109 protein-coding genes, 1 tRNA gene, 2 pseudogenes and 1 riboswitch (2 of these 113 running past the window's edge) are annotated in these 110,453 nt (G+C 64.7%); of the genes and pseudogenes, 67 read left to right on the top strand and 45 right to left on the bottom strand.

Translation table 11 applies throughout. The features are described from left to right. The 5 genes from ABIB80_RS02525 to ABIB80_RS02505 all read left to right on the top strand — a co-directional run. Window positions 1–208: the 3' portion of a hypothetical protein gene (locus ABIB80_RS02525; RefSeq protein ID WP_027514447.1), read on the top strand. Its footprint begins 11 nt before the window's first position; only the last 208 of its 219 coding nucleotides appear in the window; its start codon lies beyond the left edge, outside the window; its stop codon occupies window positions 206–208. A 311-nt stretch (window positions 209–519) separates the two neighbouring features. Next, entirely contained in the window at window positions 520–1,437 is a 918-nt protein-coding gene (locus ABIB80_RS02520) for a branched-chain amino acid ABC transporter permease (protein WP_007615745.1), read from the top strand. After that, on the top strand, window positions 1,434–2,378 hold the full coding sequence (locus ABIB80_RS02515) for a branched-chain amino acid ABC transporter permease (protein WP_354127026.1): 945 nt from the start codon (window positions 1,434–1,436) through the stop codon (window positions 2,376–2,378). Before ABIB80_RS02520 ends, ABIB80_RS02515 begins: the two co-directional genes overlap by 4 nt. Then, window positions 2,371–3,138 carry an ABC transporter ATP-binding protein gene (locus tag ABIB80_RS02510; RefSeq protein WP_354127025.1) on the top strand — a complete coding sequence of 256 codons (768 nt, stop codon included), beginning with the start codon at window positions 2,371–2,373 and terminating at the stop codon, window positions 3,136–3,138. The genes ABIB80_RS02515 and ABIB80_RS02510 overlap by 8 nt, the downstream gene beginning before the upstream one ends. Beyond that, window positions 3,131–3,859, top strand: a complete 729-nt coding sequence (locus ABIB80_RS02505; protein ID WP_354127024.1) for an ABC transporter ATP-binding protein — start codon at window positions 3,131–3,133, stop codon at window positions 3,857–3,859. Before ABIB80_RS02510 ends, ABIB80_RS02505 begins: the two co-directional genes overlap by 8 nt. Before the next feature lie 181 nt (window positions 3,860–4,040). On the opposite strand, the gene ABIB80_RS02500 is transcribed toward ABIB80_RS02505, so the two are convergent. The 3 genes from ABIB80_RS02500 to ABIB80_RS02490 form a co-directional block, all read right to left on the bottom strand. After that, window positions 4,041–4,418, bottom strand: coding sequence for a hypothetical protein (locus ABIB80_RS02500; RefSeq protein ID WP_354127023.1), 378 nt, complete (start codon window positions 4,416–4,418; stop codon window positions 4,041–4,043). Window positions 4,419–4,757: 339 nt separating this feature from the next. Beyond that, window positions 4,758–6,206, bottom strand: coding sequence for a glutamine synthetase family protein (locus ABIB80_RS02495; RefSeq protein WP_354127022.1), 1,449 nt, complete (start codon window positions 6,204–6,206; stop codon window positions 4,758–4,760). Window positions 6,207–6,336: 130 nt separating this feature from the next. Next, window positions 6,337–7,695, bottom strand: coding sequence for an aromatic ring-hydroxylating dioxygenase subunit alpha (locus ABIB80_RS02490; protein ID WP_354127021.1), 1,359 nt, complete (start codon window positions 7,693–7,695; stop codon window positions 6,337–6,339). 110 nt (window positions 7,696–7,805) lie between these two features. On the opposite strand from ABIB80_RS02490, the gene ABIB80_RS02485 reads away from it, so the two are divergent. Then, window positions 7,806–8,591 carry an IclR family transcriptional regulator domain-containing protein gene (locus ABIB80_RS02485; RefSeq protein WP_354127020.1) on the top strand — a complete coding sequence of 262 codons (786 nt, stop codon included), beginning with the start codon at window positions 7,806–7,808 and terminating at the stop codon, window positions 8,589–8,591. An 87-nt stretch (window positions 8,592–8,678) separates the two neighbouring features. Here the strand turns inward: ABIB80_RS02485 and ABIB80_RS02480 are convergent, their stop codons facing one another. Then, window positions 8,679–9,074, bottom strand: coding sequence for a group II truncated hemoglobin (locus ABIB80_RS02480; protein ID WP_219679028.1), 396 nt, complete (start codon window positions 9,072–9,074; stop codon window positions 8,679–8,681). 12 nt (window positions 9,075–9,086) lie between these two features. Continuing rightward, window positions 9,087–9,995, bottom strand: a complete 909-nt coding sequence (locus ABIB80_RS02475) for a helix-turn-helix transcriptional regulator (protein WP_007597907.1) — start codon at window positions 9,993–9,995, stop codon at window positions 9,087–9,089. A 152-nt stretch (window positions 9,996–10,147) separates the two neighbouring features. Here ABIB80_RS02475 and ABIB80_RS02470 point away from each other — a divergent pair, with 152 nt between their 5' ends. From ABIB80_RS02470 to boxB, 4 genes are all read left to right on the top strand, one after another. Further along, window positions 10,148–11,689 (top strand): benzoate-CoA ligase family protein, encoded by a 1,542-nt coding sequence (locus tag ABIB80_RS02470; protein ID WP_219679030.1) that lies wholly within the window; start codon window positions 10,148–10,150, stop codon window positions 11,687–11,689. Window positions 11,690–11,934: 245 nt separating this feature from the next. Then, window positions 11,935–12,756 (top strand): alpha/beta fold hydrolase, encoded by an 822-nt coding sequence (locus tag ABIB80_RS02465; protein ID WP_007597904.1) that lies wholly within the window; start codon window positions 11,935–11,937, stop codon window positions 12,754–12,756. Between the two features lie 73 nt (window positions 12,757–12,829). Continuing rightward, complete coding sequence (boxC, locus tag ABIB80_RS02460) at window positions 12,830–14,518, top strand: 2,3-epoxybenzoyl-CoA dihydrolase (protein WP_354127019.1); 1,689 nt, start codon at window positions 12,830–12,832, stop codon at window positions 14,516–14,518. Window positions 14,519–14,697: 179 nt separating this feature from the next. Further along, the gene (gene boxB, locus ABIB80_RS02455) at window positions 14,698–16,149 is read left to right on the top strand and encodes a benzoyl-CoA 2,3-epoxidase subunit BoxB (RefSeq protein WP_354127018.1); all 1,452 of its coding nucleotides are present in this window, start codon (window positions 14,698–14,700) and stop codon (window positions 16,147–16,149) included. Between the two features lie 174 nt (window positions 16,150–16,323). Here the strand turns inward: boxB and ABIB80_RS02450 are convergent, their stop codons facing one another. Continuing rightward, window positions 16,324–17,124, bottom strand: a complete 801-nt coding sequence (locus ABIB80_RS02450; protein WP_354127017.1) for an SDR family oxidoreductase — start codon at window positions 17,122–17,124, stop codon at window positions 16,324–16,326. A 221-nt stretch (window positions 17,125–17,345) separates the two neighbouring features. Beyond that, window positions 17,346–18,404 (bottom strand): polysaccharide deacetylase family protein, encoded by a 1,059-nt coding sequence (locus ABIB80_RS02445; protein WP_007597893.1) that lies wholly within the window; start codon window positions 18,402–18,404, stop codon window positions 17,346–17,348. A gap of 164 nt (window positions 18,405–18,568) precedes the next feature. On the opposite strand from ABIB80_RS02445, the gene ABIB80_RS02440 reads away from it, so the two are divergent. The 4 genes from ABIB80_RS02440 to ABIB80_RS02425 all read left to right on the top strand — a co-directional run bounded on the left by ABIB80_RS02440 (window position 18,569) and on the right by ABIB80_RS02425 (window position 21,902). Continuing rightward, window positions 18,569–19,963: an OmpA family protein gene (locus ABIB80_RS02440; protein WP_354127016.1), complete on the top strand. Its 1,395-nt coding sequence runs from the start codon at window positions 18,569–18,571 to the stop codon at window positions 19,961–19,963. 2 nt (window positions 19,964–19,965) lie between these two features. Continuing rightward, entirely contained in the window at window positions 19,966–20,262 is a 297-nt protein-coding gene (locus ABIB80_RS02435; RefSeq protein ID WP_007597890.1) for a hypothetical protein, read from the top strand. Between the two features lie 120 nt (window positions 20,263–20,382). After that, window positions 20,383–20,973, top strand: a complete 591-nt coding sequence (locus ABIB80_RS02430) for a TetR/AcrR family transcriptional regulator (protein WP_007597889.1) — start codon at window positions 20,383–20,385, stop codon at window positions 20,971–20,973. Beyond that, entirely contained in the window at window positions 20,970–21,902 is a 933-nt protein-coding gene (locus ABIB80_RS02425) for a haloalkane dehalogenase (protein ID WP_007597888.1), read from the top strand. The genes ABIB80_RS02430 and ABIB80_RS02425 overlap by 4 nt, the downstream gene beginning before the upstream one ends. A 27-nt stretch (window positions 21,903–21,929) precedes the next feature. Here the strand turns inward: ABIB80_RS02425 and ABIB80_RS02420 are convergent, their stop codons facing one another. Next, on the bottom strand, window positions 21,930–22,061 hold the full coding sequence (locus ABIB80_RS02420; protein WP_283843401.1) for a hypothetical protein: 132 nt from the start codon (window positions 22,059–22,061) through the stop codon (window positions 21,930–21,932). A gap of 349 nt (window positions 22,062–22,410) precedes the next feature. On the opposite strand from ABIB80_RS02420, the gene ABIB80_RS02415 reads away from it, so the two are divergent. From ABIB80_RS02415 to phoB, 8 genes are all read left to right on the top strand, one after another. Further along, window positions 22,411–23,466 carry a putative bifunctional lysylphosphatidylglycerol flippase/synthetase gene (locus ABIB80_RS02415; RefSeq protein ID WP_007597887.1) on the top strand — a complete coding sequence of 352 codons (1,056 nt, stop codon included), beginning with the start codon at window positions 22,411–22,413 and terminating at the stop codon, window positions 23,464–23,466. Between the two features lie 33 nt (window positions 23,467–23,499). Then, entirely contained in the window at window positions 23,500–24,798 is a 1,299-nt protein-coding gene (locus tag ABIB80_RS02410) for an ATP-binding protein (protein ID WP_354127015.1), read from the top strand. A 143-nt stretch (window positions 24,799–24,941) separates the two neighbouring features. Then, complete coding sequence (pstS, locus tag ABIB80_RS02405) at window positions 24,942–25,955, top strand: phosphate ABC transporter substrate-binding protein PstS (protein WP_007597882.1); 1,014 nt, start codon at window positions 24,942–24,944, stop codon at window positions 25,953–25,955. A gap of 99 nt (window positions 25,956–26,054) precedes the next feature. After that, window positions 26,055–27,044 (top strand): phosphate ABC transporter permease subunit PstC, encoded by a 990-nt coding sequence (gene pstC / locus ABIB80_RS02400; RefSeq protein ID WP_007615692.1) that lies wholly within the window; start codon window positions 26,055–26,057, stop codon window positions 27,042–27,044. 4 nt (window positions 27,045–27,048) lie between these two features. Further along, window positions 27,049–27,894: a phosphate ABC transporter permease PstA gene (pstA, locus tag ABIB80_RS02395; protein ID WP_007597877.1), complete on the top strand. Its 846-nt coding sequence runs from the start codon at window positions 27,049–27,051 to the stop codon at window positions 27,892–27,894. Then, on the top strand, window positions 27,891–28,712 hold the full coding sequence (pstB, locus tag ABIB80_RS02390; RefSeq protein WP_007597875.1) for a phosphate ABC transporter ATP-binding protein PstB: 822 nt from the start codon (window positions 27,891–27,893) through the stop codon (window positions 28,710–28,712). Before pstA ends, pstB begins: the two co-directional genes overlap by 4 nt. An 11-nt stretch (window positions 28,713–28,723) precedes the next feature. Beyond that, window positions 28,724–29,440: a phosphate signaling complex protein PhoU gene (phoU, locus tag ABIB80_RS02385; RefSeq protein WP_007597873.1), complete on the top strand. Its 717-nt coding sequence runs from the start codon at window positions 28,724–28,726 to the stop codon at window positions 29,438–29,440. Between the two features lie 23 nt (window positions 29,441–29,463). Beyond that, complete coding sequence (phoB, locus tag ABIB80_RS02380) at window positions 29,464–30,171, top strand: phosphate regulon transcriptional regulator PhoB (protein WP_007597871.1); 708 nt, start codon at window positions 29,464–29,466, stop codon at window positions 30,169–30,171. A 219-nt stretch (window positions 30,172–30,390) separates the two neighbouring features. Here phoB and ABIB80_RS02375 read toward each other — a convergent pair whose 3' ends face one another. Beyond that, entirely contained in the window at window positions 30,391–30,903 is a 513-nt protein-coding gene (locus ABIB80_RS02375; protein ID WP_007597869.1) for a GcrA family cell cycle regulator, read from the bottom strand. A 455-nt stretch (window positions 30,904–31,358) separates the two neighbouring features. Here ABIB80_RS02375 and ABIB80_RS02370 point away from each other — a divergent pair, with 455 nt between their 5' ends. The 3 genes from ABIB80_RS02370 (at window position 31,359) to ABIB80_RS02360 (ending at window position 34,678) form a co-directional block, all read left to right on the top strand. Further along, window positions 31,359–32,561: an aspartate aminotransferase family protein gene (locus ABIB80_RS02370; RefSeq protein ID WP_035995336.1), complete on the top strand. Its 1,203-nt coding sequence runs from the start codon at window positions 31,359–31,361 to the stop codon at window positions 32,559–32,561. Beyond that, window positions 32,561–33,508: an ornithine carbamoyltransferase gene (gene argF, locus ABIB80_RS02365; RefSeq protein WP_354127014.1), complete on the top strand. Its 948-nt coding sequence runs from the start codon at window positions 32,561–32,563 to the stop codon at window positions 33,506–33,508. Before ABIB80_RS02370 ends, argF begins: the two co-directional genes overlap by 1 nt. Window positions 33,509–33,658: 150 nt before the next feature. Continuing rightward, a complete protein-coding gene (locus ABIB80_RS02360; protein ID WP_354127013.1) occupies window positions 33,659–34,678 on the top strand; it encodes an Hsp33 family molecular chaperone in 1,020 nt (339 codons plus the stop codon). A gap of 49 nt (window positions 34,679–34,727) precedes the next feature. Here ABIB80_RS02360 and apaG read toward each other — a convergent pair whose 3' ends face one another. After that, window positions 34,728–35,132 carry a Co2+/Mg2+ efflux facilitator ApaG/CorD gene (gene apaG, locus ABIB80_RS02355; protein WP_088941063.1) on the bottom strand — a complete coding sequence of 135 codons (405 nt, stop codon included), beginning with the start codon at window positions 35,130–35,132 and terminating at the stop codon, window positions 34,728–34,730. A gap of 193 nt (window positions 35,133–35,325) precedes the next feature. On the opposite strand from apaG, the gene ABIB80_RS02350 reads away from it, so the two are divergent. The 3 genes from ABIB80_RS02350 to ABIB80_RS02340 are packed head-to-tail and all read left to right on the top strand — an operon-like array spanning window position 35,326 to window position 38,375. Continuing rightward, window positions 35,326–36,591 (top strand): OpgC domain-containing protein, encoded by a 1,266-nt coding sequence (locus tag ABIB80_RS02350; RefSeq protein ID WP_007597863.1) that lies wholly within the window; start codon window positions 35,326–35,328, stop codon window positions 36,589–36,591. Continuing rightward, entirely contained in the window at window positions 36,591–37,370 is a 780-nt protein-coding gene (locus tag ABIB80_RS02345) for an SGNH/GDSL hydrolase family protein (RefSeq protein ID WP_007597862.1), read from the top strand. The genes ABIB80_RS02350 and ABIB80_RS02345 overlap by 1 nt, the downstream gene beginning before the upstream one ends. A gap of 12 nt (window positions 37,371–37,382) precedes the next feature. Then, the gene (locus ABIB80_RS02340; RefSeq protein ID WP_354127012.1) at window positions 37,383–38,375 is read left to right on the top strand and encodes an SGNH/GDSL hydrolase family protein; all 993 of its coding nucleotides are present in this window, start codon (window positions 37,383–37,385) and stop codon (window positions 38,373–38,375) included. A 122-nt stretch (window positions 38,376–38,497) separates the two neighbouring features. On the opposite strand, the gene ABIB80_RS02335 is transcribed toward ABIB80_RS02340, so the two are convergent. Continuing rightward, complete coding sequence (locus ABIB80_RS02335; RefSeq protein ID WP_354127011.1) at window positions 38,498–39,694, bottom strand: O-succinylhomoserine sulfhydrylase; 1,197 nt, start codon at window positions 39,692–39,694, stop codon at window positions 38,498–38,500. 70 nt (window positions 39,695–39,764) lie between these two features. Beyond that, window positions 39,765–39,844, bottom strand: a riboswitch (SAM riboswitch). A gap of 80 nt (window positions 39,845–39,924) precedes the next feature. Between ABIB80_RS02335 and ABIB80_RS02330 the strand changes: the two genes are divergently transcribed. The 4 genes from ABIB80_RS02330 to ABIB80_RS02315 all read left to right on the top strand — a co-directional run bounded on the left by ABIB80_RS02330 (window position 39,925) and on the right by ABIB80_RS02315 (window position 44,587). Next, window positions 39,925–41,061 carry a 2'-deoxycytidine 5'-triphosphate deaminase gene (locus ABIB80_RS02330; RefSeq protein WP_155809444.1) on the top strand — a complete coding sequence of 379 codons (1,137 nt, stop codon included), beginning with the start codon at window positions 39,925–39,927 and terminating at the stop codon, window positions 41,059–41,061. Between the two features lie 177 nt (window positions 41,062–41,238). Beyond that, entirely contained in the window at window positions 41,239–41,649 is a 411-nt protein-coding gene (locus tag ABIB80_RS02325; RefSeq protein WP_354127010.1) for a PAS domain-containing protein, read from the top strand. 118 nt (window positions 41,650–41,767) lie between these two features. Then, the gene (locus ABIB80_RS02320) at window positions 41,768–42,820 is read left to right on the top strand and encodes a hypothetical protein (protein WP_354127009.1); all 1,053 of its coding nucleotides are present in this window, start codon (window positions 41,768–41,770) and stop codon (window positions 42,818–42,820) included. Between the two features lie 321 nt (window positions 42,821–43,141). Then, complete coding sequence (locus ABIB80_RS02315) at window positions 43,142–44,587, top strand: MATE family efflux transporter (protein WP_354127008.1); 1,446 nt, start codon at window positions 43,142–43,144, stop codon at window positions 44,585–44,587. Here ABIB80_RS02315 and ABIB80_RS02310 read toward each other — a convergent pair. From ABIB80_RS02310 to ABIB80_RS02290, 5 genes are all read right to left on the bottom strand, one after another. After that, entirely contained in the window at window positions 44,584–45,066 is a 483-nt protein-coding gene (locus ABIB80_RS02310; protein WP_007597850.1) for a hypothetical protein, read from the bottom strand. The two genes, ABIB80_RS02315 and ABIB80_RS02310, sit on opposite strands and share 4 nt — an antisense overlap. 100 nt (window positions 45,067–45,166) lie before the next feature. After that, window positions 45,167–45,568 (bottom strand): SRPBCC family protein, encoded by a 402-nt coding sequence (locus ABIB80_RS02305; protein ID WP_354127007.1) that lies wholly within the window; start codon window positions 45,566–45,568, stop codon window positions 45,167–45,169. 190 nt (window positions 45,569–45,758) lie between these two features. After that, the gene (locus tag ABIB80_RS02300; RefSeq protein WP_007597847.1) at window positions 45,759–46,118 is read right to left on the bottom strand and encodes a VOC family protein; all 360 of its coding nucleotides are present in this window, start codon (window positions 46,116–46,118) and stop codon (window positions 45,759–45,761) included. Window positions 46,119–46,174: 56 nt separating this feature from the next. Beyond that, window positions 46,175–47,014 (bottom strand): helix-turn-helix transcriptional regulator, encoded by an 840-nt coding sequence (locus ABIB80_RS02295; RefSeq protein ID WP_007597845.1) that lies wholly within the window; start codon window positions 47,012–47,014, stop codon window positions 46,175–46,177. A gap of 9 nt (window positions 47,015–47,023) precedes the next feature. Then, the gene (locus ABIB80_RS02290; RefSeq protein ID WP_354127006.1) at window positions 47,024–47,602 is read right to left on the bottom strand and encodes a methylated-DNA--[protein]-cysteine S-methyltransferase; all 579 of its coding nucleotides are present in this window, start codon (window positions 47,600–47,602) and stop codon (window positions 47,024–47,026) included. 171 nt (window positions 47,603–47,773) lie between these two features. Here ABIB80_RS02290 and ABIB80_RS02285 point away from each other — a divergent pair. After that, a tRNA-Gly gene (locus ABIB80_RS02285) sits at window positions 47,774–47,847 on the top strand. Window positions 47,848–47,851: 4 nt separating this feature from the next. Here ABIB80_RS02285 and ABIB80_RS02280 read toward each other — a convergent pair. After that, window positions 47,852–48,844 carry an alpha/beta fold hydrolase gene (locus tag ABIB80_RS02280; RefSeq protein WP_007597843.1) on the bottom strand — a complete coding sequence of 331 codons (993 nt, stop codon included), beginning with the start codon at window positions 48,842–48,844 and terminating at the stop codon, window positions 47,852–47,854. A 168-nt stretch (window positions 48,845–49,012) separates the two neighbouring features. On the opposite strand from ABIB80_RS02280, the gene ABIB80_RS02275 reads away from it, so the two are divergent. Together ABIB80_RS02275 and ABIB80_RS02270 are read left to right on the top strand one after the other, a co-directional pair. Next, the gene (locus ABIB80_RS02275) at window positions 49,013–49,594 is read left to right on the top strand and encodes a helix-turn-helix domain-containing protein (RefSeq protein WP_354127005.1); all 582 of its coding nucleotides are present in this window, start codon (window positions 49,013–49,015) and stop codon (window positions 49,592–49,594) included. Window positions 49,595–49,604: 10 nt separating this feature from the next. Beyond that, window positions 49,605–50,072: a GNAT family N-acetyltransferase gene (locus tag ABIB80_RS02270; protein WP_007597839.1), complete on the top strand. Its 468-nt coding sequence runs from the start codon at window positions 49,605–49,607 to the stop codon at window positions 50,070–50,072. A gap of 1 nt (window position 50,073) precedes the next feature. On the opposite strand, the gene ABIB80_RS02265 is transcribed toward ABIB80_RS02270, so the two are convergent. Next, the gene (locus ABIB80_RS02265; protein WP_007597837.1) at window positions 50,074–50,601 is read right to left on the bottom strand and encodes a DUF1003 domain-containing protein; all 528 of its coding nucleotides are present in this window, start codon (window positions 50,599–50,601) and stop codon (window positions 50,074–50,076) included. A 112-nt stretch (window positions 50,602–50,713) separates the two neighbouring features. Here ABIB80_RS02265 and ABIB80_RS02260 point away from each other — a divergent pair, with 112 nt between their 5' ends. From ABIB80_RS02260 to ABIB80_RS02225, 8 genes and pseudogenes are all read left to right on the top strand, one after another. Beyond that, window positions 50,714–51,772: a LacI family DNA-binding transcriptional regulator gene (locus ABIB80_RS02260; protein WP_219679087.1), complete on the top strand. Its 1,059-nt coding sequence runs from the start codon at window positions 50,714–50,716 to the stop codon at window positions 51,770–51,772. A gap of 83 nt (window positions 51,773–51,855) precedes the next feature. Then, window positions 51,856–53,310 carry a xylulokinase gene (xylB, locus tag ABIB80_RS02255; protein ID WP_354127004.1) on the top strand — a complete coding sequence of 485 codons (1,455 nt, stop codon included), beginning with the start codon at window positions 51,856–51,858 and terminating at the stop codon, window positions 53,308–53,310. Then, window positions 53,311–54,633, top strand: a complete 1,323-nt coding sequence (xylA, locus tag ABIB80_RS02250) for a xylose isomerase (protein WP_354127003.1) — start codon at window positions 53,311–53,313, stop codon at window positions 54,631–54,633. It abuts the gene before it with no gap. A 12-nt stretch (window positions 54,634–54,645) separates the two neighbouring features. Further along, window positions 54,646–55,404 carry an ATP-binding cassette domain-containing protein gene (locus ABIB80_RS02245; RefSeq protein WP_354127002.1) on the top strand — a complete coding sequence of 253 codons (759 nt, stop codon included), beginning with the start codon at window positions 54,646–54,648 and terminating at the stop codon, window positions 55,402–55,404. Beyond that, the gene (locus tag ABIB80_RS02240) at window positions 55,404–56,486 is read left to right on the top strand and encodes an ABC transporter permease (protein WP_354127001.1); all 1,083 of its coding nucleotides are present in this window, start codon (window positions 55,404–55,406) and stop codon (window positions 56,484–56,486) included. Before ABIB80_RS02245 ends, ABIB80_RS02240 begins: the two co-directional genes overlap by 1 nt. Window positions 56,487–56,580: 94 nt before the next feature. Continuing rightward, window positions 56,581–57,513: a sugar-binding protein gene (locus ABIB80_RS02235; RefSeq protein WP_247426944.1), complete on the top strand. Its 933-nt coding sequence runs from the start codon at window positions 56,581–56,583 to the stop codon at window positions 57,511–57,513. A 102-nt stretch (window positions 57,514–57,615) separates the two neighbouring features. Then, window positions 57,616–57,870, top strand: a pseudogene (locus ABIB80_RS02230) (aldo/keto reductase); the annotation flags it as partial. Window positions 57,871–57,969: 99 nt separating this feature from the next. After that, entirely contained in the window at window positions 57,970–58,818 is an 849-nt protein-coding gene (locus tag ABIB80_RS02225) for an amidohydrolase family protein (RefSeq protein ID WP_354127000.1), read from the top strand. Window positions 58,819–58,837: 19 nt separating this feature from the next. On the opposite strand, the gene ABIB80_RS02220 is transcribed toward ABIB80_RS02225, so the two are convergent. Further along, a complete protein-coding gene (locus tag ABIB80_RS02220; protein ID WP_354126999.1) occupies window positions 58,838–59,641 on the bottom strand; it encodes an ATP-grasp domain-containing protein in 804 nt (267 codons plus the stop codon). A 399-nt stretch (window positions 59,642–60,040) separates the two neighbouring features. Between ABIB80_RS02220 and ABIB80_RS02215 the strand changes: the two genes are divergently transcribed. The 3 genes from ABIB80_RS02215 to ABIB80_RS02205 all read left to right on the top strand — a co-directional run bounded on the left by ABIB80_RS02215 (window position 60,041) and on the right by ABIB80_RS02205 (window position 63,096). Then, complete coding sequence (locus ABIB80_RS02215) at window positions 60,041–60,814, top strand: ferredoxin--NADP reductase (protein WP_007597827.1); 774 nt, start codon at window positions 60,041–60,043, stop codon at window positions 60,812–60,814. A 218-nt stretch (window positions 60,815–61,032) separates the two neighbouring features. Then, on the top strand, window positions 61,033–62,754 hold the full coding sequence (locus ABIB80_RS02210; protein ID WP_354126998.1) for an FMN-binding glutamate synthase family protein: 1,722 nt from the start codon (window positions 61,033–61,035) through the stop codon (window positions 62,752–62,754). 99 nt (window positions 62,755–62,853) lie between these two features. After that, entirely contained in the window at window positions 62,854–63,096 is a 243-nt protein-coding gene (locus ABIB80_RS02205; RefSeq protein WP_007597823.1) for a PilZ domain-containing protein, read from the top strand. Between the two features lie 74 nt (window positions 63,097–63,170). Here ABIB80_RS02205 and ABIB80_RS02200 read toward each other — a convergent pair whose 3' ends face one another. Further along, entirely contained in the window at window positions 63,171–64,466 is a 1,296-nt protein-coding gene (locus tag ABIB80_RS02200) for a hemolysin family protein (protein WP_219679107.1), read from the bottom strand. A 241-nt stretch (window positions 64,467–64,707) separates the two neighbouring features. On the opposite strand from ABIB80_RS02200, the gene ABIB80_RS02195 reads away from it, so the two are divergent. Both ABIB80_RS02195 and ABIB80_RS02190 read left to right on the top strand, forming a co-directional pair. Then, a complete protein-coding gene (locus ABIB80_RS02195; protein ID WP_354126997.1) occupies window positions 64,708–66,783 on the top strand; it encodes a methyl-accepting chemotaxis protein in 2,076 nt (691 codons plus the stop codon). A gap of 117 nt (window positions 66,784–66,900) precedes the next feature. Beyond that, window positions 66,901–67,632, top strand: a complete 732-nt coding sequence (locus tag ABIB80_RS02190) for a sulfite exporter TauE/SafE family protein (protein ID WP_354126996.1) — start codon at window positions 66,901–66,903, stop codon at window positions 67,630–67,632. A 7-nt stretch (window positions 67,633–67,639) separates the two neighbouring features. Here ABIB80_RS02190 and ABIB80_RS02185 read toward each other — a convergent pair whose 3' ends face one another. From ABIB80_RS02185 to ABIB80_RS02175, 3 genes are all read right to left on the bottom strand, one after another. After that, window positions 67,640–69,622 carry a carbohydrate porin gene (locus tag ABIB80_RS02185; RefSeq protein ID WP_354127109.1) on the bottom strand — a complete coding sequence of 661 codons (1,983 nt, stop codon included), beginning with the start codon at window positions 69,620–69,622 and terminating at the stop codon, window positions 67,640–67,642. A gap of 395 nt (window positions 69,623–70,017) precedes the next feature. Further along, a complete protein-coding gene (locus tag ABIB80_RS02180; RefSeq protein ID WP_354126995.1) occupies window positions 70,018–70,281 on the bottom strand; it encodes a hypothetical protein in 264 nt (87 codons plus the stop codon). A 139-nt stretch (window positions 70,282–70,420) separates the two neighbouring features. Next, window positions 70,421–71,227 (bottom strand): creatininase family protein, encoded by an 807-nt coding sequence (locus ABIB80_RS02175; protein WP_007597807.1) that lies wholly within the window; start codon window positions 71,225–71,227, stop codon window positions 70,421–70,423. 138 nt (window positions 71,228–71,365) lie between these two features. Between ABIB80_RS02175 and ABIB80_RS02170 the strand changes: the two genes are divergently transcribed. The 7 genes from ABIB80_RS02170 (at window position 71,366) to ABIB80_RS02140 (ending at window position 77,566) form a co-directional block, all read left to right on the top strand. Continuing rightward, complete coding sequence (locus tag ABIB80_RS02170) at window positions 71,366–72,388, top strand: ABC transporter substrate-binding protein (protein WP_354126994.1); 1,023 nt, start codon at window positions 71,366–71,368, stop codon at window positions 72,386–72,388. A 10-nt stretch (window positions 72,389–72,398) separates the two neighbouring features. Then, complete coding sequence (locus tag ABIB80_RS02165; RefSeq protein ID WP_007597804.1) at window positions 72,399–73,229, top strand: ABC transporter ATP-binding protein; 831 nt, start codon at window positions 72,399–72,401, stop codon at window positions 73,227–73,229. Continuing rightward, window positions 73,226–74,044, top strand: a complete 819-nt coding sequence (locus ABIB80_RS02160) for an ABC transporter permease (RefSeq protein ID WP_007597800.1) — start codon at window positions 73,226–73,228, stop codon at window positions 74,042–74,044. The genes ABIB80_RS02165 and ABIB80_RS02160 overlap by 4 nt, the downstream gene beginning before the upstream one ends. After that, window positions 74,044–75,033: a 2-hydroxyacid dehydrogenase gene (locus tag ABIB80_RS02155; RefSeq protein WP_007597799.1), complete on the top strand. Its 990-nt coding sequence runs from the start codon at window positions 74,044–74,046 to the stop codon at window positions 75,031–75,033. The genes ABIB80_RS02160 and ABIB80_RS02155 overlap by 1 nt, the downstream gene beginning before the upstream one ends. Then, entirely contained in the window at window positions 75,033–75,725 is a 693-nt protein-coding gene (locus ABIB80_RS02150) for an AprI/Inh family metalloprotease inhibitor (protein ID WP_007597798.1), read from the top strand. Before ABIB80_RS02155 ends, ABIB80_RS02150 begins: the two co-directional genes overlap by 1 nt. Before the next feature lie 124 nt (window positions 75,726–75,849). Further along, on the top strand, window positions 75,850–76,257 hold the full coding sequence (locus ABIB80_RS02145; RefSeq protein WP_354126993.1) for a YciI family protein: 408 nt from the start codon (window positions 75,850–75,852) through the stop codon (window positions 76,255–76,257). Window positions 76,258–76,288: 31 nt separating this feature from the next. Then, a complete protein-coding gene (locus ABIB80_RS02140) occupies window positions 76,289–77,566 on the top strand; it encodes an RNA polymerase sigma factor (protein ID WP_007597796.1) in 1,278 nt (425 codons plus the stop codon). Here the strand turns inward: ABIB80_RS02140 and ABIB80_RS02135 are convergent. Then, window positions 77,563–78,951: a peptidoglycan-binding protein gene (locus ABIB80_RS02135; protein ID WP_354126992.1), complete on the bottom strand. Its 1,389-nt coding sequence runs from the start codon at window positions 78,949–78,951 to the stop codon at window positions 77,563–77,565. The two genes, ABIB80_RS02140 and ABIB80_RS02135, sit on opposite strands and share 4 nt — an antisense overlap. Window positions 78,952–79,204: 253 nt before the next feature. Here ABIB80_RS02135 and ABIB80_RS02130 point away from each other — a divergent pair, with 253 nt between their 5' ends. Then, complete coding sequence (locus tag ABIB80_RS02130; protein ID WP_219679124.1) at window positions 79,205–79,579, top strand: hypothetical protein; 375 nt, start codon at window positions 79,205–79,207, stop codon at window positions 79,577–79,579. Window positions 79,580–79,741: 162 nt separating this feature from the next. Next, window positions 79,742–80,062 (top strand): YMGG-like glycine zipper-containing protein, encoded by a 321-nt coding sequence (locus tag ABIB80_RS02125; RefSeq protein WP_007597793.1) that lies wholly within the window; start codon window positions 79,742–79,744, stop codon window positions 80,060–80,062. Here ABIB80_RS02125 and radC read toward each other — a convergent pair. Continuing rightward, entirely contained in the window at window positions 80,059–80,775 is a 717-nt protein-coding gene (gene radC / locus ABIB80_RS02120; RefSeq protein WP_354126991.1) for a RadC family protein, read from the bottom strand. The genes ABIB80_RS02125 and radC overlap by 4 nt on opposite strands. A 93-nt stretch (window positions 80,776–80,868) precedes the next feature. Further along, window positions 80,869–81,810 carry a DMT family transporter gene (locus ABIB80_RS02115; protein WP_354126990.1) on the bottom strand — a complete coding sequence of 314 codons (942 nt, stop codon included), beginning with the start codon at window positions 81,808–81,810 and terminating at the stop codon, window positions 80,869–80,871. Window positions 81,811–81,942: 132 nt separating this feature from the next. Between ABIB80_RS02115 and ABIB80_RS02110 the strand changes: the two genes are divergently transcribed. Beyond that, window positions 81,943–82,539, top strand: coding sequence for a bifunctional transcriptional activator/DNA repair enzyme AdaA (locus tag ABIB80_RS02110; RefSeq protein ID WP_354126989.1), 597 nt, complete (start codon window positions 81,943–81,945; stop codon window positions 82,537–82,539). 13 nt (window positions 82,540–82,552) lie between these two features. Here the strand turns inward: ABIB80_RS02110 and map are convergent, their stop codons facing one another. Continuing rightward, on the bottom strand, window positions 82,553–83,371 hold the full coding sequence (map, locus tag ABIB80_RS02105) for a type I methionyl aminopeptidase (RefSeq protein WP_007597786.1): 819 nt from the start codon (window positions 83,369–83,371) through the stop codon (window positions 82,553–82,555). Between the two features lie 121 nt (window positions 83,372–83,492). Next, window positions 83,493–84,809 (bottom strand): mechanosensitive ion channel family protein, encoded by a 1,317-nt coding sequence (locus ABIB80_RS02100; RefSeq protein WP_219679179.1) that lies wholly within the window; start codon window positions 84,807–84,809, stop codon window positions 83,493–83,495. A 211-nt stretch (window positions 84,810–85,020) separates the two neighbouring features. Between ABIB80_RS02100 and ABIB80_RS02095 the strand changes: the two genes are divergently transcribed. The 3 genes and pseudogenes from ABIB80_RS02095 to ABIB80_RS02085 all read left to right on the top strand — a co-directional run. Beyond that, entirely contained in the window at window positions 85,021–86,814 is a 1,794-nt protein-coding gene (locus ABIB80_RS02095; protein WP_354126988.1) for a potassium/proton antiporter, read from the top strand. A gap of 335 nt (window positions 86,815–87,149) precedes the next feature. Next, window positions 87,150–87,410, top strand: a complete 261-nt coding sequence (locus ABIB80_RS02090; protein ID WP_007597783.1) for a PepSY domain-containing protein — start codon at window positions 87,150–87,152, stop codon at window positions 87,408–87,410. An 18-nt stretch (window positions 87,411–87,428) separates the two neighbouring features. Next, window positions 87,429–87,599: pseudogene (locus ABIB80_RS02085) on the top strand (GntR family transcriptional regulator); the annotation flags it as partial. Between the two features lie 185 nt (window positions 87,600–87,784). On the opposite strand, the gene modC reads toward ABIB80_RS02085, so the two are convergent. The 6 genes from modC to mepA form a co-directional block, all read right to left on the bottom strand. Next, window positions 87,785–88,447, bottom strand: coding sequence for a molybdenum ABC transporter ATP-binding protein (gene modC / locus ABIB80_RS02080; protein WP_219679129.1), 663 nt, complete (start codon window positions 88,445–88,447; stop codon window positions 87,785–87,787). A 2-nt stretch (window positions 88,448–88,449) separates the two neighbouring features. Continuing rightward, on the bottom strand, window positions 88,450–89,145 hold the full coding sequence (gene modB, locus ABIB80_RS02075) for a molybdate ABC transporter permease subunit (RefSeq protein WP_354126987.1): 696 nt from the start codon (window positions 89,143–89,145) through the stop codon (window positions 88,450–88,452). A 12-nt stretch (window positions 89,146–89,157) separates the two neighbouring features. Continuing rightward, window positions 89,158–89,943, bottom strand: coding sequence for a molybdate ABC transporter substrate-binding protein (gene modA, locus ABIB80_RS02070; RefSeq protein WP_354126986.1), 786 nt, complete (start codon window positions 89,941–89,943; stop codon window positions 89,158–89,160). 179 nt (window positions 89,944–90,122) lie between these two features. Continuing rightward, window positions 90,123–90,626, bottom strand: a complete 504-nt coding sequence (locus ABIB80_RS02065; RefSeq protein ID WP_219679134.1) for a hypothetical protein — start codon at window positions 90,624–90,626, stop codon at window positions 90,123–90,125. Between the two features lies 1 nt (window position 90,627). Further along, window positions 90,628–90,837: a TOBE domain-containing protein gene (locus tag ABIB80_RS02060; RefSeq protein ID WP_354126985.1), complete on the bottom strand. Its 210-nt coding sequence runs from the start codon at window positions 90,835–90,837 to the stop codon at window positions 90,628–90,630. A gap of 178 nt (window positions 90,838–91,015) precedes the next feature. Next, entirely contained in the window at window positions 91,016–91,960 is a 945-nt protein-coding gene (gene mepA / locus ABIB80_RS02055; RefSeq protein WP_219679136.1) for a penicillin-insensitive murein endopeptidase, read from the bottom strand. Between the two features lie 468 nt (window positions 91,961–92,428). On the opposite strand from mepA, the gene ABIB80_RS02050 reads away from it, so the two are divergent. Beyond that, a complete protein-coding gene (locus ABIB80_RS02050; RefSeq protein ID WP_354126984.1) occupies window positions 92,429–94,591 on the top strand; it encodes a putative bifunctional diguanylate cyclase/phosphodiesterase in 2,163 nt (720 codons plus the stop codon). Between the two features lie 53 nt (window positions 94,592–94,644). Here ABIB80_RS02050 and ABIB80_RS02045 read toward each other — a convergent pair whose 3' ends face one another. The 3 genes from ABIB80_RS02045 to ABIB80_RS02035 all read right to left on the bottom strand — a co-directional run bounded on the left by ABIB80_RS02045 (window position 94,645) and on the right by ABIB80_RS02035 (window position 98,490). Next, on the bottom strand, window positions 94,645–95,397 hold the full coding sequence (locus tag ABIB80_RS02045) for a hypothetical protein (protein ID WP_354126983.1): 753 nt from the start codon (window positions 95,395–95,397) through the stop codon (window positions 94,645–94,647). A gap of 206 nt (window positions 95,398–95,603) precedes the next feature. Then, on the bottom strand, window positions 95,604–96,758 hold the full coding sequence (locus ABIB80_RS02040; protein WP_354126982.1) for an acyl-CoA dehydrogenase family protein: 1,155 nt from the start codon (window positions 96,756–96,758) through the stop codon (window positions 95,604–95,606). Window positions 96,759–96,864: 106 nt separating this feature from the next. Next, complete coding sequence (locus tag ABIB80_RS02035) at window positions 96,865–98,490, bottom strand: amidase family protein (RefSeq protein WP_354126981.1); 1,626 nt, start codon at window positions 98,488–98,490, stop codon at window positions 96,865–96,867. A 278-nt stretch (window positions 98,491–98,768) separates the two neighbouring features. Here ABIB80_RS02035 and ABIB80_RS02030 point away from each other — a divergent pair, with 278 nt between their 5' ends. The 3 genes from ABIB80_RS02030 to ABIB80_RS02020 all read left to right on the top strand — a co-directional run bounded on the left by ABIB80_RS02030 (window position 98,769) and on the right by ABIB80_RS02020 (window position 101,246). Then, window positions 98,769–100,148, top strand: a complete 1,380-nt coding sequence (locus ABIB80_RS02030; protein ID WP_354126980.1) for a TAXI family TRAP transporter solute-binding subunit — start codon at window positions 98,769–98,771, stop codon at window positions 100,146–100,148. 700 nt (window positions 100,149–100,848) lie between these two features. Next, window positions 100,849–101,022 (top strand): hypothetical protein, encoded by a 174-nt coding sequence (locus tag ABIB80_RS02025; protein WP_007597767.1) that lies wholly within the window; start codon window positions 100,849–100,851, stop codon window positions 101,020–101,022. Window positions 101,023–101,036: 14 nt separating this feature from the next. Next, the gene (locus tag ABIB80_RS02020; RefSeq protein WP_007597765.1) at window positions 101,037–101,246 is read left to right on the top strand and encodes a hypothetical protein; all 210 of its coding nucleotides are present in this window, start codon (window positions 101,037–101,039) and stop codon (window positions 101,244–101,246) included. 20 nt (window positions 101,247–101,266) lie between these two features. Here the strand turns inward: ABIB80_RS02020 and ABIB80_RS02015 are convergent, their stop codons facing one another. Continuing rightward, window positions 101,267–101,605, bottom strand: a complete 339-nt coding sequence (locus ABIB80_RS02015; protein ID WP_354126979.1) for a response regulator — start codon at window positions 101,603–101,605, stop codon at window positions 101,267–101,269. 165 nt (window positions 101,606–101,770) lie between these two features. Between ABIB80_RS02015 and ABIB80_RS02010 the strand changes: the two genes are divergently transcribed. Next, window positions 101,771–102,544 (top strand): SDR family NAD(P)-dependent oxidoreductase, encoded by a 774-nt coding sequence (locus tag ABIB80_RS02010; protein ID WP_354126978.1) that lies wholly within the window; start codon window positions 101,771–101,773, stop codon window positions 102,542–102,544. A 208-nt stretch (window positions 102,545–102,752) separates the two neighbouring features. Here the strand turns inward: ABIB80_RS02010 and ABIB80_RS02005 are convergent, their stop codons facing one another. Beyond that, window positions 102,753–103,040, bottom strand: coding sequence for a hypothetical protein (locus ABIB80_RS02005; protein ID WP_354126977.1), 288 nt, complete (start codon window positions 103,038–103,040; stop codon window positions 102,753–102,755). A 216-nt stretch (window positions 103,041–103,256) separates the two neighbouring features. Beyond that, entirely contained in the window at window positions 103,257–105,068 is a 1,812-nt protein-coding gene (gene lepA / locus ABIB80_RS02000; RefSeq protein ID WP_007597755.1) for a translation elongation factor 4, read from the bottom strand. 126 nt (window positions 105,069–105,194) lie between these two features. On the opposite strand from lepA, the gene ABIB80_RS01995 reads away from it, so the two are divergent. Then, on the top strand, window positions 105,195–106,820 hold the full coding sequence (locus ABIB80_RS01995) for a glycosyltransferase family 39 protein (protein ID WP_354127108.1): 1,626 nt from the start codon (window positions 105,195–105,197) through the stop codon (window positions 106,818–106,820). A 15-nt stretch (window positions 106,821–106,835) separates the two neighbouring features. On the opposite strand, the gene ABIB80_RS01990 is transcribed toward ABIB80_RS01995, so the two are convergent. The 5 genes from ABIB80_RS01990 to ABIB80_RS01970 all read right to left on the bottom strand — a co-directional run. After that, a complete protein-coding gene (locus ABIB80_RS01990) occupies window positions 106,836–107,153 on the bottom strand; it encodes an HPr family phosphocarrier protein (protein WP_007597753.1) in 318 nt (105 codons plus the stop codon). Beyond that, window positions 107,150–107,551, bottom strand: a complete 402-nt coding sequence (locus ABIB80_RS01985; protein ID WP_007597752.1) for a PTS sugar transporter subunit IIA — start codon at window positions 107,549–107,551, stop codon at window positions 107,150–107,152. The genes ABIB80_RS01990 and ABIB80_RS01985 overlap by 4 nt, the downstream gene beginning before the upstream one ends. 133 nt (window positions 107,552–107,684) lie before the next feature. Next, window positions 107,685–108,209 (bottom strand): HPr kinase/phosphorylase, encoded by a 525-nt coding sequence (locus ABIB80_RS01980; RefSeq protein ID WP_354126976.1) that lies wholly within the window; start codon window positions 108,207–108,209, stop codon window positions 107,685–107,687. Further along, on the bottom strand, window positions 108,206–110,011 hold the full coding sequence (locus ABIB80_RS01975; protein WP_219679159.1) for a sensor histidine kinase: 1,806 nt from the start codon (window positions 110,009–110,011) through the stop codon (window positions 108,206–108,208). The genes ABIB80_RS01980 and ABIB80_RS01975 overlap by 4 nt, the downstream gene beginning before the upstream one ends. A gap of 116 nt (window positions 110,012–110,127) precedes the next feature. Next, on the bottom strand, window positions 110,128–110,453 hold the 3' portion of the coding sequence (locus tag ABIB80_RS01970; RefSeq protein ID WP_007597749.1) for a response regulator transcription factor. Its footprint extends 376 nt past the window's final position; the window shows 326 of its 702 coding nt (coding positions 377–702); its start codon lies off the right edge, out of view — the gene reads right to left on this strand; it ends in the stop codon at window positions 110,128–110,130.

The following is a 110,453-nucleotide window of genomic DNA, read 5'->3' as shown; positions in this document are numbered from 1 at the left end:
GATGCGGGACAGCCAGATCATGGCGCAGATCAAGGACGAAAATCTCGGCTACATGTCCGACATGGCGCTCGAACTCGCGCAGATGGCGGAAGACACCGGATTGGCGACGCTCGCCTATCTGTTCCGGATGGCGGCGCTGGAGGCCTCGACGGCCAATAGCGTGCTTGCCGAGCCGGATGACCTTCCCCGGCAGATGACGTCGCACTAGGCGGCTCCATCTACACGTTGCGACGAATTCACACCCTCTCTCCGGCAACGGAGGGAGGGTGATCCGTTTTGGGTGCGTCAGGTTGACCCATCCTGCGCGGCAGTCTTCTTGCAAGGCCGATTGCAGGGGCCAGGACCGATCGGATGCATCGGCATGCAACAAAGTGCATGTTGGGTGTCGAATCGCTCTTGCCTCGGAACGATACTGCCATTACCCATTTTTCCGCCTTGTAGAGGCAGGGGGAGCTCTTTCACTGATGGCGACCGTGTTCGAACATCGGCGCGAACCTGCGTGCGCCTGAAAGAGTTTTGATGCTGCTCGTCGTCGAACAGTTCTTGAACGGATTGCAGTTTGGCCTGCTGCTGTTCCTGCTCGCCGCCGGCCTGACGCTGGTGTTCGGGATCATGGATCTCGTCAACCTCGCGCACGGCTCGCTCTACATGATGGGCGCCTATTTCGCCGCGACCTTCGCAGCCTGGACCGGCAGCTTCCTGCTCGGCGCGCTGCTGGCGCTCGGCGCGACGCTCGTGCTCGGCATTGTGCTCGAGATGACCGCGCTGCGGCATCTCTATGGACGCGACCATCTCGACCATGTGCTCGCGACCTTCGGCCTGATCCTGTTCTTCAATGAAGCCGTGCGGCTGATCTGGGGGCCGGCCGGGCTTGCGCTGCCGCTGCCGGCCTGGCTCACCGTGCCGGTGCCGATCCTGCCGGGCATTCACTATCCCGCTTATCGCCTCGCCATCATCGTCGTGGCGCTGCTGGTTGCGCTGCTGCTCTATCTCGGCGTGATGCGCACCCGCATCGGCATGCTGATCCGGGCCGGCGCCTCCAACCGCGAGATGATCGGTGCGCTCGGCATCAACATCAAGCTGCTCTACACCCTGGTGTTCGGCCTCGGTGCCGCGCTCGCCGGCCTTGCCGGCTTGATGCAGGCGCCGATCCTCACCGTGCAGATCGGCATGGGCGAGAACATCCTGATTCTGGCCTTCGTTATCATCGTGATCGGCGGTATCGGTTCGATCCGCGGCGCGTTCCTGGCCGCGATCTTTGTCGGCATGATCGACACGCTCGGCCGCGCTTTCCTGCCCAATTTGTTGCGGCAGGTGCTGAGCGGCGCCGCGGCCTCCACCGCCGCGCCCGCGTTGTCGTCCATGCTGATCTATCTGCTGATGGCGATCGTGCTGGTGGTGCGTCCGGAGGGGCTGTTTCCGGCCAACCGCCGATGAAGGCTTTCACTGTGAGTAAGGCCGTCACGGCCCTGATGCTGGCGGGCCTCGTGCTGCTGCCGCTGTATTCGCAACTCTCCGGCAACATCTTCATCCTGACGCTGTTCACGCGCATCGTCATTCTGGCGCTGGCGGCCGCGAGCCTCAACCTCATCATGGGTTTTGGCGGCATGATGAGCTTTGGCCACGCCGCCTATCTCGGCATCGGCGGTTACGCGGTCGGCATGCTGGCGCAGGAAGGCGTGGGAAGCGGCTTCATCCAGTTTCCGGTCGCGCTCGCGGCGTCCGCGACTTACGCGCTGGTGATCGGCGCGCTCTCGCTTCGCACGCGTGGCGTTTACTTCATCATGATCACGCTCGCCTTCGCGCAGATGGCCTATTACGTCGCCTCGGGGCTGGCGCGTTATGGCGGCGATGACGGCCTCACCGTCTACAAGCGCAGCGACTTCTCCGGGCTGATCAATCTGTCGAACCGCACGCAGTTCTATTATCTCTGCCTCGCCTGCCTATTGGGCGTGGTCTTCCTGATCTGGCGCATCGCCAATTCGCGCTTCGGCCTCGTCCTGCAGGGCCTGCGCTCCAACGAGCAGCGCATGCAGGCGATCGGCTTTCCCTCGAAACGCTACCAGCTGGTCTGCTTCGTCATCTCGGGCATGATGTGCGGCCTTGCCGGCGCGCTGCTCGCCAACAACACCGATTTCGTCAGCCCGGCCGCGATGTACTGGACGCGTTCCGGCGACCTCATGGTGATGGTGATCCTCGGGGGCATGGGCACGCTGTTCGGTCCGGTCATCGGCGCCGTGGTGTATTTGCTGCTGGAAGAGTTCTTGTCGCAGCTCACCGAATACTGGGCGCTGATCATGGGCCCGATGCTGCTGCTGATCGTGCTGTTCGGCCGCGGCGGCATCATGGGCCTGCTCGGGAGGCTCCAACGTGGCTGAGCCGCTGCTCCGCGTTGACAAGCTGGTGCGCCGCTTCGGCGGCATCATTGCGACCGACAACGTCTCGCTCGACGTCGCGGCGGGTGAGCTGCACGCCATCATAGGCCCGAACGGCGCCGGCAAGACCACGCTGATCAGCCAGCTCACCGGGCATCTGGAGCCGCATTCCGGCAGCGTCTCGCTGGCGGGGCGCGACATCACCTATCTGCCGGCCTATCGCCGCTGCGCGTTGGGCCTGGCACGTTCGTTCCAGATCACTTCGCTGCTGCTCGATTTCACCGCCGCCGACAATGTTGCGCTCGCGGCGCAAGCGCATGCCGGCACCTCGTTTCGCTTCTTCGCCGATGCACGCAAGGAGAAGGGCCTGCGCGATGCCGCGCATGCCGCGCTCGACCGCGTCGGTCTCGCCCATCGTGCCGATGTCCTGGTGTCTAGGCTCAGTCATGGCGAGCGTCGCCAGATCGAGCTGGCCGTGGCGCTGGCAAGCAAGCCGAAACTTTTGCTGCTCGACGAGCCGATGGCCGGCCTCGGCGTCACCGAGTCCCAGCGCATGGTGCAGCTGCTCCAGGAACTGCGGAAAGAGGTCTCGATCGTGCTGGTCGAGCACGACATGCCGGCGGTGTTTGCGCTGGCCGACCGTATCTCGGTGCTGGTCTATGGCCGCGTCATCGCCTCCGGCGATCCGGCCGCGATCAGGGCGAACGAGGACGTCAAGCGCGCCTATCTCGGCGAGGCGCATGTGGTGACGCACCATGGCTGAAAAAGGGATGGGTGACACGCTGCTCGAGGTCGACGGCATCGAGACCTGCTACGGCCTGTCCCAGGTGCTGTTCGGCCTGTCGCTGTCGGTCAAATCAGGCGAGATGGTCTCGCTGATGGGCCGCAACGGCATGGGCAAGACCACGACCATCCGCTCCATCATGGGCCTGACGCCGGCGCGCGCAGGCAGCATCCGCTTTGCGGGCTCGGAAGTGCGGACGCAGCCGTCCTACAGGATCGCGCAACTCGGAGTCGGCCTCGTCCCCGAGGGGCGGCAGATCTTCCCGAACCTCACAGTGCGCGAAAACCTGGTCGCGGCCGCCGCCGATCGTTTCGACAGCAGCAATCCCTGGACGCTGGCGGCGATCTACGTGATGTTTCCGCGCCTCGCCGAGCGCGCCTCCAACATGGGCAACCAGCTCTCCGGGGGCGAGCAACAGATGCTCGCGATCGGCCGCGCGCTGATGACCAACCCGAAGCTCCTCATCCTGGATGAAGCCACCGAAGGCCTGGCGCCGCTGATCCGCGAAGAGATCTGGAGCTGCCTGTCGCTGCTCAAGAGCCGGGGACAGTCGATCCTGGTCGTCGACAAGAACGTCGACCACCTGGCCCGCATCTGCGACCGCCACACCATCATCGAGCGCGGCAAGACGGTGTGGAGTGGCACCTCCGACGAACTGATGGCCGAGCCGGATCTGCAGCACAAATATCTGGGGATTTGAGGCGGCGGCGAGGTGAGGGACGGTACGCGTGGCCGCTCACCCGGTGTCGTCCTGGCGAACGCCAGGACCCATACCGCGAGGTCTGTCCATTGTGGACGGTATCAGTACCGGAGGAAGAATCTTCGCCAAACCCCTTCCCCGGGGTAATGCGTCCTGGCTTTCGCCAGGACGACATTGGCAATCACCAGTAAATCCCATGCCGATGCAGTTCGCGGATCACGCGCGCCTCGGTGGATGGCTGGCGGCGCTTCGGCTTGGTCGTCTCGGTCGTGCTGGCCACCGGTGCACCAGTGGACTGAGTTGCAGCCGGAGCGCTCGCGGTTGTCGTGGCAGTCGCTGCCGGAGGCGCTAAAGTCGGGCTAGTGGTCGCCGTCTGGACATTCGCCGGCGGGGTTGCCGTCGGGGCCTGCGTCGTCTGCGGTGCGGCTGTCGGCGAGGCCGGTTGCTCGGCGGCCGGTTGGCTTGCGTTGGTCGCCGCAAGACTCAAACTGCGTGCACCGCCGGCATGTGCTTGTGTTGCGAACAGCGAGAGCGCTGCGATCAGGATCAGCTTTCGCATGGAAATCCCCATTATCTGGTCAATCCGGCTTACCTATTGGCGTCTGACTGGCCCATCAGCGCGCCAGCCGATGCGCGCCGATTTCGATCAGAGTGGTCCGGCAGGACAGGCGATAGATCAGGCTGAACAATTCACCCCACATGACCGAACTCCGTTGTTGATCACTGGACAAAGGTTAACCCCGGTGTTTTTCCGGCGGTTTTCGGCACGTGACGAAAATGGTTTCGTCGGACCGCGACCTGATGTCGCCGGAACAGGTGGGACGAAGTCACCTCACGGGGGTGTGAGCATTGAGCCGCTGCGCCTCCACCTGCAAGGGAGGAGGTCAGAGGGAGCAGGTCAAAACACCTCGAAATATTCGCGGTGCTCCCAGTCGGTCACCTCGGACAGGAAGCGGTCGATCTCGGCATTCTTGATGTGGGTGTAATAATCGACGAACTCAGGCCCGAGCTTTTCGCGGAAGAACGGATCGTCCTTCAGTGCGCCGACCGCATCGCGCAACGACTTCGGCAAGAGCGGCGCCTTGGTTTCGTAGGGTGTGTCGGCCGACGGGCCGGGATCGAGCTTGCGATCGACGCCGTCCAGCCCTGAGAGGATCTGCGAGGCCATGTAGAGATAGGGATTGGCGGCGGGCTCGCCGATGCGGTTTTCCAGGCGCGTGGCGGCATCGCCGGCCGCTCCGAGCACGCGGATCATCACGCCGCGATTGTCGCGGCCCCAGATTGCGCGGTCCGGCGCCAGCGAATAGGAGCGGTAGCGCTTGTAGCCATTGATGGTCGGGGTGGTGAACACGGTCGACGCGCGGGCGTGGTCGAGCAGGCCCGCAAGCCAGGCGCGGCCGAACGCGCTGAGCGGCTCGCCGCCGTCTTTGGTCGTTTCCTGGGCCATGAACTGGTTCTCGCCGCTCGCGCGTGAGACCACCGATTGGTGCAGATGCCAGCCGCTCGCGAACAGGTTCGGCAGCTTCGGTCGGCACATGAAGGTGGCGTGATAGCCGTGGCGGTGCGCGATCTGCTTCACGGCGGAGCGAAACAGCACCATGTTGTCGGCGGGCTCCAGCCCCTTCTTCGGCGCGAAGGTGAACTCGCACTGGCTCGGCCCGAATTCGACCTCGACCGAGCGCAACGGCAATCCGAGCGCGACGATGTCACGCCGCAAGATCTCCAGCACCGGCTCCATCTGATCGAAGCGCTGCTCGGTGAGATATTGATAGCCGTGGCTGAGCAGGCTCACCGAGGGCGGCGTGCCGGGCTGGCCAGCGTCCTCGGGCCGCATATGCGGATCATCGAGCTTGAAGATGTGGAATTCGACCTCGAGGCCCGCCACGAAATCGTGGCCGCGGCTTGCGAGCTCGCCGAGCACCTTGCGATAGAGCCCGCGCGTCGCGAACGGCACGGGACGGCCGTCGTTGAAATAGAGGTCGCAGAGAACCCAGCCCGTGGTCGGTGCCCACGGCAAAACGCGAAACGTGGAGGGATCGGCGATCATCAGCACGTCGGCCGCGCCCTCCATCTCCTTCATGCCGAAGCCGCCGCCCGACGTGAACACCGGAAACACCGTGCGGTGCGAGGTGTCCTTGGCGAGCATGGTGGTGGTGATGGAGCAGCCGCTCTCCAGCGAAGCGATCGCCTCGGCCGCGACGATGGTCTTGCCGCGCAAAATGCCGTGCTGGTCCGGGAAGGCGAGGCGGATGACCTCGAGGTTCTTCTCCTCCACGATGCGGCGCATGCGTGTCGCCGCGTCGTTCTGCTCATCCGACCACAGCGCATGACGCGCGACGAAAGTCACTTTGCCACTCTCCCAACTGATGTAGGGTGGGCAAAGCGAAGCGTGCCCACCGCGTCTATCGTCTTCGTGGAAGCATGGTGGGCACGGCGCTTTGCGCCTTTGCCCACCCTACCGCTTCCGTGCACGAACGTCACTCCGCCGCCGTCAGCCGATGCACGTTGTCCGCGATCTCCTTCGGCACCGGCGCCGTCCACGGCGCGCCGCGGCGGCGCTTGACGTCGACTTCCATCCAGTAGATCTCCCAGCCTCGTGTCGGCCCGATGCCGTCCATGGTCGCCGGGCCCTGGATCGAACGTGCGGTGGCCTCGTCGAGATGCAGCATCGGCTTCTCGCCGCCTGCGACCTTCTCGATCTCCTGCCGCAGCAGGCGGCGGTATTGCACGATCGCCTTGTCGCTCGTGCCGAGGTGCTCCCGGGTGCGGTCCTGGATCGCGCCCATCGATTCCACCGCCCACTGGTCGTGGACGTTGATGTCGGTGCCCATGCCGGTATAGGTCGCCGTCTGCTGTTCGTGCGGATCGAAACCGTAATCGTTGGTCCTGTTCTTGCGGGATTTGTAGTCCGGCAGCTCATAGAGCTCGAGCCGCTGGTCGCGCATCTTCTTCTTGTTCACGGGGTTCGCGTAGCTCGTGAAGATCGCGTACCAGTAGCAGTTCTCGTCGTCGACCGGCACGTGCCACTGCGTGATCGTCATCTCCGTGCTCATGGGGATGACGAAGCCGTGCGGGAAGAGCTGGTTGGTGACGCGCACATGGGTGCGCTCCTCGTCGATCTCGCGCAGCGCGATCAGCCGCAGGCCGTATTCGGTGTGCTCGACATTGATGATCGGACGGTCGTACTCGCGCAAGATCTTCGTCATCGGCAGGTCGGAGCCTGCCGATGCGCCGCGGAACTGCTTGCCGTAGGCCGTGGACGTGTCCTCGTCCTCGAAGAAGCGATGCAGGTAGGAGGCGTGCGCGGGATCGATGCCGACTTCGAGCGCCTGCAGCCAGTTGCAGGCCATGTGCCCCTTGAACGCGAAGGTGTGCGTGCCGGGCGCGACGAAGCAGTCGAGCTCCGGAAAGGCCGGCGGCTCACCCTCGCCGAGATAAGCCCAGAGGATGCCGCTCTTCTCCACCACGGGATAAGAGCGCTGACGAATGTTCTGGCAGAGCTTTGAGTCCTTCGGCTCCGCCGGGGTTTCAATGCATTGCCCGGTGGCGTCGAACAGCCAGCCATGGAAGGCGCAGCGCAGGCCGCCATGCTCGAGCCGTCCGAACGCGAGATCGGCGCCGCGATGCGCGCAGTGCCGATCGATCAGCCCGTAGCGTCCGGTCTCGTCGCGGAATAGCACCAGATTTTCGCCGAGCAATCTGACGGGGCGGATCGGACGATCGCCGTCGAGCTCGTCCACCAGCGCCGCCGGCTGCCAGTAGCTTCGCATCAGCTTCCCGCAGGGGTCCTTTGGACCGGTGCGGGTGATCAGGTCGTTCTGCTCCTGGCTCATCATGGCGAGTGCATCCTTTGTGGAGTGGCGTTTGTTCGCCTATTGAACGAATGGGCGAATTATGACATGCCTTGGTCTGGCAGCAAGCACTATTTTGCAGGATCCCGACACCCATGCCCAAGCTGAAGCGAAGCGAGAGCGACGAACGCGCGACGGATTTCGTCGAGAGCCTCGATCGCGGGCTGCGCCTGTTGCAATGCTTCGGCACCACGGCTGGACCGATGACACTCAGCGATCTCGCCCGTGCCGCTGAGCTTCCACGCGCCACCGCGCGGCGCATGCTGTTCACGCTCCAGCGCGGCGGCTTCGTCAGCGGCGACGGAAAACTGTTCTCGCTGACGCCGCATGTGCTGACGCTGGCGGCGTCGTATCTGCGCTCCAGCCAGCTCGTCACGGTCCTGCAGCCGGTGCTCGACCGCGTTGCGACAGCGGCCAACGAAATCTCCTCGCTCGCGGTACTCGACGGCGATGAGGTCGTGTTCGTCGCACGCAGCAGTCCGACGCGGATGTTCTCAGGCGGATTGGAGATCGGCTATCGGCTTCCGGCGTTCTGCACCTCGGTCGGGCGCGCCATGCTCGGGCAGCTCGATGATGCCGAGCTTGCTGCGCGCCTGAAAGCGATGAAGCGCGAGGCGCTGACGCCGCAGACGGTGACCGATGCAAAGGCGCTGCTCGCACGCATCGCCGCCGACCGCACCCAAAACTATTCGCTGGTGGACCGCGAGGCCGAGCCGCATTTCCGCTCGATCTCAGTCCCGGTGCGTCGTTATGACGATGTCATCGTCGCCGCCATCAACATGGGCGCTCATGTTGACCGGGTGCCGGCCAAGGAGTTGATCGAGCGATTTTTGCCGCTGTTGCGCGAGGGCGCGGAGGCGGTGCGGTCGCAACTCTTGTAGCCCGGGTGAGCGAAGCGATACCCGGGAAAGTCATCGTGAAGACCCGGATGTCGCTTCGCTCATCCGGGCTACGCGCCTGTGCAAAAATCACGACCGGTTGCGCATCCAGTCGGCGAGGCCCGATATCGCACGATCGAGATCCTGTCGCGCAGCGCTATCCGTCACCGTCTCTTCCAGCGCGCCGCGCATGCAGAGCATCCACGCGTCGCGCTCGGTATCGCCGATGCCAAAGCCGATGTGGCGCTGGCGCAGCCGCGGGTGGCCCTTCTCGACCGAATACAGTTTCGGGCCACCGGTCCATTCGGTGAGATAGCGCTTCAGCACATCCCTGATGAGGCCGAGGTCGTCCGCATGCATTGCGCGAATGATCTTCGCCTCCGGCAGCGTATCCATCCGCTCGTAGAAGCGATCGACCAACAGGTCGATCGTGGCGCTGCCGCCGATCCGCTCGAACATGGAGATTGCGACGTCGCTGTCGGTCATGGGAGTTCGGACCTACAGCGCCACGCTGCGCAGCCCGAAGCTGCGTGCTTCGTTCTGCAGCACCGGCCGCACCGCATCAACCAGGCGCGCCGCGGCGGCATCGACGGACAGTCCTGCCGTGTCCACCACCGCCGTCGCGCGCGCATATAGCGGCTCGCGGCTCAAGAGGATGTTGCGCAGCTCCGCCATGGCGGAGCGGTCGTCGGCCATCGGACGCAGATCGCCCTGGCGGCGGACGCGGGCCATGTGCTCCTCGGGCTCGGCCTTCAACCAGATCGTGTAGAACGACGACAGGATCTGGTCGAACGTCAGGGGCTCCGAGACGATGCCGCCGCCGGTCGCCAGCACCATCAGCTCGTTGCGCGCGAGCAGCTGCTGCAGTGCCGCCTGCTCCATGCGGCGAAAGCCTTCCTGGCCGTAGAGCGCGATGATCTCGGCGACCGAGAGCCCGTTCTGCTGCTCGACCTCCTTGTTGAGCTCGACAAAACTCCAGCCGACCTTCTTCGCCAGCATCCGGCCGAGCGTGGATTTGCCGGCGCCGCGCAGGCCGATCAGCGCGATGCCGCAGAACGGCGCGCGCCGCGGCGCGGAGGCGCTGCCGCCCGCGAGCAAATCCTTGGCTTGCGCGATCTGACTTGGCGTCGCCTTGCGCAGGAGATCGCGAAACATCTGCCAGTCCGGGGTCGGATCGACCGAGGGAAGCAGGTCCTCGAGATGCGCGCCCATCGCGTCGGAGACGCGGCGCAGCAGCACGATGGAGACATTGCCCTTGCCGCTTTCGAGCTGCGCGATGTAGCGCTCCGATATTCCTGATACCTTGGCGAGCACCTTGCGCGACATGCCGCGCAGCGCGCGCGTGGTGCGCACGCGCTGGCCGAGCTGTTCGAGAAATCGGGATTCGGCGTCGGGACTGTCGGTCATGGACTACGGATCATGGGCCTGCTTGAGCGGATGTCTTCTTTTAAGGAGGTCCTGCGGCGCGTATTAATGAAACATAGTGCCTGCTGGCATTGACAGCAAGCCAATGCGGTGTCTTTCTATGAATTATAATTCTAAATTCAGGGGAGAAGTCCGTGAGCGAGGGATCCTATAACGCGGTGACCTGGCTGCTCGACCGAAACGTCGAGGAGGGACGCGGCAACAAGCTCGCCTTCGACGACACCGTCTCACGGCTCACCTATGGCGAGCTCCAGCGCGAAACGCGGTGCGCCGCCAACATGCTGCGCCGGCTCGGTGTTCGCCGCGAAGAGCGCGTGGCCATGATCATGCTGGATACTGTCGACTTCCCGATTGTGTTCCTGGGCGCGATCCGCGCCGGCGTCGTTCCGGTGCCGCTCAACACGCTGCTGACATCGGATCAATACGCCTACATCCTCGCCGATTGCCGTGCGCGCGTGTTGTTCGTCTCGGAAGCGCTCTATCCCGTCATCAAGGACGTCGTCGGCCGCATGCCGGATCTCGAGCATGTCGTGGTCTCCGGCGCCAAGCAGAATGGTCACAAGCAGCTCGCCGAGGAGATTGCGGACGAGAGCGACCGGTTCACGACCGCTGCGACACATCCGGATGAGCCGGCGTTCTGGCTCTATTCGTCAGGGTCGACGGGCATGCCCAAGGGCGTGCGGCATATCCATTCGAATCTCCAGGCAACTGCGGACACCTACGCCAAACAGGTGCTCGGCATTCGCGAGAGCGACGTCTGCCTTTCCGCGGCAAAGCTGTTCTTCGCTTATGGTCTCGGCAATGCGTTGACCTTTCCGATGTCGGTCGGCGCCACCGTCGTGCTCAACAGCGAGCGCCCGACGCCCGCCCGCATGTTCGACCTGATGAACCGCTACAACCCCTCGATCTTCTACGGCGTGCCGACCTTGTTCGCGGCGATGCTCAACGACGAGAGCATGAAGAGCGAGCGTGGCGGCAAGAATTTGCGCATCTGCACCTCCGCCGGCGAGGCGCTGCCGGAATCCGTCGGCAACAGCTGGAAGGCGCGCTTCAGCGTCGACATTCTCGACGGCGTCGGCTCGACCGAGCTGTTGCACATCTTCCTGTCGAATGCGCCCGGCGACATCAAATACGGCTGCTCCGGCAAGCCGGTGCCGGGCTATGCGGTGCGGCTGGTCAACGAAGCCGGACAGGATGTTGCCGACGGCGAAGTCGGCGAGCTCCTGGTCGATGCGCCCTCCGCCGGCGAGGGCTACTGGAACCAGCGCCACAAGAGCCGCCGCACGTTCGAAGGACCGTGGACCCGCACCGGCGACAAATATGTCAGGGATGCCGAGGGCCGCTACACCTTCTGCGGTCGCGCCGACGACATGTTCAAGGTCTCCGGCATCTGGGTCTCGCCCTTCGAGGTCGAGAGCGCGCTGATCACGCATCCCGCCGTGCTGGAAGCTGCCGTCGTGCCCGAAGCCGATCCGGAGGGACTGCTGAAGCCGAAGGCCTTTGTCGTGCTGCGCCCCGGCGCGACGACGACGGGCCTGCAGGAGATGCTCAAGGACCACGTCAAGCAGAAAATCGGCCCGTGGAAATATCCGCGCTGGATCGACGTGGTGGACTCGCTGCCGAAGACGGCGACGGGAAAGATCCAGCGGTTCAAGCTGCGGGACGGGACGAATTGAGTGCGTGGATGTCTTGCGTTTCTGTCGCGCCGAATCTCGCTGCGCTCCCTTGTGGGGGTGGGGGAGGGCGGGGAGAGGGGTGGCCCAGGAAGCGGTGTTCGTCGTCACGCGCCAGATGTTCTTCGTCACGCCCGGAATCCCCGTGTGGCACCCCTCTCCCTAGCCCTCCCCCCACAAGGGGGAGGGAACGACTGAACCAGCGGCCGCGTCTCGTTCCAAGTCCGTGCGAAGAAGAGCGACAGAACATGACCAATCTCGCCTCCACCGGCTTTCTCAGCATCGATGGCGCCAGCCTCGAATACAAATGGCTGGCGCCGCAATCCGCCGATTCACCCACCATCGTCATGCTGCACGAAGGCCTCGGCTCCGTCGGCCTATGGGGTGACTTCCCGGAAAAGCTCCAGCAGGCCACCTCCGCCGGCATCTTCGTCTATTCGCGTGCAGGCTATGGCCAATCGAGCCCGGTGACGTTGCCGCGGCCGCTTGACTACATGCAGCGCGAGGCGCTGGACGTGCTGCCGAAGATCCTCGATGCGATTGCCTTCAAGCGCGGCCTGCTGCTCGGCCATTCCGACGGCGCCTCGATCGCGACCATCTACGCCGGCGCGCATCAGGATCATCGCCTGAGCGGCCTGGTGCTGATCGCGCCGCATTTTATCGTCGAGGACATCTCGGTGAAATCCATCGCCGCGATCAAGACCGCCTTTGAGACCACCGATCTCAAGTCAAAGCTCGCGCGCTGGCACAAGGAGGTCGACAACGCCTTCTATGGCTGGAACGCCGCCTGGCTCGATCCGAAATTCCGCGACTGGGATATCTCGGAATATCTCGCCTATATCCGCGTTCCGGTGCTGGTCCTTCAAGGCGTGGACGACCAATACGGGACGTTGCGTCAGGCTGAGATCGCGCAGCAAGAATGCTATTGCCCGGTCGATTTGAAAGTCATTTCAGGCGCGGCGCATTCTCCGCATCGCGAAGCTCCGGCAGCGACGCTTGATGCGATTGAGCAATTTGCAGAAGCGGCCTTACGAGATGACATGCAACAAAATGCATGTGGGAGCCGTTAAGGACTAGACGCGCGCAATAATATGCATTATTGTGCATCTAACGGTAAAACCAAAACGAACTCAAGGGTGGCCCATGGCCGGGGAAGATCGACGCCTCTCAGGCGGCGCGACATTCATCGATTTCCAGACCGAGCCGTCCCGCTACCGGCACTGGAAGCTCGCGGTCGACGGTGACGTCGCCACGTTGACCATGGACGTCGACGAGAACGGCGGCCTGTTCGAGGGCTATCTGCTCAAGCTCAATTCCTACGATCTCGGCGTCGACATCGAGCTTGCCGACGCGGTTCAGCGCCTGCGCTTCGAGCACCCCGAGGTGAAGGTCGTGGTGATGCGCTCGGCCAAGAACAGGGTGTTCTGCGCCGGCGCCAACATCCGCATGCTCGCGGGCTCGACGCATGCCCACAAGGTCAATTTCTGCAAGTTCACCAACGAGACCCGCAATGGCATGGAAGACTCGTCGGAGAATTCCGGCCAGCGCTTCATCACCGTCGTGAACGGCTCGGCCGCCGGCGGCGGCTATGAGCTCGCGCTCGCCACCGACTACATCATGCTCGCCGATGACGGCGCGTCCGCCGTCGCCTTGCCCGAAGTGCCGCTGCTCGCGGTGCTGCCGGGCACCGGCGGCCTCACCCGTGTGGTCGACAAGCGCAAGGTGCGCCGCGATCACGCTGATTTCTTCTGCACCATCGAAGAAGGCGTGAAGGGCAAGCGCGCCGTGCAATGGCGCCTGGTCGACGAGATCGCGCCGAACAGCAAGCTCGAAGGCAAGGTTGCCGAGCGCGCCAGGGAATTCGCCGACAGCTCGAAGCGCAAGGGCAGCGGCAAGGGCATCGCGCTGACGCCGCTCAAGCGCATCATCGACGAGACCAGCATCCGCTACGGCTTTGTCACGGTCGATATCGACCGCGCGGCGCGGATCGCCACGATCTCGATCAAGGCGCCTGAAGTCGCGCCGCCCGCCGACATCGACGGCATGATGGCGCAGGGTGTCGCGTTCTGGCCGCTTCAGGTCGCGCGCGAACTCGACGACGCCATCCTGCATCTGCGCATCAACGAGCTCGAGATCGCGATGCTCGTGTTCAAAAGCCATGGCGACCGCGCCCAAGTGCTCGCCTGCGACGCCTTCCTCGAAGCCAACAAGGCGCACTGGCTGGTCAACGAAATCAGGCACTACTGGAAGCGTGTCTTGAAGCGCATCGACGTCACCTCGCGGACGCTGGTGACGCTGGTCGAGCCCGGCTCCTGCTTTGCCGGCACGCTCGCCGAGCTCGTCTTCGCCGCCGACCGCTCCTACATGCTGATCGGCACGCGCCAGGGCGACAACCGCCCGCCGCCGTCGATCGAACTGTCAGCGATGAATTTTGGCCCGTATCCGATGAGCCATGGCCTGACGCGGCTTCAGTCGCGCTTCCAGGCCGATCCGGCCGATGTGGAACGCGCGGAAGCCACGATGGGCACGGCGCTGGACGCCGAGCAGGCCGAAGAGCTCGGCCTCGTCACCTTCGCGCTCGACGACATCGACTGGGATGATGAAGTTCGCGTGTTCCTGGAAGAGCGCGCCAGCTTCTCGCCCGACAGCCTCACCGGCATGGAAGCGAGCCTTCGCTTCGTCGGCCCCGAGACGATGGAATCGAAAATCTTCTCGCGCCTCACCGCGTGGCAGAACTGGATCTTCCAGCGCCCGAACGCGGTCGGCGAGGAAGGCGCGCTGCGCCGCTACGGCAGCGGCCAGAAGCCGAAATTCGATATGACGCGGGTGTAACGATTCTCGTGTCCCGGGCGCGCTGCGGCACCAAAAGCGCAACGCGCGTCTTCAACGCGCTATGGTGACGCTGCGCAGAACCGGGACCCATGTGGACCGAACAATGGGTCCCGGCTCTGCAGCGCACCGCTTCGCGCTGCGCAGCGTCCGGGACAGAAGACAGACCAAGGAGCACGGCCATGAGCATGAACATCATGAACGTCGACTACTCGACCAAGATTCCGAACAACGTCAATCTGGCCGAAGACCGCCAGGTGCTCAAGGCGCTGGAAGGCTGGCATCCCGGCTACATGGACTGGTGGAAAGACATGGGGCCGGAAGGCTTCCAGGAATCGCTGGTGTACTTGCGCACCGCCTATTCGGTCGATCCGCGCGGCTGGGCCAAGTTCGATTACGTGCGGATGCCCGAGTATCGCTGGGGCATTCTCCTTGCTCCCCAGGAAGAGAACCGGGTCGTGCCGTTCGGCGAGCATTTTGGCGAGCCGGCATGGCAGGAAGTCCCGGGTGAATATCGCGCCATGCTGCGCCGTCTGATCGTGATCCAGGGCGACACCGAGCCGGCCTCCGTCGAGCAGCAGCGCCACCTCGGCAAGACCGCGCCCTCGCTGTACGACATGCGCAATCTGTTCCAGGTCAATGTCGAGGAAGGCCGTCACCTCTGGGCGATGGTGTACCTGCTGCAGAAGTACTTCGGGCGCGACGGACGTGAAGAGGCTGACGATTTGTTGCGCCGCCGCTCGGGTGACGCTGACTCGCCGCGCATGCTGGGCGCCTTCAACGAGGCGACCCCGGACTGGCTGTCCTTCTTCATGTTCACCTATTTCACCGACCGCGACGGCAAGATGCAGCTGCATTCGCTGGCGCAGTCCGGCTTCGATCCCTTGTCACGCACCTGCCGCTTCATGCTGACGGAAGAAGCGCACCACATGTTCGTCGGCGAGACCGGCATCACCCGCGTCGTGCAGCGCACCTGCGATGCGATGCGCGAAGCCGGCATCACCGATCCCACCGACATCGCGAAGGTCCGCGCGCTCGGCGTGATCGACCTGCCGACCATCCAGAAGAAGCTGAACCTGCACTATACGTTGTCGCTTGATCTCTTCGGCTCGGAAGTCTCGACCAACGCGGCCAACGCCTTCAACACCGGCATCAAGGGCCGCTATCACGAGACCCAGATCGACGACGATCATCAGCTCAAGAACGCCACCTATCCGGTGCTGAAGTTCATCGACGGCGAGATCAAGCTGGTGGACGAGCCGGCGCTCACCGCGCTCAACATGCGCCTGCGCGACGACTACAGCCAGGATTGCGTCAAGGGCATGCTGCGCTGGAACAAGGTGATCTCGACCGCGGGCTACCAGTTTCAGCTCAAGCTGCCCAACGTCGCCTTCCATCGCCATATCGGCGAGTTCAAGGGCATCCACGCGACGCCGGATGGTCTGTTGATCGACGACGCCACCTGGGCGAAGCGCAAGGACGAATGGCTGCCATCGACCGCCGACGGCGACTTCATCACCTCGCTGATGCAGCCCGTCACCGAGACCGGCCAGTTCGCCTCCTGGATCTCGCCGCCGAAAGTCGGCATCGACAACAAGCCCGGCGATTTCGAGTATGTGAGGATCGAGTCGTAAGTGTCTTCTTCACCTCTCCCCGCTTGCGGGGAGAGGTCGGATCGCTCTTGCGATCCGGGTGAGGGGGTACAGGTGCGGCGACAATCTCACGCGCGGAGAGAGCCCCTCACCCCAACCCTCTCCCCGTAAGAACGGGGCGAGGGAGCGCACTGTCCGCGCGGCGGGCTCGAGCCCCTACCCCGCGATCTCCAGCCCCGCGTTCGCGTACACCACGCCGCCATCCACCGCGATGGTGTTGCCGACCACGTAGTCACCCGCGCGCGAGGCGAGATAGATCGCCACGCCGGCCATGTCCTCGTCGGTTCCGATCCGCCGCGCCGGAATGCGCTTGGCGACATCCTCCGAATGGTCGCGCGCAGTCCGGTTCATGTCGGACTTGAACGCGCCGGGCGCGATCGCGGTGACATTGATGTTGTCCTTGATCAGTTTCGTCGCCATGCGCCGCGTCAAATGGATCACCGCGGCCTTGCTCGCGGCATAGGAGTAGGTCTCGCCGGGATTGACGAAGATGCCGTCAACCGAGGCGATGTTGATGACCTTGGCGGGCCGCTCATGCGAAGCCGCCGCGCGCAGCGGCTTGGCCAGCGCCTTGGTCAGGAAGAACAGCGACTTGACGTTGAGGTCCATCACCTTGTCCCAGCCGCTTTCGGGGAATTCGTCGAACTCCGCGCCCCAGGCAGCCCCTGCATTGTTGACGAGGATGTCGAGCTTCGGCTCCAGCTTGATGATTTCGCCAGCGAGCCTGTCGCAGCCGTCGACGGTCGAGATGTCGATCGGCAGCGCGATGCACTCACCGTCATATCGGCCTGACAGCTCGTTCGCGGTGGCTTCGCAAGGCCCGGCCTTGCGCGCGGTGATATAGACCTTCGCGGCCCCTGCGCTGAGAAATCCCGCCGCGATCATCTTGCCGATGCCGCGCGAACCGCCGGTCACCAGTGCGACGCGGCCTTTGAGCGAGAACAGATCGTTGAACATGGTGCCTCCCTTTGTTTGCGCCGGTTGTGGGCGGGGTGGGGAGGGGAGTCAAGGAAGGCGCCGCATCGTCGTCCTGGCGAAAGCCAGGACCCATTACCCCAGGATAGAGTTGTTTGAATGAGCTGTGGCCCGAGCGCGTCGCAAAATGGACAGCGGTGTCAATGGGTCCTGGCTTTCGCCAGGACGACGGCTGAATTCGGGACGACAGCGGAGATTCGAAACTACGCCGCCGCGATCCTGCGGAAGCCGTTCCACATCGCGGTCGCAGCGCCCGAGGTCAGCACCGGCAGAATCCGCGTGTCCTGGTAATTGCCGTTGAGCGAGACCCGTGGCAGCGCGGTCATGTGGCCGGCGTTTTCGGCGAACAGCATGCCGGGCCGCGTCGTCACCGCGGTCTTGAAGCCGGCGGATGCAGCGAGCACGAATTCACGCTCGCCCGCCGCCTCGCGATCGCCATAGGGATAGGCCAGATGTTGAACGTTGCGGCCCAGCGCCTGCTCGATTCGCGCGCGGCTCACGGCCATCTCCTGCGTGGCGATCGCTTCGCTTTGCTTGGCGAGATTGCAATGGCTGACGGAATGCGCGCCGATCGTGACCAGGGGATCGGCGGCAAATGTCTTCACCTCCTCCCAGGACAGGCAGAGGCTGCGGCACAGCGCGGCCATGTCGACGCCGTATTTCGTGCAGAGCGCCTCGATCTCGCGCTTGAGATCGTGCTCGCCGGGCAGCGCGCGCAACCAGTCGTGCAGGCGGTCGAACGCCGCCTGCTTGGCGGCTGGCGTCGTCGCATCGAGCCGCAGCGCGGCATTGCCGATCGTCACCTCGATCTGCTCGGTCTTGGCGATGACGGCCTCCAGCGCCTCCCACCACAGCCGGCCCGTGCCCTCCGCGAAATCGCTGGCGACATAGACCGCCAGAGGCGCGTCAAATTCGCGCAGAACCGGCAGCGCAAAATCGAGATTGTCGCGATAGCCATCGTCGAGCGTGAAGGCGGCGAAGCGGCGGTCGAACCGGCGCCGCACCAGCCGCTCATGCAGCTCGTCCATGCTGACGATGTCGATCTCGCGCGAGCGCAGATGACGCAGGGTCGCGCGCAGGAATTCGGGGGTGACTTCGAGATGCCTGTTCGGCTGGAACGCCGCCGCGCGGGCCGGCCGCACGTGATGCAGCATGAAAATGGCGCCGACGCCCGACAAAAGCGGCCGCAACAGGTGGTGGGCGCCGCTGAAATAGAGTGCTTCCAGCCCGGCGCGGATGACGTTGTTACGGAGTTGTTTCATGACCCGCTGGCGGACTTTGGCATTCCGCCTTCAACTTACGGAAGAACCCTTGAAGAAAAAGTTATTCCAATTGTCCACGCCCGGCCTTCGGAAGGGCGTCATTTCCGGTTTGACAGCCCGCCAAGGGTTTGTTTTGTCTCCGGTTCCAGAGTTCGGGTCGTCGAATGCAGAAGCTTTTCAGGTGGGCCAGCAAATGGTGGCCGGGGCTCATCCCCCTGGCCGTCATGTGGGGATTTGCGGCCTGGAATAACACTTTGCCGGTCGAGGCGGACCTTTCCGCCCGCAGCTCGGCGGCTCTGAAGGACACCGTTCTGGACAAGACCCGGATCGCGGTGGACGGCCGCGACGTCAGCCTGGCTGCGGACGCGTTTTCCGAGGAGGGTCGCCGCGACGCTGTTGTGGCGGTCGAGACCGTGCCCGGCGTGCGCCTGGTCGACGACCGGACCCGCCTTGTGCCCGAGGCAAAGCCCTTCGTCTGGAACGCCGAACGCGACGTGGTGCGGGTTACGCTGTCAGGCTCCGCGCCCCTGCCGTCGATGAAGGGCCGCCTGACCGAGGCGGCCCGCAAGGAAGTCGGCGGTACCGAGGTGGCCGATCAGATGGGTTTGGCACGCGGCGCACCGCCGCGGTTCGAGGCGGCTGCGATGCTGCTGCTCGACCAGATCGGCAAGCTCAAGGATGGCAAGATCACGATCACGGACACCAAAGTCACTCTGTCGGGGATGGCGCGCGATCTCGGCGGCCGCGAAGCAGTCGCAGCGGCGCTCAAAAACCTGCCCGAGGGCTTTTCGATCGCCGCCAACGACGTCAAGGCGCCGCCTTACGTCTTCCAGGCCTACAAGGATCCGGTGGCCGCGACGGTGACGCTGACCGGCTATGTTCCCGACAACAATGTCCACGCGGCCATCGCCACCAGCGCGTCGCGGAAATTCTTCAACGAAAAAATCGTCGACAATCTCAAGGCCAGCGTCGGCGCGCCCGGCTCCTTCAGCCCCGCCGTGGTCGCGGCGCTCGGCGCGCTGTCGCGACTGTCGACCGGCACGCTCGTCGTGTCCGACCGCGAGGTGAAGCTGTCGGGCGATGCGCTCTATGAAGGTGCCGCCAACGACATCCGCGCAAGCCTCGGCAAGGATTTTCCGAAAAACTGGCAGTACAAGCCGGAAATCACGGTGAAACCCGCGGCCGGGCCGGTCGACGGCACCGTGTGCCAGCAATTGTTCTCCGAGCTTTTGGCCAAGGCCAAGATTCGCTTCGGGGCGAAGCGCGCCGAGATCGATCCGGATTCCGCCGGCATTCTCGATCATCTGATCGAGACGGCATTGCGCTGTCCCACCACCAATATCGAGGTCGCCGGGCATACCGATGCCGACGGCGAGGATTCCTTCAACCAGGCACTCTCGGAGAAGCGCGCGCAGGCGGTGATCGACTATCTGGTCAAGGCCGGCCTGCCTGCCAGCCGCTTCACCGCGGTCGGCTACGGCAGCACGCAGCCGGTCGCCGGTAATGACAGCGAAGACGCCAAGGCGCAGAACCGCCGCATCGAATTTCTGGTGAGGTGACGATGCCCTATCTCGTCTCGTTCCATCTGGGCTGGCTGATCGGCTCGCTGCTACTCGGCTTCTGCATGGGCTGGATCTCGGTGGTCCAACGCGGCAACGGCACCTCGAAAGTGACCGCGCGCTGGCTCGCCGTGTTTGTTGCCGGCCTGGTCGCGGCCTCGTTCGCGCATGTGGTCCCCGGCCGCTTCGGCTACTGGCTCGACCTCGGCCTGATCATGTTCGCCTGCTATCTCGTCGGCGGCGCCATTGGCGCCTGGCTGCGCGATCGGGTGGTCGCGCGCAGCATGCCGCCGGCCTGAGCGGCTGAGCTGAGAGGCAAACGCGCGCCCGCTATCGCGCTCATCACCTGCTCCGCCATCAGATTTCAAGGGCGAGGATGTGGCGCTTGACATCAATACGTACGTACGTATTATAACGCCATGCCAAAGCCCTCACTCAAAGACGCCATTCTCGACGCCGGCCTGAAGGTCATGTTTCGGACCGGCTATCACGGCACCAGCGTGCGCGACGTCACCACTGCTGCGGGCGCGCCGCAGGGGTCCTTCACCAATCATTTCCGCTCAAAGGAAGCATTCGCCTCCGAGGTGCTCGACCGCTACTTCGAGATCACAAGGGCGCTGGTCGCCGAGGCGCTCGACGACACCTCGCTGACCCCGCGGGCGCGGCTGAAGCGCTACCTGGACATCATCACTGGCCGGCTCGAAGCGGACGGCTACGGCCGCGGCTGCCTGATTGGCGATCTCAGTCTGGAGGCGACCGGCAGCAGCGAGATGCTGCGCGGGCGCCTCGCGGCCATCTTTGCTGAATGGCGCATGCCGTTCGCCGCCTGCATCAGGGATGCCCAAACCAGCGGCGAGATTGCCTCCGATTTCGAGCCTGAGGAGCTCGCCGACTTCCTGCTCGCGTCCTGGCAGGGCGCGATCCTGCGCATGAAGGTCGACCGCAATCCCAAAGCGCTCGAACGTTTCAAGACCATCGCATTCCAAACCGTGTTCAAGGAGCTGACATGACCAAGCAGATCGAGATCAAGATTCGCAAAGCGTCCGTCCTCGGAAGCAGCATGGCCTATCGTGAGGCAGGCGCGCAGAACGCGCCGGTCGCGCTCTTCCTGCACGGCAATCCGACTTCCTCGTACATCTGGCGCAACATCATGCCCTTGGTGTCACCGGTCGCGCATTGCCTCGCGCCCGACAACATCGGCTTCGGTCAGTCCGATAAGCCCGACATCGACTACCGCTTCTTCGATCACGTCCGCTATGTCGATGCCTTCATCGAACAGCGCGGCCTTACGTCGGCCTATCTGGTCGCGCAGGATTGGGGCACGGCGCTCGCATTTCATCTTGCGGAGCGCCGCCCGGATTTTGTGCGCGGCCTCGCTTTCATGGAGTTCATCCGTCCGATGCCGACCTGGCAGGACTTCCACGACACCGAGGTTGCCGAAGAGCAGGAGCATGCCGAGGCGGCGCGGGCGGCCTTCCGTAAATTCAGGACGCCGGGCGAGGGCGAGGCGATGATCCTCGAGGCGAATGCCTTCGTCGAGCGCGTGCTGCCGGGCGGCATCGTGCGCAAGCTCAGCGAGGACGAGATGGCGCCCTATCGCACGCCGTTCCCGACACCGGAGAGCCGCCGGCCCGTTCTTGCGCTTCCGCGCGAACTGCCGATCGGAGGCGAGCCTGCTGACGTCTATGAGGCGCTCCAGTCCGCGCATGCAGCGCTGGCCGCGTCGTCCTATCCAAAGCTCCTGTTCACCGGCGAGCCCGGAGCTCTGGTCGCACCGGAATTCGCCGAACGGTTTGCAGCCTCCCTGAAGCACTGCGCGCTGGTTCGTCTCGGCGCCGGCCTGCATTTCCTCCAGGAGGATCACCCCGAGGCGATCGGGCGCTCCGTGGCCGGCTGGATCGCGGGCATCGAGGCGGTGCGCCCGCAGCTTGCGGCCTGAGCAGAACGCTACCTCCGAACGACATGCTCATCGCGGCCGCTGGCCGGCGGCCGCGATGACGTCTGTGATGTCGCAGTGCAACCGGATGATCGAGCGCGAGCCGTCGGCCACGTAATCGTGCGCGCCGCAGCGGCCGCGCGCGGAGCGACCCTCTTTCAACAGCGGAATCCCGCCCATAGATTGATTTCGACTTAAGCCGTGACGGAACATTGTACGGCCGAAATCATCAAAACTTCATGGCGTCTGCGCAGGATTGCCATGGAGATTCGCGTCAGGCTTGCCGCCGAAAGCGCCAAACCGTGCATCAGGAGCCCGCAACCTGCCTAAAACCTTGAAGCCACGACTTTTTGTTCGAATTGTCGAATTCCACTCCGCCCCAAAACGCGCTAGTGGAGGGGCAGGGGGCATGCGCGATGCCGGAGCCGCTGACGAGGATTCGTCGAGTGCCCGTGCGTCGTCCGCCTGTTCGCTGGCCACCCCGGCCGCTGAAGCGTTGTTCGAGGTCTAGATGCTGGAAGCCATACGCAGGGCGATGACGTTTCTGCGCCAGAAGCAAATCCTGCATAAGCTTGGAGTTGTGATCAGCGTCGCTGTCATCGGCATCGCTTGCTATGTGCTCTACCACATGCTGCGCGGCATCGATGTCAACGAAGTCCTCGAAGCGATCAAGAGCACCGAGCCGAGCCAGATTGCGCTGGCGGCTTTGTTCGTCGCCGCGGGCTATTTCACGCTGACCTTCTACGACCTGTTCGCCGTGCGCGCGATCGGCCACGCCCACGTCCCCTATCGCATCAACGCGCTCGCCGCCTTCACCAGCTATTCGATCGGCCACAATGTCGGCGCCAGCGTCTTCACCGGCGGCGCGGTGCGCTACCGCATCTATTCCGCCTACGGCCTGAACGCGATCGACGTCGCAAAGATCTGCTTCCTCGCCGGCCTGACCTTCTGGCTCGGCAATGCCGCGGTGCTGGGCCTCGGCATCTCCTATCATCCGGAGGCCGCGGCCTCGATCGACATGCTTCCGCCCTGGCTGAACCGGATGCTGGCGATGATGATCATCGTCGGGCTGGTCGCCTACGTGGTCTGGGTCTGGACCCAGCCCCGGATGGTCGGCCGCGGGCCCTGGACCGTGATGCTGCCGGGCGGCCCGCTGACGCTGCTCCAGATCGCGATCGGCATCATCGATCTCGGCTTCTGCGCGCTGGCGATGTACGTGCTGGTCCCGGACGAGCCCAATCTCGGCTTCGTGGTGGTCGCGGTGATCTTCGTCTCGGCCACGCTGCTCGGCTTTGCCAGCCATTCGCCCGGAGGCCTTGGCGTGTTCGACGCGGCCATGCTGGTCGGACTCTGGCAGATGGACCGCGAGGAGCTGCTGGGCGGGATGCTGCTGTTCCGCGTCCTCTATTATCTGTCCCCTTTCGTCATATCTGTAATCTTGCTGACGTTTCGCGAAGTTATCATCGGCGCACGATCGAAGCGCCTGCAGCAGGCGGCGCTCAAGCTCGACCCCGGGCCCGCGCCTAAAGCCGCTTACGTGAGAAAGCGCAGCGACAGCGGCGCCTGACCGGCGCAACGTCCTTTGGAGAAGCCCGCCCCGATGGCGATCGACGCCCCATCTTCTCCCTCCTCCCAGCCCTGGTCCGACCGGCTGCGGCACTCGACCGTCATCCTGATCGCCGCGGCGCTGGCGCTGTCGGTGGTGGTCTCGCTGGGCGAATTGTCGGCACTGCATGCGATTGCGGTGTTCTTCTGCGTCGCGGCCGCAGCGCTGATCCCGTGGCGCCTGCACGATACTGCCGCCTCGCGCGAAGAGACCCGCCGCGTCAACCCGGTCGAGAGCGCGGCGGTCGCCGCGGTGGTTGCCGGCATGCCCGATCCCGCGGTGCTGCTCGACCGCGCCGGCCGCGTCATCCATCTCAACGCCGCAGCCGCCCAGCTCGCGCCGGCGCTGCGCCGAAATGAGCTCGCTCAGTTCGCGCTGCGCTCGCCCGAGATCATCACGGCGCTGCGCGAGTCGATCGCGACCACCGAGCCGCGGCGCGCGACCTATCTCGACCATGTCCCGGTCGATCGCTGGATGGAGCTGACCATCACGCCGGTGCCGGTGCCGACCACCTTCGGCGGCGCCGACAAATGCATGCTGATGACCTTTCACGACCAGACGCCGCTGCGTCGGGTCGAGGAGATGCGGGCCGATTTCGTCGCCAACGCCAGCCACGAGCTGCGCACGCCGCTGGCCGCACTGTCCGGCTTCATCGACACGCTTCAGGGGCAGGCCAAGGACGATCCCAAGGCGCGCGAGCGCTTCCTCGGCATCATGCACAACCAGGCCACCCGGATGGCGCGCCTGATCGACGATCTGCTGTCGCTGTCGCGGGTGGAGCTGTCGGCCCATGTGCGGCCCGACACCCTCGTCGACCTGCTGCCGATCATCTTGCAGGTCGCCGACGGGCTCGAGCCGCTGGCGCGGGAACGCCAGGTCGAGGTCGAGACCCAGCTCCCTGAGATCCCGGTACTGATCGCGGGGGACCGCGAGGAGCTGCTCCGCCTGTTCGAGAATTTGATCGAGAACGCGCTCAAATACGGCGCCGCGGGCGGTCGCGTCATCGTGTCGCTGATGCCAGGCGCCGCCCCTGATGGAACTCAGGAAATCCGGGTCCTGGTCCGGGATTTCGGCCCCGGCATCGCGCCGGAGCATCTGCCGCGGCTGACCGAACGGTTCTACCGGGTCGATGTCGGCGACAGCCGCTCGCAGGGCGGCACCGGCCTCGGATTATCGCTGGTGAAACATATTCTTAACCGCCATCGCGGCCGGCTTTTGATCGAAAGCGTGCCCAAACAGGGCGCCACTTTCACCGCCTGTTTCCCCCAGGGCAAGCCTGCGGCTCTGAGCTAAATTCCAGCGATTTCAGCTGCTTAACGCTGTCATCCGACTGTCACCAAACCTTCGTAAAAGCTCAGCTGTCCGCTCCTAAAGGGGCGGCACGGGGAGCGCGATCGGGCGCGGATGGCGCTTCGCTCCCCTGTATGGAGACCAGCATGAATTTCCTCAAAACACTCGTCGCTGCTGGCATCGTCGCCGCATCGACGACGGCGGCCTTTGCTGCCGATATCACCGGTGCCGGTGCGACGTTCCCGTTCCCGATCTATTCCAAATGGGCTGACGCCTATAAGAAGGAGACCGGCAACGGTCTGAACTACCAGTCGATCGGCTCCGGCGGCGGCATCAAGCAGATCCAGGCCAAGACCGTGACCTTCGGCGCCAGCGACGCGCCGCTCAAGGCCGAGCAGCTCGAGAAGGACGGCCTCGTCCAGTGGCCGATGGTGATGGGTGCCATCGTTCCCGTCGTCAACATCGAGGGCGTGAAGCCCGGCGAGATGGTGTTCGACGGCGAGACGCTGGCCAGCATCTATCTCGGCAAGATCACCAAATGGGATGACGCCGCGATCAAGAAGCTCAACCCGAACGTGAAGCTGCCCTCGGAGGCCATCACCGTGGTCCGCCGTTCGGACGGCTCTGGCACCACCTTCAACTTCACCAACTACCTCGCCAAGGCCAGCGCGGACTGGAAGAGCAAGGTCGGTGAGGGTACCGCGGTCGAGTGGCCGGTCGGCGTCGGCGCCAAGGGCAACGAAGGCGTGTCCGGCAACATCAGCCAGACCAAGAACTCGATCGGCTACGTCGAGTACGCCTATGCCAAGCAGAACAAGCTGACCTACACCGGTCTCGTCAACAAGGCCGGCAAGCCGGTGCAGCCCACCGTCGAAGCGTTCCAGGCGGCCGCCTCCAACGCCGACTGGGCCAAGGCTCCCGGCTACTACGTCATCCTGACCGACCAGCCCGGCGAGAAGTCCTGGCCGATCACGGCGGCGACCTTCATCCTGATGCACAAGGACGCCACCGACAAGGCGGCCTCGCAGGAAGCCATCAAGTTCTTCCGCTGGGCCTTCAAGAACGGCGGCAAGGCGGCTGAAGAGCTCGACTACATCCCGATGCCGGACCCGGTCGTTCAGCTGATCGAGAAGACCTGGGCTGCCGAAATCAAGAGCTAGCTTCGCGACGCTCGTGCCCCGGATGCGCTGCGCCGCATCCGGGGCACGGACCAACAAAAAAACGTATGCTATTTAGTACAGGGGATCGGCGTGGCAGAGATGGCCGTTCAGAGCGATGTAATCGACGACGCCGGACCGTATGATCGCGCCAAGGCCTTGAGCGCGTTCAAGCTCGGCGACGTTACCTTCTACTGGATCACGCGGCTCTCCGCGATCTCGGTGCTTCTGATCCTCGGCGGCATCATCATTTCGCTGATCGTCGGCGCCTTCCCGGCGATGAAGGAATTCGGGGTCTCGTTCCTGTGGACGCAGCGCTGGGCGCCGTCGGCCGATCCGCCGGTGCTCGGCGCGCTCGGGCCAATGTACGGCACGCTCGTCACCTCCTTCATCGCGATGCTGATCGCCATTCCCGTGGGTCTCGGCATTGCGATCTTCCTCACCGAGCTCTGCCCGCAATGGCTGCGCCGCCCGATCGGCATGGCGATCGAGCTGCTCGCCGGCATCCCCTCGATCATCTACGGCATGTGGGGCTTCTTCGTGTTGGGTCCGTTCCTCGCCAACACGTTCCAGCCCTTCATGATCAAGATCTTCGACGGCGTGCCCGTGCTGGGCGCGATCTTCGCAGGTCCCCCGTCCTATCTCAGCCTGTTCAATGCCGCGCTGATCCTCGCCATCATGGTGCTGCCCTTCATCACCTCGATCTCAGTCGACGTGTTCAAGACCGTGCCTCCGGTGCTGAAGGAAGCCGCCTACGGCGTCGGCTGCACCACCTGGGAAGTCGTCCGCAGCGTGGTGATCCCCTACACCCGCGTCGGCGTCATCGGTGGCGTCATGCTGGCGCTGGGCCGGGCGCTCGGCGAGACCATGGCGGTGACCTTCATCATCGGCAACTCGTTCCGGATCTCGTCCTCGATCTTCGCCCCCGGCACCACGATCTCGGCGGCGATCGCATCCGAGTTCGCCGAGAGCGACGGCCTGCACCAGTCCGGCCTGATCCTGCTCGGCCTCCTGCTGTTCGTGCTGACCTTCTTCGTGCTCGCAGCGGCGCGGCTGATGCTGATGCGGCTGGAAAAGAAGGCGGGGAACTAGCGCCATGAATCCGATCTATTCACGCCGCCGCCGCAAGGACATCGTCGTTCGCGGGCTCTGCATCGCCGCAACGGCCTTCGGCGTCACCTGGCTCGCGCTGATCCTGATCACGCTGCTCTACAATGGACTGGCGGGACTCAATGTCCAGCTGTTCACCGAGAACACGCCGCCTCCCGGATCGAACGAGGGCGGCCTGCTCAACGCCATCGTCGGCTCGCTGATCATGACCGTGATCGGCGTCGGCATTGGCGCGCCGCTCGGCATGTTCGCCGGCACCTATCTCGCCGAATACGGCCGCAATGACCGGCTGACCTCGGTGATCCGCTTCATCAACGACATCCTGCTCTCGGCGCCCTCGATCATCATCGGCCTGTTCATCTACGGCGCGGTGGTGGTGCCGATGCGCGGCTTCTCGGCGATCGCAGGCTCGCTCGCGCTCGCGGTCATCGTGATCCCGGTGGTGCTGCGCACGACCGAGGACATGCTGCTGCTGGTGCCGAACGCGCTGCGCGAGGCGGCCTCGGCGCTCGGCCTGCCGCGTTCGCTGGTGATCAAGCGGATCGCTTATCGCGCCGCGCGCTCCGGCCTCATCACCGGCGTGCTGCTCGCAACCGCTCGCGTCGCCGGTGAAACTGCGCCGCTGCTGTTCACCGCGCTGTCGAACCAGTTCTTCAGCCTCGGCCTGAATAAGACGATGGCGAACCTGCCTGTCACCATCAACAACTTCGTGCAGAGCCCCTATGCCTATTGGAAGCAATTGGCCTGGAGCGGGGCGCTGCTCATCACCCTGACCGTTCTTGCCCTTAATATTGGCGCGCGCATCCTTGGCGCCGAGAGGACCGCAAAATGAGTGATCTTTCCGTATCGATGAGCGCGGCCGGTGGGCTGCCCCACGCGCCGGTGCTGCCGGAGGCGCCCCCGAAGGTGACCGTGCGCAACCTGAACTTCTATTACGGCGAGCACCACGCGCTGAAGAACATCAACCTGACGCTGGGCGCCAATCGCGTCACGGCGTTCATCGGTCCGTCGGGCTGCGGCAAGTCGACCCTGCTGCGCATCTTCAACCGGATGTACGACCTCTATCCCGGCCAGCGCGCCACTGGTCAGCTGATGCTCGACCAGACCAACATCCTCGACGGCAAGCTGGACCTCAATTTGCTGCGCGCCCGCGTCGGCATGGTGTTCCAGAAGCCGACGCCGTTCCCGATGACGATCTACGAGAACATCGCGTTCGGCATCCGCCTGTATGAGAAGATCTCGAAGTCCGAAATGGACGGCCGCGTCGAGAAGGCGCTGCGCGGCGGCGCGCTGTGGAACGAGGTCAAGGACAAGCTCAACGCCTCCGGCCTGTCGCTCTCCGGCGGCCAGCAGCAGCGCCTCTGCATCGCCCGCACCGTCGCGGTGCGGCCCGAGGTGATCCTGTTCGACGAACCCTGTTCGGCGCTCGACCCGATCTCGACCGCCAAGGTCGAGGAGCTGATCCAGGAGCTGTCCGAGGATTACACGATCGCGATCGTCACCCACAACATGCAGCAGGCGGCGCGCGTCTCCGACAAGACCGCCTTCATGTATCTCGGCGAGCTGATCGAGTTCGACGACACCAGCAAGATCTTCACGTCGCCGACCGACCGGCGCACGCAGGATTACATCACCGGCCGGTTCGGCTGAGGAGACGCGACATGGCTTCCGAACATACCGCAAAGGCTTTCGACACCGACCTCCAGGAACTCACCCGCCTGGTCGCCGAGATGGGCGGCATCGCCGAGCGCATGATCGTCGAGTCCGTCGACGCGCTGATCCGCCGCGACGTCCCGCTCGGCCAGCGCGTCGTCGCCATCGACACCGAGCTCGACGCGCTGCAGAAGCGCATCGAGGAGCGTGCGGTGCTCACCATCGCCCGCCGCCAGCCGATGGCGGTCGATCTGCGCGAGATCGTCGGCGCCATGCGCGTCGCGACCGATCTCGAGCGCATCGGCGACCTCGCCAAGAACATGGGCAAGCGCGTCGCGGCGCTGGAGACGGACTTCCATCCGCTCAAGCTGTTCCGCGGCCTCGAGCACATGACCGACCTCGTGCAGCAGCAGGTCAAGTCGGTGCTGGACGCCTATGCCGCGCATGATTTGCCGGCGGCGATGGCGGTGTGGAAGGGCGACGAGGAAGTCGACGCCATCTGCACCTCGCTGTTCCGCGAGCTCCTCACCTACATGATGGAGGATCCGCGCAACATCTCGTTCTGTATTCACCTGATGTTCTGCGCCAAGAACATCGAGCGGATCGGCGACCACGCCACCAACATCGCCGAGACCGTGTTCTACATGATCGAGGGCCAGGCGATCACCGACAAGCGGCCGAAGGGCGACATGACGACCTTCGCCAACACGGTACCGAACACCTGAAGACTTAAGGGAGCGACGACGCGATGGGCGCACGCATTATGGTGGTTGAGGACGAGGAAGCCCTGACCGAGCTTCTCCGCTACAACCTCGAAGGCGACGGCTATGACGTCGAGACGGTGATGCGCGGCGACGACGCCGACACCCGCCTCAAGGAGCACATCCCCGATCTGATCGTGCTCGACTGGATGCTGCCGGGCCTGTCAGGCATCGAATTGTGCCGGCGGCTTCGCACCCGTCCCGAGACCAAGCAGCTCCCGATCATCATGCTCACCGCGCGCGGTGAGGAGAGCGAGCGGGTGCGGGGTCTTGCGACCGGCGCCGACGATTACATCGTCAAGCCGTTCTCGGTGCCGGAGCTGCTGGCACGCGTGAAGGGCCTGCTGCGGCGTGCAAGCCCGGAGCGGCTCGCCACCGTGCTTGCTTTTGGCGACATCGAGCTCGACCGTGACAAGCGCCGCGTGGCGCGATCGGGCCGGCCGATCGATCTCGGTCCGACCGAATATCGCCTGCTGGAGTTCTTCCTGGAGCATCCGGGCCGGGTGTTCTCGCGCGAGCAACTGCTCGACAGCGTCTGGGGCCGCGACATCTATATCGACGAGCGTACCGTCGACGTGCATATCGGCCGCCTGCGCAAGCTGCTCAATCTCGGCCGCGAGCAAGACCCGATCCGCACCGTCCGCGGCGCCGGCTACGCGCTGGATGATCGGTTTGCGAAGGCGGAGCAGGTGTAGGGTTGCAGGCTTGTTTGTTGGCGAGCTGTCCCTGCATTCTCCGATGTCGTCCCGGACAAGCGAGCGCTGATCCGGGACCCATAACCACAGGGAGTGGTTTGGCGAAGACTCAGAGTTACCCCTTTCGCACGACTACTGCGTGCTCGGAGTATGGGTCCTGGCTTTCGCCAGGACGACACTGAAATTATTGAACTGTCTTTGCGCGACGACTTGCCCTGATTACCGCGGACCCGGCTTCACCGGTGCGCGGCGCCGATCCGACGCCGGCTGGTACGCAACACGCGAGTGCTGGGCGCAATAGGGCAGGCCGGACAGCGCCCGTCCACCGCAGAAGAAGAAGTCCGGGCTCGAGGGATCGCCGACCGGCCAGTGGCAGGTCGCCTCGTTCAATTCGAGCAGCGACAGCCGCTGGCTCATCGGCACCACGTTGTCGTAGGTGACCGGATCCGGCTCAGCCTCGACCTCGAAGGCCTGCGCCAGCGCGGTGTTGCCGCGCGAGATCGGGCGGCTCACCCGCATCATGTGCTGCGCGGGGCGCGCCTTGCGCGGCCGGGGCGCTGCCGATGATGGGCTCTTGGCGCGGCCCGAAAGACCGAGCCTGTGCACTTTGCCGATCACGGCATTGCGGGTCACATTGCCGAGCTCCGCCGCGATCTGGCTGGCCGAAAGTCCGGCCTCCCAGAGCTTTTTCAGCTGCTCGACGCGATCATCGGACCAGGTCAAAACCGTCATTGCACCCTTTCCCTCGCTGCGCGCCAGCCATCCTGGGGCCTCGCAGCGAATGCCTAAGCCTTCAAAAACCCGTGCCGCCAGAATCCCTTAAGGCTCGCCGGGCGCGTCTTGAACGCCCGAACGTTTACGCCGGTACATAAGGACTTAAAGATCAGAACCACTGCACGAGATGTCGTATCTGACAATCCAAACGCTACAATATGGCGTGACTCCCGCGCAAGAGTCCGCCGACTCGCTTCCACATGTTCCGTGGCTAAATCCCGCAAAATCGGCACCGCAAGACTACGGATTCAGCGTTTCGCGAGGCTTTCCGGGCGGCATTGACACCCGTTTCACCAGGCCTAAGATAGTCGCACGTGCCGCCCTCAAGAGGCGGCACGTTTCGTTTTCCGGGCCGGTCGATGGTGCGTTGCGTAATGCACGCTTACACCGTCCGCAACATTCAAGTGACCGTCATGACTAACAGCGCAGCGCCGCATTTGCTCCCCGTTTTCGCCAGGTCCGACCTCGGTTTCGAGCGTGGCGAAGGCTGCTGGCTGATCGCGACCAATGGCGAGCGCTATCTCGATTTCACCTCCGGGGTGGCGGTGAATGCGCTCGGCCATGCCCATCCGGCGCTGGTCGCGGCGTTGCAGGAACAGGCCACGAAGCTCTGGCACATGTCGAACCTGTTCCAGAGCCCGGACGGCGAAAAGCTTGCCGCGCGCCTGTGCAATGAAAGTTTCGCGGACTTCGTGTTCTTCTGCAATTCCGGCGCCGAAGCGCTGGAATGCGTGATCAAGGTCGTGCGCCGCTATCACGCCGCGAAGGGCCATCCAGACCGCTATCGCATGATCACCTTCGAAGGCGCCTTCCATGGCCGCACGCTGGCGACGCTGGCCGCGACGGGTTCGGCAAAATATCTCGAAGGTTTCGGCCCACCCATGGAGGGCTTCGACCAGGTTGCGCATGGCGATCTCGAGGCAGTGAAAAAGGCGATCGGTCCGCAGACCGCCGGCATCCTGATCGAGCCGATCCAGGGCGAGGGCGGTGTGCGTTCGGCAACGCCTGCCTTCCTGAGGGCGTTGCGCCAGCTCTGCGACGAGCGCGGCCTGTTGCTCGCCTTCGACGAGGTGCAGACCGGCATGGGCCGCACCGGCGATCTGTTCGCGTACCGCCGCCTTGGCGTCGAACCCGACGTGATGTCGCTGGCCAAGGCGCTCGGCGGCGGCTTCCCGATCGGCGCCTGCCTTGCGACCGCGGAAGCGGCGTCCGGCATGACGCCGGGCTCGCACGGCTCGACCTTCGGCGGCAATCCGCTCGCGATCGCGGCGGCGAATGCCGTGCTCGACGTCATGCTCAAGCCCGGCTTCTTCGACCACGTGCAGAGGATGTCGCTGCTGCTCAAGCAGAAGCTCGCCTCCGTGATCGACCGTCATGGCGATGTCGTCAGCGAAGTGCGCGGCGAGGGCCTCCTGATCGGCATCAAGGCCGTGGTGCCTTCCGGCGATCTCGTTGCCGCCTTGCGCGCCGAAAAGCTGCTCACCGTCGGCGCCGGTGACAATGTCGTGCGTTTCCTGCCGCCTTTGATCGTCACCGAGGCCGAGATCGAGGACAGCGTCGGGCGGCTCGAGCGCGCCTGCACGGCGTTGTCCGGCAACAAGCGGGCGGCAAGCTGATGAGCAAGTCGCCCGATAATACACCCAAGAAAACACCGAAGCACTTCCTCGATATCAACGAGCTGCCGCTGTCGGAGCTCAAGCGCATGCTGGCCGCGTCCTCCGCGATGAAGGCGAAGCAGAAGGCGCATCAGCCGGTCAGGCCGCTCGAAGGCAAGACGCTGGCGATGATCTTCGAGCGGCCCTCGACGCGGACGCGGGTGTCGTTCGATGTCGCCATGCGCCAGCTCGGCGGCGAGCCCATCATGCTCACAGGCGCCGAGATGCAGCTCGGTCGCGGCGAGACCATCGCCGACACCGCGCGGGTGCTGTCGCGCTATGTCGACGCCATCATGATCCGCATCCTCAATCACGATGCGCTGCTGGAGCTTGCGGCAAACGCCACCGTGCCCGTCATCAACGGCCTGACGCGGCGCTCGCATCCCTGCCAGGTGATGGCCGACCTCATGACCTACGAGGAACATCGCGGCCCGATCGAGGGCAAGACGGTGGCCTGGACCGGCGACGACAATAACGTGCTGGCGTCCTGGGCGCACGCCGCCGAGCGCTTCAAGTTCCAGCTCAATGTCGCGACGCCTCCGGAGCTCGCGCCGAAAAAAGCGATGCGCGACTTCATCAAGGCGACCGGCGCGCCGATCATGCTCGGCACGGATGCCGAAGCCGCCGTGAAGGGCGCCGATTGTGTCGTGACCGACACCTGGGTGTCGATGGGCGACAAGGAAGGCGAGCACCGCCACAACGTGCTCAAGCCCTATCAGGTCAATGCCCAGCTGATGTCGCTGGCCAAGCCCGATGCGCTGTTCATGCACTGCCTGCCCGCCCATCGCGGCGAGGAGGTCACCGACGAGGTGATCGACGGTCCGCAATCCGTCGTATTCGACGAGGCCGAAAACCGCCTGCACGCGCAGAAGGGCATTCTGGCCTGGTGCTTCGACGCGGTGAAGTAACGCGGGCCGGTGAAGTAGCTTTGGATCGTCGTCCTGGCTTTCGCCAGGACGACACCGAGTTTGCCGTGCTTGCGTACGATCCGTTCTGCATTCCGGACCACAGCCCTCACCCCCCTTCCAATTCCGCCTTCCGACCCCAGATAAAGCGCCATGGTTTCCCAATCCCCTGACATGAAAACCGGGCTCGAGGGCCCGGTTCGCGCGCCATCCGCGGTTCCGATCGACGACGCCGTGCTGCCTTACGAGGTCGACGCGCTTGATGTGCGCGGTCGGTTGGTGCGGCTTGGTCCGGCGCTCGACGAAATCCTGACCAAGCACGATTACCCGGCGCCGGTCGGCAAGCTGCTCGGCGAGGCCATCGTGCTGACCACGCTGCTCGGCTCGTCGCTGAAGTTCGAAGGCCGCTTCATCCTCCAGGCCCAGACCGACGGTCCTGTGTCGTTCCTGGTCGTGGACTATCAGGCGCCGGATCGCCTGCGCGCCTATGCGCGCTATGATGCCGCGCGCCTCGGCGAAGTCCAGGATTCCGGCAAGACTTCCGGCGCGCTGCTGGGCCACGGTCATCTGGCCATGACCATCGACCAGGGCCCCGACATGAGCCGCTACCAGGGCCTGGTCGCGCTCGACGGCGGCAGCCTCGAAGACGCCGCTCACGAATATTTCCTGCGCTCCGAGCAGATCCCGACACGCGTGCGTCTCGCCGTGGGCGAGGAGTGGCGTTCGAACGACGGCGGCAAGCATCGCTGGCGTGCCGGCGGCATGCTGATGCAGTTCCTGCCGAAGGCGCCCGAGCGCGCGCGGCAGGCCGATCTGCATCCCGGCGATGCGCCCGAGGGCGTCGAGGTCCATGCCGTCGCTGAAGACGATGCCTGGGTCGAGGCGCGCTCGCTGATCGAAACCGTCGAAGACGTCGAGCTGATCGATCCCGAGCTGTCCGGCGAGCGGTTGCTCTACCGTCTCTTCCACGAACGCGGCGTGCGCGTGTTCAATCCGCTGCCCTTGAAGGCGCAATGCTCCTGCTCGCGCGATGCGGTGGCATCGATGCTGAAGAGCTTTTCGTCCGACGACCGTGCCGCAATGGTCAAGGACGACAAGGTCGTCGTGACCTGCGAGTTCTGCAGCTCGGTGTACGAGTTCACACCGGATGAGGCGGGCGTCGAGGACGCGTAGCGCGGTGCCGTAGGGTGGGCAAAGCGAAGCGTGCCCACCATTTCCAGCGCTAGTTCAACACCCGCTTGTTATCCGGGCTGTCCAGCGAGAACGTCGGCACGTCGATCTCGAAGCGTTCGCCGCTTGCGCTGACCATCTGGTAGCGGCCGGTCATGAAGCCCGAGGCGGTCGTGAGCGGCACGCCGGAGGTGTATTCGAAGCGTTCGCCGGGCGCGAGCGTCGGCTGCTCGCCGACGACGCCCTCGCCTTTCACCTCCTGCTGCCGGCCGGTGGCATCGGTGATGATCCAGTGCCGCGTCTTGAGCTGCACGGTCTCATCGCCGGAATTGGTGATGACGATGGTGTAGGCCCAGAAATAACGGGAGCGGTCGGCCGACGACTGCTCCGGAACAAAGTTCGGCTCGACGGTCACTTCGATCTGGCGGGTCACGGCGCGGTACATGATTGCCATCATACCGAAAACCGCCCGGGAACCAAACGCCGGAGGCGGCCTTGGCGACATCGTCCCGCCTGAATTCGCAGGGAAGTACACGTCCAAGTGTAGGTCCAAACGTACTTGCATGTGATCCGGTGGCTTTGCGAGATGACGGCCGGACCGGTACACTCCTTGCCACGTCGCGATTTGCGGAAGGGTTTTTAGGCCCCCGATGACTATTGCCGACCAAGTGACGGGATCGACGATCGCGGGAACCGCTAAACCTGTGGAGGTCAAGTCCGCGGGGGCAAAGCGGCGCGCGGCCGCGCCGGCCATTTCGCTGCCCGCCATCGGGGAGCGCGAGCTCCGGCTCGACCTGTTCCGCGGCCTTGCGCTGTGGCTGATCTTCATCGACCATTTGCCGCCGAGCCTTCTGACCTGGTTCACGATCCGCAATTACGGCTTCAGCGACGCCACCGAGATCTTCATCTTCATCTCCGGCTATACCGCCGCCTTCGTGTACGGTCGGGCGATGCTGGAGTCCGGCATTGTCGTCGCCACCGCGCGCATCCTGCGGCGCGTCTGGCAGATCTATGTCGCCCACGTCTTCCTGTTCACGATCTTCCTTGCCGAAATCTCCTACGTCGCGACCAGGTTCGAGAACCCGCTCTACACCGAAGAGATGGGCATCATGGATTTCCTCAAGCAGCCCGACGTGACGATCGTGCAGGCGCTGCTGCTGCGCTTCCGTCCGGTCAACATGGACGTGCTGCCGCTCTATATCGTGCTGATGCTGGCGCTGCCCTTGATCCTGTGGCTGATGAAATGGCGCCCCGACGTGACGCTCGGCCTCTCGGTCGCGCTCTACGCGGTGACCTGGGAATACGACCTCTATCTGTCCGCCTATCCGAACGGCTTCTGGGCCTTCAATCCCTTCGCCTGGCAATTGCTGTTCGTGTTCGGGGCATGGTGCGCGCTCGGGGGTGCGCGACGCATGTCGCGCATTCTGGCTTCGCGGGTGACGATGTGGATCGCGATCGCCTATCTGGTCGCGGCATTCTACGTGACGCTGACCTGGTATGTGCCGCAGCTCTCCCATTTCATGCCGAAGCGGCTCGAGCAGTGGATGTATCCGATCGACAAGGCCGACCTGGACGTGCTGCGCTTCACGCATTTCCTGGCGCTGGCCGCGCTCACCGTACGCGTCCTGCCGCGGGACTGGCCGGGCCTGAAATCGCCATGGCTGCGGCCGCTGATCCTGTGCGGCTCGCATTCCCTGGAGATATTCTGTCTCGGCGTCTTCCTCGCCTTTGCCGGCCATTTCATCCTGGCCGAGGTCTCGGGCGGCCCGGTCATGCATGCGCTAATTAGTCTCTCCGGAATTCTGATCATGTGGGCCATGGCCTGGCTGATTTCGTGGTACAAGCGGGTGGCTGACAAGAGCGGTTCGAAAACCAAAAGCGCCGTCGGCAGCGCCGATATGGCGGGAGGGGGCTGATGAAGGCGAAGGTTTTCCTGAGCCTGATCCTGCTGTGCGGTGGTCTCGCCGCGCCTCCGGCGCGCGCGGACGATGCTGCGCCGGCTGCTTCAGCCGCGCCCGCAGCCTGTGAAGTGCCGTCCTATCTGCTCACCAGCGAAAGCCAGCTTCCCAAGGTCGCCGATGCCGTGAAGGCCGGCAAGCCGCTCGAAATCCTGGTCATCGGCAGTCGCTCGACCACAATTCCGGCTTCCGAGGACGCCTCTTATCCGGCGCGGATGCAGGCCATTCTGAAGGACAAGCTGTCGCCGTCCGAGATAGTCCACGTCTCCGTAGAAATACAGAGCAAGAAAACGGCCGAGGAGGCGGCCGCCAGTTTCGTTAAGCTGATGGAAGCAAAAGCACCTACTTTGGTTATCTGGCAGACCGGGACTGTCGATGCTATCCGAGCCATCGATCCCGATGATTTTCGCGGCGCAGTGACCGGAGGGGTTGTTGCGCTGCAAAAGGCAGGGGCTGACGTCGTCTTGATGAACTTGCAGTACAGTCCGCGTACCGAAACCATGATCTCGGTGCCGCCATACCTCGACAATATGCGGGTGGTGGCGCAGGAGCACGATATTCCGCTGTTCGATCGTTTCGCGATCATGCGGCAGTGGAATGACCAGGGGCAGTTCGACCTGTTCAGCCCGTCGCGCGGGCCTGAGCTGGCGAAGCAGGTCCATGATTGCCTTGGCCGGGCGTTGGCACAGTTCGTGATCGACGCTGCGCATCTGGAGCCGGCCCAGCAGCAAAATTGAGGTCTAGCGTTAATGAGTTCTCTCCGCCCTTTTTGCCTGACGGCATGGCTGGCTGCGCCTGCAGCAGCGGTGCTGCTGTTGCTGAGTCCGGCCTGGCAATCGCACGCGCAGACGCAGGGCGCGCAGGCAACGCCGGCCCCGCAGCAGTCGGCTAATCCGGCTCCCGCTTCACCGTCCCAGACGACCGTCGCAGCGACGTCCCCCGACCAGCGCGGCATCACGGCGCGCGCCATCGACAAGGTGAAGCAGGTCGCGAAATCCGCCGGCGACGTCTTCAGCCGCGTGCCCTGCCTGTCGCCGAAGGGCGGCGCTAAGGCGATGGGCTCGCTGCCGCATGTCGCGGGCAAGCTCGTCGCCGGCCAGCCCGTCGTCATCGTCGCATTCGGCTCGTCCTCGACCGCGGGATTCGGTGCGAGCTCGCCGGAGTTCAACTATCCCAATCGTCTTGCCGCGCAGCTGCACCGGCACTATCCGACAGCCGACATCACCGTCGTCAATGCCGGCGTCGGCGGCGAGGACGCGCCCGAGATGATGAAGCGCCTTCAGAAGGAGGTGATCGACGTGCATCCGGATCTGGTGATCTGGCAGGTCGGCACCAATGCGGTGCTGCGCAATCTCGATCCCGGCGATACCGCCAAGCTCGTCGAGGACGGCATCAGCCGCATCCAGGCTGCCGGCGGCACCGACGTCGTGCTGGTCGATCCGCAGTATTCGCCAGCCGTCAACCAGCGCGCCGAGAGCGCCGGCAAGATGGTGAAGCTGCTCGGCAAGGTCGCTGAGCTCCGTCACGTCGGCATCTTCCCGCGCTTCGAGGTGATGCGCGACTGGCACGAGAAGCAATCGCTTCCGGTCGAGAGCTTTGTGATCGCCGACGGCCTGCACATGAACGATTGGGGCTACGCCTGCTTCGCCCAGCTCCTCGGCGACGACATCATCCGCTCCGTCGGCCAGATCAAGCTCGGCGTGAACGTGCCCGCGGACGTGCGGACGTACCGGCCGATGTAGCTTGGTGCCGTAGGGTGGGCAAAGGCGCGCTCTTCGCGCGCCGTGCCCACCATCTATCGGCACCGCGATCGTGAAGGGTGGGCACGCTTCGCTTTGCCCACCCTACGATTCCGAGTGTGTGGCTACGCCTTCTCCAGCGCCGCGGTCAGATCCTCGATTAGATCATCCGCGTGCTCCAGCCCCGCCGAGAAGCGGATGAATCCCTCGCTGATGCCGAGCGCGGCGCGGTCCTCCGGCTTGAGGCGCTGATGCGTCGTGGTGGCGGGGTGCGTGACGAGGCTCTTGGCGTCGCCGAGATTGTTCGAGATCTTGGCAAGCTTGAGCTCGTTGAGCACGCGGAACGCCGCCTGCTTGCCGCCCTTGACCTCGAGGCCGACCAGCGTCGAGCCGCCGCGCATCTGCTTCTTCACCAATGCCGCCTGCGGATGATCGGCGCGGCCGGGAAACACCAGCCGCGAAATCTTCGGATGGCTCGCCAGCACGTCCGCGATGCGCGCGGCCGTCTCGGTCTGCGCGCGCACGCGCACGGCGAGCGTCTCCAGGCCCTTGAGCAGCACCCAGGCGTTGAACGGCGAGATCGACGGGCCGGTCTGGCGCATGAAATTGTGGATGTGCTCGGCGATGAACGCCTCCGAGGACAGGATGATGCCGCCGAGACAGCGGCCCTGGCCGTCGATGTGCTTGGTCGCGGAATAGACCACGACGTCGGCGCCGAGCGCGAGCGGGCTCTGCCAGATCGGCGTGGCGAACACGTTGTCGACGACGAGCCGCGCGCCGCCGCTGTGCGCGATCTCGGCAATGCCGGGAATGTCGAGCACGTCGAGCGTCGGATTGGTCGGGCTCTCCAGGAAAAACGTCTTGGTGTTCGGCTTCATGGCGCGCTGCCACTGGTCAAGATCGAGGCCGTCGACCAGCGTGGTCTCGATGCCGTAGCGCGGCAGCAAATCCTGCACGACGTAGAGACACGAGCCGAACAGCGCGCGCGAGGCCACGACGTGATCGCCGGCCTTCAGCGGCGCCAGGATCGCCGTCGTCACCGCGGCCATGCCGGTCGCGGCGGAACGTGCCGCTTCGGCGCCTTCGAGCTCGATCATGCGGCGCTCGAACATCGCGATGGTCGGATTGGAGTAGCGTGAATAGATGAAGCCGGGGTCCTCGCCCTTGAACCGCGCCTCGCACTCCTCGGCGCTGTTGTAGACGTAGCCCTGGGTCAGGAACAGCGACTCCGAGGTCTCGCCATATTGCGAGCGCAGGGTGCCGGAATGAACCAGGCGAGTTTCGGGACGGTATTGCGCGGTTGGCGCCGGGGACTTCGACATAGGACCTCCTGAAGTGACCATCGAAAATGGCCACAAAAAAACCGGCCTGGAATATTTCCACGGGCCGGGATCACAGAGGTCCCCGGCCTGTTTAGCGACTTATTTAACGTGGCTGCAAGCCGGCCGGCTCAAATCACCACGGGATAAGTCATGCTCATATTCCGCAATGCCCTTTCCGTCAAGACGTCCATCGGATAGCCGTAAAACGCTCATATTTCCCGCATGTCGGGATGTGTTTGATCCCTGATGAGGACCCCGGGTTGACGTTCACGGTCGCCGCCGACGCCAATGGTATCCTGCCCGACCGCATGATTGCGGCGATGGCGGAGGGCGGTCTCATCCTGCCCGCTTACGACTTCGTCGAAAGCCAGATCCAGCCGGCGAGCCTCGATTTGCGTCTCGGCGATATCGCCTATCGCGTTCGCGCCAGCTTCCTGCCTGGTCCCGGCGCCACCGTTGCCGAGCGCATCGACGAATTGAAGCTGCACGAGTTCAGTCTCGCCGACGGCGCGGTGCTGGAGACCAACTGCGTCTACATCGTGCCGCTGCTCGAAAGCCTCGCGTTGCCGCCGGAGATCGTCGCGGCCGCCAACCCGAAGAGCTCGACCGGCCGGCTCGACGTCTTCACCCGCGTGATCGCCGACGGCACCCGCCGCTTCGACATGATCGGTGCCGGCTATCACGGCCCGCTCTATGCCGAGATCAGCCCCAAGACGTTCCCGGTGCTGGTCAGCGAGGGCTCGCGCCTGAGTCAGGTACGCTTCCGCACCGGCGATGCCATCCTCAACATCGACGACCTCGAGGCGCTGCACGCGACCGAACGTCTCGTCGATATCGACGATGCCGATCTCACCGGCGGCGTCGCCGTCTCCGTAGATCTCTCCGGCGAGAAGAGCGGCGGCTTCGTCGGCTACCGCGCCAAGCGCCACACCGGCGTGATCGACGTCGATCGCCGCGCCGGCTATTCCGTCGAGGAGTTCTGGGAGCCGATCTCGGCCCGTCCCGACGGCAGTCTCATCCTCGATCCCGGCGAGTTCTATATCCTGGCGTCGAAAGAGGCGGTGCAGGTGCCGCCCGATTACGCCGCGGAGATGGTGCCGTTCGATCCGCTGGTCGGCGAGTTCCGCGTGCATTATGCCGGATTCTTCGATCCCGGCTTCGGCTATGCCGGCGCCGGCGGGTTGGGGTCGCGCGCCGTGCTCGAAGTGCGCTCGCGCGAGGTGCCGTTCATCCTCGAGCACGGCCAGATCGTCGGCCGCCTCGTCTATGAAAAGATGCTGGCGCGCCCCGACGCCATGTACGGCCAGCGCATCGGCTCAAATTACCAGGCCCAGGGGCTGAAGCTGAGCAAGCATTTCCGGGTGTAGGGATAGGCTCACCTTCCGCTGTCATGCCCCGGCTTGACCGGGGCATCCAGTACGCCGCAGCCTATCGGTTCGATCACATCCGCCTCTGGAATACTGGATCGCCCGATCAAGTCGGGCGATGACACCGAATCTGTGTCAGGATAATAAGCGAATCCGGGCTACGTCCGAGGTGGCGAAATGACAGATCAATCCGAACTCGACGCAAAAATCCTCGACGACGTCGCAGACGCGCTGATCTATTCGGATCGCTCCGGCACGATCATGCGGTGGAATCGCGCATCGTCCGCACTGTTCGGATTCTCCGCGGACGAAGCGCTGGGTCAGAATCTCGACCTCATCATTCCCGAACATCTGCGTGCCGCGCACTGGAAAGGCTTCGAGGCCGCGCTTGCCAGCGGCGCGATGAAGCTTGCGGGCAAACCGACACTGACCCGCGCGCTGCACAAGGACGGACGCAAGCTCTACATCGAGATGACCTTCGCGCTGGTGCGGGACGCCGCTGGCGTGGTGCAGGGATCGGTGGCGATGGCGCGCGACGTGACCGAGCGCGTCGAGCGCGAGCGTGCCGCCAAAGCTGCGCAAAATTAAGCCTGCGCAAAATTCGCGATGCGGAATTGGCGGCGTGCAGGGCGCCCTGCGTGCGGCTCAGCTTGTCCGTCACCAGATGCAGTGACACACTCGATCAAAACAACGATCGGGAGCGAACATGACCGCCGCATCAGACCCCGCGCAGGAAGCTCAATGGAAACGCTGGCGCGCGGTTGCCGATCTCTATCACGCCTATTTCACCGGTCTGATCCTCACCGTGGTCACGCGTCGCGGCACGGCGGATGCTGCGGAGTTCGTCTTTCGCGTGTTCCGCCGCCAGCAGCAGGAGCGCTTTCTGCCGGGGCTGGAGAAGCTCGGGTTGACCCATCTGCCGCCCGCCGTGGCGGCCGCGCAATATCACTACCTCTCCAACTGGATCGGCGGCGTGCACGTCGAATACATGTATGAGAGTGATCGCAAAGCCTGGATCCGCTATCCGCCGCCGCGCTGGATCTGGAAGGGCACCGCCATCTGCGGCGTGCCGGGCGAAGTCTCGCGCGCGATGCTGCGCGGCTGGCACGCCAACAACGGTGTGGCGCTCGGCGATACCAGATTAGGGTTCGTCTGCACCAAGCAGAGCGTCGACGGCCAGGATGGGCTCGAAGGCTACTATTATCAATATGACCAGCCCCTCGAACTCGACCAGCGCCTCGTGTTCGCGCGACATCTCGAAGCGCCGCTGTTCGATGCCGCCGCGGCTCCGGCGTTGCCAGTCGCAAGCTGGCCAAGACCGCGACTGGAAAAAGCCTATCGCAACTATGCGATGGAATATGTGCGCACAGCCGCGCCCGTGATGGTGCAGCTGTTCGGTCCAGAGGATGCCGGCTATCTCCTGCACCTCACGGGCAAGCTGATCGGGATGCAATATTTCGATGAGGTCGCTGCGGCGCTGTCGATGGGCCGCGGCGGTGCGAGCGAATTCGCGACGTTCCTCAACGCGCTGTTGGTCGCGCAGGACGATGTGGCTGAGACGACGCAATCCGAAGGCATGTTCGAAATCCGTCAGCAGAGCTGGAAGTTGATGGACGGCGTCGCCGATGACCACCCTGCCTGCACCAAGGTGCTGGCGGGGTTGTTCGAAGGGCTCGCGGCCGGATGCGGGCGGCACATCGGAGTGCACCTGTCCCCGACATCGCGCGGCCGTCCGCCATTGCTCTGGACGATTGGGTAATGCCGCGCGGGCGTTGGCCTCGTGGTTCGAGACGCCAGCTTCGCGGGCTCCTCACCATGAGGGTCCGACATGTCACCGCGAAACAAGACCTCATCCTGAGGAGCCCGCGACGCGGGCGTCTCGAAGGATGGCCCCACGGAGACTGAGAGCCGCAATTCCACGGGCTGAAATGCGCTGCCGCAGGGCACGCCTGCACCTAGCGCAGGAGGAATCGCTGCGCATCGTGCTAACAAGCCTGTCGTTGCGCCCTGCGCGCGAACCAATTCATTGGTACACCCAAGCATTGCCGCGCCGCAAATGGCGCTTTCGCCCGGAGAGGACATGTCAGACATCGCCGAAATCCCGGTCGATGAACAAGAGCGTCCGCTGCCGCCGCCCCCGCGCCCTGTGAGGAGCGCGCTGATGGACGGGCCGATCCTGCGCACGCTGCTCGGACTGGCCTGGCCCAACGTCGTCGCGCTCTCAGCCGGCACTTGCACGGTGATTGCGGAGACCTCCTATATCGGACGTCTTGGTGTGGAAGCGCTGGCCGCGATGGCGCTGGTGTTTCCGACAGTGATCCTGACCATGACCATGTCGGGCGGTGCGATGGGCGGCGCGGTGGCCTCCGCCATCGCGCGCGCGCTCGGCGCCGGCGATCGCGAGCGTGCCGGGACGCTCGCCGCGCACGCGCTGCTGATCGGAATCAGCTTCGGCCTCGTCTTCATGCTGGGCATGCTGATCTTCGGACCGCGCGTTCTGGAAATGCTCGGTGGCCGCGGCGACGTGCTGACGCATGCGATCGCCTACACCCAGGTGTTTTTCGGCGGCGCCGTGCTGCCCTGGCTACTCAACACCATGGCCGGGGTCCTCCGCGGCACCGGCAACATGAAGCTGCCGTCGCTGTTGATCCTCAATTCTGCGGCCTGGCAGATCGTGCTTGGCGGCACGCTCGGCCTCGGGCTCGGTCCGGTGCCGCAATTCGGCATGCGCGGCGTCGCCGCCGGCGCGCTGATTGCCTATTGCATGAACATCGGCGTGATGGGCTGGTACCTGTTCTCCGGCCGCGCCCGCGTGACGCCGAAACTGCGCGGACTTCGGATCCAATGGGCGATGTTTTTCGACATCCTGAAGGTCGGCGCCATCGCCTGCTTCTCGCCGCTGCAATCGGTGCTGACGATCTCGATCTTCACCCACATGCTTGCGAAATTCGGCACCGCGATCCTCGCCGGCTACGGCATCGGTGCGCGGCTGGAATTCCTGCTGACCTCGATCGCGTTCTCGTTCGGCATCGCCTCGGTGCCGATGATCGGCATGGCGGTCGGCGCCGGTCGCATCGCCCGCGCGCGGCGCATCGCCTGGATCGCGGCCGCGAGCGCCTTCGTCGCCGTCGGTGCACCGGCTTGCCTGGTCGCGATCTTCCCCGATCTCTGGGTCAACATCTTCACCGACAGCGCGACCGTGCGCGCCACCAGCCATCAATATTTGTCGACGGTGGCGCCGTTCTACGCCTTCATCGGCCTTGCCTCGACGATGTATTTCTCGTCGCAGGGCGCTGCCAAGGTAATCGGCCCGGTGCTGGCGCAGACCGCGCGGCTGATCTACATCTCGGCGGTCGGCTGGTGGCTGTCGACGCACGATGCCACCGCGCAAAGCTTCTTCTGGCTGGCGGCGAGCTCGATGGTCGTGCTCGGCCTGCTCTCGTCCTCCAGCGTGGTGCTGACGCGCTGGGGACCGCGCCAAACCAAACCTGCGATCAGGCCGGCTCTGTCGGCCGCTGCGGACTAGCGATGCCTGTGGCGGCGATGGCCGCCACCGCCGCCGACATTGGCGAGCCGCATCAGTTGCGGAATCATCGCCATCATGTCGCCGCCACCGGCGCCGCCGAGCATGCCCATGATATCGCCGCCGCCCATGCCGCTCATTCCAGTCAGCATATATCCGCCTCCGCCCATCGGTGCGTAGCCGCCGTAATTGGGCGCCCCGAAACCGCCGCCGAGATTGCCGCCGCCGAGGCCGCCAATTCCGCCGCCGCCATTCTCCATCATGCGGCTCATCATTGGGCCCATGGTCTGCATCATCATGCCGAAGCGGCGCTTGCCCATCTTGGCCTTCATCATCTCCAGCATCGGCGCCATCTGGGTCATCATGTCCTCGCCGCCGGCACCGCCGCCGCCGAGGAATTGCGCCTTTGCCGGCGCGCTCGAAATCGAAAACATCAGCAGCACGGCGGCCGCCTGGCAGATCACCTTGTCCGCACCTCTCATGGCCTGCTCCTCGCGTGCGTGGCGCCGCCGGGAGAGCGGAGCCAACCGGGCGCACGCCGCCATGGTTACGGCGGACAAGGGCGGGGCTCTGTGAGAAATATCACGCAGCCGCCGCTGGAAACGCTCGGTGTATGGCGGCGACAGCGTCCTTGGTCTGTCCCTGCACATAGGGCGCGAGCTCATTCGGCAGCATGTCGATGATCCAGACCAGGCGGCTTCTCGCCTCGCCCTCGGCGATCACCTGCACCGAGGCGCTGTAATGCTTCAGCCGCTCGTTGTTGATCGCGTAGACCAGCCGCTGCCGCGCATCGTCGCAATCGACCAGCACCTCGCGCGCCACCGATCCATTGGCGAAGGTGACGACGCGCGCGTCGCCGTCGAGCGCGCAGGCCGTGACGAAGCCCGGCGCCAGCCGCCGATGCAGCGCGCCGAAATCACGCACCGCATCCCAGACGTCGCGCGCCGGGGCGTTGAGGGGAATGTCGTTGTGGATGGAGGCCATTGTTGAATCCTGGTTGAATCCTGTGATGTAGAGAAGCGAGCGATAGCGCCGTCATCTCAGCTGTCATCGCCCGACTTGATCGGGCGATCCAGTATTCCAGAGGCCGCTGTGATGAATCGAGAAGCTGCGGCGTACTGGATGCCCCGGTCAAGCCGGGGCATGACAATGTGTGTGGTGAGGCCTGCCGTACTCACGTGCAAACCGCCTCGACATTGTTGCCATCGGGATCGATCAAAAACGCCGCGTAGTAAGTCGGGCTGTAATCCTTGCGCGGGCCGGCGCCGCCATTGTCGCGACCGCCGCTCTTCAGGCCCTCGCTATGGAATGCCTTGACCGAATCATGATCCCCAGCGCGAAACGCGATATGCGCGCCATCGGCTTTCCGCCCCTTGTTCAGGTGCAGCCACAGCGCCGGCGCGCCCTGCGGTCCGAAGCCGGCATAACCGTCGCCGCTTGAGCACAGGACATAACCGAGCGGCGCCAGCACTGCGGTGTAGAAGCGCGTTGCGGCGTCGAGGTCGGCAACGCGCAATCCGATATGGTCGTACATGGTCGTCTCCATTGCCAAAGCGCGCCGCAATCGGCGCGCGCCGGAGACGAACCTAGTCAGTTGAGGATGAGTTGCTCTTGGAGAATCTTGCGCTCTCCCTTCGAGGCCTGACGGAACTTGGTCGGCGAGACGCCGGCGGCGCGGTGGAAGGTGCGGACGAAGTTGGAGAGATCGCCGAAGCCGACGTCATAGGCGATGTCGGTAACTGCGATGTCGTCGTCGGTCAGCAGCCGCGCCGCATGCCGCAGGCGCGAGCGCACTAGATATTGATGCGGGGTGACGCCGAGCACGGCCGAGAACAGCCGCAGGAAATGGAACGGGCTGAGCCCTGCCTGCCGCGCCGCCTGTTCGAGGTCGACTTCGGCATGCGAATTGGCGTCGATCCACAGCGCGGCTTCCACGGCACGGCGGCGGTCGCGCGCGGTCGGCGTCGTCGGCTTGCGCGCCTTGCCCGAGACGACATCGACGAAACGGCCGGCGAGGATCTGGCCGACCTCGTCGAGACCGAGGTCGCTGTTGCCATCTGCCGCCGTCTGGGCGAGCTCGCCCAGCACCATCAGCTCGGGCAGCGGCGGCGTTGCGCCGACCTGCCAGACGTCTCGCCGGCCGCCGAGCGCGTCGACCAGATCCTCGCCGAGGAAAAAGGACAGGCAGACGTCGCCGGCGACATGCTCATGCGTGCAGGTGTATTCCTCGCCCGGCGCCCCGACCAGCATCGAGCCCGCGACCAGATCGAAGAAGCCGGCGCGGCAATGACAGCCAAAGCTTCCGGCGCGGACATAGGCAATGGAATGGCCGGTGCGACACTCCGCAAACGGGCTGTCGTCCGGTCCCGCGTCGCAGCGAAACTCGGAGACGGTCATCGAGGGGGTCGTCAGCAGCGTGGTTGCATCCATCCCGCCTATCTAGGTGGAGGGCCTCGGCGAGGCAACGGGCAGCAGCACGTCGAACAGCGTCTTGCTGGCGATCGGATGGGCGCCCTCCAGCGACAGCAGCCGCCGCTTGGAGATCACCCCGCCATAGGGCGAGAGCCGGTCGGTGTAATTGCCGGCCTCCAGCACCCGGTGGCAGGGCACGATCAGCATGTAGGGATTTTTCGCGATCGCCTGGGCTACCGAATGCGCGGCGCCGGAGGCGCCGAGCGCCTTGGCGATCTCGTGATAGGTGCGCGTCTCCCCGCGCGGAATGGCGCAGGCGGCTTCATAGACCCGCCGGTTGAAGCCGGGCACCCCGCTCGCGTCCAGGCTGACCTCGGAAAAATCAGCATCGCTGCCTTGCAGCAAGCCCACGATGCCATCGATTGCGAACGCGGCGTTCGCGGAAGGCCGCTGCTCGCGCGCCTCGGGATGGACCTGGAAAATCCGGCGGCGGGTGTCGATCTCCCGCGCCTCCGGCAATTGCACGGCGACGACCCCGGTGCTGCTCCAGATGATGCCGCAGCGCCCTATGGTCGTGTCGAATATCGCGTAGCCACGCCCCACCATGCACACGCCCCACTCAGTGCACGTCTCCCCAGACAGGCGATCATAACACCGCCACAATCCGGCGCACCCAAAATCTTACCGGAAACTTAAGAAGGGTCAGGCGGCCTGCGCCAAAGCGCTTGGCGAGATGCGCCGTCTCGGCTAATCAGAGCGGGCGCAGGCTGCGCATCCGCGGGCGTAGTTCAATGGTAGAACGGCAGCTTCCCAAGCTGCATACGAGGGTTCGATTCCCTTCGCCCGCTCCATCCTTTAGTTCGGCAGGCTCCGCAGAAATTCCACGATCGCCGCATTCACCTCCGCCGGCCGTTCCTGCTGCGTCCAGTGTCCGCACCCAGATAGCATCTTGATCCCGCGCAGTTGCTGCACCCATTGCTTCATGTTGGCAACGTGCTCGGCGGCGCCGGGGAAGGCCATGACCATGTCGTGGTCGCCGGCGATGAAGAGCGAGGGCACGACCACCTTGACGCCCTCGAAGGCGCCCATCAGCTCCCAGTTGCGATCGATGTTGCGATAGTAATTGAGCGGTCCGCGAAACCCACTGTGGGCAAATTCGGCACCGTAATAGTCGAGGTCCGCGCTACTCAGCCACGGCGGCAGCGGCACCTGCATTTTCGGTAGCAAGCCGTCCTTGCGAGAGACCATGCCGACACCGGCGGTCCGCCCTTGACGCTCGGCATTGGCGCGGATCACCGCCGCGCCTTCGCCGGAACCGCCATAGAGCATGGCGCCGAGCGTTGCGCGCGGATCCCTTTCGAATTCCGCTTCGGCGACACCCGGCTCCTGGAAATACAGTTGATAGAACTGCGCGTCCGACGTCTGTGGCATTACACTCGTCGGCGGCACCGGACCGCGCGGTCGATAGGGCACGCTGAGAATGGCGGCGGCGCGGAAGCGATCGGGCCGCAGGCGCGCCGTGTGCCAGGCGATCGTCGCGCCCCAGTCGTGCCCGACGATGACGGCGTCCTTCGCCTCGAAAGCGTCGAGCACGCCGACGAGGTCGCCGACCATGTGGAGGATCGTATACTGGTCGATCGCCTCGGGCTTGTCGCTCTTGCCGTAGCCGCGCATGTCGGGCGCGACAGCGTGGTAGCCGGCCGCGGCCAGCGCCGCGAGTTGGTGACGCCAGGAATACCAACCTTCCGGAAAGCCGTGGCAGAGTAGCACCAGCGGCCCTTCGCCCTGTTCGGCGACGTTGAGGCTGATGCCGTTGGCCTTGATGATCCGTTGCGTCGGTCCGTTCATGCCACACCTCCCGCTGCATGTGATTGCGCCCATCCTAAACGTTGCTGCCCCGCGCGCAAAGATTCCAATATATTAGCCCGTCGATCCCGGCATACGCCGCTGCTCCGGCCTAATCTTCTCGTCCGGCGGACGCGGTCCCTGCGACGGGCAACGTTTGGATCAGAGATCATGGACCAGCAAAAGCTCGACCGCGCGATCGGTCGCCGATTGAAGACGGTGCGGACGCAAGCCGGCATGACGCTGAACGAGCTGGCGGCGCGGTCCGGCGTCAGCCGGGCCATGATCGGGCGGGTGGAGCGGGCGCAGAGCAGTGCGACGGCGTCGCTGCTCAACAAGCTCTGCGCGGCGCTCGATGTGTCCTTGAGCGACGTGGTGGCGTTGGCCGAAAAGCCGCCGGAGCGGCTGGTGCGGCTCGCCGACCAACCGCACTGGCGCGATCCCGACAGCGGCTATCGCCGCCGCCACGCCTCGCCGGCGGACGCGGCGAGCGGCATCGAGGTTATCGTCGTCGATTTGCCGGCCGGCGCGCGGGTGCCGTACAGCCCCTGGGGGCGCAACGCCTTCACCCAGCAGCTGCTGATGCTGGAGGGCGCGATCGCCGTGCACATCGACGCCAAGGCGGTTCGCCTGCGCGAAGGCGACTGTCTCGACTTCGACGTGATGCGCGCGGTGATCTTCGAGAACGAGACCAGACAGGACGCGCGCTACGTCATCATCACGCGCCGCGGCGCGTCCTACGGCAAGATGTGAGGCCCTGACGATGCAGATCCGCACCGGCGACACCTTTGATCCGCGCGTCATCGCGCTGCTCGACCATCACGTTGCGGCGGCGCGAGCACAGACCGCGCCGGGCAGTGCGCATGCGCTTGATCTCGCCGGGCTTCGTGCCCCGGAAGTCGCGTTCTGGACCGGCTGGGACGGCGACACGCTGGTCGCCACCGGTGCGCTGAAGTCGCTGTCGGGAGCGCATGGCGAGGTGAAGTCGATGCACACGCTCCAGACCACGCGGCGGCGCGGCTTTGGCGGTGAGATGCTCCGCCACATCATCACGGAAGCCCGCGCGCGCGGCATGGCGCGGCTCAGCCTCGAAACCGGCTCCTGGGACTATTTCAAGCCGGCGCACGCGCTCTACCAGGCGCATGGCTTTGTCCTCTGCGGCCCGTTCCAGGGCTATGTCGAGGATCCCAACAGCCTGTTCCTGACCCTGGATCTGTCGGCGAGCCGATAGCTCAGGAGCGCGTCTCCTCGATCCTGTCGAGCACGCGCTCGGGGGCGATGTCCCGGCTTGCCTCCTCCAGATCGCGCTTCGAATCGGGCTGGACGTCGAGCCGCTCGGCGATCTGCGTGAGCAGGCGGGCAACCTTGGTCAATTCGTGCTCGGCGAGAAGGCTGATCTGGAGATCGAGATCGGCGCGCTTGTCCGCTGCTGCGCTCATGCGGTTCTGCGAGATCAGCACGAATGTCGACAGGAAGATCGCCTCGACCGAAGCAATCATCGCCAGCACCACGAAGCTCTCGTCCCAGGCCGGGATTCCCGGCAGCCAGTGCAGATTGGCGATGATCCAGAAGCCGAACACCGCGACATGGAGATAGACGAACGCCATGCTGCCGGTGAACGCCGTGATCGCATCGGCAAGTTTTTCCTGACCCCTGGCACCGCGCTGCTCGCGGCGGCGGCGCTCGACCAGGGCCTGGATGTTGCGCTCGAGCGTCGGGCTCAATCCCTCACCGGGATCATGGGTGATATCGTTATGCACGGGGCAGCAACGGCGGACGGGAAAAGCTGTTCCTGGGCTCAGCCGAGCGAAAATGCTCGCCGCCCCTCAAAATGAGTTGCGTACCTCAAAACACCTCTGCTAGCCTTCAGCCATGGCCGAGACGCTCACCACGACTGCGCTGACGCTGAAGGACATCGCCCGCCAGGCCGGCGTCAGCCTCGCGACGGTGGACCGCGTCCTGCACAATCGTCCGGGCGTGCGGCCGGATACGGTCCGGCGCGTCAAGGAGGCGATCGAGCGCAATTCGTTCCAGCCGCACGTGGCCGCCGCCGAGCTCGCCCGCGGCCGCGCCCGCCGTTTCGCCTTCGTGATGCCGTCGGGGCCGAACCCGTTCATGCAGCAGATCCAGGACTATCTCGGCGAGATGTCGGGCTGGCTGTCGTCCCGCCGCCTCGGCGTCGAGACGGTCGCGACCGACGTCTTCGATCCGTCCGTGCTCGCCGCTTCCCTTGAAGGGCTCTCGGATGATTACGACGGCATCGCCGTGGTCGCGCTGGACCATCCCGGCGTCCGCGCCGCCATCGACGATCTCGTCGATGCCGGCGCCAAGGTCGTGACGCTGGTCTCGGACGTGCCGTCGTCGCGCCGGCACCATTATGTCGGTATCGACAATATTGCCGCGGGGCGCACCGCCGGCGCGCTGGTCGGGCGGCTGGTCGGACAAAAGTCCGGCAAGGTCGCGATCGTCGCGGGCTCGCAGGGCCTGCGCGACCATGCCGAGCGCATTTTTGGCTTCAACCAGGTGATGGCGTCGGAATTCCCCGGCCTCAGCGTGCTGCCGGTGCTCGAAGGACGCGACGAGGACGCGCGTTCGGAACAATTGTTGGCGCGGCTGCTGGGCAGGCATACCGATATTGTGGGTCTTTATAATGTCGGCGCCGGCACGCAAGGCGTCGCCAACGCGTTGAATGAGAAGGCCTTGAGCGATGCCGGCCGCGACAGGCAGGTGGTGTTCGTCGGACACGACCTCACCGCGCTGACGCGCCGGCTGCTGCTGCAGGGCGTGATGCATGCCGCGATCTCGCAGAACCCCGGACACGAAGCGCGCGCCGCCGTGCGCGTGCTGCTCGCGCTCGCCCGTGGCGAGCCGATCTTGCGCGAACAGGAGAAGATCAGGATCGACATCGTGATGCGAGACAATCTGCCTTAACGGCAGGTGGAATTCAAAACGACCCCGTTGCGGATAAGGCGACCTTGAGTTCGCGCACCGCAACAGGCGAAAGGGAGGACGGCGTGTTTCTCGGAATCGACATCGGCACATCAGGTGTGAAAGCGGTGCTCGTCAGCGAAGCCGGCGCGGTTGTCGCGACGGCGGCGCGAGAGCTCGCGCTGTCGCATCCCGCGCCGCTGTGGTCCGAGCAGGATCCCGATGGCTGGGTCGATGCGGCGGTCGGCGCGGTCGACGATCTTGCCGCCCGCCATCCGCGCGAGGTCGCGCGGATGCGCGGCATCGGGCTATCCGGCCAGATGCATGGCGCGACGCTGCTGGACGAGGACGGACGGCCGCTGCGTCCCGCGATCCTCTGGAACGACGGCCGCTCGCACGCCGAATGCGTCGCGCTGGAGCGGCGCTGCCCCTCGTTGCACACCATCGCCGGTAATCTGGCCATGCCCGGCTTCACCGCGCCGAAGCTGCTCTGGGTCGCCAGGCATGAGCCAAAAATCTTCGCGCGCGTCGCAAAGGTGCTGCTGCCGAAGGCCTATGTGCGCTATCGACTGACCGGCGAGATGATCGAGGACATGTCGGACGCGGCCGGCACGCTGTGGCTCGACGTCGGTCTGCGCCGCTGGTCGGCGCTGCTGCTGCATGCCACCGGGCTCGATCTCCACCACATGCCGCGCCTGGTCGAGGGCAGCGAGGTCAGCGCGACGCTCGCGCCGGATTACGCCCAACGCTGGGGCATGGCAAAGAATGTCGTGGTCGCCGGCGGCGCCGGCGACAATGCCGCGAGCGCGATCGGGCTCGGCGCCATCGCGCCGGGCGATGCCTTCCTGTCGCTTGGCACATCCGGCGTGGTGTTCCGCGTCACTGATCGGTTCGCGCCGGCGCCGGCCTCGGCGGTCCATGCGTTCTGTCACGCGCTGCCCGGCCGCTGGCATCAGATGGGCGTGATGCTGTCGGCTGCGGCTTCGCTGGCCTGGCTCGCCGGCGTGATGGAGGTTCCGGCCGCAGCGCTGCTGGCGCCGCTCGGCGAGCGCGTCGATGGACCGAGTCCGGTCAAATTCCTGCCCTATCTCGACGGCGAGCGCACGCCGCACAACGATGCCGCCGCCAGCGGTGCCTTTGTCGGCCTGCGCGGTGCGACCGGGCGCTCCCAGATCGTTCAGGCCGTGCTCGAAGGCGTCGCCTTCGCCGCGCGCGACAATCTGGCGGCGCTGAGCGCGGCCGGCGGACCGCTTGCCGAGGTCGATCTCGTCGGCGGCGGCTCGCGCTCGCCGCTGTGGGCGCAGATCTGCGCAGATGTGCTCGGCATTCCCGTCCACCGCGTCGAGGAGGGCGAGGTCGGGGCGGCGCTCGGCGCCGCCAGGCTCGGACGGCTCGCCGCCACCGGCGAAGACGCGGCTGCGGTTTGCACCCGTCCGCGCCGGCTCGCGAGCTTTACGCCTCGCGCATCCGTGGCTGCGGCCTATGACGAGGCCTATCGCCGCTGGCGCGAACTTTATCCCGCGTTGAAGGAGTGTGCCTAAGTGACTGCGTCAGCGAAATTCTTCGATACAAGCGTACCTGTCGCCTTCGCCGGCGGGGATGCGGGAAACGCGCCTGCCTTCCGCTGGTACGATAAGGACCGCCTCGTCCATGGCCGCAGGATGGAGGACCATCTGCGCTTTGCGGTCTGCTATTGGCATTCGTTGTGCTGGCCCGGCGGCGATCCCTTTGGCGGCGAGACGTTCCTGCGACCCTGGCATCACGGCGCCGATGCGATGGCGCAGGCGCGCGCCAAGGCTGACGTCGCCTTCGAACTGTTTCGTCTGCTCGACGTGCCCTTCTTCACCTTCCACGACGTCGATGCGGCGCCGGAAGGTAACTCGCTTGGCGAATCCGTCGCCAACCTCAATGCCATCGCCGATCTGTTCGAAGCGAAGATGGCCTCGAGCAAAGTGCGCCTGCTCTGGGGCACCGCCAATTTGTTCACGCATCGCCGCTACATGGCGGGCGCGGCCACCAATCCGGACCCCGAGATCTTCACCTATGCCGCCGGCCAGGTCCGCGCCGCGCTGGAGGTGACGCACCGTCTCGGCGGCGAGAACTACGTGCTGTGGGGCGGGCGCGAGGGTTACGAGACGCTGCTCAACACCGATCTCAAGCGCGAGCTCGACCAGCTCGGCCGCTTCGTCTCGCTGGTCGTCGAGCACAAGCACAAGATCGGCTTCAAGGGACCAATCCTGATCGAGCCGAAGCCGAAGGAGCCGACCAAGCATCAATATGATTTCGACGTCGCCACCTGCTACGGCTTCCTCGCGCGTTACGACCTGCTGAAGGACGTCAAGCTCAACATCGAGCAGAACCACGCCATCCTCGCCGGCCACTCCTTCCATCACGAGGTCGCGCTCGCGGAGGCGCTGGGTGTGTTCGGCTCGCTCGACATCAACCGCGGCGACGATCTGCTCGGCTGGGACACCGACCAGTTCGCGATGAACGTGCCCGAGCTTGCCCTGGTGTTCCACGAGCTCCTGAGCCGCGGCGGCTTCAGCTCCGGCGGGCTCAATTTCGACGCCAAGATCCGCCGCCAGTCGATCGATCCCGACGATCTGATCCATGCCCATGTCGGTTCGATGGACGCCTGCGCGCGGGCGTTGCTCGCCGCCGCGGACATGCTGGATTCCGGCGTGCTCACTGCGCCGCTCGCGAAACGCTACGAGGGATGGGCCGGGCCCGAGGGCCGCGCCATTCTCGGCGGCCAGCGCTCGCTCGCCGAACTTGCCGACCGCGCGCACGGCCCGGGCTTTGACCCACAGCCGCGCTCGGGCCGGCAGGAATATCTTGAATCCCTCGTCAACCGCTACGTCTGAGGAAGGCCGCTGATGACAAATGCACAAGCAACACCGGTCCTCGAGCTGACCGGCATCGGCAAGGAGTTCGGCGCGATCCGCGCGCTGCATGATGTCGACATGCAGGTCCTTCCCGGCGAGGTCGTCGGCCTGATGGGCGACAACGGCGCGGGCAAGTCGACGCTGGTCAAGATCATCGCCGGCAATTTCCGCCCCAGCCACGGCGAAATCCGCTTCGCCGGCAGCGCGGTTCATTTCAACCGGCCCATCGATGCCCGCGGCGTCGGCATCGAGGTGGTCTATCAGGACCTTGCGCTCGCCGACAATCTCACGGCGGCAGCCAACGTCTTTCTCGGCCGCGAGCTGAAGCGCAGGATAGGGCCGTTCGCGTTGCTCGACCACAAAGCGATGGCTGCGCGTGCGTTGGAGCTGTTCGGCGAGCTGCGCTCGGAGACGCGCCCCGACGATCTCGTCAAGCAGATGTCGGGCGGTCAGCGCCAGGCGGTTGCGATCGCGCGGACGCGGCTCTCCAACGCGAAGCTGGTCATGATGGACGAGCCCACGGCCGCGATCTCGGTCCGCCAGGTCGAGCAGGTGCTCGGCCTGATCCACCGGCTGAAGGAGCAGGGCGTTGCCGTGATGCTGATCTCGCATCGCATGCCCGACGTGTTCGCGGTGTGCGATCGCGTCATCGTCATGCGCCGCGGCGAAAAGCGGGCCGACAAGCCCATCCACCAGACCTCTCCCGAGGAGGTCACCGCCCTGATCACCGGCGCGAAGGAGGCGGCGTGATGGCCATGCCCTTGGAATCCCCGATCACCTTTTCGAACATCGGCAAGATCAGATGGTGGCAGCGCGGCATCTTCGCGTCCCAGACCGGCTATGTCCTGCTCGCACTCGCCGTGCTGCTGGTGGTCATGCATTTCGCCAGCCCGTACTTCTTCACCGAAGGCAACATGCAGAACGTGGCGAAGAATTTCTCCTTCATCGCCATTGCGACGCTCGGCGTCACCTTCGTAATCATCACCGGCGGCATCGATCTGTCGGTGGGCTCGATGATGTGCTTCTCCGCCATGGTCACCTCGATGGTGATGACCGAGCTGTCGGCGCCCGGCTCGCCGGCAGGCTCCCTGTTCGTGCACATGGCGGCCGACGGCAAGACCGTGCTCGCCAATGTCCCCGGCCTGATCCTGGTGGTCTCGCTTCTCGCCGGCCTCGGCGTCGCGCTGCTCGCCGGCCTCGTCAACGGCTTCTGTATCGCGGTGCTCGGCCTGTCGCCGTTCGTCACCACGCTCGGCATGCTCTCGATCGTGCGCGGGCTCGGCTATGTCGTCTCCAACGGACGCGGCAGCTTTCCAGGTGGGCCGGATGCCGATTATTTCTACGCGCTCACCTCGGGCGACGTGCTCGGCGTGCCCGTGCCGTTCATTTATCTGATCGTCCTCGCGCTGGCGATGGCCGTGGTGCTGCACCACAGCTCGTTCGGCCGTCACGTGTTCGCGCTCGGCGGCAACGAGAAGGCGGCCGAACTCACCGGCATCCCGGTCGTGCGGGTGAAGATCGAGGTCTATGTGATCTGCGCGCTCGCCGCTGGCCTCCAGGGCATCATCATCTCCGGCTGGCTCGGGTCGGCGCCGGCCAACATGGCGACGTCCTACGAGCTCAACGTGATCGCTGCGGCCGTCATCGGCGGTGCCAATCTCGCCGGCGGGATCGGCGGTCCACTCGGCGCCATCGTCGGCTGCGTGCTGCTCGAGGTGATCCGCAACGGCCTCGTGCTCGCCCAGGTCAGCTCCTACTGGCAGCAGACGCTGGTGGGCGTGATCATCATCCTGGCCGTATTGGTCGACCGCATCCGCTCGCGGATGATCTGAAACGAAATCGTTCCGGGACGGCAACGAAAATGCCGCCTGTCCGCTTCCCGGACGATCTTGAGAGGACAGGCGCCAAAGAAGGGTGGAGGAGACGATGAGGAAATTTCTACTTGCCGGCATCGCGGTCGCGATGATGGCTACGCCGGCGTTTGCCGCAAACTACCGGTTCGTGATCGTGCCCAAGGCGATGAACAATCCGTTCTTCGATTTCGCGCGCGACGGCTGCCTGAAGCGTGCCAAGGAGCTCGGCAATATCGAGTGCATCTACAAGGGGCCGGTCGAGCACGAGCCGGCGACGCAGGCCCAGATCATCCAGGACTTCGTCACCCAGAAGGTCGACGGCCTCGCCATTTCGGTTGCCGACGTTGCGGCGATGACCAAGTCGATCGACGCGGCGACCGCGGCCGGCATCCCCGTCATCACCTTCGACGCCGATGCGCCCGGCGCCAAGCGCATCGCCTATATCGGCACCAACAACAAGGAGTTCGGCGTCGCCCTCGGCAAGCAGCTCCTGAAGCTGCGGCCCGACGGTGGCAAATACGCCATGGTCTCGGGTGGTCCCGGCGCCAAGAACCTCGCCGAGCGCGTCGACGGCGTCCGCGAGGCGTTGAAGGGCTCGAAATGGACCGAGGTCGCGGGCTCTCCCACGTTCTGCAATGACGATCCCGCGCTGGCGGTTCAGCAGATGACTGACATGCGCACCGCGACGCCCGACCTCGCCGCGATCGTTCCCATCGGCGGCTGGCCGATGTTCGCCCCCGAAGGCTTCAAGGCCTTCGCGTCCAGGTACAAGAAGGATATCGATTCCGGCAAGTTCACGCTTGTCGTGGCCGATACGCTGAAGATGCAGCTCGAGCTGTTGCGCGATGGCTATGCCAATGCGCTGGTCGGCCAGCGTCCGTTCGAGATGGGCGAGAAGGCGATGGACACGCTGCTCGCCATCAAGAAGGGCGAGAAGGTGCCGGAGATCGTTTATACCGGCCTCGATCTCGTCACCAAGGACAACGTTGCGCAGATGTTGAAGTAGGAGCGTCGCCAGCCCCGCGCTCCTGCGTGCCTCTCCCGCTTGCGCTTGTCGCAAGCGGGAGAGATGATTTTGGTTATTGGGAAGACTGTTGAGGCAGTGGGAATGAAAAGGTCGCGGCTCGGCTCTCTCGATGTCACCTCACTCGGCCTCGGTTCCGCCCCGCTCGGCGGATTGTTCACCCCCGTCAGCGATGCCGATGCGGAAGCGACCATCGCCCGCGCCTGGTCGCTCGGAATCCGCTTCTTCGACACCGCGCCGCTCTACGGCTTTGGCCTCGCGGAGCGACGCCTTGGCGCATTCCTGCGGCAACAACCCCGTGACTCCTTCGCCATCTCGACCAAGGTCGATCGCCTGCTCGACGAGCTCTGCCGCAAGCACGGCACGCAGATGAGCTGGGAGCTGCGTGGGCGAAAACTCGTCGATGCCCGCGCACCATTGCCGGGCGGAGCGTAAGGCATGATCGTCGACGCTCACCAGCATTTCTGGGATCCCGCGCGCGCCGACTATCCCTGGATGGACGCGCCCGAGCTCACGCCGCTCCGGCGTGCCTTCGGTCCGGCCGATCTCGCGCCGCTCTTGAAAGCCAACGGCATCGACGCGAGCATCCTGGTGCAGTGCCGCTCCGCACTGGCGGAGACCGAGGAATTTTTGCGGATCGCGCATGCGACGCCGTCAGTGATTGGCATCGTCGGCTGGGCCGATCTGACCGACGCTGAACTTGGCGAGACGCTGGAGCAGTTGCGTGCTTCGCCCGGCGGCGACAAGCTGGTCGGCATCCGCCACCAGGTCCATGACGAGGCCGACCCGGATTGGCTGTTGCGCGAGGACGTCCAGCGCGGCCTCACGGCCGTGTTCGCGCACGATCTCGCCTACGATTTCCTGGTCCGCACCCGCGAGCTGCCGGCCGCGATCGCAACCGCACAAGCGTTCCCGCAGGCGCGCTTCGTGCTCGACCACGCAGCCAAGCCGCCGATCGCCGATGGCGGAAGCACTGAATGGTCCAATGGCATCGCGGCACTCGCGGCCTGCGGCAATGTCTGGTGCAAGGTCTCGGGGCTGGCGACGGAAGCGGTGTGGAGCGACTGGAATGCGGAGCGGCTGTTTCCATTCGTCGCGCACGCCGCGACCTGCTTTGGCGAGAATCGCCTGATCTTCGGCTCGGACTGGCCGGTATGTTTGCTCGCGGGAAGCTATGGCGAGATCAAGGGCGCGCTGGAGGCGTGCCTGATGGAGCTCGGGCCGCAGGTGAGGGAGAAGGCGTTCGGCGTGAATGCCAAGGCTGCGTATCGGCTGGCGGTGAGCTGAAGTCGCCAGCGCGTGTCGCTCAGTGTTCGTCCCCGAACACCCGATCCAGCGCCGCATCGTACGTCGTCTGCACCAGCTCCGGATGCAGCTTCGCCAGCGCCTCCATCATCACGCCTGAGTTGATCTCGAGCACACGCCAGACGCCGTCGACGTGCACGAGGTCGATCGATGCGAAGGTGATGCCGATGGCATTGGCGGCATCGATGGCGAGCTTTGCGCAGGCTGCGCGTAGATCGTCGTCCCGCATCAGCACGGGCGTTGCACCCGCATCGAGATTGTGCCGCCAATCCGGGCCAAGCTGCTTGCTGTAGACGACGAGTGGCACATCGTCGAGCAGGACCACGCGAACTTCATCCTCGATCACGACATAGGGTGAGATCACGAGTCCGGCGCTCATCGAAAAGGCTTCGCCAACCGCATGATCGAGCTCTGTTTCCGTCGTTACCCTGAAGACGGATCGTCCCGACGTCCCGTCGTTCGGCTTCACGACCACGCCTTGCGGATTGTCGTGAAGCAATGCCAGCATGGTCTCTCGCCAGGCGACGCCGACAACCTTCTCGCCCAACTTCGGATTGAGGAAGAGGCGATGGGGAATGCAGGGCACGCCCTCGAGCGCCAGCACCTCGGCGGCGGCCGATTTGTCGTTGGCCAGGCGGTGCGCGATGGCGCTGTTGAGGCCGATGTCGTAGCCGAACGCGAAGTGGCGCTGCTCGCCCCGGCGCATCGCGAGCAGCCAGCCATCGGCGCGGACATCGAGCGCGATGCCATGGGTCGCGCAATAGCGCTTGATCGCCTGCACGAAGATCCGCTCGCCGCTCGCCATGTGTCTCAGTCGCCAGTGCCAGTCGTCAGTTCCAGTCGATCTTGGCGCCAAAAGCCGCAAAAATCCGGGAAACGGCGCCAAACGGGGGTGAAATCAGAGCTATTCTTAATGAAATTCTCGCGAGCACTACGGAAATTAAGTGCTGTATTCGAGCCCCGGAGGGAAAAGAAATTGCCCTCCGCATGCGCCGGACAGCAGATCCATTAATGGTGTGACCATTTCCGCCGCAAATGCCGGTTTGCCGGCATCAATTGCATCCGGAACGAGGTTGATTATTGGTCTCAATGGCGTAGATCACACTCGCGAAATCCTCCGCCATGGCAATGGTGTCCGCTCCGCTTTCAGGGGCCGGGCAACGCTTTTGCCCTAAAACCGCAATTATTCGGAATATCGAAAATCATGAGCGCGTTTTACCGAGAGAAGGTTCTTTCCGTCCAGCACTGGACCGACACCCTGTTCAGCTTTCGCGCGACCCGGGATTCCGGCTTCCGCTTCCAGAACGGCCAGTTCGCGATGATCGGCCTCGAGGTTGAGGGCCGTCCGCTGCTCCGCGCCTACAGCATGGCGAGCGCCAACCACGAGGAAGAGCTCGAGTTCTTCTCGATCAAGGTTCAGGACGGCCCGCTGACGTCGCGTCTCCAGAAGATCAAGGAAGGCGACACCATCCTGGTCGGCCGCAAGGCGACCGGCACGCTGATCACCGACAACCTCATCCCCGGCAAGCGGCTGATGCTGCTCTCGACCGGCACGGGCTTGGCGCCCTTCGCCAGCCTGATCAAGGACCCCGAGGTTTACGACCAGTTCGACAGCATCGTGCTGGTGCATGGCTGCCGTCAGGTCTCCGAGCTCGCCTATGGCGAGAAGCTCGTCGCCGGTCTTCGCGAGGACGAACTGTTCGGGGAGTTGCTTGCGGACAAGCTCATCTACTACCCGACCGTGACCCGCGAGCCGTTCAAGAACCGCGGCCGCATCACCGATCTCATCAGCTCCGAGCAGATCTTCAACGACATCGGCCAGGGTCCGCTCGACATTGCGACCGACCGCATCATGATGTGCGGCAGCCCGGCGATGCTCGAAGAGCTGAAACTGATGTTCGAGGGCCGCGACTTCGTCGAGGGCTCCGGCAACAAGCCCGGCCATTTCGTGATCGAAAAGGCCTTCGTCGAGCGGTAGGCCCTCTCGGCGTCGTCCTGGCGAAAGCCAGGACGCTTGCCTGGGTAAAGCACCTTGACCGGTTAATGGCCATCCATTCCGGGCTCTGCTGCACCGCAGCAGCCCGCCCATCGGGCTGATTGATTTGTCCCCGCCGAATTCGCTAGCCTGAAACAACCGCCGCGTCATATCCGTATGACAGGCGCGGGCGTATCGTACCGCCTCATGCTGGCGAGAGGATGGGAATCGTGGCCGACGAGAATAAGACGCAGGAATCGCCTCACTTATCGGCCAACGTATCCGCCAAACGGCTGCCGCTGGTGGAAGAGGGGATCATGGAAACCCTGCTGCTGCCATTCTCCCCGCGCTTCATCGTCCTGACGATCTGCGCGGTGGTCACCGCGCTGCTAATCGGCATCGGCATCGCCGACCGCAAGATCTTCGACATCCTGCTGATCCCGATTCTGATCTTCGGCGCGTTGACGCTGCTGGGCGTCCGCGACCTCATGCAGAAGGGCCACGCCGTCCTGCGCAACTACCCGATCTCGGCGCATATCCGCTTCCTGCTCGAAGAAATTCGCCCGGAGATGCGGCAGTATTTCTTCGAGAGCGAGAAGGACGGCATGCCGTTCTCGCGCGACATTCGTGCGGTGGTCTATCAGCGCGCCAAGATGCAGCTCGACAAGCGTCCGTTCGGCACCCAGGAGGACGTCTACCGCGAGGGCTACGAGTGGATGCATCATTCGGTGTCGCCGAAGGCGCATGCCGAGGAGAAATTCCGCGTCACCATCGGCGGACCGGATTGCGCCAAGCCGTATTCGGCTTCGGTGTTCAACATCTCCGCGATGAGTTTTGGCGCGCTCAGCCCGAACGCCGTGCGCGCGCTGAATGCCGGCGCCAAGAAGGGCGGCTTCGCGCACGACACCGGCGAGGGCGGCTTCAGCCCCTATCACGCGGAGATGGGCGGCGACATCATCTGGGAGATCGGTTCGGGCTATTTCGGCTGCCGCCATCTCGACGGCGCCTTCGATCCCGAAGCCTTCGCGCGCGTCGCGAGCCAGGACCAGATCAAGATGGTCGAGCTCAAGATCAGCCAGGGCGCCAAGCCCGGTCATGGCGGCGTGCTGCCGGCGGCGAAAGTCTCGGAGGAGATTTCCAAGATCCGCGGCGTCGCGATGGGTGAGGATTGTATCTCGCCGGCCTCGCATCGCGCCTTCTCGACACCTGTCGGCATGATGCAGTTCATCGGCGAGATGCGAAAGCTCGCCGGCGGCAAGCCGACCGGCTTCAAGCTGTGCATCGGCCATCCCTGGGAATTTTTGGCGATCTGCAAGGCAATGATCGAGACCGGCATCTATCCTGACTTCATCGTGGTCGACGGCAACGAGGGCGGCACCGGCGCCGCGCCGCTCGAGTTCATGGACCATTTGGGCATGCCGATGCGGGAGGGCGTCAATTTCGTCCACAACGCTCTGATAGGCATCAACGCACGCGACCGCATCAAGATCGGCGCCTCCGGCAAGATCGCCACCGCGTTCGACATGGCACGTGCCATGTCGATCGGTGCGGACTACTGCAATTCGGCACGCGGCTTCATGTTCTCGCTCGGCTGTATCCAGTCGCTGAGCTGCCACACCGACCGCTGCCCGACCGGCGTCGCGACGCAGGACCCGACGCGTGCGCGTGCGCTCTATGTGCCGCTCAAGATCGACCGCGTGCACAATTATCACCTTGCGACGCTGCACTCGCTGACCGAGCTGATCGCCGCGGCCGGTCTCGAACATCCGCAGCAGCTGCGCCCGATCCATTTCTCGCAGCGCACCTCGACGACGGACGTGAAATCGTTCGCGCAGCTTTATCCGTCGCTGCGTCCGGGCGAACTGCTCGAAGGCACCGAAGACCCGCGCTTCCGCGACGCCTGGCGGATGGCGCGGACAGAGACGTTCCAGCCGGCGCTGTAGGCGCCGGTCCACTTGCAAGGCCGCAGGCCCCGCGCGCAAAAGCATCGCAACGAGGACTGCGTTTAACGTTTGGTTCAACTTTGGGTGTAGATTGTCGCCATGGATGAGCGGCGCGACAAGGCAAGGCATCGCGTGCTGAAGGCCGGAACGATCGAGTTCGGCGGCGGCGGCGCGATCGACTGCACCATCCGCAACCTGTCCGATACCGGCGCCGCGCTCGACGTCAGCAGTCCCGTCGGTATCCCCGACCATTTCAGCCTGTTCGTCCAGGCCGACGGAACACATCTCGCCTGCACCGTGATCTGGCGCAAGGAAAAGCGGATCGGGGTGAGGTTCGGGTGAGGGCTCCAGCGCACTAGGCCGGGACGACGTGAAGCTTAGTGCGGCGATCTGCATTTCAACACGTCGCCGCTCGCTCACCCCGTTTCTACTTCGCTCCGCCGGCTCGCGAGAATCTTGTCGATCCTCCGTCCGTCGAGATCGACCACCTCGATGTGCCAGTCGCCGAAGTCGAAGGCGTCGCCGACATCAGGCAGCACGTTGAACTGTTGCAGCACGAGGCCGGCGACGGTGTTGTAGCGGTGCGGCGGCAGTTCGATGCCGAGCAGCTCGCCGAATTCGTCGACCGGCATCCAGCCTGAGACCAGCAGCGAATCGTCCGCGCGCTTGACGTAGGCCGGTTCCGGTGGGCCTTCCTCGGAATGGAAGGCGCCGACGATCGATTCCAGAATGTCAGCCGTCGTCACGATGCCTTCGAAGGCGCCGTATTCGTCGTAGACGAGGCCCACATGCACCGGCGCAGCCTTCAGGATCGCCAGCACGTCGCGGGCATCGGCTGAGGCGGGAATGCCGGGCGCCTCGCGAACCAGCACGCGCAAATCCGGCGTGCGCTCGTTCATGAAGGCGACCAGCAGGTCCTTGGCCTGGAGCACGCCAATCGGCTTGTCGCGGTCGCCGTCGGAGACGGGAAAGCGTGAATGCGGACTCTTGGCGATGGTCGCTCGAATGCTCTCCGGCGTATCATTCAGGTCGATCTCGTTGACCTCCGTGCGCGGCGTCATGATCGCGCCGACCGGCCGATCGCCGAGCCGCATCACGCCCGCAATCATCTCCTTTTCACCTGACTCGAGCACGCCCGCGCTTTCGGCTTCGCTGACGAGATGATGGATCTCGTCTTCCGAGACCTTCTCTTCGGACTTGCCGCCATGGCCGAGCAGCGTGAGGATCAGCTTGCCGGAGAGATCGAGCAGGAAGACCAGCGGCAGCGAGACCTTCGCAAGCACGTGCATCGCGGGTGCAACCCTGACCGCGATGCTCTCGGGGTCACGCAGCGCCACCTGCTTCGGCACCAGCTCGCCGACGATCAGGGTGGCGTAGGTGATGAGCGTGACAACCAGGCCCACGCCGACGATGTCGGCAATTCCTGCGGACAGGCCGAGCTCGAGCAGCCATTGCGTCAGCCGCTGTCCGAGCGTCGCGCCCGAGAACGCGCCGGAGAGGACGCCGACCAGTGTGATCCCGATCTGCACCGTCGAGAGGAATTTGCCGGGATCGGCCGCGAGCGTCAGCGCCCGCTCGGCGCCGCGGACGCCCTTGGCGGCGAGCATCGACAGCCGGGCCGGACGTGACGAGACCACGGCCAGCTCGGACATGGACAGCAAGCCGTTGATGACGATCAGGACGACGACGATGGCGAGTTCGGCGGAGAGCATTGATGTTCCGAGGTAATGGAGTGTGGCGCGGATGGCGACACAGGCCTTGATATAGGTATTCGGGGGAGAAATGCCGACGATTCTGTCGTATCCGGCATCGCGAAGGAACTTCGGCGACACCGTCCGGAAGGCACTCGAAGCCCAATACTCCGCGGAACTACGGGCATGCCGTTGCTTAACGGGCTCTTAGCGGCAACCGGCTAAGTTTTCGGCATTTGCAGGAATGTATTCGGGGGATCAGATGCGGATCGGGAAGCTCTTTGCGCTGTCGATGCTGACGGTGACGGTTTTTGCAGTCATCCTTGGCGCCGAGGTGCTGATACCCCAGGCGCGCATCTTCGCGAACCGCTCCGACGCGATCAAGACGGTCGACGCCTTTGGTGCGACCCTGACGGTCAGTCAGCACATTGCTAGCCTTCGTGCCCCCTACATTTCCCCGATTTTCCAGGAGAACGCTGCGACCCAGGTCCAGATCGAAGCCGCCGCGAAGGCGGCGAAAGCGGTCGATGTCGCGTTCGAGGGGGCAAGGCGCGCCATCATGGTGCTGGATGATTCCGGGCCAATGATCGAAAACCTGGACCGTACCGCGCGGCGGCTCAAGGATATCACCACCGCGGCAGATCGCGCGATGAGCGTTCCGCTGGCGACGCGCGACAGCGCTGCGATCAAGGGCTTCCTTCCGGGCGTTGCCGAGGTCATCGGCAATATCGAGCCGATCATGAACCGGCTCGAAGCGAAGGTCATCAATGCCGATTCCTCGCTTGCGGCACTGTTGAGCCTGGCGCGAACGGCGCAGGATCTGCGCGTCTCGGCCGGTAGCCGCGCCGCCTCGCTGTCGCCGGCGCTGAGCGCACGCCGACCGCTCACGGCGGTCGAATTCTCGCTGATGGATCGGATGCAGGGACGTGTCGAGGCCGACCGCGAGCGCATCGAGGCCGGCATCGACCAGCTCGGAAGCCCGCCCCGCATCGCCAGCGCGCAGAAGGCGGCGACGGATTCTTATTTCGGGAAAGCAGCGCTCATCGTGGACAAGGAGATGCCCGCGGCACGTGGCGACGGCAAGTACGGCATCAACGCCGAAGAGTTGGCCAACGTCATCGTACCCGCCATCCAGATGTTCTACGGCGTGCGCGATGCCGCCTTGGTCGAAGCTGCCGAGCGCGCCTCGGCCGCGCGCGACGGCGCGCTTGCGATGCTCGCGCTCGCGGGCGTGGCGGTGCTGGCGTTGCTGGGGACACTCGCTGGCGTGACCATGATGCTGCGCCGGCGCGTGGTGACGCCGCTGGGCCGGCTCGCGGACGTGATCGCAACGCTTGCCGCTGGGCAGCACGAGGTCGAGATTCCCGTGACCGGCCGCAATGACGAGATCAGCCAGGTGGCGGGATCGCTCCAGCACTTCAAGGACTCGCTCTCCGCCAAGAAGGCGGCCGACGAGGCCGCCGCGGTCGAAGCCGAGGCAAAACTCCGGCGCAGCCAGCGCATGGACCAGATCGCGCGCGATTTCGAAGCGTTGATCGGCGACGTCATCAACACTGTGTCGTCGGCATCGTCGGAGCTGGAAGTGTCGGCGGGAACGCTGACGAGTACCGCCGATCAATCGGAAAAGGTCACCGCGACGGTCGCGGCCGCCTCCGAACAGGCCTCCACCAACGTGCAGACCGTTGCCGCCGCCGCGGAGGAAATGGCGTCCTCGGTCGACGAGATCGGCCGTCAGGTCCAGGATTCCGCGCGGGTGGCCAGCGAAGCGGTGCAGCAGGCCGCGCGGACCAACGACTATGTCGGCGAGCTCGCCAAGGCTGCCGGCCGGATCGGCGACGTGGTCGAGCTCATCAGCCAGATCGCGGGCCAGACCAATCTTCTGGCGCTCAATGCAACGATCGAGGCGGCGCGCGCCGGCGAGGCCGGGCGCGGCTTCGCCGTGGTCGCCTCCGAGGTCAAGGCGCTGGCCGAGCAGACCGCCAAGGCCACCGGCGAGATCAGCCAGCAGATCACGGGAATCCAGAGCGCGACGGAGGATTCCGTCGGCGCCATCAAGTCGATCGGCGACACCATCACCCGGATGTCCGAGATCGCATCGGCGATCGCCTCCGCAGTCGAGGAGCAGGGCGCGGCGACGCGGGAGATTTCCCGCAACGTGCAGCAGGCGGCACGCGGCACCCAACAGGTCTCCGCCAGCATCGTCGACGTGCAGCGCGGCGCGAGCCAGACCGGATCGGCCTCCTCCACCGTGCTGGCGTCAGCGAAGTCGCTGTCCGGCGAGAGCAGCCGTCTCAAGGTCGAGGTCGGGAAGTTCCTGGATGCGATCCGGGCCGCGTAACAAGGTCATTGTGGAGGGAAGCGGCTTCACCTAGGCTTGCACCACCGGGGATGTCGCAGCCTCCCCGTGAAGTGGTGATCCCACGCAAGCGCTGCTCGCTGATGCTTGGAGCGAGCAATGGATGGGATCACAATCGAACTACCGCTTTTCCTGTTGGCCACTTTCGCCGGCGCGTTCGTCGCCGGCCTCTCCGGCTTTGCCTTCGGCCTCGTTGCTGCATCGCTGTGGCTTTACGTGCTGACGCCGCTTCAGAGCGCCAGCCTGATCGTCGGCTTCGGCCTCCTGGTGCAGGGCTACTCGGTCTGGAAGCTGCGCAGTGCGCTCGACTGGCGCCGGCTATGGCCTTTCATGATCGGTGCCGTCGTGGGCGTGCCGGTCGGCGTGTCACTCCTGACCTCGGCCGATCCCAAGAGCGTCCGCATCGCGGTTGGGGTGATCCTGATCGTCTACAGCCTCTACGCGTTCTTCAGGCCGCAGCTCAAGGTCGCTACAATCGTGCCGCCGGCCGCCGACATGACGATCGGTTTCGTCAACGGCCTGCTCGGCGGCCTGACCGGTCTCGCCGGCATCATCATCACCATCTGGTGCAATCTGCGCGGCCTACCCAAGGACGTCCAGCGCGCCACCTTCCAGCCCGTCGCGGTCGTGGTGTTTGCCACGGCGGCGCTGCTTCTGGGCGCCAAAGGGGCGCTCACGCTCGACACCGCAAAGCTGTTCGCGCTCGGCCTGCCGTTTCTCTTTGCGGGAACGTGGCTCGGGCTGAAACTGTTCGGCCGCATCGACGAGGCCACGTTCCGCAAGATTGTGCTTGCGCTGCTGTTCGTCTCGGGCGTCGCGCTGCTGTTCTGAGCCGCGCTCAGAACTCGCCGTGCAGCCGTCCCGAGAATACCGACACTGGGCCGCGATCAGCGTTGTATGCGGGGTTGACGATCAGCTGGTAGTCGGCGGTGAGGGTGAGATTCTTGTTCAGCGCATAGGCGTAATAGGTTTCGAGGATGCGCTCGCGGCGGTAGTTGAGCGCGCCATCGCCGATGAGAACACCGAGGCCGCCGGCGGCCAGGAAGTCGCGATAATCCTGCGAGATGGCATTGATGGCGCCGCCGACGCCAATCACGTCATCGGGCCGGCCCCATTTCGTGCCCTTGATCGAAAGACCACCGGACAGGCTGCGGTGAATGTCGGTGAAGGCCAGCGTCTCGGTCTTGCCGTCATTCCAGCTCCAACGGCCGAACAGACCGACATCCTCGGTGATCGCCTGCTCGAGGTTGAGCACGTAGCCATACTTCAGACGGCCGCGCCGGGTCTGCGCAATGTCGAGATTGAGCGCCGGATTGTTCAGCGTCTCGCGGAAGCTGCCCATATTGGCGCTGTCGAGCCAGCCTATGGTCCTGAGCTTGCCGGGCTGGCCAAGCAGCGAGAAGCGCGTTTCGAGCTCGAGCACGTACTGGCCGCGCTCGCCGACCCTGGTGTCGAAATGATTCGAATTGGACTCGGCGACCATCAGGAAGTAGCCGCCGCGCAACGCCCACTGCTTTTGGTTCAGCTCGGCGGTGACGCCGTAGGTGAGGCCAACCTTGTCGGCGGAATAGTCGAAGGCGCCTGGCGCCCACAGCGACCAGTTCATGAAGTCCTTGCGGGTGTCCTTGGCGTAGGCGTTGCCGTCGAACACGTCGATCACGGGGAATTTGCCGGCCTGCACCGTGAGCCTGGAAACGTCGACCTTCTGTCCGAGCTGCAACTGGCCGCTCGCGAGCTCTTCCTGCTCGCCGCCAAAGCCAAACGTCTGGCGCACGAACAGGCGCGAGGTGTTGTAATGCGGATAGGGAAAGTTCGACTTCTGCGCTTCGCCATTCGGGAAGCCGGCCGCACCGACGGTGTCGTTCAATCCAAATCCCTGCAGCAGTTCGGGATTGTAATAGACCTCGCCGCCGTCCCACAGCTTTGCGTTCAGGAACAGGCTGTTGCTCCAGGTCGCCTTGGCCTGCCGTGATGGCGAGAGCGAGTTCGGCCCGGTGTAGAGGGCGGGGAACGAAGGATAGCCTTGCGGCAGATACGTGCTCTGGCCGTGGATCTCCCAGCGATCCGATTCCGTGTCGATCAGCGAGCCGATTCCCGAGCTCTTGGGATTGTAGCTCGGCATGCCCGGCCAATCGACCTTGCGGTTGAGGCCAAGCCGGACCGACTGGAAGTCGAGCGATGAAGAATTGTATTGGGCGCCCGTGGAGAAGGCGACATTGCCGCCGTCGAAGCGGCTGTAGAGATATTCGACCCGTGCGCTCCAATGCGGCGCGAAACCGTATTCGATGCCAGCACCCGCGATCCAGCCGGGCCGCGTGTTCAGGATTTTCGGGACTGCTTCGCCTGCGGCCGGCGTGTCGAAATAGCGCTCACCCATCCAAGCAAAGCCGCCGGTGGCATAGACCAGCCATGGACCGCTGGTGTAGCCGAGGCGCCCGCGCACGCTCGCGGTGTAGTCCCATTGCTGCGTGACGGTGTTGGCGGGTGTCGCCAGGACGGAAACGATCGAGTTGGAGGTGATGTAGTTCGGAAAAGAAAAATCCCCTTCGACGCCGAGAAGCCAGCCGGAATTGAGACGGTAATTGTAGCCGGCCTGCACGCCGCCGATCATGCCGCTGAAGACGCCGCTGTCGTTGATGCCGGTGCCGTCGTTCAGCGCGGAGCGCGACGAGCCGAGGCTGTAGCCGGCATGCGCACCGATGTAGAGGCCGGTCCAGTCATAGACGGCCTTCAGCGCTGGTGCCTTCAGCGGCAGATCAGCCGCGCGGCTGGCGGCGGGCAAAGCCAAGACGCCCGAGGCAATCGCCGCGGCCGTCCGCAAATACCTGTAACGGTGACCCCTCAACGTCAAAACGCACGCCCCCAAAGCGAGTGTGTCCACTCGCCGCACTATCCCTGCCGATTCGCGGCGACCCTGTCATCAGGATTAGGTGCTCCGCGATCGAACGAGATGATCTCGATCCGGCCCGATTTCTTCCCAAGCTCCTGAGCCTGTTGCGAACCTTATTGCGATTAATTCGCAATAGCAACTGATGCGGATTGCCGCAGAGGATGGTTCGCACCGCTCTGTGACGGGACTGCAACAAATTCCGAGGCGCAAAAACAGTTGACCCCGCCCGGGGGGACATCCGGGCGGGGTCGGGGGCACGACACGGGGTGGATGAGGCGCCCGTGTCGGACGCGGGATCCACGTGAGATCGGCCTCAGGGACTCAAATCAGAAGCAGGTACGAACGCGGCCAACGTACTGGCCGTAGGCGTTGTACTGGGCGGCCCAGCCGCAGCGATGATAGCCGTTGTAATAGGGGTCGTTGCTGGCGGCGATCGCGGAGCCGACGACGGCGGCGGTGGCGATGCCCAGGCCGACGCCGACGCCCCAGCCGAGCGGCTTGGCTTGCGCCTGCGAGGTGGTGGCGACGACGCTGCCGGTCAGGGTGAGCGCGGTGAGGGCAACTGCGAAAATCTTGGTCTTGATCGACATGTGAAACTCCATCCGGGTTGAGGCGGTCCGTTGTGGCCCGCGTACCGAGTTGGACGGAGGCTCCGCGCGTCCGGTTCGAAACCGGCAAAAGCGGAGATCGACTTTGAAACTTTCCCGAATGATTCCAGCAGGATAAGCGCTAACCGAGCGGGCCTTCGGCGAGCCTGTTCACGTCGAAGTTATCGACCTCGGCAAGCAGCTCGCAAAAAGCGCGGGCGCCCTGGTCGATCAGTTGCTCGCCCTTCGCGGCCACGGCCAGCGTCGCATTGCCGACCGCGCCGCTTGGGTTGAGATCCTGCGCCTGCCAGGCGAATGGTGCGGGTCGCTGCGTCGACAGCCAGCGATATTGCTGCTCCATCGCGATGCTGCTCGCGGGAAAATCCGCGATCGCATCACCGCGTACCTGATCGGGATAGCGCGCAAGCATGATTGAGGTCTCGACCGCGCCGCCATGAATGCCGTGGCGCACTTCGTCGGCCGGGAACAGGCTGTCCGCGCCCGACAACCGCGACCACGACGTCGTCACCACGAACAGCTTCTGATGCGCGCGAAGATCCTGCGCGATCAGCATCATGGCCGCGCTGTTGCCGCCATGGCTGGTGATGATGACGAGCTTCTTCAATCCGCGACGCGCGACATCTTCGCCAATCGCGGTCCATTTTTTCAACGCGATGTCGGTCGGCAGCGTCTGCGTGCCCGGATAGTCGATATGCTCGGTGGAAATCCCGATCGGTTCAACGGGCAGGAAACTGGCCGGAGCGCTCTCGGGCAGCAGCTCGCGCACCCGCGCGAGATAGGTGTCGGCGATCAGCACGTCGGTCTCGAGCGGCAGATGCGGGCCGTGCTGCTCGGTCGCCGCCAGCGGCAGCACTGCGATCCAGCGCGACACCTCGGCGGGGCTGGCATCGGCCCAGCGGATCTCGGTCCAGTCGCGGGAAGGCGTCATCAAGGTTTCTTTGCCCGAATTTGTCGCGTAATTTGGGGTATCAGGGGACGCGGGCCAGGCCGGCTCGCGTCCCTGAATGTCTTGCGGTTTTATCGCGTTGCTTGGACATCGGCTAGAAGCGATCGACGGAGTCCCATCATGAGCCCCTCTCATCTGCGGCGAGCCTTAACGGCGGGTCTGATGGCCGCTTTCGTCTCGGTGGTCCCGACGCGCGCCGAGACCCTGGACAAGGTCACCTTCGGCACCAATTGGGTCGCCGAGGCCGAGCATGGCGGCTTTTTCCAGGCCGTCGCCGACGGCACCTACAAGAAATATGGGCTCGACGTCACCATCGTTCCCGGTGGTCCCAACGAAAACAACCGGATGCTCCTGATCGCCGGCAAGATCGATTTCTTCATGGCCGCGAACACGCTGATGTCGTTCGACGCGGTCGCCAACAACGTCCCGGTCGTGACGATCGCCGCGGTGTTCCAGAAGGATCCGCAGGTGATGCTGACGCAACCCGATGCCAAGGTCACCAAGATCGAGGACCTCAAGCCGCTGACGCTGTTCGTCTCCAAGGAAGGCATGACCAGCTATTTCCAGTGGCTCAAATCCGAATACGGTTTCAGCGAGAAGAACGTTCGCCCCTACAATTTCAATCCGCAGCCCTTCATCGCCAATCCCAAGAGCGCGATGCAGGGCTACGTCACCTCCGAGCCCTTCGCGGTCGAGAAGGCCGCCGGCTTCAAGCCCAACGTGTTGCTGCTCGCCGATTACGGCTTCAACACCTATTCGACCCTGATCGAGAGCCGCCGCGACGTGGTCGAGAAGAAGCCTGACCTGGTGCAGCGCTTCGTCGATGCCTCCATGGTCGGCTGGTACAATTACATCTACCGCGACAATTCCGCGGGTAACGCCATGATCAAGAAGCTCAATCCGGAAATGACCGACGAGCTGCTCGCCTATTCTGTCGCCAAGATGAAGGAATACGGCATCGTCGATTCCGGCGATTCGCTGAAGAACGGCATCGGCGCGATGAGCGACGAGCGCTACACCTCCTTCTTCAACAAGATGGTGAAGGCAGGCGTCGTAAAGGCAGACCTCGATTTCCGCAAATCCTATACGCTGCGCTTCGTCAACAAGGGCGTCGGCGCCGAGCTGCGCCCGAGCAAGCCGTAGCGCAAGGCCGATGTCATCAGTCCAAACGTCGGCGGGGGTCGAGGCCGGCCTGACGGCCCTGGCTGTCAGCCTGCGCGGCGTGACGAAGACCTATGACAACGGCGTGCTGGCGCTCGGCCCGCTCGATCTTGCGGTGCGCAAGGGCGAGTTCATCTCGCTGCTGGGCCCCTCAGGCTGCGGCAAATCCACCGCGCTGCGGTTGATTGCCGAGCTCAGCGCGCCGTCGTCCGGAATCGTGAGGCTGGCGCGTCGCGAGGGCAAGGTGCAGCCAAGTCTTGTTCAACCAGGTCATGGCATCGGCTTCGTGTTTCAGGAACCGACCCTGATGCCCTGGACCAGCGTGCGCGAGAACGTGCGATTGCCGCTGAAGCTCGCAGGCGTTCCGAAGGCGGAAGCGCGCGCGCGTGCCGACGAGGCGCTGGCAAGCGTCGGGCTTGCCGATTTCGCCGACGCCTTTCCGCGCGAGCTCTCCGGCGGCATGAAGATGCGGGTGTCGCTGGCGCGCGCGCTCGTCACCGACCCAGACATCCTCCTGATGGACGAGCCGTTCGCGGCGCTCGACGAAATCACGCGCTTCCGCCTCAACGACGATCTGCTCGCGCTGTGGCGCAGGCTCGGCAAGACCGTCATCTTCGTCACGCATTCGGTGTTCGAATCCGTCTATCTGTCGCAGCGCGTGGTGGTCATGACGGCGCGGCCGGGCCGCATCCAGGCCGACTTCCGCATCGAGACGGTCGAGCCGCGTGGCGAGGAGTTTCGCACTTCAGTCGCCTATTCCGATTATTGCCGGAAAGTGTCGGCGGCGCTGGCGCCGTCCTATGCGGGGCAGTCGACGCTATGAACGCGCAAGCTTCCGTCACTGCGAAGCCGTCCGGCGCAAAACGCGCGGTGCGCTTCGTGCTGCCGGTCATCGTGTTCGCGGCGGGACTTCTCGCCTGGGAGCTCGTGGTCCGCATCAAGGACATCCCGCCTTACGTGCTACCGGCGCCCTCCGTCATATTCGTGACACTGATCAAGGATTGGTCGGTGCTGTCACAATCGCTCGCCGCGACGCTGCTGACCACGCTTGAAGGTTTTGTCGCGGCCAGTATCGGCGGCATCGCGCTGGCGCTGCTGTTCAACCAGTCCAAATGGGTGGAAGCATCGCTGTTCCCCTATGCCGTGGTGCTTCAGGTCACGCCTGTCATCGCGATCGCGCCGCTGCTGCTGATCTATCTGGAGCAGCAGACCGCGGTCGTGGTCTGCGCCTTCATCGTCGCCTTTTTCCCGGTGCTGTCGAACACCACGCTCGGGCTCAATTCGGTCGATCGCAACCTCGCGGGCCTGTTCCAGCTCTATGGCGCCTCGCCGCAGCAGACCCTGCGCTTTCTCAAGCTGCCGGCGGCGCTGCCTTATATTCTCGGCGGCCTGCGCATTGCCGGCGGCCTGTCGCTGATCGGCGCGGTCGTGGCCGAGATCGCGGCGGGAACGGCCGGGGCCGGCTCCGGGCTCGCCTACAGGATCGCAGAATCCGGCTACCGCTTGAACATACCCCGCATGTTCGCAGCGCTGCTGCTGTTGTCGCTGGCCGGGATTGTCATCTATGGGGTGCTGGCGCTAGTTTCCCACCTCGTTTTACGGCGCTGGCACGAGAGCGCGCTTGGAAAGGACAACTGATGACCACCGGTTCGATTTCGTCCGAAAAGATCGACCTCCTGATTTATGGGCCGGTCCGGCCGATCCTCGAGAACGGGTTTTCCGATCATTTCGTCGTGCACAAGGCGGAGACGCGGGGCGATCTCGAGCGGCTGACGCCGGCAATCCGCGAAAAGATCCGCGGCGTGGCGGTGACCTATCACACCGTGCGCGCCGACAGGGATTCGCTGTCGCAATTGCCCAAGATCGAGATGGTGGCAAGCTTCGGCGTCGGCTACGACCACGTCGATGCCAAATACGCCGCCGAGCACAACATCATCGTCACCAATACGCCCGATGTGCTGACCGAGGAGGTCGCCGACGTCGCGATGGGCCTTCTGATCTCCACGGTGCGTGAGTTCATCAAGGCCGACCGTTATGTGCGCTCGGGTCTCTGGCAGACCCAGAACTATCCACTCAGCGTCGGCTCGCTGCGCGATCGCAAGGTCGGCATCGTCGGCATGGGCCGGATCGGACAGGCGATCGCACGCCGGCTCGATGCCTCGCTGGTGCCGGTGGTCTATCACACCCGCAATCCGTCCAAGGACGTCTCCTACAAGCACTACCCGGACCTGATCGAGATGGCGAAGGCCGTGGACACGCTGATGGTGATCGTGCCCGGTGGCGCCAGCACGAACAAGATGATCAATGCCGAGGTGCTGAAGGCGCTCGGCCCGCGCGGTGTGCTGGTCAACGTCGCGCGCGGCTCGGTGATCGACGAACCGGCGCTGGTCCAGGCGCTCAAGTCCGGCACCATCCTTGCCGCCGGTCTCGATGTGTTCGCGGCCGAGCCGAACGTGCCGGACGAGCTCAAGACCATGCAGAACGTCGTGCTGCTGCCGCATATCGGCTCGGCCTCGGTGGTGACGCGCAACGCGATGGATCAGCTCGTGGTCGACAATCTCAAGTCCTGGTTCTCAGGCAAGGCGCCATTGACGCCGGTTGCGGAAACGCCGTTTAGGGGACGCTGATGGGAGGTCTTCGGGTCCTAGCATCTGTGATCGCGGCATGCGTTGCCGCGATCGGCATCGCGCAGGCGCAGGATACAACGACCCTGAAGAAGGAGATGCCCGGGCAGTGGGAGCTCTCGACCACTGAGCGCAGCAAGACCTGCGTCGTCACGCTCAAGGCGGACGCCGCCGCTCAAGGCTTCAAGCTCGAGCTGGAGCCGGCCTGCAAGGCCGCGCTGCCTTTCACCAAGGACATCGTCGCCTGGAGCGTCAGGGGTCTCGACATCGTCCGCTTGCAGGATTCGAGTGGTGAAGCCGTGATCGACTTCACCGAGGTCGAGGCCGGCATCTTCGAGGGCCTGCGGCAGGGCGAGGGCGTCTACATCCTGCAGGACCTTGCCGCCGCCCGCTCGATGGCAAAGTCGATGGACCAGATGATCGGCGACTGGTCGATCGTGCGCGGCAACGGCCAGCCGGTCTGCGGGCTGACGCTGACCAACACGGAAGCCGGGCCGGACAATTTCCAGGTCTTCCTCAAGCCGAAATGCGATGCGGCGATCGCGCAGTTCAACCCGACGCAATGGCGGCTCGACCGCGGCCAGATCATCCTGCTGTCGAAGGCCGGTGAGGCCTGGCAGTTCGAGGCCGACGACAACGCGCAATGGCGGCGCGTCCCCGATACCGCCGATCCCCTGATCATGCTGCGCCAGTAGCGTTCGCCCGGCCTCGCAATTTTCCCGTTGCTGATGTCGATCCGGCGCCGGCTGGATCGTCATCCCAATAGCGAGCTGATTTCGCGGCCGAACTGGCCGCGTCTCGCCTCAACAGGAGTTTTGCATGCGCTTCATGTACATCGTTACTTCCCCGAAGCCCCTGGCAGGGCCGTCCCCGGCGCTGGCGGAGGCGATGCAAAGGATTTCCGAACGGGAGATCAAGGCCGGCCGGATGCTCGATAATGGCGGCCTGATGCCGCTTGCGACCGGCGCGCGGGTGTATGTCGCTGACGGCGAGCTCAGCGTCATCGACGGCCCGTTCGTGGAGGCCAAGGAGGTGATCGGCGGCTATGCCATTTTCGAATTGCGCGACAAGGACGAGGCCCTGGCGATGGCCAAGGAATTCATGCAGTTGCACCTCGACCACATGCCGGGCTGGGAAGGCACCTGCGAATTGCGGGCATTCGCGACGCCGGGCGTGGACGTGGCCTGTGAGGTCAACGCGCGTGCAGGGGTCGCCGCCAACGCCTGATGGACAACTCCGCTCGTCTCCTTCGGCGGCGATGACGGCCGCCGACACCGACATCGATCGTGTCATCCGCGCCACTTGGCGCGTCGTGCAGCCGCGGCTGATAGCCACGCTGTCGCGGATGCTGCGCGACGTGCCGCTGGCGGAAGAGCTGACCCAGGACGCGCTGGTTGCGGCTCTGGAATCCTGGCCCATCGTCGGCGTGCCCGAAAATCCCGGCGCCTGGCTCATGACCGCTGCCAGGCGCCGCGCGCTTGATCATTTGCGCCGCGGCAAGATGCTCGCGGAGAAGCACGACATGCTGGCGCGGGACATGTTGCAGGAGCAGGCGACCGTGCCGGATTTCGATGCCGCGCTCGACGACGACATCGGCGACGAATTGTTGCGGCTGATCTTCACGGCCTGTCATCCGATCCTGTCGCGCGAAGCCCGCGCGGCGCTGGCGCTACGCATGATCTGCGGCTTGACCACATCGGAGATTGCGCGCGCCTACCTCGTGCCGGAAGCAACGATCTCGCAGCGCATCGTCCGCGCCAAGCGAACGCTGTCGGAATCCGGCCTCGCCTACGAAACCCCGAGCGGCGAAGCTCTGTCGGAGCGTCTCGCCTCGGTGCTGGAGGTTGTCTATCTGATCTTCAACGAGGGCTATCTCGCGGCGCGGGGAGAGGAATGGTTGCGGCCGCAGCTCTGTGACGAGGCGTTGCGCATGGGCCGGGTGCTCGTCGGTCTGGCGCCGGACGAGCCGGAAGTTCACGGCCTCATCGCCCTGATGGACCTGAATGCTTCGCGTGCGCGTGCGCGCACCGATGCGAATGGTGATCCCATTCTGCTGATGGACCAGGATCGCACGCTCTGGGATCAATTGCAGATTCGTCACGGCCTGCGGTCGCTCGAACGTGCCTGCGAGCTCGGCGGCGCCGGAGGATTTTACGCGCTTCAGGCCGCAATCGCGGCGTGTCATGCCACGGCGGCGGATTCTGCTGCAGGCACGGACTGGCGGCGCATCGCGCAGCTCTATGCCGCGTTGGCGCTTCTGGTGCGCTCGCCGGTCATCGAGCTCAATCGCGCGGTCGCGGTCGGCATGGCGGAGGGACCGCAAGCCGGGCTCGACGTGCTGGACGCAATCGCCGTCGAGCCGGCGCTGACGGCCTATCATCATCTGCCGGCGGTTCGCGGCGACTTCCTGCAAAAGCTCGGGCATCTCGCAGAGGCGCTGCTGGCGTTCGAGGCTGCCGCGAATCTTGCGACCAATGGGCGTGAGCGCTCGCTGATGCAGCGTCGCGCCGCGGCGCTGCGCGACCAGTGTCTCTAGGTCGTCGGCCTGGGCGGCGGCGCGGTGCCTTGGGCCCACTTCTCCATCTTGCCGAGTATGCCCCAGGCCGTGAGCGCCAGCGAGATCGGCATCGCGAACTGGCCGAGGCCCGGCACCGCCGACACGAGCGTCCCGAGCAACCCGGCAATGCCTTCCGCGTTGGGGCTCGCCGTCACCGACGAGAGCAGCGCCGTGATCAGCGAGCCGCCGATGCCGAGCGCAGTCTTCTTGCCGTCGAGCATCTTGCCGATGGTATCGCCGAGCGCGCCATTGACCTGGCCGAGGACAGGCTTGCCGTCCCGGTTGAGCAAGGTGCCGAGCAGGTCGACGACCTGCTTCAACTGGTCGACGGGAGCGGTGCTGGTCGGGGTGAGGGGGCCTGGCATGGGGGCTGTCTTGTTGACGAGGGAGAAGAGCCGTTCGAACAGGCTGATCGGATCATTGGTGGCGGGCAGTGTATTGCCCGATGTAGTCGTTGCCGGCGTCACACCGCCGACCGGCGGCCGCAGCAATTGCGCGAGGTCCTCGAGCCGCTTCATGATCCGGGACACATCGCCGGTCGGTCCGGTGGGGGCCGACTGCGTCGCGCGCGTGAGGGCGGCGACCGTGGCGCCGTCGAGAAGTCCGGTATCTCTCAGGCCGTTCTGCTGCTGAAATTGCGAGACCGCGGTTCTGGTCTTCGGTCCGCTGATGCCGTCCTCGGCGAGCGGCGGATTGGCGCCGAGCTTGTTGAGCGCCTGCTGCATGAGAACGATCGTCGACGCCGCGTCGTCTTCCGGCTCCGCGCGGCTCGCGAATTGCGGGCTGTCGTCGAGGGTGATCGAGGAATCCAGCGACATCATGGCATGCAGGATTACCGCGGTGCCGAGCTGGGAATCGACGTGGTTCGAATCGAACACGTGATCGCGAACGAATTTGCCGGCCCTTGCCTCGGGCGGGCCATACAGCGTCGAACCGCCATAGAGATAGGGCGAATTGCAGCCCTTGGCGTGATAGCCGAAGCCGTTGAACGCTTCGAGCCGGAACAGAATCCGCGCGATCCCCCAGTCGTGAGCGCCGACGAAATTCTCGACCCTGAAGGCGTCTACGGCGCCGTCCACGAACGTGGCAAACGGACCGCGCCCCTTCGGAACGAGCGCCGTCACGCGATGAAGCGTTTCGCCGTTGCCGAGATAGGTGTCGAAATCGAAATTGGACTCGCGGTAATGGCAGAGGGCAGCGAAATGCCAGGGGACGCCGGTCAACCGTTCGATCTGCTGATAGGTCGCCTTGCCGTTGATGGCCTTGCGCGCGACCGCATTCGCGTCGGACAGGCGCGAAGGCCGGATCTCGAGATTGGACCAATTGCGCTCGTATTCGCTTTTCAAACTCTCGAATGAAATCATTTTCCGCTCCCACAATGAATGAACTATCGCAACTCCGCGTCAGACGAAGTGAACCGGGTGCCGTGATCAGGGCGTGAGGCCAGCGTGATCTCCCGCAAGTCTGGCAGGCCGCCGCGGCGCCGCGTGTGAAGTGGGTTACAACCTCGCCGGGAAAATGAGCGGCAGGACCGGGATCAGGGCGGCCGCCCGCGAGGGAACCGGCAGGGCCGCTGCCCCGTTAGCGACGCGAGACAGTCCGGCCAAGGAGCCCTGCATGACCACGCGCGTCCTCGCGATCGGCATCGAACCCGGCAATGCGGACTACAGCGCATTCCCGCAGCTCACGCCGGAGCTCGTGCGCAACTATATCGATGCGCAGCTGCTGCGCCTGCGCGATCTCGGTTACGAGGTCACGAGTTGCCTGATCGATCTCGATGCCGCGGCGGAAGCCGCCGTCACGGCGGCGTTGCGCGAGGAGAATTTCGACTGCATCGTGATCGGCGCGGGGCTGCGCGAGCCGAAGGAGCGCCTGCTGCTGTTCGAGAAGGTGCTCAACCTCGTCCACCGCCTGGCGCCGGATGCGGCGATCTGCTTCAACACCACGCCGGCCGACACCGCCGAGGCCGTGCAGCGCTGGGTCGATGCATGAGATGAAGCATCCGGCCGCGCGGCGCACGCGGCATGGCCTGAGCCGCCTTCGAGCCGAGCCTCCGACGCCATCGCGAGACGTGCCGGGTCCCGGCATGGTGATTTTTCTGGTCCGAATCCGGTTGCGGCGCTATGACTCGTCTGACCACAGGGGAGGGCGAGCATGCTTCGAGGTCTTCGCATTGGAAGTTTCGCTATCGCGGCATGTCTGGCGGTCGTAATCGCGATGCCGGCTCATGAGGCGGCGGCGCAGGACGCAATTGGCGGTGCCATCCTCGGCGGCGTCGGTGGAGCGATCGTGGGTGGCGCCATCGGCGGAGGCCGCGGAGCCGCCATCGGCGCTGTCGTCGGTGCCGGCACGGGCGCCGCGATCGCCTCCGAGGGCGAACGCCGCCGCTCCGGCTATTACGCCTATCAGCGCGGCTGCTACATGCAGCGCCGGGACGGCTCCTATGTCCCGGTCGATCCGCGATATTGTTACTAGATCAACCGCATCCCGCGCAAACTCGCATGCCCGCTCTTGCCCACGATGATGTGGTCGTGGACGGCGATGCCGAGCGGCTTGGCGATGTCGATGATCGCCTTGGTCATCTGGATGTCGGCCTGCGAGGGCGAGGGATCGCCTGAGGGGTGGTTGTGCACCAGGATCAGCGCGGTCGCGGATAATTCCAACGCGCGCTTGATCACCTCGCGCGGATAGACCGGGGTGTGATCGACGGTGCCGGTCTGCTGCACCTCGTCGGCGATGAGCTGGTTGCGCTTGTCGAGGAACAGCAGGCGAAACTGCTCCTTCTCGGCAAACGCCATGCTGGTGCGGCAATAGTCGATCACCTCGTTCCAGGACGACAGCGCGTTGCGGCTGTTGACCCCGCCCTTGGCGACGCGGTGCGCCGCCGCCGCGAGCAGCTTGAGCTGGTGGATCGCGGATTCGCCGACGCCGTCCACCTCGCGCAGGCGCGACACCGGCGCGTGCACGACCTCGGCAAACGAGCCAAAGGTCTTGATCAGCGACTTCGCCAGCGGCTTGGTGTCACGCCGCGGCAGTGCCGGAAACAGCGCCATCTCCAGCAGCTCGTAGTCGCTGAGCGCGTCCGCACCCGCGCTGTAGAAGCGCTCGCGCAGCCGTTCGCGATGGCCGAGATAGTGCGGCGGCGCGTGCTCCGGCTTGCTCTTGTCATGGTCGGTCTTGGCGGGCATCGGCCGCCAGCATTGCTGCGGGTAATCGTTTTTGCAACCGTCAATTGCGCCTGCGGCGCGCTGGTCCCGACAGCTGACCCAGAAGATGGTGGCTCAGCCTATCGGCTTCTTGGCGCTGTGCGCCGGCGGGGACACCGTAATCGCCACGACGCCGACAAGAATGAGCGCCATGCCGGCAAGGCTGGACCAGGTGAAGTGCTCGCCGAGCCATACGGTGCCGAGCGCCACGGCAAAGCCCGCACGCAGGTAGCTCCCACTGGTCGTGCCAAGCGGGCCGAGCATGCGGATCAAGCGGAAGTAGATCACCATCGCAAGGGCCGTACAGACAATCGCGAGCGTGATGACCGCTGCGATCGCGCTCGCGGGCGGTGGCGGGAGGGTCCAGGGCCGTTCGATGGCGGTGGCCGCGGGCAGCATCAGCGCTGCGGCGCAACTCATGGCGCCGGCCGCGGTGACGATTGCGGGCAGGCCCGAGAAGCGTTGTCCCCATATCGGTGCGAGCGCGTAGCAGAGGCTCGCGCACAGCACGGCCGCCTGCGCCAGCGGTGCCGTCGTGCCGATCCCCGAGAGCGCGTCGGCACCCATGGTCACCGCGACGCCCGCAAGCCCGAGCGCGATGCCGATGATCTTCCGGCTACTCATGGCTTGCCGCCCCGGCCCGGTCATCAACGCGATCGCGAGCACGAACATCGGCGGGGTCGCATTGAGCACACCGGCGAGACCGCTTGCGATATGCATCTCGCCCCAGCTGATCAGGGTGAACGGCAAGGCGCTTTGCAGCAGCCCTTGCACGAAGAAAGCCGCCCATGCCGATCCTCGACCGGGAAGGGCGTGTCCCTGCGCGCAGGCGACCGCAATCAGGAGAATGGCCGCGATCGTCACACGCGCGGCGACCATCGTGAAGGGCGGGATCGTCGGGACCGCGACCTTGATCAGCGTGAACGAGCTGCCCCAGATCAGCGAGAGCAGCAGCAGAAGCCCGATATCGAGCGCGAGAGTGGTTTGTTCTGTCGTGTGTTGCGCCTGCGGGCTCATGCGAATCTGCTCCGGGATGGACCGGGACCATGATGCGGCGCGGCGGCGCAGGCTGGCTGGATTCGGACCTCATCGCCCGACCGAGTCCGATTTCGGCTACTCGGCGTGCAGCGCGGGCATTATTGTCGCGCAATGGCGACAGGTTCGGTACATCGGCAGACGCTGCCACCGCATCTCGACTGGGACACTTGCGATCGCGCGCGCCTCGCGCGTGCGCGCGCATTCGACGGCCTGTTCTTTTCGGGTGTTCGCTCGACGCGGATCTACTGCCGGCCGGTCTGCCCGGTTCGCCCCGCGCGCTCGGAGAACGTCACCTTCTATCCGACCGCCGCCGCCGCCGAACGTGCCGGCTTTCGCCCGTGTCTGCGCTGCCGGCCGGAAACCGCGCCGGGGTCGCCGGCCTGGATGGGAACGGCGAGCACCGTTGCGCGCGGGATGCGCCTGATCAATGAAGGTTTCCTGGATCGTGCATCCATGGCGGAGCTTGCAGAAGCCCTTGGCGTCGGGCCGCGCCATCTGCTCCGCCTGTTCATGCGCCACGCCGGGGCGAGCCCGAGCGAGATCGCGGCGACGCGGCGCGTGCAGGAAGCCAAGCGCCTGATCGACCACACCAGCATGACATTGGCGGAGATCGCCTTCGCCGCAGGCTTCGGCAGCGTTCGCAGATTCAACGATGCCTTTGCCGCGACCTACAAGCGGCGACCGTCGTCGTTCCGACGGCCGCGATAGGCGCGCGGTGGGATCACCCGATCTGCTTCTCGCCGTGCCGCTCCGACAGCGTGAAGATCTCGACGCCGGTGGCGGTGACGCCGACCGAATGCTCGAACTGCGCCGACAGTGAGCGGTCGCGGGTCACGGCAGTCCAGCCGTCGGAGAGGATCTTCACATGCGGCTTGCCGAGATTGATCATCGGCTCGATGGTGAAGAACATGCCGGGCTTGAGCTGCACGCCTTCGCCGGGCCGGCCGATATGGATGATGTTCGGCTCGTCGTGGAACATGCGCCCGAGGCCATGGCCGCAGAAATCGCGCACCACGCTCATGGCCTGCGGCTCGACGAAACTCTGGATGGCGTGGCCGATGTCGCCGGTGGTGGCGCCGGGCTTCACCGCCGCGATGCCGCGCATCATCGCCTCATAGGTCACCTCGATCAGCCGCTCGGCCTTGCGCGCGATCGGGCCGACCGCATACATCCGGCTGGAATCGCCGTACCAGCCATCGACGATGAAGGTGACGTCGATATTGACGATGTCGCCCTCTTTCAGCGGACGGTCGCCCGGCATGCCGTGGCAGACCACGTGGTTGAGCGAGGTGCAGGTCGAATAGCGGTAGCCGCGATACATCAGCGTCGCCGGATAGGCATTGTTGCTGAAGGCGAAGTCGCGGACGAACTGGTCGATGCGCTCGGTCGGAACGCCGGGCCCGACGATGTCGGTGAGCTCGTCGAGGCACTTCGCCACCAGCGCGCCCGCCTTGCGCATGCCGGCAAAGGCGCTTGGCCCATGCAGCTTGATCTGTCCGGTCTTGCGCAGGGAGGTATCGGAGGCTTCGACGTAGCTCATGCGGGCGCAATCTTCTGAGGTGGGCTCGATATCGGCGGAAAGGCTTGATTTCGCGCCCCAATTTAATGATTGCGCGCCTTCATGCAAGTCAGGCCTGCCTGCCTTGCGCCCCTAAGCTGGCCTAATTCGGGACTTCCATGATGGTTTCCACCGGCAGGGCACCGCCGCGGACGCGGATTTCGCGGACCGGGTAGGGAACCCGGATACCCTCGCGCTTGAAGGCGTCCCACAGCGCCAGCATCACGTCGCTCTTGACGTTGTCCATGCCGTCGGGGTCGGCGATCCAGAAGGTCAGCGAGAACTTCATCCCGGCTTCGGCGAACTCGGTCAGGATGCAATTCGGCGGCTTGCCCTTCTGCGCGCGCGGATGCGCGGCCGCGGTCTCGGCGGCGAGCTTGCAGACCAGCCGTGGGTCCGCGTCGTAATTGGTGCCGAAGGCGATCTTCACCAGCGTGTTCTTGTCGGTGTAGGTCCAGTTGACGACCTTCTGCGTCACCAGATCCTCGTTCGGCACCAGGAATTCGCGGCCATCGCCGGCGGCGACGGAAATATAGCGCGTCTTCATCGCGCTGATCCGCCCGGTGTTGTCGCCGATGGTGACGAGATCGCCGGGCTTCACCGATTTGTCGGCGAGCAGGATGATCCCCGAGATGAAATTGGCGACGATCTTCTGCAGGCCGATGCCGATGCCGACGCCGACCGCGCCGGAGAACACCGCGAGCGCCGAGAGATCGATGCCGACCGTGCCGAGCGCGATCACGATCGCGACCGCAAGCAGGCCGATGCGGATGATCTTGACCAGCAGCACCTGTACCGACGGGGTCAGATCGGTGGTCGAGTTGATCCGGCTCTCGGCGAAATTGCTGGCGATGTTGGTGAGCCAGAGCGCGATGAGCAGCAGCGCGCCGGCCTTGATCACCAGCAGCGGTGTCAGCCGCAGCCCGCCGAGCACGATGGCGAAGGAATCGAGCAGGTCGACCGTCGCATCGAGCTGGCCGAGGATCGAGAGCGCCGCGACGAACCAGGCCGTGATCGACACCAGCTTGACGATGAAGGCGTTGCGCAGCACCGAGGTCACCAGCCGGACCGCGAGCCAGGCCAGGCCGAGCTTGGCGGCGACCATCAGCAGATAGGAGCGGCTCGGCCAGGTGGCGTGGTACATGACCACGCGCGAGATGATCACGAGCAGGGTGAACACCGCCGTCGAGGCGCTGGAGACCATCACCCGGGCGAAGTGCCGGAGCGGCAGCGGCCAGCGCATCGCCAGCGAGGTGATGTCGACCCGGCTGCGAACGGCGGCTTCGGCGGCATAGGCGATGCCGGCCGCGGCCAGAATGAGCCCGAACTGCAGGTAGAACCAGGGCGAGGAGATTTCGGCCCCGACGCTGCGCGCGGTGGTCTGCACGAACTCCATGAAGTCTTTGAGGTCCATGTCTATCGGTCTCGTCGGGGAGCGGGCGGGAGGCATTGATTCGAGCGCGCCGGAGAATCCCACAAAGGGCCCGGCCGGGCCACCGATACACCGCTAAGTAAAGCGCGTTAAGGCCGCAAAATGCGGGCAGATTGCCGCGAGCGGGAGAAAATGGGTTGGCGTGGGAGTCCGCCGACGATAAGGATGCAATTCCAGCGATTTCGTACCCGGAAGGTGGATGGCTTCCCTCGACACTGTCAGCCTCGCCATATTGCTCGGCGCCGTCCTGGTGTTGGCCGGGATCCTGTCAAGCCTGCTTGCGCTGCGCTTCGGCGCGCCCCTTCTGCTCGTCTTCCTCGCGATCGGCATGCTCGCGGGCGATTCCGGTCCCGGACAGCTGCAGTTCGACGACGTCCGAACCACCTATCTGGTCGGCTCGGTCGCGCTCGCACTGATCCTGTTCGATGGTGGCTTGCGGACCCGATTTGCCAGCATTCGCACCGTGCTCGCGCCTTCCATGGTGCTCGCGACCGTCGGCGTGCTGCTGACCGCACTGATCACGGCGCCGTTCGCTAAATACGCGCTCGACCTCAACTGGACGGAGTCGCTGCTGGTCGGCGCGGTGGTGGCCTCGACTGACGCGGCCGCAGTGTTCCTGCTGGTGCATACCCAGGGCCTGCGCCTGCGCCCGCGCGTCGGGGCGACGCTGGAGGTGGAATCCGGCACCAATGATCCCTTCGCGATCTTCCTGACCCTGATGCTGGTCGAATACATCTCGCTCGGAACGGGCACGGCCGTGCATGTGCTGATGGAGTTCGCCCAGGAGGCCGTGCTGGGCGCCGTCGTCGGGGTGATCGGCGGGCGTCTGGTGGTCATCGCGCTCAACAAGGTCGCGCTGCCGCAGGGCCTCCATGCGCCGTTTGTCACCACCGCCGCGCTCGTCATCTTCGGCGGCTCGCAGATCATGCACGCCTCGGGCTTCCTCGCGGTCTATCTCGCCGGTATTATCATCGGCAACCGGCCGACGCGTGCGCATAATTCGGTGGTGGCCTTCCTGGACGCCGCGACCTGGCTCGCGCAGATCGTGATGTTCGTGCTGCTCGGCCTGCTGGTCTCGCCGAGCCGGCTTGGCGGCAGCGTGCTGCCGGCGGTCGGGATCGCATTCGTCCTGATGCTGGTGGCGCGGCCGATCGCGGTGTTCGTGTGCCTGGCGCCGTTCCGCTTCAACTGGCGCGAAAAGATCTTCATCGCCTGGACCGGTCTGCGCGGCGCGGTCGCGATCTTCCTGGCCTCGATCCCGATGCTGGTCGGGCTGTCGAAGGCCTATCTCTATTTCGACGTCGCCTTCGTCGTCGTCATCATCTCGCTCCTGCTGCAAGGCTGGACGCTGGCGCCGGCCGCGCGCAAGCTGCACGTGGCGCTGCCGCGCGCCGAGCGTGGCCCGCGCCGTGTCGAATTGGATCTGCCCGGCCAGCTCGAGCAGCAGCTCGTCGGCTATCCGGTGCGGTCCAAGAGCCTGTATTTTCGCCGCGGCCTGATCCCGTCCTGGTCGAAGCCGACGCTGGTGATCCGCAACGAGAACATCTTGACGCCGATTGAAGCCGAGCCGATCGCGCCCGGCGATTACATCTATCTGCTGGCGCCCCCGGAAAAGGCCGAATCGCTCGACCGCTTCTTCGTCGACATGCAGCCGAGCTCGGCGCCGGACCCGCATCTGCTGGGCGACTTCATGGTCTCCGGCGAGCACACGCTCGCCGAGCTCGCGGAGATCTACGGCGTGAAGGTCGGCGGGGACGAGAGCGGGCACACGCTCGCTGATTATTTCGACGTCCATCTCGACCGCGCGCCGAAAGAGGGGGCGGAGCTCGTGCTGGATCCGATCGTGCTTGTGGCGCGCTCGATCTCCGGTGGCCGAGTCAACGTCGTCGGCCTGCGCCTGCCGGAAGATGAGGAAACCCCCGCCCCGCTGACGCGCATGCAGGTCCTGCGGCGCAAGCTCGCGGATTTGTGGAGCTCGGTGGCGGGGGTTTAACGCTACATCCGCGTCGGCGGTCATTGATGAAGCGCACGTCTGCTTCTTCGTCGTCCTGGCCTAGTGCGCAATTGCGCACGGGGGCCAGGACCCATAACCACCGCCAGCTGTTTCGCGAAGGCTGGTGGTGACGATCTGCCCCACCCGCTTCTCCCTAGGCTAATGGGTCCTGCCTTTCGCCAGGACGACGGCGGGGTCCGTGGCGACAGCGCGGGAACCGCCACCAAATCGCCGCAACCGCCGAAGATTTGCGCGTCTTCGTGACCGCCGCTCCCGGAACGCTCCGCGATGCCGCTCGTTCTTAGCGGCGTAAACGCAGCTGACAGGAGTAATCCATGCGAAAGCTCATCTTGCCGGCGATCGTTGCGATCGGCATCGGATCGGCCGCGCCCGCGATGGCCTATGACACCGGAGATCAGATCTCGATGCAGGTCGCGCTCGATGTCGCCACCGATATCGGCGTCATGACCGTCTCGCACACCGAGTTCCTAGGCGATGAATGGCAGATCGAAGGCCGTGATCGCGCCGGCCGCTGGATGGAGGTCGACGTGGACGCCCGAACGGGCGAGGTGCGCAACGTCGATCGCGGCTGGTAGTTGCGGTTCCCGGTAGCAGAGCGCGCCGCCGCAACGCGCGGCGACCGCGTCGCCTCGGTGCGGCTGTCGGGCGCCTTCCACGTTCATCTGGTGGAAGCGCTCGGCAATGCGGAGCTGTCGCACTTCCTCGCCGATCTGCTCAGCCGGTCCTCGGTGATGGTCTCGGTCTACGAGCCCGCCCCAACGTCGTCCTGGCGAAAGCCAGGACCCATTACCCCGGGGAGTAGTTTTGCGAACACCAGTTACGTTTTCTTCGCTGGTACGCACACCACCTGCCGCTGATAGATCACGCGGTATGGGTCCTGGCTTTCGCCAGGACGACGGCGGAGGGTGGGCCGGCGGCTTGCCTCATCCGTTGCCTGCTCAACCGCCCCTCACGTCAGCACCTTCACCCCGCCGAACGACGTCACGCGGCCGTGCTTCAGCATCACGATCTGCGTCGCGAGCTGGCGCAGCTCGGCGGCGTCGTGGCTGACATAGACCATGGGGACGTTGGCCTCGTCGCGCAGCCGCACCAGATAGGGCAGGATCTCCAGCTTGCGGCCCTCGTCGAGCGCGCCGAGCGGTTCGTCGAGCAGCAGCAGGCGCGGCCTCGACAGCAGCGCGCGGCCGAGCGCGACCCGCTGCCGCTCGCCGCCGGAGAGCTTTCCGGGACGGCGACCCTGCAGTGCGCCGATGTCGAGCAGCTCGATGACGCGCTTGTGCTGCGCCGGATCGGGCGCGAGGCGGTTCATCCGCCTGCCATAGTCGAGATTTTGCGCGACGTTGAGATGCGGAAACAGCCGCGCATCCTGAAACACATAGCCGATGCGACGGCGCCAGGTCGGGACATGAATGCCGGCCACGCTGTCGTCGACAGTCTCGCCGTCGATCACGATGGTGCCGCGGTCGGGCCGCAGCAGCCCCGCGATCATGTTGACCAGCGAGGTCTTGCCGGCGCCCGACGCTCCGAACAGGCCGATGACGCGGCCCTCGCTCGCGAAGGCGGCGGACAGCGAGAATTCGCCGAGCTGCTTTTCGATGTCGACACGCAGCATGGTCAATTCCCGTGCAGGCGCGCGGTGGCGCGGCGGGCGAACCATTCGGCGGCAATCAGCGCACCGAGCGCCAGCACGATCGAGACGATCACGAGCCGTCCCGCGGCGGCGTCGCCGTCCGGGGTCTGGATCAGCGAATAGATCGCGGACGAAATCGTTTGGGTCTCGCCGGGAATGTTGGAGACGAAGGTGATGGTGGCGCCGAATTCGCCGATCGCTTTGGCAAAGCCAAGCACCATGCCGGCGAGCACGCCGGGCAGCGCCAGCGGCAGCGTCACCGTGAAGAACACTTTGAAAGGAGTGGCGCCGAGCGTCTCGGCGGCCTGCTCGAGCCGGCGGTCGATCGCCTCGATCGACAATCGCATCGGACGCACCAGCAGCGGAAACGCCATCAGGCCGCAGGCAAACGCGGCACCGGTCCAGCGGAAGGCGAAGACGATGCCGAGATGGTCCGCCAGGAAGCCGCCGACGAGTCCGCGGCGGCCGAAAGTGAGCAGCAGCAGATATCCGGTGACGACGGGCGGCAGCACCAGCGGCAGATGCACCAGCGCATCGAGCACCGACTTGCCCCAGAACTCACGCCGCGCGAGCAGCCACGCCAGCGCAATGCCGAACGGCGTTGCCACCAGCGTTGCGATCACGGCGACCCTGAGCGAGAGCAGGATCGCCGTCCATTCGGCGGGAGAGATGTCGAGCATCAAATCGCAAAATTAAGTGGAGGGGCTGATCAGGAACTTGAAACCGTATTTTTCCAGAATGGTCTTGGCGGCGGTCGAGCGCAGGAAGGCGAGATAGTCGCTGGTCTCGCCCTTTGCCGTCGCGGTCGCAGCGACGGGATAGATGATCGCGGGATGCGAATCCGCCGGGAAGGTGCCGACGATCTTCACGCCGGGCTCGACCTTGGCATCGGTGGAATAGACGATGCCGAGATTGGCCTCGCCACGCGCGACCAGCGTCAGCGCGGCACGCACGCTCTCGGCCATGGCGAATTTCGGCTCCGCCGCCTGCCAGGCGCCGAGCTTTTCCAGCGCCGCCTTGGCATATTTCCCGACCGGCACCGACTTGACGTCGCCGGTCGCGATCCTGCCATCGCCGGCGAGTTTTGCGAGGTCGAAGCCCTGCGCGATGGCGACGTTGTCGAGTCTGGAATCCTTCGGCGCAATCAGCACGATGCTGTTGCCGAGCAGATTGACCCGGGTCGGCTCGTTGATGGTCTTCTTGGAGATCGCGTAGTCCATCCAGTCGGTGTCGGCGGAGGCGAACACATCGGCCGGCGCGCCCTGCTCGATCTGCCTGGCGAGCACGGAGCTTGCGGCATAGCTGACGCTGAACTTGACGCCGGTCCTCGCGGTGTAGGCCGCGTCGACCTCGTCGAGCGCGTTCTTCATCGAGGCTGCCGCGAACACGGTGATGGTCTTGTCCTCGGCGGCGGCAGGCGAAAGGCCCGCGCCCGCGAGGATCACGAAAGCGGTGAAGAGTCCGGCAATACGAATCATGGATGCGCTCCGTGCGAGATCGCGCGCGCAAGAAGCACGCGCAGATCCGGCGTTGGTGGGTCTGAGCGACGAGCGGAAGCGCTGTTCCACGGGTCCCGGCGGCGGCTTACGGCCGGCAGGGATATCGCTACTCTCGAAGATAGCAGGCCAGGGCCTCAGGTCAAAGGCGACTGTTTGGCTCATTGCGCCGGCAGGATGGCGATCGACAGCGAATTGTCTTTCGCGCCGCTGACCTGGAGCACGACGGGCTGGCCCGACAGCTCGTATTTCATGGTCTTGCGGATGCCGTCGCAATCGGTCGCGCCACTGAACGCCACGGGCTTGAGGGCATGCCCGTCCTGGACCAAATCGACCCACGCGCCCGAGGACAGGCTGACCGTGTAGAGCCCGGCCTTCGGGGCCTTGATGCCAGTGAAGCCGGCAAATGTGCCGTCCTTTGGCGCGCGCTCCGGAGGCGTCGGCAGTTTTGCCTCCGCGGACGCGACCAGCCCCAGCGTGATGGCCGACGACGGCAACGCGGCCTGCTCGCTTCCCGATGCCATCTTGACACCGTCGGGCGCGGTCAGCGCGGCGCGCTCGCGCTCGATCGACCATTTGAATTTGTCGCAGCCGCTGGGTTCTTCCGCCGCAAAGGTGGGCGCGATACCGAGCAACAGCAATCCAAGCAGCAGAGGGATGCGCATCTCAGTCCACCGCGATCATCACATCGGAGGACTTGATCACCACCGTGACCTGCCCCTTCGCCTTGATGCCGAGGTCGTCGACCGCCTCGTTGGTGATCGAGGAGGTCACGATCGTACCGTTGCCGATGTCGACACGGACGTGGGACGTCGTGGCGCCCTTCGTGACTTCGATGACCGTTCCCTTGATCTGGTTGCGTGCACTGATGCGCATGGGCTCTCACAATGGCTGGCGCGCGCGACGAAGCCGCACGCGTGAGGAGGGATTTGGTTGATGAGGGCGGGATTGCATCCCGGCAGGGCCGACCCGCTTACGGCAGGGCAGCGCCGCACTCTAACGCATTTGGAGATCCGAGGACTAGCCGCTGACGAAGTTGTTACAGCCTGACCGGCTACGGCTTCGCATTGCCCGCGTGCAGCACGGCCTTGCACGCCGCCGGCATCTGCGCCAGCGTCATCGGCGGTTTCGGCTTCGGTGGCTCCGGCGGGGGTTTGGGGTGCAGCACGCCGTCGCTGAACCAGTAGGCGAGATCGGACGGCTTGCAGCCTTCGTCCTCGGATTGCGACGGCTGGCCCTCGCAGTCGCTCGCGCCCGCCGGGCAGTGCATGCGGATGTGGAAGTGGTAGTCGTGGCCCCACCACGGCCGGATCTTCGACAGCCAGGAACGGTCGCCCTTGGCCTCGCGGCACAGCGCCTTCTTGATCGCGGCATTGACGAAGATGCGCTGCACCGCCGGCTCCTGCGCCGCGTCGCGCAGCACCAGCACATGCCCCGGCGTGAACACCTTCGGATCGATGTCGAGCCGGTCCGGCCGCACCATCATCACCGCCGACATGTCCTCGCGCTCTTCGCGCGAGAGCCGATGGTCGGGCATCGGCGTCAGCCAGATGTCGGCATCGAGGCCGATCTGGTGGCTGGCATGGCCGGACAGCGCCGGCCCGCCGCGCGGCTGGGCGATGTCGCCGACCAGGATGCCCGGCCATCCCGCGTCCTTGTGCGCCCTCGCCGCAAGCCGCTTGATCAGCGCGATCATCGCGGGGTGACCATAGCTGCGATTGCGCGATAACCGCATCACCTGCCAATTGTCGCCATTGAGCGGCATCTGCTCGGCGCCGCCGATGCAGCCCTTCACATAGGAGCCGATGACGTGCGCCGGTCCCTTCGACGGCAGCAGCTTTCGCGCGAACAGCTCCTTGGCACCAATACTCGGATCGTTCGGATTAGCGAGCGGCGGCAGCGGTTTTGGGTTGATGCTGCCCTTGTCCTGGGCCAGCGCGTCGCCGGCGGCCAGGAGCGTCATGACGAGCAGGAGAGGGGCGAGGCGGCGGGGACTCATGTTGACATTCTTATAGCCCAACACCGCGTCAGGGTTAAGGAACAGTCCAGCAGATGAAATCTCGTTCAAAAGTCGCAGTTCCGCAGAGTCGGACGGCCGATTCTTAACGAGGCGATAACCCTCTCATGCATTGACCAAAATTCGTGCGCGGGACGCGTGCTCACTCCCTTCTGCATGCAATCGCGCGCGATCGCGGAAATGATTCAAGGCAGCGCGCAATTTTGCGCCATCTCGTTCTCCGATGACGACAATGCGATGCGCCTGGAGCGCCCATCGCCACTGCCGCGCCTTGCAAACGGGCAATGAGGGCTGTTTTTTCGAGACTGCCAGACCGTGCGTCCCATCGCCATGCCACCCAAGATTACCTTTTTTTCAGACACTTGCCCCAAGAGTTGCGGTGGCTGGGCGCGACTGGGGCGAGTGAAGTTGAGTTTGGGGTTTCGAAAGCCAAAAAAGCGAAAGGGAAGCGTGCTTGGCAGGTCCGGCCTGCACCCGCGCAAGCCGCGCTTTGCGCGCGCCCATCATCCTCCGTCCGAACGCGACGAAGTTCTGCGCCGCCGTGCCGAGGCTGCGATCGCGGAAGCGCGCAAATCCCATGAGCGCCTGCGCCAGGCCATCGACATCCTGCCGCAGGGCATCGTGTTTCTCGATGCCGAGGGCCGCTATGTCCTCTGGAACAAGCAATACGCGGAGATCTACAGCAAGACCGCCGATCTGTTCGAGGAAGGCGCGCGCCTCGAGGACACGCTGCGCATCGGCGTCGCCCGCGGCGACTATCCCGAGGCTGCCGGCCATGAGGAAGAATGGATCGCGGAGCGGCTGCAAAAGCTCTATCAGCCCGGCTCGCGCCACGAGCAGAAGCTGGCGGACGGCCGCGTCATCCTGATTGACGAGCGGCTGACCGAGGACGGCGGCGTCGTCGGCCTGCGCGTCGACATCACCGAGTTGAAGCAGCGCGAGGCCTCGTTCCGGCTGCTGTTCGACGGCAATCCGGTCCCCATGATCGTCTGCGCGCTGGACGACGAGCGCATCCTCGGCGTCAACGATGCCGCGGTCGCCCATTACGGCTATAGCCGCGCCGAGTTCGAGCGGCTGACGATCCGTTCCCTTCAGGCTTTCGACAATGAGCCGCCCTGGACCGCCGCTTCGGCCGGTGAGGAGCAGGCCGGACGCACCTGGAAGCACGTCAAGGCCGATGGCGCCCTGATCGACCTTGCGATCTATTCCCGCGAACTGACCTATGCCGAGCGGCCCGCGGTGCTGCTCGCGCTGATGGACATCACCGAGCGCAAGCGCGCCGAGGCGCGGCTCGCCTTCATGGCCCAGCATGACGGGCTGACCGGTCTGCCGAACCGCAATCTGCTGCGCCAGCAGGTCGACGAGATGCTGCTGCATACGAGGCGCAGCACCGACAAGGTCGCCCTGCTGATGCTGGGGCTCGACAATTTCAAGGCGGTCAACGACACGCTGGGGCACGCGGTCGGCGACAAGCTGCTGCGCGGCGTCGCCAAGCGGCTGCGTTCGTCCTTGCGCGAGGACGACGCGCTGGCGCGGCTGAACTCGGACGAGTTCGCGATCGTGCAGAGCGGCCTGACGCGTCCCGAGGATGCGGTGCTGCTGGCCAAGCGCCTGCTCGAAGCCATCGCCGATCCCTATCTGCTCGACGGCCATTCCGTGGTGATAAGCGCCTCCATCGGCATCGCGATGGCGCCGGGCGACGGCGACGATTCCGAAAAGCTGCTCAAGAGCGCCGACATGGCGCTGTCGCGCGCGAAGCTGGATGCGCGCGGCTCGTTCGCGTTCTTCGAGGCGGCGCTCGATGCGAAAGCGCAGACCCGCCGCAAGATCGAGGTCGAGCTGCGCGACGCCATCCAGAACGACGTCCTGCGGCCGTATTACCAGCCGCTGATCGACCTCCAGAGCGGCCGCATTACCGGCTTCGAGGCGCTGGTGCGCTGGCCGCATGCCGAGCGCGGCATGGTTTCGCCGGCCGAGTTCATTCCGGTCGCGGAAGAAACCGGGCTGATCAATCCGCTCGGCGGCCTGATGCTGCGCCGGGCCTGTCACGACGCAGCGACCTGGCCGGACGACGTCCGCGTCGCCGTCAACCTGTCGCCGCTTCAGTTCCGCAGCGGCAATCTGCTTTCGGTGGTGACGGATGCGCTGAAGCATTCCGGCCTGCCGCCGCGGCGGCTCGAGCTCGAGATCACGGAAACGCTGCTGCTGGAAAAGAGCGCCCAGGTGCTGGCGGCGCTGCATGCGCTGCGCGCGCTCGGCGTGCGCATCTCGATGGACGATTTCGGCACCGGCTATTCCAGCCTGAGCTATCTGCGCAGCTTCCCCTTCGACAAGATCAAGATCGACCAGTCCTTCGTGCGCGATCTCGGCGCCAATCGCGAGGCCCAGGCGATCATCCGCTCCATCGTCAGCCTCGGCAAAGGCCTCGGCGTCACCATCACCGCCGAAGGCGTCGAGACCGAAGCCGAGCTGAGCTGCCTGCGTGCCGAAGGCTGCGACGAAGGCCAGGGCTTTCTGTTCAGCAAGGCCCGGCCGAATGCCGAGATCATCAGCCTGCTCGCCGCGCAGCGCGGCATCGACGGTGCCGAGGAAGACGCCGCGCTGGTGGCCTAGAGTTAGGATGCTGACCTGTTGTCTCGCGTCTCGACATGCCCAAACCTGGAAGCTCACCGACCGACAAGTGTTACGGCCTCTTGCTCCTCGGCAGGAGCGGTTTCATGGGACCGCACGAATACGAACCGGGATGCCGCGGGGATCTGTGCCTCGGCACTGCCATCCTGGCCGATGAGGATGAGTCCCGCGCCGCCATTGGCTACATTCAAGATGACGGGCGCGCCCTGCCAGGTCCCGATTGGCTCCATTCCGATGATGAGAAACTCGCCGATCGGCTGGTCGAAATATTGAAGCCTCAGTTGTGGTCCGACTTCTGCAGCCGCCAGGCCGAAACCCAATTGTTTGGCGCGCGCATAGATCTCCGCCAGCAACGCCGTGTCGGTCCGAAAGCCCAGTTCGGCTGCCGACACCGTGAAAAGCTCTACACTCGTTTTCGTGGCGCTAACGGTAAACGTTGGCCGCGCCAGAATTTCGCCGGCCGAGTTTCCGATGCCACAACCTGCCGCATCCAAAGCGTTACTGAGGGCGAAGAAGTTTGCAAACGTCCCGATCCTGATCGTCTTCCACGCGGGGAGATCGACGGCGGATTTGATTGGGACTTGCGGCCGATCAGACGGCGCCTGCTTGAGCTTCAGCTGATTCCGCAGGACGTCTCGCGCCGAGCATTGCGCCACGGCTTCGCTCGCAAACAGGAGCGTGCATGCGGTGCAGAGGGTGGCAACAATGAGCATGCCACCATGGTGCCATCCCGGCGCATGACCCTGAATGGCATGGCAACTGACTTTCCTGCCAGCTGTTCGGCCCATAACGGACCTCTCTTGCGCAAATGCAGCGCGCTAAAAACAATTCGGAATTATCGCTTCCATATGGTCGGCGCGGTCACGGCGGAAAAGCCGTCGTCCTGTAGCTATGGAAATTAGTCGGAGAAAATTCACCAAGGTTCAGCGACGAAGACGCCGGATGGCGAACTCAATATAGGTCAGCGTGCGTGCACTTTCGCAACTGGTTGACGTCAGCGGTCCCCTGAAAGGATCATCTTACCGACATCCTCGTAATGGGTGTCGCGCGCCTGGATCTGCTGGGCGATGGCGTGCATGTCGCGAAAGCGGCGCTCGAACGGATTGCTGCGGAATACGGCGGTCGCGCCGGCCATGTGATAGGCGGTGTCGACCACCTTGGCCGACTGGTGAATGGTCCAGGTCGCGGCGAGGCGAACCGAGCTCCGATGCGCCGCGCTGAACGCGCCGGTCGCGCAGAGATCGCGCCACATCGCGCTTGCGGTCGCATAGAGATAGGCGCGCGCGGCCCGCAGGTCGCCCTCGGTGCGGCCGATCAGGCCCTGGACCGCCGGGTTGTCGTGCATGGCGCTGGCCGCCAGCGACTGATGCTTGCCGCGCGCCAGCGCGATCGCGGCATCCAGCGTGGCGCGCGCCACGCCGAGCGACACCGCGGCAAAGCCGAGGCTGAAGGTCGAGCCGGTGCCGATCCTGTAAAGTGGACCCTGCTCGCGTAGCGCGGACGGCACGTCACGAAACGCGGTGAAGCGCTCGGGGACGAACAGGTCGGCGACCTCGTAGGAATCGGTGCCGGTGCCGGCGAGCCCGATCGCCTGCCAGACGTCGTGCAGCACGGCGCTGGCGACCGGAAACAGGATGGTGCGCACCTCCGCCGAGCCGTCGGCATTTTTCCGCGGCGTGCCGTCGGCGCCGACGATGCGGACATGCGCCCCGAGCCAGCTCGCCTGCCGCGAGCCCGAGGCAAAATCCCAGCGCGCCGTGACGCGATAGCCGCCCTCGACGATGCGCGCCTCATGCGCGATTGCGCCCCAGGCGAGGATGCCCGGCGCCGTGTTGAAGATCTCCTGCGCGGTGTCGTGGTCGAGCGAGGCCGCGATCATCGCGCAGACCGCGCATTGACCAAGGCACCAGGCGGTGGAGGCATCGGCCTTGGCGATCTCCTCAAGCATCTGCATGAAGGCTTCCGGCGGCGCTTCGACCCCGCCAAGACTCTGCGGCAGCAGCGCGCGATAGAGCCCGTTCTCGATCAGCGCGTCGACGACGGCCGGCGTCAGCCGCCGCGTCCGCTCGATATCGTCAGCCTCGCCCGCGATGAGCGGCGCGATGGCGCGGGCGCGTTCGCCCAGATCGACGCCGGAAATAGTGTTCATTCGCGTTTCCTCGCCCCTTCTGCCGTGAGCGGTAAGTGGTGCGATGGTGGTCTATCTGGCAGGGAGGATCAAGCTGTCGCGCAATTTCGCGCGCACGCGGATGACATCACAGCGCGGGCAAGCCCGGCGGCGGCTTGCGAGCGTTGCTTGCTTGCTCGAAGGCATACGCCAGACGCAGCAGCTTGTGCTCGCTCCAGGCGCGCCCTGCGAAGGTGACGCCGAGCGGATAATCAGGCGTGTCTTTGCCGTCGAACGTTCCCGAGATGAAGCCGCCGGGCACCATGACGCTGGGATAGCCCGCCTTGGCGGCGATCGCCGCGCCAGTTGCGCCTGGGAATAGCACGGCGTCGAGCTCGTGCCGGTTCATGTAGGCGTCCATACCGTGCGTCTTGGCGGAGAGCAGATCCATGGCACGTGCAGATTTGTACACACGTTCGCTCAAGTCGCCTCTGGTCAGGTCGGCGGCGAGGAAGAAGTCCTGGCCGAAGCGCAGCGCCTTTCCCGCGTTCGCGTTGTTGAAGGCCACGACGTCGGCAATGGTCTTGATGTCAGTATTGGTGGCCCAGTCCCTCAGATAGAGATTAAGATCACTCTTCAACTCGTAAAGGAAGACGACCGGCGGCCGCACGACCGTGCCTTTTTGGCTGCTTAGGGGATTGCAATTGAGCACCGCCATAGTTGTGCCCGGCCCACCGATCCAGCCGAGCGTCGGCATGTTGGCGCGCACGATGACGGCGCCGAGATCTTCCAGCGTCTTGATCGTTTCGGTCATCAGCTTGAACCTGTCGGGCAGCAGCTTGCCGTAATAGCAATCGTTCAGCGGGTCAGCGGGGTCGCTCGGCACGCCGATGCGCGCGCCCTTAACGGCGTCCGACGCGAGGCCGGCGGTGTAGTCGGCCGGGCGCCGCTGCGCTTGCGTCACTGGGTCGAGCGGGTCCTTGGCAGCCAGCACATTCAGCAGCATCGCCGCATCGCGCACCGTGCGCGTCATAGGCCCGGCGGTGTCCTGGCTGTGCGCGAGCGGCAGGATGCCGGCACGGCTGATCAGCCCGACCGTCGGCTTCACGGTGACCAGTCCGTTCAGGCTGGCAGGAAACAGCAGCGAGCCCGAGGTTTCGGTACCGATCGAGGCCGCGCACAGTCCGGCTGCCACCGCGACGGCCGAACCCGAGCTTGAGCCCCCTGGGGTCAGAACCGGGATGCCGCGCTCGTCCATCAGGCCTGGTGCGTAGGGGTTCTTCACCTGCCCGCCCAGCGATGAATAGCCCGAGGGCATGTCGATCGCGAGCATGTTGGCGAACTCCGTCAGGTTCGCCTTGCCCAGGAGCACCGCGCCGGCGCTCCGCAGCAGCTTGACGATGGTGGCATCATCCCTGGCGTGCGCGCCCTCGAGCGCCAGCGAGCCCGCCGTGGTCGGCTGTTCGTCGCCGGTCGCGATATTGTCCTTCAGCAGGATCGGTACGCCCGCCAGCGGCCGCTGGACCGACGGCCTCGTGCCGTCGAGCGTGCCCGCGAGCGCATCGGGATTGAGCGCGCGGACCGAGTTGAGTTTAGGCCCATCGCAGTCATAGACCGCGATGCGGGCAAGATAGAATTCGGCCAGTGCCCTCGCGGTGATCCGCCCGCCGGCCAGGGCATCGACGATGTCGCTCATCGGCGCGTGCGCGAGCATCTGCATGGTCGGTGCAGACGGCGTCCGTTCAGTCAGGCCAGCTCCAGGAAGCTCGGACATGCGCGTTTCCTCGCCCATTCTGCCGTGAGCGGTCAATCGCGCGATGGTGATCTATTTGCAGAGGAGGATCAAGGTGGTGTGGCGTCAATCCGGCAATCACTACGTGAAGTGCGGAATCGGAGATGATAGCGCAAGCTCGAAGAGCTCACGCCGGCCCTAAGAAACTATTGGTGCTGCTCGGACATTATCGTTGTCCAGAAGAGCATGATACTGTTCCGAAACAGGCAGCGATTTTGACCTCCAACCGGCAGCGGCAAATGTCCTCGTCTGATGCTCCGATGAAACGCGGTGACGCAGCCCGCCGAGGGCGGAGACAGACGAAGACCCTACTGCTGATTTTAGCCATCGGATTTCTCGTTTTCGGTGCCGCTGCGGGTACATTGTATTACGCGCTGCGGCCGATAACTCTTCGGATTGCCGTCGGACCGCCGGGAAGCAACGATCACAAAGTGATCGAGGCGATGACCGAGGCCTTTGTCAACGAGAGCAGGACCGTGAGGCTGTCTCCGATCACGACCGCCGGAGCGGCCGAAGCTCTCGCTCTGCTCGGTGCCGGCAAGGTCGACCTTGCGGTGGGTCGCGGCGATCTGGAAATGCCCGCCGACGCGCAAACAGTCGTCATCTTACGCAAGAACTTCGTCGTGCTGTGGTCTTCTTCGGGACCGGCGGGCAAGGGCTCCAAGCGAAAGCCGGCGGCGAAAATCAAGGAGGTCGCCGATCTCGCGGGACACAAGGTGGGGGTGATCGGCGCGACCCCGGCGAACGCCGCGTTGCTGAGGGTGATCCTGAGCGCCGCCGGTGTGGAGCCGGACAAGGTCACGGTCACTCAATTCGGCACGGGCCAGTTCGAGGAGCTGGCGCGGGACCCGAGCCTCGACGCCTTCATGGCGGTCGGTCCGCTCGACAGCAAGATAACCGCCGACGCGATTGCCGCGACCGCCCGGACGCGGGGCGAGCCGAAATTTCTCGCGATCGACGCATCGGAAGCCATCGCCCTAAAGCATCCTCGTTATGAATCGGAGGAAATTCCGCCAAGCATTTTCAATGCGAATCCAGCCCGGCCGGATGACAAGGTGGAGACCGTCAGTGTCAGCCATTTGATCGTCGCACAGAAAGCCTTGTCCGAGACGACAGTGTCAGCCTTTTACCGACAGCAATTCGCCCTCCGCCAGTCAATTGCCAGGCAGGTGCCTGGCGCTGCGCAAATCACCAAGCCGGACACCGAGAAGGAAGCCGAGCTGCCGGTTCACCGGGGAGCGGCGGCGGTGATCGACGGGACCGAGCGCACCTTCCTCGACAGGTACGGCGACTATTTCTGGTTTGCGCTCCTGCTTCTCTCCGGCATTGGCTCGGCCGGCGCCTGGTTGCGTCAATATCTGAATCGGGACGAAAGGGACGAGAACACCAGCCATCGCAACAGGATTCTGGCCCTGGTTTCCAAGGTGCGCACCGCGGAGTTCGACCACGAACTGCTGGCCATGCAGCAGGAGGTCGACGCGATCATCGAGGAAACGCTCGGCTGCTACGATGACGGCGCCATCGAGGAGGAGGAGCTGGCAGCCTTCGGCCTGGTGCTCGAACTGTTCGATCATGCCCTCAGCGAGAGGCGCGCAGCGTTGCAAACCCCTCCTTCGAACGTGCTCGCTGCGCGGCGCTAGGCGATACTGGCTTTGGTATCTTGAGCTTCGCTCAATCGATAGCGCGCCGCCCTCAATCCAATGCCGCGTAGAAGGTCTCAGCGGTGACTGAGAAAGCTCGTCGGATGGGTTGAGCGGAAGCGAAACCCATCAAACTTCTAGACTGCGCTCGTCGAGCGATGGGTTTCGCAAGAGCTCAACCCATCCTGCTCCAGCCGGCGCGCCGGGTTCGCTCCGTGAAAAGCGCAATGACCCCTCGCTATTGCAGTCCCAGACCGCTGCAGTACCACGCCATGTCTTCGTGTCTCCGGCCGCGCTTGACGCCTGATTCCTTGCATTCATTGTAGGACTTAAAGTTTGCTCCGTTTCGGCAGCCTGACGGGTAGCTCCCGAAGCCGCCACCCGAGGTGGAACATGCGACCGGGCTGGCTGCCGTGGTCGGGGCGGCCGTGGCTTTGGGAGCTGCGTTCGCTGATGTGATCGACAAAATGATCAAGCCCCCTAACGCTAAAACCGAAGCTTTCATTGCCTTCTCCTGATCGCAGGGATGCGTCGTGCTATCCCAGGATGTGTTGTAGCAGAAGATGCAACCGAGATGAAGGAACACTGTGCTGCGCGCGCTTTCTGGTTGTGCCATTCAACAGCAAACCCCCACTGCGTCGGTTCCTTCGGAGGAACGGTCATCAGCTCCAGGCGTTTGAGGTAGCGAAAGGACACTTGCATGACCGAGAAATTCGATCCGGCGCCGCCGGACAAGAACGCGGAAGATCTCAAGCATGGCATCCGACGCGACAAGGCCAAGGACGACGAGTTGGACAAGGGCTTGAAGGATAGTTTCCCGGCGTCGGACCCGGTGAGCAGCACCCAGGCGTCCAAGGCAACACCGGACGCATGAAGGAGGGACAGACTATGGGCCTCGCAGCCTATGATGTTGTTGGCAGGGACGGTGCCTGGCACGTCGACCACGATGGCGGAATCCGGAACACTTACCAGACCAAGGAAGCCGCCTTCGAGGCGGCTGTTGCGGCGGCATCGCTCGCCATGCGGCAGGGTCACTCCGTCCGACTGACGGTGCCGGAGAGCGAGAACGCCGTCGGCGCGGAAAATTCGGGCGGATGACCCTCGAGGAAATCCCCGTTCTACACGGCCGCCAGCAAATGAGCTGGCGCAAACGGCTTGCGCAAAAAGGTCGTGTTGGGCGGCAGCGGCGCCATCATTGTCCCGGACATCAGCACGATGTTCAGCCCCGGATGGGCACTGCGAGCGTACTCTGCGAGCTCGAGCCCGGTCATTCTCCCTGCGAGGTTGTGATCGGTGATGAGCGCCCGCAGCTCCGTGCCCGTCGACGCCACGATAAGCTCCGCCGCTTCTGCGGTGGCACATTCGACGACTTCGAACCCTTCGTCCTTGAGGAGGTCGGATAGAACTTCGCGCTGGAGCGAGTCATCCTCGACCAGCAGCATGACGAAATTCGACATGCGGTCATTCCCAACTTATCGGATGTTAATGCGCATCCCGGAAGATTGTTTGGTTGTGATGTCTTCGTTCGCAGCGACCTGCGCACGGCATGATCAGTCGAACATGTTGCATTCTCCTTGAGGCTTCGACGGAGGCGCCGAAGCGGGGATCGGACAGGAGTGGCAATGGCAATCGTCTTCATCACGGGCAGCACGGACGGTCTGGGCCGCGCAGCTGCCCAGTCTCTCCTCGAACAGGGCCACCAAATCGTCCTGCACGCACGATCGGCGGAACGTGCGGCGGCAATCTCCGAGCTTGACTCGCATTCCGCACGGGTCGTGATCGGCGATCTCAAGAGCGCCGCCCAGACGAGGCATGTGGCAGATCAGGTCAACGCGATCGGACGAATGGACGCGGTCATCCACAACGCCGGCGTCTATACCGAGCGCAGCCGCGGCCCGACGCCCGAAGGCCACGCCACCACCCTGGCGGTCAACACGCTCGCGCCCTATTTGCTCACCGCCCTGATGAAACGCCCCGATCGGCTGGTGTATCTCAGCAGCGGACTACATCGTGGCGGAGAGGGATCGCTAGGCGATCTCGACTGGACGAGGCGAACCTGGGATCCGGCCAAGGCGTACGCCGAGAGCAAGCTGCACATGGTCGCACTGACCTTTGCCTTGGCGCGGCGTTGGCCGCAGGTGCTGAGCAACGCCGTCGATCCCGGCTGGGTACGCACCAAAATGGGCGGTGCCGGAGCGCCGGTCGGCGTGGCCACCGGACAACGGACGCAGACCTGGCTGGCCGTGAGCGATGATCCCGCCGCCCTGGTCAGCGGTCGTTACTGGCATGACCTCCGGCAACAAGAGCCGGCCCACGAAGCGACCGATCCCGATTTTCAGGAGCGGCTTCTGGACAAGCTGGGCGAGTTCACAGGGGTGACGTTGCCTCCGGCGTAGAAGCAATTCGCCTGATGCTCGTAGGATGGGTAGAGCGCAAGCGAAACCCATCAAACTTCCAGACAGCGCTCGTCGGCCGATGGGTTTCGCAAGAGCTCAACCCATCCTACGAGCTGATCGGGCGTTGGTCCAAATGACCGGAATGTGCACCGATGCCTCGTCGAGCCGGTGTTCTTCCAATCGCACCGAAGACCTCGCGTGAGGTCCGTCAGACGTCCGCTATCGGAAACACTTCCAGCTTGGCTGCTGATTTTTCCAGCAACGAGGCCTGACCTGTCCGCCGAGGGTCATTCCGATAGTTTTGAAAGTCCTCATCGGATGCGAAGCTGACGATGTGCATCTCGATGCTGCCATCCGGAGTTCGAAGCCGACGGTCCAGACGTCCGTTGAACTCGGGCAATAGCGGCAGAACCGCGCCCTTGTAGGCTCGAAAGTTCGCGATACCCTCTGCCGGTATTCGGGCCACGAGCACGACTGGTTTGCTTTGATGGGACATCGCCGCCTGCCGACCGCACCGCTGCCATGATGCCGTCATGCTCCTGTTTTGCCCGACGAGTCAAACAGGATTCGTAAAATCGGAAGTTGGAAAAACCTTGTGCCAACAACGTGCCGGCTACTGTGCATGGGGTTGTTTTCGCGTTTTTTGTTATCCGGCCCCAAACATCCCTACCGGACCTGTGTTGTTTCGCTCGAGCCGGGCTAGGCCTTCGCCTCAGCTATCCACCTTCAGCGCGGCGATGAAGGCTTCCTGCGGGATGTCGACCTTGCCGAACTGCCGCATCTTCTTCTTGCCTTCCTTCTGCTTCTCCAGAAGTTTGCGCTTACGCGTGATGTCGCCGCCGTAGCACTTTGCGGTGACGTCCTTGCGCAGCGCACGCACCGTCTCGCGGGCGATCACCTTGCCGCCGATCGCCGCCTGGATCGGGATCTGGAACATGTGCGGCGGGATCAAATCCTTCATCTTCTCGACCATGGCGCGGCCGCGCCCCTCCGCGCGGGTGCGGTGGACCAGCATCGAGAGCGCGTCGACCGGCTCGTTGTTGACGAGGATCTGCATCTTCACCAGATCGGCCGGCTTGTAGTCGGTGAGATGATAGTCGAACGAGGCGTAGCCTTTGGAGACCGACTTCAGGCGGTCGTAGAAGTCGAACACGACCTCGTTGAGCGGCAGATCGTATTTCACCATGGCGCGGGAGCCGACGTAGGTCAGCTCCTTCTGCACGCCGCGGCGGTCCTGGCACAGCTTGAGCACGCTGCCGAGATATTCGTCGGGCGTGAGGATCGTGGCCTCGATCCAGGGCTCCTGGATCTCCGCGATCTTGACCACATCAGGCATGTCGACAGGATTGTGGATCGAGATTTCCTGCCCGTCGGTCAGGCTCATCTTGTAGATCACGCTCGGCGCGGTCGCGATCAGGTTGAGATCGAATTCGCGCGACAGACGCTCCTGGATGATCTCCAGGTGCAACAGCCCGAGGAAGCCGCAGCGGAAGCCGAAGCCGAGTGCGGCCGAGGTCTCCATCTCGTAGGAGAAGCTGGCATCGTTGAGGCGCAGCTTGCCCATCGCCGCGCGCAAGGTCTCGAAGTCGTCGGCGTCGGCGGGGAACAAGCCGCAGAACACCACGGGAATGGCCGGCTTGAAGCCCGCCAGCATCTCGGTGACAGGCTTCTTGTCGTCGGTGATGGTGTCGCCGACGCGGGTGTCGGCCACTTCCTTGATCGCGGCGGTGATGAAGCCGATCTCGCCGGGGCCGAGCTCGTCGACCTGCGTCATCTTCGGGGTGAAGAAGCCGACGCGCTCGATGTCATAGGCCGCACCCGTGCCCATCATGCGGACGCGGCTGCCCTTCTTCATGACGCCGTCGACGACGCGGATCAGCACCACCACGCCGAGATAGACGTCGTACCAGCTGTCGACCAGCAGCGCCTTCAGCGTCGCTTCGCGGTCGCCCTTCGGCGGCGGCAGGCGGGTGACGATCGCCTCCAGCACGTCGGGCACGCCGAGACCGGTCTTGGCCGAGATCATCACGGACTCGGAGGCGTCGATGCCGATGACGTCCTCGATCTGTTGCTTGACCTTCTCGGGCTCTGCGGCGGGGAGGTCGACCTTGTTCAGGACCGGAACGATCTCATGCCCCGCATCGAGCGCGTGGTAGACGTTGGCGAGCGTCTGCGCCTCGACGCCCTGGCTGGCGTCGACCACCAGCAGGGAACCCTCGCAGGCCGCCAACGACCGCGAGACTTCGTAGGCGAAGTCGACATGGCCGGGCGTGTCCATCAGGTTGAAGATGTAATCCTTGCCGTCCTTGGCGCGGTAGGCGAGGCGCACCGTCTGCGCCTTGATCGTGATGCCGCGCTCACGCTCGATGTCCATGGAATCGAGCACCTGCTCCTTGCCCGCCATTTCGCGGTCGGTGAGGCCGCCGGTCATCTGAATCAGGCGGTCGGCCAGCGTCGATTTGCCATGGTCGATATGGGCGACGATGGAGAAATTGCGGATGTTGGAAATGGGGACGGTCGTCATGGGCGCGGGATACCACTCACATCCCCGTGCGGCAACCATATTGCTGTAATTTCAGGGCCTTTGTTCACGCCAAGCTGATTCCACGACAGCCCGAAACGCGCTACGCAACGCCTGATGTCCAGGCCCATGTCGACGACCTCGATCCCGTCTGCCCGAGCGCGCGCGAAGACCCGGGTGAGCTATGCCCGCTTTCGGGCCTGGCTGGTTGCCAGCGCGACCCGCCCCGAGGCGCGCCTGTGGCTGGTGATCCAGCTCGCCATCCTGCATGCGGTGCTCTGGACCTTCATCCTGATTAATCTCAAGGCCGCGCAGGACGTTCACATGGACGTCGCGGAAGCCTGGGGCTGGGGCCAGAAATTCCTCTGGGGCTACGGCAAGCACCCGCCGCTGTCCGGCTGGGTCGCCGGCCTCTGGTTCACATTGTTCCCGCCGACGGACTGGGCGACCTATGCGCTGGCGATGACGACCGTCAGCACCGGTATGGTGATCTGCTGGCTCATCGCGCTACGCGTCGTGGATGCGCGGCGCGCGTTCCTGGTCGTGGTGATGGTCGCGCTCTACCCGATCTTCAATTTCAAGGGTTTCAAGTACAATCCCGATCTGCTCCAGCTCGTCACCTTGCCGCTCCTCGTGCTCGCTTATCTCAATGCGTTCGAGAAGCGGAGCTGGCAATCCGGGATCTTGCTCGGCCTTGCCGGCGCGCTGGCGCTGATGACCAAATACTGGGTGCTGACCATGATCGGCGCCATCGGGCTCGCCGCGCTGATCCATCCGGAGCGGATGAGATTCCTGTCGTCGCCGGCGCCATGGGTTGCGATCGCGTCGATGGTGGTGGCGATGATCCCGCACATCGTCTGGCTGGCGGACGCGCATTTCGTGCCGCTGACCTATGCGGGCGATACTTACAGCCTCGAGGACAGCGGCCAGGTGCATCAGCTGGTGGCCGGCTATGCCCTGCATAATGTCGCGCTGCTGGCATTGCCGGTGGCGCTGGCTGCACTGGCGATGGCGCTGGTGCCGCCTTGGTTCAGGCTGCTCCTGCGTGCGCCCTTGCGCATCGTCACGCGGGCCTGGGCGCGCGGCGCGAATGTGAGCGTGAACCCTTCGCAGGCGCGCAACGTCTGGATTATCCAGATCATCGTCGCGGTCGGCCCGGCGCTCGGCGCGCTGGCCTTCAGCATCTACATGAAGACCGATTGGGGCATCTCGCTGTTCTTTCTGGTGCCGCTCTCGCTGGTCGCGATCCCGGCGTTGCGGGTGCAGAGTGCGGCGCTGTTCAACATTGTCGCGATCTGGCTCGTGCTCAGCGTTGCCACGCTCATTGCCTCGCCGTGGATCGCCGCGCGCGAGATGGCGGCCAATGCCGGCAACACGGCGACTTATGGCGCGCGCTCGGATCTCGCACGCGAGCTGACGCAGGCCTGGCACGCGCGCTTCGCCTCGCGCTGGGCGGTCGTCGCCGGCACCATGGAGTCGATCCAGCCGATGGTGTTCTACAGCCCGGATCATCCGGCCGCGTTCACGCCGCTCGAAGCCTGGGGGTCCGGGTTGATTTCGCCCGATGACGTCAAGCGATACGGCTTCATCGGCGTGTTCGACCCGGCCGACGGCCGCCTGCCGGCGTTCGAGAAATGGGTGTCCGAAGTTGCGCCAAACGCCGAGCGCATCGTCATGACGACGCGCCGTTTCACCCACGGCAAGGCCGGTCCGTCGATGAGCTGGAACATCTACATCGCGCCGCCGGGGAAATGATCGAGGCGGAGCCGCCTAAATCCCTTCCTCGTTGAATTTGCTTTCAACGAGTTCGGTGATCGCCGCGAGCGCGGCTTCGGCATCGTCGCCGGAAGCGGCGACCGTGATGGTGGTGCCGGGACCGGCGGCGAGCATCATCAGGCCCATGATCGAGGTGCCGCCGACGGTTTCGCCGCCGCGCGTCACCCAGACCTGCGCGTTGAAGCGCTCGACGGCCTGGACGAACTTGGCGGAGGCCCGCGCGTGCAGGCCGCGCTTGTTGATGATCAGGAGGTCCTTGGAGATCGCGCCCGCGGGCACGCCCGTCCCGGCTTGCGGCGCCTCGTCGCTCATTTGCCGGCGAGGACGCGGCTGGCGATGGTGACGTATTTGCGGCCGGCTTCCTGGGCCATCGCGATCGCATCGGGGAGCGGACGCTCCTCGCGCACCTTGGCGAGCTTCACCAGCATGGGAAGGTTGATGCCCGCGAGCACTTCGACCTTCGGCCGGCTCATGCAGGATATTGCCAAATTGGACGGCGTGCCGCCGAACATGTCGGTGAGGATCGCGACGCCGTCGCCGGAATCGACGCGGTTAACCGCCTCGATAATGTCGCTTCGACAGAGATCGGAATCATCTTCGGCGCCGATCGTGATCGCTTCGATTTGCTTTTGTGGGCCCATGACATGTTCAAGCGCTGCCTTGAATTCGTCGGCAAGGCGCCCGTGGGTCACAAGTACTAGACCAATCATCGGAAAACTCCTCGCGGGCGCTTTTGGTGCACCGCACGAACGCGCCACTTTGACCATCCAGAGCCCCCGCGCAAGAGGGGATGTTGCGTATCTCCCTGAATCTAGACGGATGGATAAGGGGAGCTGCGCCGGTCTATTCGGTCGCGAGTGTGGGGTTCATATGGTTACCATTTCCCTTCAAACAATCGGCTGAAGGGTTAACGGAAGATGAACTCTTGGTAGTGGTCAAGGCCGCGACAACCAGAGGGAGGGGCAAATAGTCGCGGCCCACAGGTATTCGCGGTATTTCGACACCGAAAATGACTGTTTTCAAAGATTCTGCCGGCGGCAGTCGCTCCGCATCCGCGGCGTCCAGATCGACCACGAGGCCGACGGTCGCATGCTCCACAAAGTCGCAGCGGCGGATTCCCAGCCCCCGGATCTCGATCAGGCCGGCCAGGAGCTGAGCGGGGCGGACCTCAATTTCGCGGCCGAGTGTCGCCAGATGGACACGGTCATCACCGATCAGAACGGCCCTTTCGAGCACGCCGCTACGTCCCGCCATGATCAAATCGAAGGCAAGGCGCGACTTGCCGGAGCCCGAGGGCCCGCGGATCAGCACCGCCCGATCTCCAACCTTGACTGCCGAGGCGTGAATGCTGGGGCCGCCGTCGCTCATAGCGCCGGCAGCCTCACCACGAAGCGCGCGCCGACGACACTAGGCGCGCCGTCCTCGTCCGCCGGGCCGGGACGGTTCTCCGCCCAGATGCGTCCGCCATGCGCGTCGACGATCTGCTTGGAGATCGACAGGCCGAGGCCGGAGTTCTGGCCAAAGCCCTGATGAGGTCGGTCGGTGTAGAAGCGCTCGAAGATGCGCTCCAGCGCGTCGTCGCGGATTCCGGGGCCGTCGTCGTCGACCACGATCTCGATCTCTCCGCGCACGCGGCGGCAGGTGAGGCGCACCTTGTTGCCGGGCTCGGAGAAGGACTGTGCGTTCGAGAGCAGGTTGGAGACCACCTGTCCGAGCCGCGAATCGTGGCCGGTCACGGCGAAATTGTCGGTCGGGCTGCGACCCTCGAAACGCATTTCGACCGCGACGTCATGGCCGAGCTTGGTTTCATTGGCGACGGAGACGAGCGTCGTCAGCAGGCGGCGCAGGTCGACCGGGATCGCATCCTGGCGCTGCAGTTCGGCATCGAGGCGGCTGGCGTCGGAGATGTCCGAGATCAGCCGGTCGAGCCGCTTGACGTCATGCTCGATCACCTCGAGCAGCCGCGCGCGGCTGTTCTCGTTGCGCGCCAGCGGCAACGTCTCGACCGCGGAGCGCAACGAGGTCAACGGGTTCTTCAATTCGTGGGCGACGTCGGCGGCGAACATCTCGATCGCTTCGATGCGGCTGTAGAGTGCACTGGTCATGTCGCGCAGCGCACCGGAGAGATGGCCGATCTCGTCGCGACGACGTGTGAAGTCGGGAATTTCGACCCGGGTCCTGATGCGGCGGCGGATCAGCTCGGCGCTGTCTGCGAGCCGGCGGACCGGACCTGCGATCGTGCTGGCGAGCAGCAGCGACAGCATGATCATGACCGCGGCGGCGACACCGCCCACCTTGAGGATCGCGAGGCGCTCCGCGGTGACCATCTGGTCGATGTCGTCGCCCTGCGTCGACAGCATCAGCGCGCCGTGGATGGCGCGCGAGCGCAGCACGGGGACCGCGACCGAGACGATCACCTCGCCGCGCGCATTGACCCGCACCATCGAGCGCTTCTGGCCCTGAAGCGCGTCGCCCACCTCCGCATAGCCATTGCCGTTCTCGGGGCCGAGCTCGCGATAGAGCGGCAGGTCGCCGCGATTGAGCCAAGTACGAACCGCGACCATGCCGCGTTCGACCATGCCCGGCTTCTCGGCGGAGACTGACGGCAGGGGGAAGCGCACCACGGTATCGAGGCTGCGGCTGTCGACCAACAGGCTGCCGTTCGGGTCGTAGATGCGGGCGCGCGTCTTGGTCGGCGAGATCAGCGTGCGCAGCACCGGCGCCACGCGCTCCGGATTGATCGGAAAATCCAGCGGGGAATACTCGTCCGACCCGCCATAGGTCTCGCCCGGCTTGAGGTCGAGCAACCGGTCGGGGTCGATGGTGATGGCGTTGGTCTGCACCGTCGCGGAGGCCGCGATCGCGCCGGCGATGATCTCCGCCTGCACCAGCAGGCTCTGCGCGCGCGCGTCGATCAGGCCGGCGCGGAATTGCGACAGATAGAGGATGCTCGCCACCAGCGCGACGAGGCCGGCGAGGTTGAGCGAAACGATGCGGCGGGTCAGGCTCGAGAAGGACAGCGCGAAGAAGAACTGCCCGGCGCGTTTCAGCCAGTTCAGCGGACGCCAGCCCCGCACCGCCGGCTTGTCATCGGCCAATTGATCCGGAGCGCCGCGGGCGGTGACGTCCTCGGCGTTCTGGTTCTCGTCAGGCTGCGTTCGGTCAAGCAATGCTCACGCCCGCGTTAGGACAGCTCGTGCGAAGGTCCCCGCATCCTAGAGCCATCCCGGTCCCGATGGAATCAGAACCGGCGATGCTCTCGGTCTTTCGTGGAGGCGCGCGCGCCTCAGGCTTCCTTGAAGCGGTAGCCGACGCCGTAGAGCGTCTCGATCATCTCAAACTCGTTGTCGACGACCTTGAACTTCTTGCGCAGCCGCTTGATGTGGCTGTCGATGGTGCGGTCGTCGACATAGACCTGGTCGTCATAGGCGGCGTCCATCAGCGCGTTGCGGCTCTTCACCACGCCGGGCCGGGTCGCGAGCGCCTGCAGGATCAGGAATTCGGTGACGGTCAGCGTCACCGGCTCATTTTTCCAGGTGCAGGTGTGCCGTTCAGGATCCATGCGCAGCAGGCCGCGGTCGAGCGCCTTGGCGTCGTTCTCCTTCGGCGTGA

It is taken from the genome of Bradyrhizobium sp. i1.15.2 (assembly GCF_040548425.1).
Classification (GTDB): domain Bacteria; phylum Pseudomonadota; class Alphaproteobacteria; order Rhizobiales; family Xanthobacteraceae; genus Bradyrhizobium; species Bradyrhizobium canariense.
The sequence above is the reverse complement of the archived record's forward strand: the minus strand, read 5'-3'. Positions and strand labels throughout refer to the sequence as shown.

What these genes read in the sequence shown, in the direction of transcription:
- ABIB80_RS02520 (WP_007615745.1), top strand. Translation starts at nt 520, where the DNA reads ATGCTGCTCGTCGTCGAACAGTTCTTGAACGGATTGCAGTTTGGCCTG.
- ABIB80_RS02515 (WP_354127026.1), top strand. Translation starts at nt 1,434, where the DNA reads ATGAAGGCTTTCACTGTGAGTAAGGCCGTCACGGCCCTGATGCTGGCG.
- ABIB80_RS02505 (WP_354127024.1), top strand. Translation starts at nt 3,131, where the DNA reads ATGGCTGAAAAAGGGATGGGTGACACGCTGCTCGAGGTCGACGGCATC.
- ABIB80_RS02500 (WP_354127023.1), bottom strand. Translation starts at nt 4,418, where the DNA reads ATGCGAAAGCTGATCCTGATCGCAGCGCTCTCGCTGTTCGCAACACAA.
- ABIB80_RS02490 (WP_354127021.1), bottom strand. Translation starts at nt 7,695, where the DNA reads ATGATGAGCCAGGAGCAGAACGACCTGATCACCCGCACCGGTCCAAAG.
- ABIB80_RS02485 (WP_354127020.1), top strand. Translation starts at nt 7,806, where the DNA reads ATGCCCAAGCTGAAGCGAAGCGAGAGCGACGAACGCGCGACGGATTTC.
- ABIB80_RS02480 (WP_219679028.1), bottom strand. Translation starts at nt 9,074, where the DNA reads ATGACCGACAGCGACGTCGCAATCTCCATGTTCGAGCGGATCGGCGGC.
- ABIB80_RS02475 (WP_007597907.1), bottom strand. Translation starts at nt 9,995, where the DNA reads ATGACCGACAGTCCCGACGCCGAATCCCGATTTCTCGAACAGCTCGGC.
- ABIB80_RS02465 (WP_007597904.1), top strand. Translation starts at nt 11,935, where the DNA reads ATGACCAATCTCGCCTCCACCGGCTTTCTCAGCATCGATGGCGCCAGC.
- boxC (WP_354127019.1), top strand. Translation starts at nt 12,830, where the DNA reads ATGGCCGGGGAAGATCGACGCCTCTCAGGCGGCGCGACATTCATCGAT.
- boxB (WP_354127018.1), top strand. Translation starts at nt 14,698, where the DNA reads ATGAGCATGAACATCATGAACGTCGACTACTCGACCAAGATTCCGAAC.
- ABIB80_RS02450 (WP_354127017.1), bottom strand. Translation starts at nt 17,124, where the DNA reads ATGTTCAACGATCTGTTCTCGCTCAAAGGCCGCGTCGCACTGGTGACC.
- ABIB80_RS02445 (WP_007597893.1), bottom strand. Translation starts at nt 18,404, where the DNA reads ATGAAACAACTCCGTAACAACGTCATCCGCGCCGGGCTGGAAGCACTC.
- ABIB80_RS02440 (WP_354127016.1), top strand. Translation starts at nt 18,569, where the DNA reads ATGCAGAAGCTTTTCAGGTGGGCCAGCAAATGGTGGCCGGGGCTCATC.
- ABIB80_RS02435 (WP_007597890.1), top strand. Translation starts at nt 19,966, where the DNA reads ATGCCCTATCTCGTCTCGTTCCATCTGGGCTGGCTGATCGGCTCGCTG.
- ABIB80_RS02430 (WP_007597889.1), top strand. Translation starts at nt 20,383, where the DNA reads ATGCCAAAGCCCTCACTCAAAGACGCCATTCTCGACGCCGGCCTGAAG.
- ABIB80_RS02425 (WP_007597888.1), top strand. Translation starts at nt 20,970, where the DNA reads ATGACCAAGCAGATCGAGATCAAGATTCGCAAAGCGTCCGTCCTCGGA.
- ABIB80_RS02415 (WP_007597887.1), top strand. Translation starts at nt 22,411, where the DNA reads ATGCTGGAAGCCATACGCAGGGCGATGACGTTTCTGCGCCAGAAGCAA.
- ABIB80_RS02410 (WP_354127015.1), top strand. Translation starts at nt 23,500, where the DNA reads ATGGCGATCGACGCCCCATCTTCTCCCTCCTCCCAGCCCTGGTCCGAC.
- pstS (WP_007597882.1), top strand. Translation starts at nt 24,942, where the DNA reads ATGAATTTCCTCAAAACACTCGTCGCTGCTGGCATCGTCGCCGCATCG.
- pstC (WP_007615692.1), top strand. Translation starts at nt 26,055, where the DNA reads ATGGCCGTTCAGAGCGATGTAATCGACGACGCCGGACCGTATGATCGC.
- pstA (WP_007597877.1), top strand. Translation starts at nt 27,049, where the DNA reads ATGAATCCGATCTATTCACGCCGCCGCCGCAAGGACATCGTCGTTCGC.
- pstB (WP_007597875.1), top strand. Translation starts at nt 27,891, where the DNA reads ATGAGTGATCTTTCCGTATCGATGAGCGCGGCCGGTGGGCTGCCCCAC.
- phoU (WP_007597873.1), top strand. Translation starts at nt 28,724, where the DNA reads ATGGCTTCCGAACATACCGCAAAGGCTTTCGACACCGACCTCCAGGAA.
- phoB (WP_007597871.1), top strand. Translation starts at nt 29,464, where the DNA reads ATGGGCGCACGCATTATGGTGGTTGAGGACGAGGAAGCCCTGACCGAG.
- ABIB80_RS02375 (WP_007597869.1), bottom strand. Translation starts at nt 30,903, where the DNA reads ATGACGGTTTTGACCTGGTCCGATGATCGCGTCGAGCAGCTGAAAAAG.
- ABIB80_RS02370 (WP_035995336.1), top strand. Translation starts at nt 31,359, where the DNA reads ATGACTAACAGCGCAGCGCCGCATTTGCTCCCCGTTTTCGCCAGGTCC.
- argF (WP_354127014.1), top strand. Translation starts at nt 32,561, where the DNA reads ATGAGCAAGTCGCCCGATAATACACCCAAGAAAACACCGAAGCACTTC.
- ABIB80_RS02360 (WP_354127013.1), top strand. Translation starts at nt 33,659, where the DNA reads ATGGTTTCCCAATCCCCTGACATGAAAACCGGGCTCGAGGGCCCGGTT.
- apaG (WP_088941063.1), bottom strand. Translation starts at nt 35,132, where the DNA reads ATGATGGCAATCATGTACCGCGCCGTGACCCGCCAGATCGAAGTGACC.
- ABIB80_RS02350 (WP_007597863.1), top strand. Translation starts at nt 35,326, where the DNA reads ATGACTATTGCCGACCAAGTGACGGGATCGACGATCGCGGGAACCGCT.
- ABIB80_RS02345 (WP_007597862.1), top strand. Translation starts at nt 36,591, where the DNA reads ATGAAGGCGAAGGTTTTCCTGAGCCTGATCCTGCTGTGCGGTGGTCTC.
- ABIB80_RS02340 (WP_354127012.1), top strand. Translation starts at nt 37,383, where the DNA reads ATGAGTTCTCTCCGCCCTTTTTGCCTGACGGCATGGCTGGCTGCGCCT.
- ABIB80_RS02335 (WP_354127011.1), bottom strand. Translation starts at nt 39,694, where the DNA reads ATGTCGAAGTCCCCGGCGCCAACCGCGCAATACCGTCCCGAAACTCGC.
- ABIB80_RS02330 (WP_155809444.1), top strand. Translation starts at nt 39,925, where the DNA reads ATGTGTTTGATCCCTGATGAGGACCCCGGGTTGACGTTCACGGTCGCC.
- ABIB80_RS02325 (WP_354127010.1), top strand. Translation starts at nt 41,239, where the DNA reads ATGACAGATCAATCCGAACTCGACGCAAAAATCCTCGACGACGTCGCA.
- ABIB80_RS02320 (WP_354127009.1), top strand. Translation starts at nt 41,768, where the DNA reads ATGACCGCCGCATCAGACCCCGCGCAGGAAGCTCAATGGAAACGCTGG.
- ABIB80_RS02315 (WP_354127008.1), top strand. Translation starts at nt 43,142, where the DNA reads ATGTCAGACATCGCCGAAATCCCGGTCGATGAACAAGAGCGTCCGCTG.
- ABIB80_RS02310 (WP_007597850.1), bottom strand. Translation starts at nt 45,066, where the DNA reads ATGAGAGGTGCGGACAAGGTGATCTGCCAGGCGGCCGCCGTGCTGCTG.
- ABIB80_RS02305 (WP_354127007.1), bottom strand. Translation starts at nt 45,568, where the DNA reads ATGGCCTCCATCCACAACGACATTCCCCTCAACGCCCCGGCGCGCGAC.
- ABIB80_RS02300 (WP_007597847.1), bottom strand. Translation starts at nt 46,118, where the DNA reads ATGTACGACCATATCGGATTGCGCGTTGCCGACCTCGACGCCGCAACG.
- ABIB80_RS02295 (WP_007597845.1), bottom strand. Translation starts at nt 47,014, where the DNA reads ATGGATGCAACCACGCTGCTGACGACCCCCTCGATGACCGTCTCCGAG.
- ABIB80_RS02290 (WP_354127006.1), bottom strand. Translation starts at nt 47,602, where the DNA reads ATGGTGGGGCGTGGCTACGCGATATTCGACACGACCATAGGGCGCTGC.
- ABIB80_RS02280 (WP_007597843.1), bottom strand. Translation starts at nt 48,844, where the DNA reads ATGAACGGACCGACGCAACGGATCATCAAGGCCAACGGCATCAGCCTC.
- ABIB80_RS02275 (WP_354127005.1), top strand. Translation starts at nt 49,013, where the DNA reads ATGGACCAGCAAAAGCTCGACCGCGCGATCGGTCGCCGATTGAAGACG.
- ABIB80_RS02270 (WP_007597839.1), top strand. Translation starts at nt 49,605, where the DNA reads ATGCAGATCCGCACCGGCGACACCTTTGATCCGCGCGTCATCGCGCTG.
- ABIB80_RS02260 (WP_219679087.1), top strand. Translation starts at nt 50,714, where the DNA reads ATGGCCGAGACGCTCACCACGACTGCGCTGACGCTGAAGGACATCGCC.
- ABIB80_RS02245 (WP_354127002.1), top strand. Translation starts at nt 54,646, where the DNA reads ATGACAAATGCACAAGCAACACCGGTCCTCGAGCTGACCGGCATCGGC.
- ABIB80_RS02240 (WP_354127001.1), top strand. Translation starts at nt 55,404, where the DNA reads ATGGCCATGCCCTTGGAATCCCCGATCACCTTTTCGAACATCGGCAAG.
- ABIB80_RS02235 (WP_247426944.1), top strand. Translation starts at nt 56,581, where the DNA reads ATGAGGAAATTTCTACTTGCCGGCATCGCGGTCGCGATGATGGCTACG.
- ABIB80_RS02225 (WP_354127000.1), top strand. Translation starts at nt 57,970, where the DNA reads ATGATCGTCGACGCTCACCAGCATTTCTGGGATCCCGCGCGCGCCGAC.
- ABIB80_RS02220 (WP_354126999.1), bottom strand. Translation starts at nt 59,641, where the DNA reads ATGGCGAGCGGCGAGCGGATCTTCGTGCAGGCGATCAAGCGCTATTGC.
- ABIB80_RS02215 (WP_007597827.1), top strand. Translation starts at nt 60,041, where the DNA reads ATGAGCGCGTTTTACCGAGAGAAGGTTCTTTCCGTCCAGCACTGGACC.
- ABIB80_RS02210 (WP_354126998.1), top strand. Translation starts at nt 61,033, where the DNA reads ATGGGAATCGTGGCCGACGAGAATAAGACGCAGGAATCGCCTCACTTA.
- ABIB80_RS02205 (WP_007597823.1), top strand. Translation starts at nt 62,854, where the DNA reads ATGGATGAGCGGCGCGACAAGGCAAGGCATCGCGTGCTGAAGGCCGGA.
- ABIB80_RS02200 (WP_219679107.1), bottom strand. Translation starts at nt 64,466, where the DNA reads ATGCTCTCCGCCGAACTCGCCATCGTCGTCGTCCTGATCGTCATCAAC.
- ABIB80_RS02195 (WP_354126997.1), top strand. Translation starts at nt 64,708, where the DNA reads ATGCGGATCGGGAAGCTCTTTGCGCTGTCGATGCTGACGGTGACGGTT.
- ABIB80_RS02190 (WP_354126996.1), top strand. Translation starts at nt 66,901, where the DNA reads ATGGATGGGATCACAATCGAACTACCGCTTTTCCTGTTGGCCACTTTC.
- ABIB80_RS02180 (WP_354126995.1), bottom strand. Translation starts at nt 70,281, where the DNA reads ATGTCGATCAAGACCAAGATTTTCGCAGTTGCCCTCACCGCGCTCACC.
- ABIB80_RS02175 (WP_007597807.1), bottom strand. Translation starts at nt 71,227, where the DNA reads ATGACGCCTTCCCGCGACTGGACCGAGATCCGCTGGGCCGATGCCAGC.
- ABIB80_RS02170 (WP_354126994.1), top strand. Translation starts at nt 71,366, where the DNA reads ATGAGCCCCTCTCATCTGCGGCGAGCCTTAACGGCGGGTCTGATGGCC.
- ABIB80_RS02165 (WP_007597804.1), top strand. Translation starts at nt 72,399, where the DNA reads ATGTCATCAGTCCAAACGTCGGCGGGGGTCGAGGCCGGCCTGACGGCC.
- ABIB80_RS02160 (WP_007597800.1), top strand. Translation starts at nt 73,226, where the DNA reads ATGAACGCGCAAGCTTCCGTCACTGCGAAGCCGTCCGGCGCAAAACGC.
- ABIB80_RS02155 (WP_007597799.1), top strand. Translation starts at nt 74,044, where the DNA reads ATGACCACCGGTTCGATTTCGTCCGAAAAGATCGACCTCCTGATTTAT.
- ABIB80_RS02150 (WP_007597798.1), top strand. Translation starts at nt 75,033, where the DNA reads ATGGGAGGTCTTCGGGTCCTAGCATCTGTGATCGCGGCATGCGTTGCC.
- ABIB80_RS02145 (WP_354126993.1), top strand. Translation starts at nt 75,850, where the DNA reads ATGCGCTTCATGTACATCGTTACTTCCCCGAAGCCCCTGGCAGGGCCG.
- ABIB80_RS02140 (WP_007597796.1), top strand. Translation starts at nt 76,289, where the DNA reads ATGACGGCCGCCGACACCGACATCGATCGTGTCATCCGCGCCACTTGG.
- ABIB80_RS02135 (WP_354126992.1), bottom strand. Translation starts at nt 78,951, where the DNA reads ATGATTTCATTCGAGAGTTTGAAAAGCGAATACGAGCGCAATTGGTCC.
- ABIB80_RS02130 (WP_219679124.1), top strand. Translation starts at nt 79,205, where the DNA reads ATGACCACGCGCGTCCTCGCGATCGGCATCGAACCCGGCAATGCGGAC.
- ABIB80_RS02125 (WP_007597793.1), top strand. Translation starts at nt 79,742, where the DNA reads ATGCTTCGAGGTCTTCGCATTGGAAGTTTCGCTATCGCGGCATGTCTG.
- radC (WP_354126991.1), bottom strand. Translation starts at nt 80,775, where the DNA reads ATGCCCGCCAAGACCGACCATGACAAGAGCAAGCCGGAGCACGCGCCG.
- ABIB80_RS02115 (WP_354126990.1), bottom strand. Translation starts at nt 81,810, where the DNA reads ATGAGCCCGCAGGCGCAACACACGACAGAACAAACCACTCTCGCGCTC.
- ABIB80_RS02110 (WP_354126989.1), top strand. Translation starts at nt 81,943, where the DNA reads ATGGCGACAGGTTCGGTACATCGGCAGACGCTGCCACCGCATCTCGAC.
- map (WP_007597786.1), bottom strand. Translation starts at nt 83,371, where the DNA reads ATGAGCTACGTCGAAGCCTCCGATACCTCCCTGCGCAAGACCGGACAG.
- ABIB80_RS02095 (WP_354126988.1), top strand. Translation starts at nt 85,021, where the DNA reads ATGGCTTCCCTCGACACTGTCAGCCTCGCCATATTGCTCGGCGCCGTC.
- ABIB80_RS02090 (WP_007597783.1), top strand. Translation starts at nt 87,150, where the DNA reads ATGCGAAAGCTCATCTTGCCGGCGATCGTTGCGATCGGCATCGGATCG.
- modC (WP_219679129.1), bottom strand. Translation starts at nt 88,447, where the DNA reads ATGCTGCGTGTCGACATCGAAAAGCAGCTCGGCGAATTCTCGCTGTCC.
- modB (WP_354126987.1), bottom strand. Translation starts at nt 89,145, where the DNA reads ATGCTCGACATCTCTCCCGCCGAATGGACGGCGATCCTGCTCTCGCTC.
- modA (WP_354126986.1), bottom strand. Translation starts at nt 89,943, where the DNA reads ATGATTCGTATTGCCGGACTCTTCACCGCTTTCGTGATCCTCGCGGGC.
- ABIB80_RS02065 (WP_219679134.1), bottom strand. Translation starts at nt 90,626, where the DNA reads ATGCGCATCCCTCTGCTGCTTGGATTGCTGTTGCTCGGTATCGCGCCC.
- ABIB80_RS02060 (WP_354126985.1), bottom strand. Translation starts at nt 90,837, where the DNA reads ATGCGCATCAGTGCACGCAACCAGATCAAGGGAACGGTCATCGAAGTC.
- mepA (WP_219679136.1), bottom strand. Translation starts at nt 91,960, where the DNA reads ATGAGTCCCCGCCGCCTCGCCCCTCTCCTGCTCGTCATGACGCTCCTG.
- ABIB80_RS02045 (WP_354126983.1), bottom strand. Translation starts at nt 95,397, where the DNA reads ATGGGCCGAACAGCTGGCAGGAAAGTCAGTTGCCATGCCATTCAGGGT.
- ABIB80_RS02040 (WP_354126982.1), bottom strand. Translation starts at nt 96,758, where the DNA reads ATGAACACTATTTCCGGCGTCGATCTGGGCGAACGCGCCCGCGCCATC.
- ABIB80_RS02035 (WP_354126981.1), bottom strand. Translation starts at nt 98,490, where the DNA reads ATGTCCGAGCTTCCTGGAGCTGGCCTGACTGAACGGACGCCGTCTGCA.
- ABIB80_RS02030 (WP_354126980.1), top strand. Translation starts at nt 98,769, where the DNA reads ATGAAACGCGGTGACGCAGCCCGCCGAGGGCGGAGACAGACGAAGACC.
- ABIB80_RS02025 (WP_007597767.1), top strand. Translation starts at nt 100,849, where the DNA reads ATGACCGAGAAATTCGATCCGGCGCCGCCGGACAAGAACGCGGAAGAT.
- ABIB80_RS02020 (WP_007597765.1), top strand. Translation starts at nt 101,037, where the DNA reads ATGGGCCTCGCAGCCTATGATGTTGTTGGCAGGGACGGTGCCTGGCAC.
- ABIB80_RS02015 (WP_354126979.1), bottom strand. Translation starts at nt 101,605, where the DNA reads ATGTCGAATTTCGTCATGCTGCTGGTCGAGGATGACTCGCTCCAGCGC.
- ABIB80_RS02010 (WP_354126978.1), top strand. Translation starts at nt 101,771, where the DNA reads ATGGCAATCGTCTTCATCACGGGCAGCACGGACGGTCTGGGCCGCGCA.
- ABIB80_RS02005 (WP_354126977.1), bottom strand. Translation starts at nt 103,040, where the DNA reads ATGTCCCATCAAAGCAAACCAGTCGTGCTCGTGGCCCGAATACCGGCA.
- lepA (WP_007597755.1), bottom strand. Translation starts at nt 105,068, where the DNA reads ATGACGACCGTCCCCATTTCCAACATCCGCAATTTCTCCATCGTCGCC.
- ABIB80_RS01995 (WP_354127108.1), top strand. Translation starts at nt 105,195, where the DNA reads ATGTCGACGACCTCGATCCCGTCTGCCCGAGCGCGCGCGAAGACCCGG.
- ABIB80_RS01990 (WP_007597753.1), bottom strand. Translation starts at nt 107,153, where the DNA reads ATGAGCGACGAGGCGCCGCAAGCCGGGACGGGCGTGCCCGCGGGCGCG.
- ABIB80_RS01985 (WP_007597752.1), bottom strand. Translation starts at nt 107,551, where the DNA reads ATGATTGGTCTAGTACTTGTGACCCACGGGCGCCTTGCCGACGAATTC.
- ABIB80_RS01980 (WP_354126976.1), bottom strand. Translation starts at nt 108,209, where the DNA reads ATGAGCGACGGCGGCCCCAGCATTCACGCCTCGGCAGTCAAGGTTGGA.